Origin of the sequence: Streptomyces sp. NBC_01485 (assembly GCF_036227125.1) — a bacterium.
Taxonomy (GTDB): Bacteria; Actinomycetota; Actinomycetes; order Streptomycetales; family Streptomycetaceae; genus Streptomyces.
Map to the genome: position 1 here is coordinate 7,269,658 of NZ_CP109435.1, position 115,343 is coordinate 7,385,000.

Genomic DNA, 115,343 nt, shown 5'->3' on the forward strand with positions numbered 1-115,343 from the left:
GCCTCGGTGAACTGCGCACCCGTCTGGAGAAGGACGGGAACCTCGTCCTGGCCCGCTACCAGCGCTGAACGGCCGCTTCGGGGAAGCACTGTGCGGCCGTTCAGGCAAGCACGGTGCGATCGGCCGGTTCAGGGAACGGCGGGGCCGGTGACGAACCGGCCCTGTCCGTCGTACGGCCAGACGTTGGGGACGCAGCCGTTCATGCCCTTGATCTGCTGCATCATCGCCGGGGCAGGCTTGCCCGCGCCGGGGCAGCCGACGTGGCCCTGGCCGAGGAAGTGACCGACCTCGTGGTTGATGATCAGCGCCCGGTAGGCCGTGACGTCCCTGGCGTAGACGGGGGTGGCCAGCAGCCAGCGCCTGAGGTTGACCATGACGTTCTCGGCCACGTTGCAGTTGACCTCGCCGCCGGTGTCCAGCCCGTACTGCCCGCAGATCTCGTCCACGGTGCCGGGGGTCGCGATCCGGACGGCGAAGTCGGTGGCGCCGCCGGAGACCCGCTGGAACGCCGAGTGCCCGTCCGCGGTCCAGCCGCGCCGGTCGGCCAGGATGCGCTCCACCTGCCGGGCGACGTCGGCGGCGGACAGGTCGAGGCCGTCCTCGACGTCCACCCGGTAGCGCAGGGCGGCGCCCTTGCCCACCTTGCCGCTCGACCCGGACGCGGTCGTGAACGTACCCGGCCCCGAGTCGGGGATGCCGTCCTTGGACGAACTCCCCCTCGAATCACCGGACTTACCGCCCGACTTACCGCCCGAAGTACCACCGGACGAACCGGCCGGCGGATCGGCGGGCGGACCGTTGGACCGGCCGGCGGACGAGCTGACGGACGGACCGGCGGGTGTGCGGGGCGAGGACGAAGCGCTGGGCGTCGAACGGGGGGACGCCGAACCGGACGCCGCAGACCCGCCGGGCGCCGCAGACCCGCCGGACGCACCGGGCCCACCGTGCGCGCCGGACGCCGTCGAACGGCCCTCGGCCGCAGACCCGCCCCCGCCCGCAGACGTCCATTCCGCGGCCGTGAAACCGGCGACGCCCAGGAGCGCCAGCGCGGCCAGCCCTCCCCACAGCGGTCCTCGCGGTCCTCGCGGCCCTCTCCGGCCGCGCCCGCTGGAGTGCGCGGGGCGCCTCCGACGGCGACGGGCGGCGGAGGAATCTGCTCGGTGCACGCTCATGGTTGTTCAGATTGTGATTGCGATGTGATCGGATCAGGCCCAAGCGATAACAAAAAGGTAACGACCCGGTCGGCGCGGTTTCATGTGATCATCCGGTAACAATGGTCCGGAGTGGCCGACGGCGTACCGATACTGAGGCCATGCCACGAGTTCTGCTGATCGAGGACGACCGCGCCGTACGGGACGGCGTCGGCCTCGCGCTGCGCCGTCAGGGCCACGAGGTCGCCGCCGCCGAGACGGGCGAGGACGGTCTGCACCGGCTGCTCTCCTTCCGGCCGGACGTCGTGGTGCTGGACCTGATGCTGCCCGGCATGACCGGCCTGGACGTGTGCCGGCGGATGCGGGACCTGGACCAGACGCTGCCGATCATCATGGCGACCGCGCGGGGAGATGACGAGGACATCGTTGTCGGACTCGAGGCGGGGGCCGACGACTACGTCGTCAAGCCCGTGCAGGCCAGGGTGCTCCAGGCCCGTATCCGCGCCGTCCTGCGCCGGGCGGCCGGCGCGCCCGCCGACGGCGGCATACCGAAGATCGACACCTACGGCGACCTCGCCATCGACCGCGCCGGACTGTCCGTCGCCTGGCAGGGCACGCCGGTCGCCCTCGCCCCCTCCGAACTGCGGCTGCTGCTCACCCTGTCCGCCTCGCCCGGCCAGGTGTTCAGCAGACAGCAACTCCTGGAAGCGGTCTGGCAGCACAGCTACCACGGCGACGCGCGGCTCGTGGACGCCTGCGTGAAACGGCTGCGCTCCAAGCTGGGCGAACCCCCGCGCGAGCCCCGGCACATCCAGACCGTGCGCGGCTTCGGCTACCGGTTCGCCGCCCGGTGAGAGCCCTCGGAACCCGTTTCCGCGCACACCGGCTGCGCGGCCTGCGCGTGCGGTTGGTGGTGGCGTTCGCGCTGGTCGCCGCCGTCACCGCGACGACCACCGGCGCGCTCACCTTCCGGGAGGCGCGCACCGGAGTGCTCCAGCAGAGCCAGGACACCGTGATCAAACTGCTGCGCACCCAGGTGACCCGGCTGGCCCCCGAACTCTCCTTCCCGCCGGACGAAGCCGAACTGCGGCGGTTCGCGGTCGACGTGGCACGCACCGAACAGTCGGGCACCTGGCGGGTGTTGGTCGTCTACCGCACGCTGGAGGCCACCTCCGTGCCCGGCGACCGGTTCGAGGAGCTGACGCCCGCCCTGCGCGAGGCCGTCGACTCCAGGTCGGCCACCGTCTTCCAGCGGGTCAACCGCGCCGACCACACGGCTCTCCTCGTCGGCATGTCGGTCGCCTTCGCCTCCTCCGCCTCCTCCGCCTCCTCCTCGGGCGTCGGATCCCTCACCGGTGTGAAGGTGTTCCTGACGGTGCCTCAGACCACCGAACAGGCCTACGTCGACGCCCTGGTGACCGCCGTGGAGCGGGCCGCCGTCCCCGCACTGGTCCTCGCCGTCCTGCTCGCGCTGCTCGCCGCCCGAGGGGTGCTGCGGCCGGTGCGCGCGCTGCGCAACGCCACCCGCAGCATCGCCGAAGGCCGGCTGGACACCCGGCTCGCCGTCGACGGCTCCGACGAACTCGCCGAGCTGTCCCACACGTTCAACGAGACGGCCGCCGCGCTGGAGGAGTCGGTGGCCGAACTGCGCGGCATGGAGGCCCGGGCCCGCCGTTTCGCCGCCGACGTCTCGCACGAGCTGCGCACCCCGCTGGCCGCCATGTCGGCCGTCACCGACGTCCTCGACGAGGACGCCGCCCACCTCGACCCGGACACCGCCACCGCGGTCCGGCTGATCAGCGAGGAGACCGTGAAACTGGCCCGGCTGGTCGACGACCTGATGGAGATCTCCCGCTTCGACGCGGGCGCGGCGGTGCTGCACCTGGACGAGATCGACCTCGCCGAGTCCCTCCGCCGCACCCTCGCCTCCCGTGGCTGGAGCGATACGGTGGACGCCCTGCTGCCGGCGCCGGACGAGCTGCGCGGCCGGGTCGACCCGCGCCGCCTCGACGTCGTCGTCGCCAACCTGGTCGGCAACGCCCTGCGGCACGGCGCCCGGCCGGTGACGGTGCGCCTGTCCGAGGGCGAGGGGCCCGGCGGCGGGCGGTGGGCGGTCATCGAGGTGCTGGACAGCGGGCCCGGCATCCCCGACAACGTGCTGCCCCATGTCTTCGAACGCTTCTACAAGTCGGACGCGGCCCGGTCCCGGACCGAGGGCAGCGGGCTGGGACTGGCGATCACCGAGGAGAACGTCCGGATGCACGGCGGCACCGTCCGGGCGGCGAACCGGCCGGCGCGCGGCGCCGTCTTCACCGTCCGACTCCCGCTGCGGCGGGACGAGTCGGCAGAGGAGGAGCGACCGTGAAGGCCGTACGCCGAGCCCTGCTGCTGTGTGTCCCGGCGCTGTGCGCGCTGGTCTCCTGTGGCATTCCCGCGACCGGTGTGGTGGAGGCGGGCGGCCCCGCCCACGGGATCGTGCCGACGGTACGGGTCTATCTCGTCGGCGGTGGCGGCGCCCTGGTCCCCGTCACCCGCAGGATCGCCGGACCGGTCGACGTCCAGTCGGCCGTGGAGGCGCTCCTGTCGGGCCCGACGGACGAGGAACAGGTGAAGCGCCTGACCACGCTGGTGCCGCCGCCGACGCCGCCCCCGACCGTCGCCCCGAGCAGTCTCCTCGCCACCGAGGAACCGGAGCGGGCCGACGTGCGGGTGGACACGCGGGACGGCAAGGTGGCGATCCAACTGCTCTCCATCTCCGACGAGTTGACCGAACTCGCCGCAGCGCAGGTGATCTGCACGGCCGTCGACGCCCGTCGCACCGTCGACCCGGGCGCCAAGACCGCGACGGTGACGGTGACGATCACGAACGCGGTCGGCCGGGGCGTCGAAGGAACCGACGAGCGCTGCCCCGACCACTGAGCCGCGGCCGCCGCCCCCCGACCCGTGACCTCCGCCCTCTGACCCGGGTAATCAGGTTGCATGAGACGTTTCGTCTCGCTTGCGGTCGTCGACATGGCCAGTCGCCCCGCCCGCATACCCGTCCCTTGTTCTTCGCAGGGGATCCCGGCTTTCAGACCGGGCGGGAACGCGATCCTCGGCCCGCAGGCGTGAAGCGCCGGAGATCACTGCGTCTGCGGGGTGACGCTCAGGCCGGTCGCTTCTGGTTGTCGATGTAGTCCTTGACGATGCTCAGGTCGTGGTACTCCGGCCGTTCAGGCAGCAGTGCCGCGAATTGGTCCCAGAGCGGTTCGCTCGGCCATGACGGCAGTACAGGCACAGGTCTCCCCGGTGATCACAGAGCGTCGCAACTCCGTGATCGCCAAGACCTGTGCCCGCCCTGCTGTCGGGATGCCTCACTACGTCTATCCGCGCGACCTCTCACCAGGCCTGCTGTACGCATGAGTGAGGGCCCGTCAGCATCTCGTGGATGCCGACGGGCCCTCGGATCAAGGGAGTCGGGGCGGGCGTCAGACCGTCAGCCGCTCGCCCTCGTCGTCCCGGGCCGCCGGGGCGGTCGCCGCCTCCGGCGACTCGTCGTGGGTGAGGTCGGGCAGCCGGTGCAGCCACTTCGGCAGGTACCAGTTGCGCTCGCCGAGCAGCGCCATCACGGCCGGGAGCAGCACGCCCCGGATGATCGTCGCGTCGATCAGGACCGCAGCGGCCAGACCCACGCCCATCTGCTTCATGGACTGCATGGACAGCGTCCCGAAGATCGCGAACACGGCGACCATGATGACCGCGGCGCTGGTGACCACACCCGCCGTGGTGACCACACCGTGGTGGATGGCCTCGTTCGTCGTACGGCCCCGCAGTCGCGCCTCGCGGATCCGGGAGACGACGAACACGTGGTAGTCCATCGACAGGCCGAACAGGATCACGAAGAGGAACAGCGGCAGCCAGGTGATGATCGCGCCGACGCCCTCCGCGCCCACCAGCGAAGCGCCCCAGCCGTGCTGGAAGACGGCCACGAGGATGCCGTAAGCAGCGCCCACGGACAGCAGGTTGAGGACGATCGAGGTGATCGCGATCGTCAGCGACCGGAAGGACAGCAGCATCAGCAGGAAGGCGAAGACCACGACGAACACGAAGACGGGGGCGACGGCTCCGCCCAGCTGGTCGTTGAAGTCCTTCGAACCGGCCACCTGTCCGGTGATCGGCGCCTGGACGCCGTCGACCTTGCCGAGCGTGGCCGGCCGCACCTCGTCGCGCAGCTTGTCCAGGCTCGCGCCCGCCTTGTCCAGGTCGGAGCCGCCGACCAGCGGGACGTACACGTAGGCGATGTTCTGCGCGTCGTGCAGCTTGATCTCGACGGGGCCGCGGGAGGCGCCCGAGCTGACCGCCTGCTCCTTGAACCGCTGGAGCGCCGCCTTCACTTCGGCGGAGTTGATGTCGTCGGCCTTGACGATCACCTCGGCCGGGTCGGAACCGCCCGGGAAGGCGTCGTTGACCCGGTTGTAGGTCTGCACGATGGGCAGCGAGTCGCCGAACTCCTGGTCCAGGGTGAGGTTCTGGGTCTTCATGCCGACCGCCGGAGCGGCGATCGCGAGCAGTGCGCCGGCCGCGACGACGACCGCGACGGCGGGCCTGGCGAGGACGACCTTCAGGACGGCGCTCCAGAACCGGCTGCCCTCCTCGGCCTGCCGACCGTTGCCCTTCTTACGGCGCTTGTCGGGGTGCAGGAACGGGATCCGCCCCTTCTCGACCCGCTCGCCGAGCAGCGACAGCAGGGCGGGGAGGACGGTCACCGAACCGACCATGGCGACCGCGACGACCATCAGGGAGGCCAGGCCCATCGCCTGGAAGGTGGCGAGCCCGGTGAACAGCATGCCCGCCATCGCCACGCACACGGTGACACCGGAGACGACCACGGCCCGGCCGCTGGTCGCCGCGGCGATCCGCAGAGCGGTCTCCGGGTCCCGTCCGGCCGCCCGCTCCTCGCGCTCCCGGCGCAGGTAGAACAGGCAGTAGTCGACGCCCACGGCCAGCCCGACCAGCAGCATCACGGAACTCGCGCTGTCGTCCATCGGCTGGATGTGGCTGACGATGCCCATCAGGCCCATCGTCGCCATGATCGCGGTGATCGCGAGCGCCACCGGCAGCAGCGCCGCCACCACCGCGCCGAAGGCGATCAGCAGGATGCCCAGCGCGACCGGCAGGGCGGAGTACTCGGCCTTCTGGAAGTCGTCGCCGAACGCGTCGTCGAACGTCTTCGTCATGCTGGCGCCGCCGATCTCCTCGATCCGCAGCGAGGAGTGGTCCTTCCCGACGCCCTCGACGGCCTTGAGCACCGGCTCGACCCGGTCGCCCGCCGTCTCGGAGTCGCCCCGCATGTCGAACTGGACGAGGACGCTGCGGCCGTCCTTGGAGATCGTGTTCGTGTCGTACGGCGAGGTCACGTCGGTGACCCTGCCCGTCCCGTCGACGGCCTTGACGACCGCGGCGACGGCGTCCTTGAACTCGGCGTCCGTGGCCTTGAGGGAACCGTCCTTCGACTGGATGAGGACGCTCTCGCTGGCCGGCTCGTCGATCCCGGCGTCCTCGACGATCTGTGCGGCCGTGTGGGTCTCGCCCGAGAGCTGGTCGCTGTCCTTGACCATGACGGTGCCCGCCGCCGAGCCGATGCCCATGGCCAGGACGACGAACAGCACCCATATACCGACGGCGGCCCATCGGTGCCGGGCGCTCCAGCCGCCGGCCCGCGCGGCGATGCCCCGCACCTTGGTGTCTTGGTTCCCCATGACGGGCTTGCCCCCTCGAAATGCGGTGACAACCCGTGCCGCCACCTTCTGATTCGAAGGTATGCGCTGGATAAGGCCATCTCGTCGTGCTGCCCGGTGACGTCCCGCACTCCCGACTCCTCCGGTCGGACTGCGTCGTCTCATTGCTGGGGAGGACGGCGGCCCCTTACATCTATCCGGCGATCTCGGGGGTGGTGGTCAGGGTGAAGGTCGCACGGACGTTCGTGCTGAGGTCGGATGCAAGGTTGTGGAGGTTTGTCGAAACACGTCGCGGACTTGTGGAGAAGTGCGTCGGTCGCCGATCCGAGGTTGATCCGCGCCCCGCCGTCGGCCAGAGTTTCCCGCCCGGCCCCCACGCCGGCTGCGGCCGTCGTGCCCACCCCCACGGGGCACGACGGCCGATTAGGGTGTGCGGATGACGACGACGTACGCGGCCCTGTTGCGCGGCATCAACGTGGGCGGCAGCAAGAAGCTCCCGATGGCCGAACTGCGCACCCTGCTGGCGGGGCTCGACCTCGGCGACGTGCGCACCTACCTCCAGAGCGGCCAGGCCGTCTTCACCTCCGGCCACGGCGACGAGGAGAGTCTCGCCGCAGAGATCGGGGCGGCGATCGAGAAGCACTTCGGCTTCGCCGCCGACGTCATCGTGCGCGACCACGCCTTTCTGAAGGCGGTTGCCGACAACTGTCCGTTCCCGGCAGCCGAGTTGGAGGCCAGGCAACTCCACGTCACCTACTTCTCCGCCCCCGTCGACGAGGAGCGCTACGCGGGCATCGACCGGGACGCCCACCTCCCAGAGGAGTTCCGCCTGGGCGACCGCGTCCTGTACCTGTACGCCCCCGACGGCCTCGGCCGTTCCAAACTCGCCGAGCAACTGTCCAAGCCCCGCGTCAACAAGGGCCTCATCGCCACGACCCGGAACTGGAACACCGTCGTCAAACTGGTGGAGATGACACAGGCGTGACACACGCCTGCGCGAGGCCCGGCCCATGCGTCACATCGTCGTCGGGGCCGACCGCAGCCGAGCGCCCCCGTCGCTCACGCGCCCACAGCCGCCAGCGCCGGCATCCGGGCCGTGTCGTAGCGGTCCAGCAGGAGCCGGGCCACCTCCGGGGCCGGGCCCAGCACGTCGGCCAGGACGTCCGCCTCGGCCGCGCCGCGTGCGATGCGGTCCGGGAGGAAGCCGGGGGCCAGGACGTACGGGGCGACGGCGACCCGGGCGCAGCCCAGGGCCCGCAGTTCGCGGACCGCGTCCTCGGTGCGGGGCAGAGACGCGGAGGCGAACGCGGGCCGCACGGCACACCAACCGGTGCGCCGCCACTCCCGCGCGATTTCTGCGATCACCGCGATCGCCTCCGGGTCCGTGGACCCCGCCGAGGCCAGCACGACCCCGGTCGAGGACCTGTCGGCGGGCGTCAACCCCGCCTCGTACAACCGCCGTTCGAGGGCGGTGAGCAGCAGCGGCGCGGGGCCGAGCACCTCGGCCTGCCTGATCCGCAACTGCGCGGGCGCCTCCCGCAGGACCGCCGGGATGTCCGCCTTCGCGTGGAACGCGCGGGTCAGCAGCAGCGGCAGCGCCACGACGTCACGGACGCCCTCCGCCGCCAGCGACTCCAGCACCCCGTGCACGGAAGGGATGTTGAAGTCCAGGAAACCCGTCTCCACGCGCACCCCCGGCCGCAGCGACCGTACCCGCCGCACCAGGGCGTGGACGGTCGCGGCGTGCCGCGGATCGCGGCTGCCGTGGGCGATGACCACGAGGACGGGGCGAGAGGGTTTCCTGTGCTGGGGATACATGGGAGTTCGGCTCAGCCCTTCACCAGCAGACCGCGGCTGCGCAGCACCCATCGCTCCAGCGGGCTGAAGATCAGCAGGTCGATGGCGATGCCGACGAACAGGATGAGCAGGATCGCCTCGAACACCATCGACATGTCACTGGCGTTGCGGCCGTTCTCCAGCAACTGGCCGAGCCCGACGCCGAGATCGGGGAACGACGCGATGATCTCCGCCGCCATCAGCGAGCGCCACGAGAACGCCCACCCCTGCTTCAGCCCCGCCACATAGCCCGGCAGCGCGGCCGGCAGCGTGATGTAGACGGTTCCCTTCAGCCCCGTCGCCCCCATCGTGCGGCCCGCCCGCAGGAACAGCGGCGGCACCTGGTCGACGCCCGACACCAGCCCGTTGGCGATGGACGGCACCGCGCCGAGCAGGATCACCGTGTACATCATCGAGTTGTTCAGACCCAGCCACAGCACGGCCGGCGGCACCCACGCCACCGACGGCAGCGACTGCAGACCCGACAGGATCGGCCCGATCGCCGCCCGCACGAACTTCACCCGCGCCACCAGCAGACCCAGCGGGGTGCCGATCGCCAGGGCGAAGAGGAAGCCGAGCAGACCGCGCGAGACGCTGGTCCAGATGTAGCCGAGCAGCTTGCCCTCGAGCCACGCCTCCTGGAGCGTGCGCCAGACGTCCAGCGGCGACACCAGCTTGGTCGGGTCGGCGACGACCTTGAAGGTGATCTGCCAGACGGCCAGCAGCAGCGCGATCGCGACGATCGGCGGCAGGATCTTGTCGACGAAGGTCCGGCGGAAGGGCGTACGAACGGCTGGCGCGACCACGTCCAGCGCGTCGAGACCGGCCTCGACGCTTCCCGAGTCCTGGACGGACTTCGTCTCAGTGCTGGCCATGACGGCGGATCTCCCCACGCAGGACTTCGGTGATCTCGATGGACAGTTCCGCCACGGGGGCGTCCTCGATCCGGCGCGGCTGCGGGATGTCCACCGTCCACTCGCGCGCCACCCGGCCGGGCCGGGAGGACAGCAGGACGACCCGCTGGGCGAGCCGTACCGCCTCGCGCACGTTGTGCGTGACGAACAGGACGGACAGCCCCGTCTCCGCCCAGATCCGGGTCAGCTCGTCGTGCAGCACGTCCCGCGTGATGGCGTCCAGCGCCGCGAACGGCTCGTCCATCAGCAGCAGTTGGCTCTCCTGCGCGAGGGCGCGGGCCATCGCCACCCGCTGGCGCATACCGCCGGACAGTTCGTGGACGCGCTTGCCGTACGCGCCCTTCAGCCGGACCAGTTCGAGCAGCTCCTCGGCCTTGCCGCGCCGCTCGGTCTTCGCGACTCCCCTGAGTTTCAGGGCGAGTTCGATGTTCTTGCCCGCGGTCAGCCACGGGAAGAGGGCGTGCTCCTGGAACATCAGCGCCGCGCGGCCGTTGGTCGTGATGGAGCCGGCGGTGGGCTCGTCGAGCCCCGCCACCAGGTTCAGCAGCGTGGACTTGCCGCAGCCTGAGGCCCCCAGGAGGGTGACGAACTCGCCGGGAGCGACATCGAGGGTGATGTCGTCCAGGACGAGCTGCTGCCCGCCCGGTCCGGCGAAGGACTTCGAGACGTGCTCAAGACGTGCCGCGTACTCCACGGACTCGGTGGTCTCTGCGGCCTTGGCGAGGGTCGTGGCCATGGTCGTCACCTCCTGGGAACTCATCGGACTCCGGTCGTCGGACTTCGGTCAGCCGACGCCGAGACCGGCGTCGGCGACCGGGGACTCGCCCTCGGCCTTGAGGACCTTGTTCAGGATCGTCAGGTCGTAGATGCCCTTGAGGTCGGGCTGCTTCAGCAGACCGGCCTTGACCGCGTGCGCCGCCTCGGTGTTGAGGGTGGCGGCCAGCGGGTCGTTGATGAACTGGATCGACGTCCACGCCGGGTCCAGGACGTTCGTCGGCAGCGCCTTGCCGGAGTCCGCCGCCAGCTGCTTGTTCGCCGCTGCCTTGGCCGCCGCCGGGTTGGCGTTGATCCACTTGTTGGCCTCGACCGAGCCCTTCAGCACGGCCTCGACGACCTTCGGGTGCTCCGTGAGGAACTTCTGCGACACGATGATGTTCGTGATCACGAACTTCTTGTCGGGCCACAGCGACGCCTCGTCCAGCAGCACCTTGCCGCCCTCGGCGACCAGCTTGGACGCGGTCGGCTCCGGCACCCAGGCGCCGTCGAGCGAACCGGCCTTGAAGGCGTCCGGCGTCACCTTGTTGTCGCTGCGGACGACGGTGACGTCACCCTTGCCGCTCTGCGCGTCGACCTTCCAGCCCTGCTCAGCGATCCAGTTCAGGAACGCCACGTCCTGCGTGTTGCCGAGCTGCGGCGTGGCGATCTTCTTGCCCTTGACGTCCTTCAGGGACTTGATCTTGTCCGGGTTGACGACGAGCTTCACCCCGCCGGACGCCGAACCGCCGATGATGCGCAGGCTCTTGCCGTCGGACTTGGTGTAGCCGTTGATCGCCGGGGAGGGGCCGATCCAGCCGATGTCGATGGAACCGGCGTTCAGCGCCTCGATCTCCGACGGACCGGCGTTGAAGGTGGCGTACGACGCCTTGGTCGCGCCCAGCGCCTTCTGGAAGATGCCCTGCTCACGGCCGACCAGCGCGGTCCCGTGGGTCAGGTTGCCGAAGTAGCCGATCTTGACGGTGTCGAGTCCGTCGATCTTCTGCGATCCGACGGCGACCTTCTCGTTGGCGTTGTCGGCCTTGGAGTCGGACCCGTAGCCGCAGGCGGCGAGGGTGAGCAGGGGGAGTGCGGCGACGGCGGCGAGGCCGCGGCGAAGGAAAGTGGAGCGGTTGACAGGCACGGGAGGGGTTCCTCTCGTTGGCCCGGCGGTCACGGTGTTTCAGGTCGTGGCCGGGAAATCGGCAAAGGGTCTTCGTCGCTTCCGGGACGTCGGGTGGGGGGACAGGGCGCGCAGGCGGTGCGCGTACGTCAGAGCGCACATCGGGCCACTCCGCCCTGCCCGCTGCCGAGGGCGCCGCTGCCGATGCGGCCGCCCTCCTTCGCGAACGTCGAGTAGAAGTCGGTGGAGTTCATGTCTCAGAAGTCCCAACCGTCGTCGTCGGACTCGTCCTTGACCGGCACCGGCGACGCGAACGACTCGCCGACCATGCCGGCGGTGAGCGTGGTGCCGTCGGCCGGGTCGATCAGGATGAACGAGCCCGTACGGCGCGAGTCCGCGTAGGAGTCCACCGGAAGCGGCACCGCGGTGCGGATCTTCACCCGGCCGATGTCGTTGGCGACGAGCTGTCCCGGATGCGGGTGCAGGGACAGGTCGTCGAGCGTGAGACGGGACGGAATGTCCTTGACGATCGCCTTGACCGTACGGGTGCCGTGCTTGATCAGCACCCGGTGGCCGACGGTCAGCGGCTGGTCGGCGACGTGGCACACGGTCGCCTCGACGTCCTGCGTGATGGGCGGCGCGTCCTTGGTCGGCACGATCAGGTCGCCGCGCGAGATGTCGACGTCGTCCGCGAGCAGCACGGTCACCGACTGGGTCGTCCACGCCGCGTCCACCGGCTCGCCCAGCAGGTCGATGCCGGAGATCGTCGACGTACGCCCGGACGGCAGGACGGTGACCGCCTCGCCCACCCGGAACGTCCCGGCCGCGATCTGGCCCGCGTAGCCCCGGTAGTCCGGGTGTTCGGCGGTCTGCGGCCGGATCACATACTGCACGGGCAGCCGCGCGTGGCAGTGCGCCAGGTCGTGACTGACCGGAACCGTCTCCAGGTGCTCCAGGAAGGTCGGACCGCCGTACCAGTCCATGTTCGCCGACGGGTCCACCACGTTGTCCCCGGCGAGCGCCGAGATCGGGATCGCGGTGACCTCGGGAACGCCCAGTTCGCTCGCGTACGCCGTGAACTCCTCGGCGATCGCCGCGAACACGGTCTCCCGGTACTCGACGAGGTCCATCTTGTTGACGGCGAGCACGACGTGCGGCACCCGCAGCAGCGCCGCGATCGCCGCGTGCCGGCGGGTCTGCTCCACCACGCCGTTGCGGGCGTCGACGAGGATCACCGTCAGCTCGGCCGTGGAGGCACCCGTCACCATGTTGCGGGTGTACTGCACGTGACCGGGCGTGTCGGCGAGGATGAACCGCCGCTTGAGGGTGGCGAAGTAGCGGTAGGCCACGTCGATGGTGATGCCCTGCTCGCGCTCGGCGCGCAGACCGTCGGTGAGGAGGGCCAGGTCGGGGGTGTCCTGGCCGCGGCTCGCCGAGACCCGCTCGACGGCCTCCAACTGGTCGGTGAGGATCGACTTGGAGTCGTGCAGCAGCCGGCCCACCAGGGTGGACTTGCCGTCGTCGACGGAACCGGCGGTGGCGAACCGCAGCAGGGTCGTGGCCGAGAGCTCCTCGGCGGTGAGCGTGCTCATGGTTAGAAGTACCCCTCGCGCTTGCGGTCTTCCATCGCGGCCTCGGACATCTTGTCGTCGGCGCGGGTCGCGCCGCGCTCGGTGAGCCGGGACGCGGCGATCTCGGCGATGACGTCGTCCAGCGTCACGGCGTCGGAGTCGACGGCGCCGGTGCAGGACATGTCACCGACGGTCCGGTAGCGGACGAGGCGCTTCTCGACGCTCTCGCCGTCCTTGGGGCCGCCCCACTCACCGGCGGTCAGCCACATGCCGCCGCGCCGGAACACCTCCCGCTCGTGCGCGAAGTAGATCTCCGGCAGTTCGATGCCCTCGCGGGCGATGTACTGCCAGACGTCCAGCTCGGTCCAGTTGCTCAGCGGGAACACGCGTACGTGCTCGCCGGGCGCGTGCCGCCCGTTGTAGAGGTTCCACAGCTCGGGGCGCTGGCGGCGGGGGTCCCACTGGGAGAACTCGTCGCGCAGGGAGAACACCCGCTCCTTCGCGCGGGCCTTCTCCTCGTCCCGCCGGCCGCCGCCGAAGACCGCGTCGAACTTCTCCGACTGGATCTTCTCGGTCAGCGGCAGCGTCTGCAGCGGGTTGCGCGTGCCGTCGGGACGTTCCTTCAGCACACCGCTGTCGATGTAGTCCTGCACAGAGGCCACATGCAGGCGCAGCCCGTGCGCCGCGACCACGCGGTCGCGGTACTCCAGCACATCCGGGAAGTTGTGTCCGGTGTCCACGTGCAGCAGCGAGAAGGGGATCGCCGCCGGGGCGAACGCCTTCAGCGCCAGATGCAGCATGACGATGGAGTCCTTGCCGCCGGAGAACAGGATCACCGGGTTCTCGAACTCCCCCGCCACCTCACGGAAGATGTGCACCGCCTCGGACTCCAGGGCGTCCAGGTGGCTGAGGGCGTACGGGCCGGCCGTGCCCTCCTTGGCCGTGGCGACGGTCGTCGTCATGCCAGTCCCCTCTCGCTGAGCAGGGCGTACAGCGACGCCGCGGACTCCTGCACGGTCTGGTCCTGGGACTCGATGCGCAGATCGGGCGACTCGGGCGTCTCGTACGGGTCGTCGACACCGGTGAGCCCGGTCAGCTCGCCCGCCGCCTGCTTGGCGTACAGGCCCTTCACGTCACGGACCGAGCACACCTCGACCGGAGTCGCCACGTGCACCTCCAGGTAGGCGGTCGCGCTCTTCTGGTGGCGCTCGCGCACCGCGTCACGGCTGTCCGCGTACGGCGCGATCACCGGCACCAGCGCCTTCACACCGTTGCGGGCGAGCAACTCGGCGAGGAAGCCGATGCGTTGGACGTTGACGTGCCGGTCCTCGCGGCTGAAACCGAGGCCCGCGGAGATGAACTCGCGGATCTCGTCGCCGTCGAGCACCTCGACGAGGTGGCCCTCCGCACGCAGCCGGTCGGCCAGCTCGCGGGCGATGGTGGTCTTGCCGGCACTCGGCAGACCCGTGAGCCAGACGGTGGCTCCGGTCGTCACGTGGTTCTCCCGGTTCGTAGAAGTGGGGAAAGCAGAGGCAGTTGAGGCAGCGGAGGAAGTCGGGGGAGTGAGGGAAGCGCGGGTTGGCGGGGTCGTGGCGGTCGCGGTCATCGTGATCAGCCGTGCAGCCCGCACTCGGTCTTCGCGCGTCCCGCCCAGCGGCCGGCGCGCGCGTCCTCGCCGTCGAGGACCCGGCGCGTGCAGGGGGCGCAGCCGACCGATGCGTAACCGTCCGTCAACAGAGGGTTGGTCAGCACGCCGTGCTCGGCAACGTACGCGTCGACGTCGTCCTGGGTCCATCGGGCGATAGGGGAGATCTTGACCTTCTGGCGCTTATCGTCCCAACCGACGACGGGAGTGTTCGCGCGGGTCGGCGACTCGTCGCGGCGCAGCCCGGTCGCCCAGGCCGTGTAGCCCGCGAGCCCCTCCTCCAGCGGCTGCACCTTGCGCAGCTTGCAGCACAGGTCGGGGTCGAGGTCGTGCAGCTTCGGCCCGAACTCGGCGTCCTGCTCGGCGACCGTCCGGCGCGGGGTGAGCGTGATGACGTTGACGTCCATCACGGCCTCGACCGCGTCCCGGGTGCCGATGGTCTCGGGGAAGTGGTAGCCGGTGTCGAGGAACACGACGTCCACGCCCTTGCGGACCCGGGACGCCAGGTGAGCGACGACGGCGTCCTCCATGGAGGACGTCACGCAGAACCGCTCGCCGAACGTGTCCACCGCCCACTGGAGGATCTCCAGCGCGGAGGCGTCCTCCAGATCACGGCCCGCCTGCTCGGCGAGCCGCTTCAACTCGTCGTCCGTACGGCCTTTCTGAGCCGTGGTCATATCCGGTCCCCTCCGTCGTCGGCTCGCTGAACTCCGCGGGCGAGCAGCCCGAGGAACTTCAGCTGGAATGCGCGGTTGCACGCGGCGCATTCCCAGGCGCCGTGGCCCTGCTCGCTCGGACGCAGGTCCTCGTCGCCGCAGTAGGGGCAGTAGAAGGGGGCGGCGCGCTCGCTCATGAGAGGGACTCCTCGCTGGCCCGCGAGGCCCAGGCGGCGAACCGCTCGCCGTCCTCGCGCTCCTCCTGGAACCGCTTCAGCACCCGTTCCACGTAGTCCGGCAGCTCGTCCGAAGTGACCTTCAGACCACGGACCTTGCGGCCGAAACCGGCTTCCAGACCGAGCGCGCCGCCCAGGTGCACCTGGAAGCCCTCGACCTGCTCGCCCCGGTCGTCGAGGACCAGTTGGCCCTTGAGACCGATGTCCGCGACCTGGATTCGGGCGCAGGCGTTCGGGCAGCCGTTGATGTTGATGGTGATCGGCTCGTCGAACTCCGGGATGCGGCGCTCCAGTTCGTCGATGAGCTGGGAGCCGCGCACCTTGGTCTCGACGATGGCGAGCTTGCAGTACTCGATGCCAGTGCAGGCCATGGTGCCGCGCCGGAACGGGGAGGGCTTGGCGGTCAGGTCCAGCGCCTCGAGCGCCTCGACCAGCGACTCGACCTCGGTCTCCGCGACGTCGAGGACGATCATCTTCTGCTCGACGGTGGTACGGACCCGGCCCGAGCCGTGCGCCTCGGCGAGCTCCGCGATCTTCGTCAGGGTCGCGCCGTCCACGCGGCCGACGCGCGGGGCGAAACCGACGTAGAACAGGCCGTCCTGCTGCCGGTGCACGCCGACGTGGTCGCGCCACCGGGCGACCGGCTGGTCCGGGGCAGGGCCGTCGACCAGCTTGCGCTGGAGGTAGTCGTCCTCCAGGATCTGGCGGAACTTCTCCGGGCCCCAGTCGGCGACCAGGAACTTCAGGCGGGCGCGGGTGCGCAGCCGCCGGTAGCCGTGGTCGCGGAAGATCGAGATGACGCCCTCGTAGACGTCCGGGACCTCGTCCAGCGGGACCCAGGCGCCGAGCCGGACGCCGATCTTGGGGTTGGTGGAGAGGCCGCCGCCGACCCACACGTCGAAGCCGGGGCCGTGCTCGGGGTGGTGCACGCCCACGAACGCGATGTCGTTGATCTCGTGCGCCACGTCCAGCAGCGGCGAGCCGGAGACCGCGGACTTGAACTTGCGGGGCAGGTTCGAGAAGTCCTTGTTGCCGATGATCCGGCGGTGGATCTCGTCGATGGCCGGGGTGCCGTCGATGATCTCGTCCTCGGCGATGCCGGCCACCGGCGAGCCGATGATCACGCGGGGCGTGTCGCCGCAGGCCTCGGTGGTGGACAGTCCGACCGCCTCCAGGCGGTTCCAGATCTCCGGGACGTCCTCGATGCGGATCCAGTGGTACTGGATGTTCTGCCGGTCGGTGATGTCCGCGGTGCCGCGGGCGAACTCCTGCGAGATCTCGCCGATCACCCTCAGCTGCCCGGTGGTGAGCCGGCCGCCGTCGATGCGCACCCGCAGCATGAAGTACTCGTCGTCCAGCTCCTCCGGCTCCAGGATCGCGGTCTTGCCGCCGTCGATCCCGGGCTTGCGCTGGGTGTACAGGCCCCACCAGCGCATCCGGCCGCGCAGGTCGTTGGGGTCGATCGAGTCGAAGCCCCGCTTCGAGTAGATCGTCTCAATGCGTGTCCGCACATTGAGACCGTCGTCGTCCTTCTTGAACTGCTCGTTGCCGTTCAGCGGGGTGAAGTGCCCCGCGGCCCACTGGCCCTCACCGCGGTGACGGCTCACCTTGCGGCGGGGAGTCTCTGCGGCAGGGTTCTGCGGGGTGGCGGCCATGATGGATACGTCCTTCGGGACAGGCGGGAAGCGGCTCTGACCTGCGCTTATAGGCGCACACGGGCATGCGTGCGCGGCGTTGCGCGGGGAGGAGGCGGGAACGTTCGGAAAGCGGTGGTGGTGCGGCTCAGCGCGCCGGACAGATGGCGCTGGACATGCGGCAGAGGTCGACGTGCCGCCGACTCACCAAGGCGATTCCGGTTCCGGACATGACGAAAGCGTGTCACGGCGTTCTGGACACAGTCCAGCTTCGTCCGAGATGCGGACACCCTTGTCCCGGTATGTGAGACAGGGGTGGCGTCGATCACATGACGTGCACGGGCCCTTGTCCTCGCAGGTCGCAGCGGGTACGAGCGGTATGGGCCGGGTGCGGGCGGCCGGGTCAGGACGGGAAGGCACCCGGCCAGGGGCCCGGCGCGGACACCTCGGGCTGCTCCTCGACCTCGGTGTCGAACAGCTTGAAACCGCGCCGCTGGTAGTTGTCCATCGCGTGCTCGCCGTCCAGGCTGCACGTGTGCAGCCACACCCGCTTGGTCTGCGGCAGCCCGGGCCAGCGGTCCGCGAGCTCCCACGCGCGGGCGGCGCCCTGCGACAGCAGGTGGCCGCCGATCCCCCGCCCCCGGAAGGCCGGCACCAGGCCGAAGTAGACGATCTCCACGACCCCGTCGTCCTGCGGCTCCAGCTCCACGTATCCGGCCGGCGTGCCCCGGTCGTACGCGACCCAGGTCTCGACCCCCGGCCGCGCCAGGTGCTCCTGCCACTGCGCGTACGTCCAGCGCAGCCGGTCGATCCAGCGGATGTCCCCGCCGACGGACGCGTACAGGAAGCGGCTGAACTCGGGGGAGGGGACCTCGGAGCGGACGACCCGGACGTCGCCCTCGGGCGCGGCGGCCGGGAGGAGGTCGGCCGGGTCGGTCTGCTCCAGGGACCAGGTGGTCACGGGAATGTTGGTCATGCCCGTCAGGGAATCATCGACCCGGTTGTTCTGTCGATGGTCCGGTCGATCGGTCGATCGAGGCCAGCGGCAGCGCGAAGAGCACCCGCCCCGACTGGGTCCAGACGTCGCCGGTCTCCTGCCAGTAGGAGAGGGACTCGGTCTGCGGGCTCCAGCAGCTGTGCTTCTCCGCCGAACCGCACACCGCGGCCCGCGCCCGGTCGGCCTTGGCGTCCGCCTTGTCGCCCGACTCGCCGTACGTGGCGTCGGGCGTCCTGTCGGCGGTCTGCCGCCACAGCGTCCCGTGCCCGTCGTCCCCGTCGTCCCGGGGCCCGGCGGCGCGGGTCACGTACCAGTGCGCCCCGTACGACAGCACACCCCGCACGCCGGTCAGCTTCGTCTCGTACGCCTCCGAGGCCGCCACCCGCCCGGTCGGGCTCGTGGCGAGGAGCCCCGAGTGCCCGGGGGCGGTGCTGAAGGGGTAGCGCCACAGGTGCGCGCCCCGGTCGCCGTCGTCGAGGGTCCACTGCCCGGCGACCAGGGTGTCCGGCACGGTGCTGCGGTCGAGGGAGACGGTCGCGGGGTGCGGGGCGTCCGAGCCGCCGCTCAGCTCGTAGGAGCCGATGGCGGGCAGGACGAAGCGGTAGCCGTGCGCCGACCAGCCGCCCGGCACCCGGCCGACCGCGTCGCTCACGACGCTGGCGCGCTGGACGCGGTTCATGTCGTAGACGTAGAGCGCGGTCCGGCCCCCGTCGTCGGCGGTGACCAGCAGCTTGTCCTGGTACCAGACCATCCCGGAGACATGGGAGACCAGCCCCCGGTAGTCGCGTCCGTCGGCCTCCGGGACGGCGAGCAGGGCCCAGGTGTAGGAGAGGTGGTTCAGGTCGCCCGCGTTCAGGAAGCCGACCCGGGCCAGCCCCCGGTCGGCGACCGCGCCGCCGCTGCGCGACCAGCCGGAGAGGATCACCCGGTTCGCGCCCCAGGCGCCGTCGTCGTCCGCGTCCCCGGACGTGGTGACCGCGCCCGGCTGCCAGCCCGCGGTGTCGTCCGTGTTCCAGCAGTACGCGCGGGTGGCCACGGGGGAGACCGGCAGGGCCCCGCGCTCGGCGGGCGAGCAGTCGATCGCGTCCCGCAGGATGCGGTCGGAGTCCTCCAGCACCGCGCCGACGCCGACCGGCCGGCCCATGCCCGCGGCCAGGCGGTCCAGGGAGGCCTGCGGCACCAGGTTCTCCGTCAGCCGCAGTTTCCCGGTCTCGGCCACCGCGGTGAGCGGCTTCAGCCCTCCGGGTCCGTCGTCGGTCACCGTCGCCTGGGAAGCGCTGATCATGGTGGCGGCAGCGGTGAGCGCGAGAGCGGTCCCGGACAGGAACGCCCGCACGGCCCTGCCCCGCCTGCGCCGGCGGTGTCGGCCGCGATATGTCATTACGTCCTCCCGAGGCGGGCCAACTGCGCCTGGTGATCCGTACGTTGACGGAGGAGCAGGTGGGGTGACCCGTAGGGGATGCTACGGCAGTCGGCCACCGTCGAGGACGAAGACCGCGCAAATATGCGGAAGATGCCACCGGAAGGACTCGGGTGCGTCATGGTGGCTACGCGTTGTCGCTGTTCGTTGTCGCTGTGCGTGGTGTCGCCGTGCGTCGTCGCTACGGTGCCGACGCACGGTCGCGGACCACCGCGGGCGCGATCGAGTGGGGCAGCAGGCCCTTCGGATCCGCCGGCAGGAGCAGCTCGACCTCGGCATCCTCGCAGAAACGATACGGCCGATGTTGCAGAAGTCCCCCCAGATACCGCCGCACCCGGGACACTTCGGCCCGCACCGTCACCGTACGGCCCGGGTCGCCGAACATGTCCTCGGCCAGGCCCGCCGCGCTGCGGCCGCAGCGGCGTGTCGCCACCAGGTAGAGCAACTCGGCGTGCCGGGGACTGAGTTCGTGGCACCACGAGCCCGCGCCCCCCGACACCGTCACCGACCAGCTCCGGGGCCGGGTCAGGTCCAGCACGATCCGGGTCGCGCCGCCCGCCTGCGGTTCGCCGGCATCGGCCACCGACCGCACCAGCCAGCCCCCGGCCAGCGGCTCGACCGAGCACAACCCGAGCGTCGGCAGCCATCGGCGGCCCGGGGAAGGCGACTTGGGCAGCGCGATCCGGCTCGCGTACGGCATCCCGGTCACCGCGGCCGTCCAGCCGTCCCCGTCCACCACCGCCCCCCGGCCGGCGAGCCGGGCCAGCACCGGCGCGGCCACCGCGCGCAGCCGTTCCAGCGAACTCAGGTGCTTCTCCCGCAGTCTGGACTCGGCGAGCTTCGCCACCGCGTCGACCCAGGCGAGGGTGGCCGGATGCATCGTCTCCAGCGGCCCGCTGACGTCGATCACCCCGAGCAGCCGGCCGTTGCGCGGATCGGTGATCGGGGCGCCCGCGCAGGTCCAGGTCGTGTGCGAGCGTACGAAGTGCTCGGCGGCGAACACCTGCACGGGCCGCCGCACCACCGCCGGCGTGCCCACGCCGTTGGTGCCGACCACCGCCTCGCCCCAGTCCGCGCCCAGCTCGAAACCGAGCCCGTCGGCCTTGCGCAGCACGGGGTTGCAGCCCTCGCGCCACAGCACCCGGCCCTCCTCGTCGGCGACGACCATGATGTGGTGGGCGGCGTCCGCGACCGACAGCAGCCCCTCGCGCAGCACCGGCAGCACCTCCCGCAACGGCGACTCCTCGCGCCGTCTGCGCACCTCGTCGGCGCTGAGCAGTCCCGCCCGGAAATCGTGCTCGGGGTCGACGCCGCTGCGCAGCATCCGCTCCCAGGACTGCTCGATCACGGGACGCGGGGCGACGCGCGCCCGCCGGCCGGCCAGCCGGGCCTCGCGCACCTCGTTGAGCATCCGCGCCGCCCGCGCGGCGTCGGCGGCCGCGAGCTGCGGCACGTTCATCGGTGGCAGCGCCACTGGGCCTCCCGGGGAGCAGACAGGCGGACAACCGGGTGTCAAGCTCCTGCGCCGACTGTTTCCGGTCTTGCTGAAGGCCCTATCTTGCCGTCCGCCCGTGACGGAGGGACATAGTCCGGTCACAACCTCCGACATGTTGCAACCCCCTGCAACCCTGGTGAACATCCACAGTCTGTTTGAAACTTGAGCCATGCCGCGAGAGCGGTAATTCTGGCCTCGCAGGGCCATTGCGGCGGGGGTGGTGCCGTGTCGGCGCAGCACCACCCCCGCTTCCTGCTCCCACTTTCCGCAGGCCGGCGCGGTCAGGGTCCGGGGCTGATTCCGAGTCCGGGCCCGGCCCGGTCGACGATCGCCGCCAGGTCCAGAGTGTGGGGCAGCGTCCCGAAGGCCGCGCCCCCGTCCCCGCCCAGCCGCGAGGCGCAGAACGCGTCGGCGACCTCCGGCGGCGCGAACCGCACCAGCAGCGACCCCTGGAGCACCAGCGCGAAGCGCTCCGCCAGCCGCCTGGCCCGCCCCTCGACGCCGTCCAGATCCGCCAGTTCCGTCAGCAGGCCCTTGATCGCCGCGTCCAGCCGGTGATCGGCCCCGCGCGCCCGCCCCACCTCCTGGAGATAGGCGTTCAGCGCCTGCGGCTCCTGCCGCAGCGCCCGCAGCACATCCAGCGCCTGGACGTTGCCCGCGCCCTCCCACACCGAGTTCAGCGGCGACTCGCGCACCAGCCGGGGCATCCCCGACTCCTCCACGTAACCGTTTCCGCCCAGGCACTCCAAGGCCTCCACCGTCACCGGCGTACAGCGCTTGGTCACCCAGTACTTGGCCGCCGGAACCGCGATCCGCAGCAGCGCCCGCTCCTGCTCGCCCCCGTCGTCGTAGGCCGCCGCCAGCCGCAGCGCGAGCGTGGTCGCCGCCTCCGACTCCAGCGCGAGATCGGCCAGGACATTGCGCATCAACGGTTTGTCGACGAGCTTCCCGCCGAACGCCGCTCGGTGCGTGCAGTGATGGATCGCCTGTGCCACCGCCTGCCGCATCAGCCCCGCCGACCCGAGCACGCAGTCCAGCCGGGTCGCCGCGACCATGTCGATGATGGTGCGCACCCCGCGCCCCTCCTCGCCGACCCGGCGCGCCCACGTCCCGTCGAACTCGACCTCGCCGGAGGCGTTGGACCGGTTCCCCAGCTTGTCCTTGAGCCGCTGGAGGCGGAAGACGTTACGGGTGCCGTCCTCGAGCACGCGCGGCACGAGGAAACACGTCAGCCCGCCGCCACCCCGGCTCGGCCCCGCCTGGGCGAGCACCAGGAACCCGTCCGACATGGGTGCCGAACAGAACCACTTGTGCCCGGTCAGCTCGTACGTCCCGTCCTCGGCGAGAGCGGTGGCGACGGTCGTGTTGGCCCGTACGTCGCTGCCGCCCTGTTTCTCCGTCATCCCCATCCCGAACAGCGCCCCGGACTTCAGCCGGGCCGGCCGCAGCTCACGGTCGTAGAGCGTGGACGTCAGCCGGGGCTCCCACTCGGCGGCCAGCTCCGGGTCGGTGCGCAGCGCGGGCACCGCCGCGTGGGTCATCGACAGCGGACAGCCGTTGCCCGCCTCGGCCTGTGTCCACACCAGGAACCCCGCGGCCCGCCGCACATGCCCGCCCGGCCGCCCCCAGGCATTCGTCAGCCCGGCCCCGACGCCCTTGCCGAGCAGCCGGTGCCACGCCGGATGGAAGTCGACCTCGTCGACGCGATGCCCGTACCGGTCGTGCGTCCGCAGTTTCGGCGGATACGTGTCCGCCTGCACCGCCCACTCCTGCACCTGCGCCGATCCGGCCGCCTGCCCGAGCGCCGACAACTCGCCGCGCGCCTCGTCGAGCAGCTCCGGAGCCAGGTGCCGTTCGACGGCGGCCACCAGCGCCTGGTCGGTGCCGTAGACGTCGTACCCGGTCAGGGGCGGGGGCTGGTTGGTCACGGTGTGGGTGCGGCCTGTCATGACCCCGAACCTACCTCCGGGTACGACGGTCATGGCCGTCCGGAGCCCGCGCGCCGCTCCCTGACCCGGCGACGCGGCCTTGCCGGAGACGAGTCCGGAGGTGGGCCCGAAGGTGAGTCCGGGGTGGGTTCGAGGCGGGCCCGAAGGTGAGTCCGAGGTGAGTCCGGGGTGGATTCGAAGGTGAGTCCGGAGGTGAGTGCAGCCCCGAACGGCGGATACCTTTAGGGCGTGCAGCCAGCAAGTCAGTCCCCCGAGCAACCCGGGAGCCCCACCGGGCGTCTCCACCGGGCGCGTGCCCTTTACCGGAACGTCTCCAAGCGCCGGACCGCCTGGCTGCTGGTGAAGGACACCGTCAACTCCTGCATCGAGTACCGCATCCTCGGCCTCGCCGCCGAGGCCGCCTTCTTCACGCTGCTGTCCGTGCCGCCGCTGCTCCTCAGCCTCATCGGCCTGCTCGGCTACGTCGACGACTGGACCGGCACCGACTCCATCAGCAGCCTGGAGAGCAACCTTCTCGAGGCCTCCCGCACGGTCCTGTCCGACAAGGGCGTGCGGCAGATCGCCCAGCCGATCCTCGACGACGTGATGCGGGGCGGCCGCCCCGACGTCATCTCCATCGGTTTCCTGTTCGCGCTGTGGTCCGGCTCGCGCGCGGTCAACGTCTTCATCGACACGATCACCGTGATGTACGGCCTCGACGGGGTGCGCGGCATCGTCAAGACGCGGCTGGTGGCGTTCCTGCTGTTCGTCGCGGCCCTGCTGATCGGCTCGATCGCGCTGCCGCTGATGGTCGCCGGGCCGGACGCGGTGGTGCGGATCGTGCCCTGGTCGACGACCGTGGTGCAGGTCCTGTACTGGCCCGTCGTGATCGTCCTGTCCATCGCGTTCCTGACGACGCTCTACCACGTCTCCGTGCCCGTCCGCTCCCCGTGGATCGAGGACGTGCCCGGCGCGCTCGTCGCCCTCGCCATGTGGGTGCTCGGCAGTTTCCTGCTCCGGATCTACCTGACGAACACGATCGAGGGCGCCACCATCTACGGCTCCCTCGCCGCCGCCGTCGCCGTACTGCTGTGGATCGGCGTGTCCGCCTTCGCCGTGCTGGTCGGCGCCGCCGTCAACGCCGCGATCGACCGCGTCTGGCCGGCCGCCGCGACGGCCGCGGCCCGCGCCGCCAACGAACGGCAACGGCAGGAGGAGGCCGTGGAGTACGTCGCCCGCGTGGCGGCGATCCGCTCCCACGAGGACGACGACCCAGACGACCCCGACATGCCGTCCGAGTTCCCCGAACGCTGGTCCCGCTTCCTTCCACCGGAGGACGTGACGGGACGCTTCCGCACGCATGCGAAGAGTTCTCCGAAGGGGAACGGGGGCAGTGGGGGGACCGGCGGGACTGGCGGGAACGGCCGGAACGGGGCTAATGGAGCGAACGGCGGTAATGGGGGTGCTGGGGGTAACGGCGGTACTGGGAGTAACGGGGAGGGCCGGCTCCCGGGGAAGTGAGCCCTCGGAGTGAGCCCTCGGCCTCGGAGGGAGCACTCGGAGTGAGCCCGTCGGGGCTTCGTGGCGGCGTAGCGTGACACATGTGTACGAGGAGCGGGCCTCCCGGCTGGCCGGGGCGGTGGTGTGGACGAACACGCCGTCGCCGGATTCCGGAATGCTTCCCGTGCTGCCCGATGGCTGCATGGACGTGATGTGGAGCGAGGGCAGACTGCTGGTCGCCGGACCGGACACCCGGGCCCACGTCCCCGACGGCCCGCCCGTGCCCTGGTCGGGCATCCGCCTCCACCCCGGCACCGCGCCAGCCTTCCTCAACGTACCGGCCCACGAACTACGCGACCGGCGTGTGGAGTTGGCCGAACTGTGGCCGGCATCGGAGGTGCGGCGCCTGAACGCTCGGGTCGCTGCTGCGGCGCACCCGGCGGTGGCACTCGAGGAACTGGCGCTGGAGCGGGCGGCTCCGCCCGACCCCGCACTGCGCCGACTGGTCGCCGCCCTCGCCGCGGGCCGGCCGGTGGCCGCAACGGCCGACGAACTCGGCCTCGGCGCCCGCCAGTTGCACCGCCGCTCCCTGGCCGCCTTCGGCTACGGCCCCAAGACCCTGGCCCGCATCCTGCGCCTGCAACGGGCTCTGGCGCTGGCCCGGACGGGGGTGCCGTACGCGGACACGGCGGCCCGCGCCGGTTACGCCGACCAGGCCCATCTCTCCCGCGACGTAAGGGAGTTCACGGGCCGCACAATGGGCGACCTGCTGCGCTAGCGGTGCGGGGACCGACCTATGGGGCCAGCGGCGCGAACAGATCGACGCCGTTGCCGTCGGGGTCGTGCACGACGGCGTACCGCTGGCCCCAGAAGGCGTCCCACGGCTTCAGCTCGCCCCGGTGACCGGCGCCCACCAGCTCCTCGTACACGGTGTCGACCTCGCCCGGCGTGTCGCAGTGCAGCGCCAGCGACGCCCGACCGCTTCCGGACGGCTGCCGCCACCCCGGGTGGAACGAGCGGACGGTGTCCTCGGTATCCAGCAACAGCCGCAGCCCACCAGGCAGTTCAGCCTCGACATGCGGCTCTCGCTCGGCACCCTCGGGAAAGGCGAACCCAAGCCGGCGGTAGAAGGCGACGGAGGCGGCCATGTCGGAGACGACCAGGCCGATGGCATCAAATCGTGGACTCATACGGCCACGGTAGACAGCCCCGACGCAGCAGGTCTTGAAGGAAACGGACACCCGGCCCGGAGATCCGTCGCGGCAGCGATGCCACGTGAGTTTGATTCACTTCGCGGCGGGCGAGACCAGGCGGCTACGCCCGTGCGGTGTGGCTGAAGCCGAGGGAGGTCAGTCCTTCGGTTTGGCACAGCCGCTCGGAGGGTCCGCCGACCTCGGTCTGGAGGAGCTGGTAGGCGGCGCCGTGGAACTGGCCCCAGTGCATCGCGGCCCGCCACAGAACGCGGCCCAGGCCCAGGCCCGGCCCTCGGGCCTCGGGCAGGACGGCGAAGTACTGGGAGGAACTGAGGGCATCCGATCGCGTCGGGGCGCACTTCCATGGGGCCGATCGCGCCCACGATGCGGTCCTCGACGGCGGCGGCGAGGACCGGGCCGCACAGGCCGGCCTGCATCCGGGTGCGGAGGAAGGCCAGGCCATCGGCGGCCATGGCCGTGGCGAACGGGGCGAAGGTCCCCTGCACGGCCGTCGGCCAGTCGGTGCCGGGGCGGACCGGGCCGCCGGGGTCGGGGCACGGGCGAGCGGTGAAGTCCTGGAGCTGGACGCGAGCCGGGTCGGGGTTTACCGGGTCTTCGAACTTGGGCGGTGCGGCTCTCTGCCCGGGGCGGGTGGTCCGCACAGGAAGGTGACACTTCGGTGCGGGAGTGTCACCTTTCCGCACCTCACCCACCGGGGACCCGGCGTGCCCGCGCACCGCTCACGTGCCCCTGTCTGGCACTTGCGTCGAAATGGGGCAGGCGGCATTTTCGACACTTGCGCTGACAGCTTCGCTGCGGTGTGGGCGACCGCGACGCCAGTCCGAAAGGAGTGATCATGGCACGGACCGACTACTACGACGATCCGGACGCCCCCGAGCCCAACAGCTTGGTCGTCGCGGCATCCGCGGTGGTCACCGACGACGAGGGACGCATCCTTCTCCAGCGCCGCCGGGACAACGATCTCTGGGCGCTGCCCGGCGGCGGCCCCGAGATACGGGACCCCGGCGGGGACGGCAGACGGCCCGGCCGGGCCGCCGACAGAGGCCGGCGAGGCCCTGCTCCCCGATTTGATCGCACTGTTCGCCGTGCTGGCCTCGACGAGGCTGCCCGGGACCGTCCCGCGCACGCCTGGGCGAACGCGGAGTTGATGAAGACGTGTCCGAGATCGGACAGCTGCGTCTGCTGCGAGCGGCGGCCTCCCAGGTCAGGTGAACGTCACCGGCCCGTTGGATGTGTCCACCGTGAAGGAGAAGCCCGCCGGACCCTTGGTGAGGGCGAGATCGGTGCCGAGGGTGCTCAGCAGCGGGCGGATCTCCTCGGGGTCGGGGGCGGTCGCGGTCAGCGCCAGCAGGGGACTGACGGGCACGTCCGACGCGGACGGGTGGGGCGTCGTGCCCCAGTCGATGAGGAACGGGATCAGGCCGGACGGGTGCGGGGAGCCGCCGTCGGTCAGCCGCCACCGGAGCAGGGTGCCGTCGGGGCGACGCCGGCTCATCTCCCGTACGTCACCGGTGTCGTAGCCCCGGGCGCGGGCCGCCGCGACCGCCGCGTCGAGATCGGGCGGGCTGATCGCCCAGGTGATCGTCCGCGCCGAGGCGAGCCCGTCGACCCCGAAGGGACGCGCGTGGGACGGCGCGGGCTGCTCCGGATCCGGGCCGATGATCTCCAGGTAAGCACAACCACCCAGCCCCACAAGGTAGTTGCGGGTGCCGAGCTCGACATGCACTCCGCCCGGAGCCGGGACCACTCCCGTGCGCCGGGCGAACTCGGCGACCGTCGTCGCCAGATCGGGCGTTGCGAGGACTACGTGATCGAGGCGTGCGGGAAAGGTGTTCATCCCGCTCGAGCCTACGCGTCCGGCCGACTTGATCACCGAAGGGAGGGGCAGAGGAGGGTGGGCGGACGTTGCCTTCAGCCCCGTGGTGGCCCCGTACTCGCCCGTTGCACGAGCCGCGTCGACAGCTCCGTCCTCGTTCCCTCCGGGTGCTCCCCGTCCATCATCCGCACCAGCAGTCGCAGGGCCGTCGCCGCCGTCTCCGCCAGCGGCTGACGGACGGTGGTGAGGGCGGGGGTCGTCCACCGGGACTCGGGCAGGTCGTCGAAACCGGCCACGCTGACGTCGTACGGAATCCTCAACCCCCGTTCCGCCAGGGCCTCGTAGACCCCGAGGGCCATGCGGTCGGAGCAGACGAAGACGGCCGTCGGCGGCTCGGGCAGATCGAGCAGTTCGCGCATGCGCCGGTGGGCGACGGACTCGTCGAAGCCCCCGTCGCGCAGGTACTCGGGGTGGTACGGGAGCCCGGCCGAGGCCAGCGCCGAGCGGTAGCCGGCGACCCGGGCGCCGCTGCACATCTTGCGGCGCGGGCCGGCGATCACGGCGACGCGTTCGTGGCCGAGCGCCAGCAGGTGTTCGGTCGCCGTCACTCCGCCCTGCCAGTTCGCCGCCCCCACCGACACCACCCCGGGCGGCGGTTCGACCACCGGGGCGATCATCACGAACGGGGTGCGGTGGTGCTCCAGCCACGCGAACTGAGAGTCCGTCAACTCGGCCAGGACGAAGCCCGGCTCGGCGACGCCTTCAGGCCACCCGGGTCAGGTCGGCGTGGTGCACTTCGTGGGCGAGGGGCAGCCCGTCGGCCAGCCGCTCCACCTCCTCGACGACGATGTGGCCGAGCCGTCCCAGCTCGTTGCCGAGGGAACCGGCGATGTGCGGTGTGAGAAAGACGTTGGGCAACCGGTGGAGAGGGGAGTCGGCGGGCAGTGGCTCGGGGTCGGTGACGTCCAGGATCGCGTGCAGCCGGCCGGAGACCAGTTCCTCGGTGAGGGCGGTGTGGTCGACGAGGGCGCCCCGGGAGGTGTTGATGAGCACGCCACCGTCCCGGATCAGGGAGAGCCGGGCGCGGTCGAGCATGTGGTGGGTCTCGGGAATGTCGGGCGCGTGCAGGCTGACGATGTCGCTGAGCCGCAGCAGATCCTCCAACGGCATTGACTGCGCGCCGAGTTGGGTGGCCTCGGCCGCGTCCACGTACGGGTCGTGCAGGAGGATCTCGAAGTCGTGAGGGCGCAGTAGCTCCAGGAGGCGGCGGCCCACGCGCGAGGCGCCGATGACGCCGATGCGGCGGCCGAGGTTGCCGGTGGCCGCGGTCTCGGCGGGGGTCGGCTGGGCGTGGGTACGACGGAAACGCTCGCGGTGGACGAAGGCGTCCTTCCCGGCGAGCAGGATCATCGCGAGGGTGTACTCGGCGACCGGGACGGCGTTGCCGGTGACCGCGCTGGACACGGTCACTCCCCGCTTCCACAGGGACTCGCCGACCAGCGAGCGGACCGAGCCGGCGGCATGCAGGACCGTCCGCAGCCGGGGTGTCGAGGCGAGGGTGTCCGCGTCGAGGCGGGGGCAACCCCAACCGGTGATCAGGACCTCGGCGTCGGCCAGCGCCGCCGCGGCGGCGGGATCGGCGAAGTCCCGGACGACGAGCGCGGGGTCGATCTCGGCCGTTCGCCGCAGCCGGGCCATGAGCGGTGCGGGGAACAGCAGAGGAAGGTGCACCGGATCCATGGCGAACACGGCCCTGGGCAACTGGGCGCTGGGCATGACTCTCCTGAGGTGCGTGGGAAACGTTCTCGGTAAGCGCGTTCTACCGTAGGGCTGTCGCGGAGTCGCGATCAATCGGTCGGGGGGTTCGGCGGACCTCTGACGCACCCCTGACGCACCCCTGATGTACGCCGTATGGCCCTGTCGGCAGCTTGTGCACCGGAATACCGCGCGCTGTCGTGGTGCTCTGGTGGTACCGGTGCGCGAGCACGGCGAAGGGCTGGTGAGCAGGTGGCGGCAGACCAGACGAACGGTCCCGTGGTCACGACCCCCTACGGGGCCGTACGCGGGAGGTACGAGGACGGCGGCATCGCGGTCTTCCGGGGGATTCCCTACGGGGCACCCCCGTTCGGGCCGCGCAGATTCCGGCCCCCGGTGCCGCCCGCGCCCTGGAACGGGGTGCGCGACGCGGGAGCCTTCGGTCCGACGCCGCCGAAACCGCCGTACTCCGAGGCCTTCGCCCAGTACCTGGCCGACCCCGTCGTGCCGGGCGACGACTGCCTCAACCTCAACGTCTGGACGCCCGAGCCCGGCCCGGGGGCCCGGCTGCCCGTGCTCGTGTGGCTGCATGGAGGTGCCCTGACCAGGGGTTCGTCGGCCGTGCCCGTGTACGACGGACGGAACTTCGCGCGCGACGGAATCGTCTTCGTGTCGATCAACTACCGGCTGGGGGTGGAGGGCTACGGACTGTTCCCGGACGCCCCCGCCAACCCCGGCCTGCGCGACCAGCTCGCCGCGCTGGAGTGGGTGCATCGTTCCATCGGGGATTTCGGAGGCGACCCTGACAGGGTCACCCTGGCCGGACAGTCCGCCGGAGCGATCAGCGTCGGCGCGCTGATCGCGGCCCCGCAGGCGCAGGGCCTGTTCCGGCGGGCCGTCCTGCAGAGCGGGCCGCCGGAGGCCTTCGAGCGGGACAAGGTCCGGCGCATGGTGCGCCGTATGGCGACCCGGCTGAAGATCCCTGCCACCGCCGAGGCCTTCGCCGCCGTCGACCGGGACCTGCTGTTGCGCACCCAGGCCGAGGTCGGCAGGCTCAGCAGCCCCGTCCTGGGCGGGCCCGCCTTCGGCATCGTCATCGACGGCGACCTCGTCCCGTGCGACCCCCTTGAAGCCCTCGTCGACGGGGCCGTGGGCTCGGGCATCGACCTGCTCCTCGGCTGGACCCGTGACGAGTACCGGCTGTGGCTGGTCCCGGGCGGCCTGCTGGAGCACGTGGACCGGATGGGTCCCGTCGCCTTCGCCGGCGCCATGGCCCGCTGCCACTGCGGCCCCGAGGTGCCGCGTGGTTACCGGGCCCTGCATCCGGGGGCCGGTACCGCCGAGATCGTCGGCCAGATGGTCACCGACAACCTGCTGCGCCTGCCCCTGCAGCGGCTGGCCGACGCCCGCCCCGGGTCGTCGTACGTGTACGAGTTCGCCTGGCCGTCGCTCCGGCCCGGCCTCGGCGCCTGCCACGCCCTCGAACTCGGCTTCGTCTTCGACACCGGCGAGACGCCCGAGTCCGCGAAGCTCGCGGGGGACGGCGTGCCGCGGGAGCTCGCCGACGCGATGCACGGGGCGTGGACACGGTTCGCCGCGACGGGCGACCCCGGCTGGGAGCCCTGGGACGCGGCGCATCCGGTGCGGATCTTCGGCGAGGTCGGCAGTCCCGGCAGTCCCGGCAGTCCCAGTCCCGGCAGTGTCGACAGCGGACCGTATGAGGGCGACGGTACTCCGTACGCGGTCGACGGTATGTCGTATACCGCGTACGGTCCACGCGACCGGGAGCTCGACCTGTGGACGGCCGATCCCGCCGCCCTGCCGGGAGAACCCGCCGTCGGGACGGCGACCCCGGACCCTCTGCTGGGCAGACCCGTGCGGGGCGCGGAGCTGAGGTCGGCGGTACGCCGACTGCGCCGCGCCGGGGGAGTACGGGGACGCTGACCGCCGAAAGAGGCCTGTGCCGAAAGAGGCCTACGGGGAGATCCCCATACATAGGTCTCTGTGCGTAGGCCCCTACGGGGAGGCCCTATGCGGACGTCAGGGTATGGGCGATCGACGTGACCGCCTCCGGGCCGACCCGGCAGCAGCCGCCGATCAGCCGTGCCCCCGACTCCCGCCAGCGCAGGACCTGTTCGGGGGCGAAGGTGGAGCGGCCGTTCCAGGCGCGGGCCTGCGCGTCCCAGGCTTCGCCGCTGTTGGGGTAGACGACGACCGGCTTGCCCGTCACCCGTGCCGCGGTCGCCACGGCGGCGTCGACGTCCTCGGGGGCACAGCAGTTCACGCCGACCGCGATCACCTCGTCCGCGTCGGCGGCCAGGGCGAACGCCTCCTCCAACGGCTGCCCGGCGCGCGTACGGTCACCGGCGATCGAGTACGACAGCCAGGCCGGCACCCCGAGTCCGCGCACCGCGCGCAGCAGGGCCTCGGCCTCGTCGGCGTCGGGAACCGTCTCCAGCGCCAGCACGTCGGGCGCGGCCGCGGCCAGGACTTCCAGCCGGGGACGGTGGAAGCGTTCCAACTCCTCGACGCTGAGACCGTAGCGGCCCCGGTACTCGGAGCCGTCCGCGAGCATCGCCCCGTAGGGGCCGACCGACGCGGCCACCCACAACGGGTGCGTGCCCCCCTTGCTCCGGGCCTGCCGGGCAGCCTCCCGGGCCAGCTCCACGCTCTGCGTGAGCAGCCGGACGGCCGTCTCGTGGTCGATGCCGCGCTTCGCGAAACCCTCGAACGTGGCCTGGTAGCTGGAGGTGATCGCCACGTTCGCACCCGCCTCGAAGTAGGCGAGGTGGGCCTCGGTGATCGCCTCGGGCCGCTCGGCGAGCAGCCGCGCCGACCACAGCCCGTCGCTCAGATCGTGCCCGGCGGACTCCAGCTGGTTGGACATACCGCCGTCGAGGACAACGGTTCCGGCAGAGAGAGCCGCGGCGAGGGAGGTCTCCGCGAGGGGAGCAGGAGTGTCGCTGGTCATGCCCCGACGCTAGCCGACGGGACGACGGACAGCTCGACGCGTCCGGTGTGTGAACAGATCGCCCACCATGTGGGATGCCGGACCGCGGTGCCGTTCTGAAGCTCCTCACCCGCGACAAGCAGGGCGTGGCGTTGTGGCCGGAGGACATGTCCGGCCGGCGCCGTCTCGGAGGATGCTCAGTCGAGGCAGAACTCGTTGCCCTCGATGTCCTGCATCACGATGCACGACTCGTTCTGGTCGTCGGCAAGGAGCACTTGCTCGCATGTCGCGCCGAGCGCGACCAGTCGTGCGCACTCGGCTTCGAGTGTGGCGAGGCGTTCTTCACCCACGAGCCCGGTGCCGGCTCGCACGTCGAGATGCACCCGGTTCTTGACGACCTTGCCTTCGGGGACGCGCTGGAAGTACAGCCGCGGGCCCACGCCTGAGGGATCACCGCAGGCGAACGAGGAGCCCTGCTGCTCAGGCGGCAGAGAGCGGTCGAAGTCGTCCCACGTGGCGAACCCCTCCGGTGGCGGCGGTACGACGTACCCCAGCACCTCGCACCAAAAGCGAGCGACGCGCTCAGGGTCTGCGCAGTCGAAGGTGACCTGGAACTGCTTGATCGATGACATCGGCGCACCATAACAGGGGGACAGGGGGAGGGTGTTGCCTATTTTCCGCTCATTGTCCGCGCCCCGAGTGTCGGCCGCCTCGGCGGCGCCCGCCGCTTCGTGGGCGCTTGGTCGCCGGGAACAGCAGTGCGCCGAGCAGCCCGGCGGCCAGGACGTACGGCCACCAGCCGAACGCGCCGCTCTGGGCCGTGCTCGCGCTGCGCGTCTCGGCCGTCACGGCTTCCGGGGAGGACCGCCCGTGCGCGCTCGCCGAGGGGCTCGCGGCCGTTGCGGTGAGGACGACGTCGTTGCCGTCGCCGCCCTTGTAAGTGATCCGGTAGACGGTGTCGGCGAGTTTCACGGAGGCGCCCTCGCGCAGCCCGTCGAAGGTGCCGGTGGTGGGCGTGTCGCCGGTGTGGTTCAGGACGGTGATGTCCGGGCGGGGGGTTCCGTCGTTCGCGGCGGAAGCCTCACCCGGAGGGGTACCGGTCGTGGCGGTTGCCCTCCCCGCAGCGGACAAGTCCAGGCCGCCGGCCAGGGTTACCTTGCCGCTCACTTTCAACGGCGTGTCCGACAGCACCAGTTGGCTCTTGTCGTTCTGGGTGTAGGCGCCGGTGACCGTCAGGCCGCCCGTGACGACGCCCTCGTTCGACACGGCGCCCCGCACGGTGCCCTTGCCGCTGAGGGTGCTTGTCACCCGTAGGGGCGAGCCGCCGGTTTCGAGCCGTGCTCCCGCCGAAGTCAGCCGGATCGCCCTGCTGTTGGCGAGGGTCGCCCCGCCCTTCAGCGCGAGGGTGCCCCGCTTGACCGTCGTCGTCCCGGTGTACGTCACGGCGGAACCCGTAAGGGTCGTCGTCGCCGTACCGGACTGCACGAGTGAGCCGCTGCCGCCGAGGCGGGACAGGGAGATCGCCGTCTTCGCGTTGTGCACGACGAGCGTGCCGTCGTTCACGATCCGGCGCCGGTCGGTGCCGGTGAGCAGGGAGCCGTCGCCCTGCGTCGAACCCAGGCGCAGGACCGCGTCCTTCTCGACGGTGGTCGAACCGTCGTAGTACTGCGCTGCGGCGAAGGTGACATCGTTTCCCTTGGTCCCGGCGATGACTACGTCCCCGGCGCCGGGAGCGGCGAGCGTGTCGTGGTACCGGCCGCCGCCGATCGGCGCGCCCAGGGTGACCGGGCCGTTGTAGTCGAACGTCAGCAGGGACCGCCGTCCGCTGGCCACGTGCAGGTTGATGTAGACGGTGTCCTTCGTCCCCGGCAGGAAGATCCGGTGCGTGGTGCCGTCGCCCCACCGCACGTTCGCGCCCTCGATGTTGGTGCCGCGCTTGTTCAACTGGTGTGCTATCGGGTGCCAGTTGATGTCCGGGTCGCTGAGTGAGGGGCGGGAGTCGCCGCCCTGGTCGCTGTAGCTGTACTGCCCCGTGAGGACGACCTTGCTGCCGGGCCGGGTGTGGACGTTGACGTCGCTGCCGTACTCCCGCTGGTAGAAGTCCTGCCGCAGGGTGACCGTCTGGTACAGCGGGGTGTCGATGATCCAGGAACCCTGGTTGAGGATCGCCCGGGCGGCGGGCAGCGACACCGGGTACTCGGGGCGGCCGACCGCCATCGCGGTGCCGTTGTCGATGACCCCGGAGAAGGGGTGCGTGCCCGCCAGATCGAGGGTGCCCCACATGGTGCGCGGCTGCGTGACCAGGCCGGACCCGCTGATCGTGCCGATGTTGAAGGTGCGGGTCAGCGACAGCCGGAGCGTGCCGTCGACGCGGACGTTGAGCTGGTTGAGCCGGTACCCGGGGGTGTCGTAGGGGAAGTACCCGATGAGGCCCATACCCCCGCCGGTGCCGTACTGCAGGGTCGCCCCGCGCTCCACCGTGATCGCGGGCGGGTCGGGGTTGCTCACCGTCGTGTACGGGTGGTTGCCGCCCTGCGTGCGCACCACCTGCCGCCGGTGCGCCTCGGGCAGCGTGAAGTCGCTGTCCTTGCTCAGGACGAGCGTTCCGCCGCCGCGCACGGTCAGCGTTCCCTGGCCGCCGAACACGCCGTCGTACGTCGTCGTCCCGGACGGCACGGTGACGACCGTGTCGCCGGTGAGCGTCACGTCCCGGTTCGCGAGGACGTCGGCGGTGACGTCCCGGGCGTCGGCGGCCACGGCCGGGGGAGCGGTGGCCAGGAGAGCCGCGACGGCCGCGAGGGCGCCGGCGATCGCGCTTGAGGTGTGGAGGGGGCTGCGCACACACGGGAGACGCGGCGGCGCGCGAGCGATAACAGAAATCTGCTCGCCGCGAGGGTCGGCCGGCCTCGCCGCGACCGGAAAACAACCGTCCGGCCGGAAACCTCCGGAAAGGGCTTTCCATCAAGTCTCGTCCGACCCGTTGACCTGCTCGTAACACGCCCTTACCTTTTCGGCGTTCGTCATTCCACTTGTTGTTCGCCATCCCGAACGCCTGAAACGCCCGACTGTCCGAACGCCCCTCTCGTGAGAGGCGACCGCGTGTACCCCGTTCGGCGTCCCCGTCGCCGACACCGTGAAAGAGAGTGCGTGAGATGAGACGTGCGTACGCGAGCCTGCTCGCCCTCGCTCTGGCGCTGATCGGCGCCTTCGTCACCGCGGGACCCGCCCAGGCGGCAGCGCAGACGATCGCCAACGGCACGCAGTTCACCGACACTTCGGGCAGCCCCGTGCACGCGCACGGCGGCGGCGTCCTCAAAGTCGGCTCCTCCTACTACTGGTTCGGTGAGAACCGCAACGCCGACAACACCTTCCGGTACGTGGACGCCTACCGCTCCACGGACCTGAAGAACTGGGAGTTCCGCAACCACGTCCTGACCCAGTCGAGCGACTCCGAGCTGGCCACCGCCAACATCGAGCGTCCGAAGGTCATGTACAACGCGTCCACCGGCAAGTTCGTGATGTGGATGCACAAGGAGAACGGCGCCGACTACAGCGAGGCGCGGGCCGCCGTCGCCGTGTCCGACACCGTCGACGGGAACTACACCTGGCAGGGCAGTTTCCGTCCGCAGGACCAGTACATGTCCCGGGACATCACGGTGTTCGTGGACAGCGACGGCGCCGGGTACATGGTCTCGGCCGCACGCGAGAACTACGACCTGCAGATCTACCGGCTCACCGCCGACTACACCGGCATCGCGAGCCTCGTCGCCGACCCCTGGCACGGCGGCCACCGCGAGGCCCCGGCGCTGTTCAAGCGGGGCGGCGTCTACTTCATGCTCACCTCGGCCGCGACCGGCTGGAGCCCCAACCAGCAGCAGTACGCGACGGCGACCTCCCTCGCCGGTCCCTGGACGGCGATGACGAACGTCGGCGACTCGACGACGTACGGCTCGCAGACCGCGTACGTCCTTCCCGTCCAGGGCACTTCGGGCACCTCCTACCTGTACCTCGGCGACCGCTGGGGCAACTCGTTCGGCGGGACCGTCAACGACTCCCGTTACGTCTGGCTGCCGTTGACCTTCCCCACCTCCACCTCGCTGTCGATGTCCTGGGCCCCCGAGGTCACCGTCGACACGGCCGCGGGAACGGTCACCGGCACGAGCGCCACGTACAACACGCTGATCGCCCGGCACAGCGGCAGGTGCGCGGACGTCACGAGCCAGTCGCTGTGGGCGGGGGCCCAGATCAAGCAGTACGACTGCAACGGCGGCGACAACCAGAAGTACTGGCTCAAGTCCGCCGGCGGCGGCTACTACCAGATGGTCGTCAGGAACAGTTCCCTGTGCGTGCAGGAGAACACGAGCACGGTCAGCCAGGAGAACTGCGGCGCTACGGCCACGAGTCAGCAGTGGTCGCTGACGACGTCGGGCGGTTACACCAGTGTCAAGTCCCGGGCGAGCGGCAAGTGTCTGGACGTGAACGGCGCGTCCACCGCCAACTCGACCGCTGTCATCACGTACACGTGCAACGGAGGCACCAACCAGCAGTGGACGCTCGGTACTTGAGCGACAGTCAGACGGACATCTGACCTTGTGTCAGACGAGCAGGTCGATCGCGTCGATCGACGTGCCCGCGCTGAGATAGGAGGTCGACCCCGAACCGCTCACCACGTTGATCTTCAGTACGTTGTACTGGCCGGTGTCCGTGAGCCACGCGCTCGCCGGGACGCTGTAGGTGAACGTGTGGTTGTTGCCCCGGTAGGACCCGTTGGTCAGGGACCGGGTGCCCGGCTGGGTGGGCGGGGAGGGGATGGCCGAGGTCCAGGCGTCGTTCACGACGACCTGCGGCCGGCCGTTGGCGTAGGCCGTCGTCACGCCGATGCGCAGGGTGTGCGCGGCGGCGGCCTGGGTCGCGGTCAGCCTGAAGTAGACGAGCAGACCGCTGTTGACGTCCTTCCACAGGTAGCAGGGGAAGGCCGAGGTCTCGCTGCCGCTGCCGACCACCACGTTGCCGGTCCAGGCGGCGGCCCGTACGTCCGACGGATGCGCGTACGTCATGAGATCGGCGTTCTTGAAGCCGCTCGGTGTACCGGTCCAGTCGTTGATCCGCCAGATCGCGCTCGCGTTGGCCGGGTCGTTCGAGGACGGGATCGCGATCGAGTTGAGGGTCGTCGTCCCGCCCGCGGACACCGTCACCTGGGTGCTGTACACGGCGAGCTCGCTCTTGTGGACGGTCAGCGTGTACGTGCCCGGCAGTACCCCCGCGATCGAGAAGTAGCCGTCGGAGGAGCGGGCCGAACCCCAGTACTGCGAGGCCGAGTTGGCGAGTCCGACCGTGTACGGGTACGCCGTGTCGCGCCCGGTGATGCCGACCCCCGCGACCCGGCCGCGCCCGCCCGCCCCGACGTATCCGGAGATGCCGAGCGAGTCCGCCCAGGACGTGGTCAGCGTGCCCGGGAACAGCGACGAGGAGGGGGCGCCGCCGTCCGTGAAGGCGATGACGTACGGGCCCTGGAGACCGAAGCGCTGCTCCTCGGTCTGGTTCTGGCCGTAGTAGAGGATCTCGTAGAGGCCGCCGCCGTCGGCGCTCTGGTGGCGCAGCAGGGAGCGGTAGAAGGGGCCGCCGGAGGCCTTCTCGTGGTTGCTGCGCACGATCCACAGGCCGACGCCGCCCGTCGTCCAGCCGACGTAGTCGTAGTCCATCACCCGCCGCTTCGCGAAGTGCTTGGAACGGGTCTGGCCGTCGGACTTGGCGAAGACGTCGGAGGCCTCGATGGTGCTGGTCGTGTACGTGTAGGAGTCGGGCTCGTCGTTGAGGAACAGGCCCTTCTTGACGCGCACGATGTAGCGGGTGGCGCTGACCGAGGTGTCGGCCTTGTTGGTCCACAGGTAGACGTTGTTCTCGCCGCTGCGGGCCGCGTAGTAGTGCTTGAGCGTGCCGTGCGTGACCGAGATCAGGATCGTCGAACCGGACTGCGCGATCGTCACGGTGGAGCTGCCGAGGCCCGACTCGATGTGCGAGCTCATGCCGCCGTAGCCCTGGTATTCGGTGCCCCGGTATACCAGCGAGGTCAGGTCGCCGGTGGTCTTGCCGACCTTGAAGACCAGGTTGGCGCCGGTGTCGACGACGTAGTTCGAGCCGTCGTCGATGTAGCCGAAGGCCGCCGCGGCGGCGGGGACGGCGAGCGGCCCGGCGACGACGGCCGCGCCGGCGGTGACCACGGCAGCCGCTTCGGCCGCTGTTGCCACTCCGGCTGTTGTGACTGCTTTGGCTGCTGTGGCCGCTGTGCCGAGGACGAAGGTGCGGCGTCGGACCGGCCTGTGGCTCTCGGATCCGGACATGGGGGTGCCTCCTTCGGGAGGTGTGGGGGTGCGGGTGCCTGAGAGAGTGACAGTTGAATCGATTTCGCGAAAGGGCTTTCGCTCGCAGGAGGTTGGGGATCCTGTGAAATCTGCTCAGGGTCTAGAAAGCGCTTGCCGGAGGCGATACGGTCCAGCCGCCAGCCCTGTTGCCGTGCCGGAGGAGACGCGAGTGAGACGTTTCAACATCGCCGTGCTGGCGGCGCTGACTCTGACCGCCGGTCTGACGGCCGTACCCGTCGCCCAGGCCGTACCTGCGGCCCAGGCCGCCCAGGCCACCCACGCTGTCCATGCTCATGGTGGTCGCGCGCTCCTCGGCATTGCCAACTGCACCGCCACCGCATGCCACTTCGACGTCCCGCCCGGCACCTACGACGTGACGGTCGTCCTCGGCGGCGACACCGGGTCGAGCACCAGCGTCAGCGGCGAGACCCGGCGCGCCCTGCTCCCCGAGACCGCCGCCCCCGCCGGCGAACGCGTCGTCCGAGGCTTCACGGTCGACGTCCGCACCCCCGAGGGCGAGCCGACCGGTGCCGACGGAACTCCCGGACTGGACCTGGCACTTGGCGGCTCGGCGCCCGCCCTGGCCGACATCAGGGTCAGCCCCGCCCGGCACGCCCGGCAGATCTTCCTCGTCGGCGACTCCACGGTCTGCGACCAGCCCGCCGACCCGTACACCGGCTGGGGCCAGCAACTGCCGCAGTACCTGCGCAAGGGCGTCTCGGTCGCCAACTACGCGGATTCCGGGGAGAGTACGGTCACGTATCTGGGGAACCCGCTGCTCTGGGCCACGGTCCGGCCGCTGATCCGCCCCGGCGACCTCGTCCTGGTCCAGCTCGCGCACAACGACAAGACGACCGACGAGGCGACGTACCGGGCGAATCTCGAGACGCTGGTCGCGGGAGTGCGGGAGCAGGGCGGCCGGCCGGTCCTCGTGACGCCCATCGTGCGCCGCTGGTTCAACGCCGACGGCACGCTGAACAACGGAACGGCGTTGCTGGTCAACGGACTTGGCGTCGACCACCCGGCGGTGATCCGCTCGGTCGCCGCCGCGCAGGACGTTCCGCTCATCGACCTCACCGCCAAGACCAAGGCGCTGGTGGAGTCCCTGGGCGTCGAGGGCTCCAAGGCGCTGTACCTGTACAACGAGAAACGCGACAACACACACACCTCCGTGAACGGAGCCACGGTCTACGCGGGCCTGGTCCGCGATGAACTCGTCGCCCTGCATCTGGTGCCGAGAGGCACCGTGCGGGCGGGATGAACGCCTGGGGGCGCCCCGACCGGAACCGGGACGCCCCCAGGTTCTGGCCTCCCCAGGCCCGGACCGGCCGCGAAGGAAGAACAGGTTCCGACCCGGCCGTGCAGGAAAGGACAGGTTCCGGTCCGGCCGTGAAGGAAAGAAACAGCAGATGCACCTGCCGCCGCCCGACCCCGCCCGCAGCCCCCGCACCGGCTACAGCCGCGCCCACTGGGAGGCGGCGGCCGACGCCCTGCTCGCCGCGGTGGAGCCGTACGCCACCGAGGACCGCGCGCTCTACCACTTCCCCGGCGACCACTTTCCAAGCGACCGGTTTCCCGCCGGTCGGGAGAGCTGGTCGGGCCGTCTGTCGGACGGCCTTGAGGGCTATGCCCGCACCCTGCTGCTGGCCGCCTTGCGCCGCGACGAGACGGCGCTCGAACGTTACGCGGACGGTCTCGCGGCCGGGGTCTCCGGCGTCTGGCCGCGCATCGGGGACCGCGGTCAGCCGCTCGTCGAGGCCGCGTCGATCGCCCTCGCGCTGCGACTGACCCGCCCACTGCTCTGGGACCGCCTCGACGACGGCGTCCGACAGCGCGCGGCGGACTGGCTCGGCGACGCGCTGACCGCCGAACCCTGGCCCTGCAACTGGGAGTTGTTCCCGGTCACGGTGGGCGGCTTCCTGGAGTCGGTCGGCCACGAGCCGGAGGCCTCGCGGAAAGCGATCGATCGTGGTCTGGAGCGCATCGAGCAGTGGTACGTCGGCGACGGCTGGTACACCGACGGCCCCGGCCGCGCCTTCGACTACTACAACGGCTGGGCGATGCACCTGTACCCGGTCCTGCACGCCTGGCTGGCCGACGACCCGGACCTGCTCGCCCGCTACGGCGGCCGGCTCAACGCCCATCTCGCCGACTACGCCCGCCTGTTCGGCGCCGACGGCGCCCCCCTGCACCAGGGCCGCTCCCTCACCTACCGCTTCGCCACCACCGCCCCCCTGTGGCTGGGCGCCCTGACCGGCCACACCCCGCTGCCCCCCGGCGAGACCCGCCGCCTGGCCTCGGGCGCGTTGAAGTACTTCCTGGAACGGGACGCGGTCGACGAGCGTGGCCTGCTGACCCTCGGCTGGCACGGCCCCGACGAGTCGGTCCTGCAGGGCTACTCGGGGCCGGCCTCCCCCTACTGGGCGAGCAAGGGTTTCCTCGGCCTGCTCCTTCCGCCCGAACACGAGGTGTGGACGGCGCGGGAGGAACCGGGACCGGCGGAACGTGGAGACGCGGTCACCGCGCTCGCCGCCCCCAACTGGCTTCTCCAGTCGACGAGTTCGGACGGTCTGGTACGCCTGCACAACCACGGCAGCGAGGACGTCCGTTACGACCCTTACTACACGCGGTTCGCGTACTCGACGGTGACGCGTCCGGTCGGCTCGCCCCCGGACAACGCGGTCGTGGTCGGTGGCGACGCGCACCGTGAGGGCATCGTCCCGCTCGGGGTGGGGGACGGCTGGGCGGCTTCCCGGTACGTGCTGGGTTCCGGCGCCGAGGTGACCAGCCTGGTGGTGGCTGACGGTGCGGTGGAGGTGCGGGCCCATCTGGTGGCCGGCGCGGAGCCGGGGACGGAGGTGCGGGTCACGGGCTGGGTGCCGGTCGAGGACGGGGGAGGCGGCGAAGGTGGGGGTGGAGATGGGTGCGAGCGGGCGGAGCTGGTGCCCGTGCACGGGCTGACGGGCACGTTCCCGCTGTCCGGAGTTACCGGTGTGACCGGTGTTACGGGAGACGGTCCCGCGACTCTCTTCGTCGCGCTGGCCCGCCTCACCGCCGAGCCTGACCCCCGGCCCCTCCGGGAACTGGTGTCCGTGGAAGTGCAGAGGGTGGCGGATGCCGACAACGCTCACGGCACGTCGTACGACCTGCGCGTCCGCCGGCCGGCGGGCTCGGAGAGCTGTTTCCGCTTCACGGCTTCAGACGAGCGATCCGCAGCGTCTTCGTGGTCGGTGAAGCCCCGGTGAGCGCCGTCGCGTAGCTCGGCGCCACGGGAGCGTACGCCCAGGTCAGCGTTCCGTCCTTGAGGCGCCGTGCACGACGAAGTAGGCGCCGTACTTCGTGCCGTTCCACGTGAGCTGCCCGTCGAGCAACGGGGCGGTGTCGTGGGTGGCGGTGCCGGTGAGGTTCGTACGGAAGGTCTGCTTGCCGCCCGTGTAGCGGATGATCGCGGCAGCCGTCTCCTTCCACTTGTTCGTGTCGGCGACCCGCGTGAGCAGCGCGAAGCCGTCGTCGTGCGCGACCAGGCCGCCCACCTCCTTGGCGCTTTTGACGACCGTGTCGGCGCCCGAGCGTGTCCCGGCGGCGGTGAGCGGCGTGACATGGACGCCGTCCGCCGCGGGCCAGGCGACGCGAAGCGTGCCGTTCGGCGCCGCCGCGGTCGCCGTCCGCGTCCACTCCCGGGTGTTGTTTGTAACCGGCGGAGAGGTAGGGGTACCCGGTGGCGAGGGTGACCGCGGTGCTGGTGGGGGCGAGGTGCGGGGTGGTCGTCGCCGCCCCGGCGGAGGCCCACCACGCGCCGGCGAGCAGCCCGGCGGCCGCGAGAGCGCCGATCACGGGCTTGCGCGCCGCGCGGATACGGCGGTGGTGCGTTGTGCGTCGTGCAGATGTCATGACCTGTGGTTGCCGCGGGGGAGGAAAAGGTTGCCGCGCCCGATGGGTGCGGGCTGCAGGGGGCAGGGGGCAGGGGCAGGGACGGGTCCCTGGGCGGGGGGATTCTCCGTTGCCGTGTGCAAGCGGTGTCCACAAGAATCCGCGCATGACTTCCGCCATCCGTCACATGACGATCGACAGCTCCGACGCCTACGCCCTCGGCACCTTCTGGTCCGAGGTCCTCGGCCTGCCCCTCCACGAGGACGACAAGCCGGGCGACGAGGAGGCCCTGATCGAGGGCGCGGGCCTGCTCTTCGTCACCGTCCCCGAGCCCAAGACCCAGAAGAACCGCATCCACCTCGACCTCCAGCCCCAGGACCGCACCCGCGAGGAGGAGATCGAGCGCCTGCTCACCCTCGGCGCCACCCTGGCCGACGACCACCGCAGGCCCGACGGCACGGGCTGGGCAGTCCTCACGGACCCGGAGGGGAACGAGTTCTGCGTGGAGCGCAGCGCGGGAGAACGGGCGGCAGCGCCGGCAGGCCGGGTCCCCGGTAGTTGAGTTGCGGAAAGGTGACACTCCCGCACCGAAGTGTCACCTTCCTGTGCGGACCACCCCCGCCGCTGGGGCCCGGACGTCGTTGTCGAGTTGGGCCACGGCCGTGCAGCGGCAAGTCGGTAAGTCATTGAGCCGCCGCTTACCGGGCTCGGTCGAGCCGGTAGGAGCTTCGTGCTGTCCCGGCGCTACATGGTCCGGTATGCCCGGAGGAACGTCCGCACTCCCTCGACGACGAGTGGCTTTCAACAGCGTCTGCTTGTCGCCGAAGTAGTCGTGGACCGTCCGCTTGGACACCTCGGCCCGGGCGGCGATCGCGTCGACGCTGGACCGGTCAGGCAGCAGACTCACCCTCACGGCCTTCGTACTGGTCAAGTGCCTCTCTGGTCGGAGCACATGATCGGGCGGAGGCTGCCCGCACGTCCCCGCTGAACAGCGCAACCAGAGATCAAGTTCGAGTGCCGTTCGGACGGTGGTGAGCAGGTCAGGTGGCAACCAGTGAGACGTGAATCCGACTGACGGCCCGCAGGATCTCGTCTCGGTTCCTCGCTCGCTTGATCCATACCGGAAGACAGGCCACCAACGTCATCTTCTGTCCGGTGTCGTACCAGGGTCCTCGTTCCCGCAGCGATGCTCGGACGAAGCGACGGATCAAGTCGAGGTGTTCGAGGTTGCACGCCCACAACCACCCGTGCCGGGTCTCGACCTGTAGCCACAGCGGCATACCGAAGTACGGATCCGTCGCTGGTTGAGCTGTGCCGGGAGAGAGCGCGACAAGACGGCCGGTCCACACCCGTGACAGTCCGCAGCCACCACAGACCAGACGCCGTGGCCTGAACAGAATGCGGCCCCCGGGATCAGAGCCTTCCGGCGCTGGAACGACACGGGCGGCCTTCCCACAACTGGGGCACCGCACAATGATCGAGCTGATGAAGTCGTACTCGGTGCTGCGCGGATCCCGGAACCGACCAGAGAGCAAGGCCATGCGGTGAGTATGCGGCGGCCCTGCAGAACAGCGCATCCCGATTCGCCCGCTCACGCTCAGGCCCACCGGCCACCGGCCACCGGTCCAAGGCCGGACGGAGGTTGACGAACAGGCTGAGAGACCCGGAAGGGAACGAGTTCTGCGTGGAGCGCGGTGTGGGGAGCGGGGCGTCGGCTGAGACAGTTCGGTGGGGGCCGAAAGGATGCGCCTTTAGCTTGGGGCTTATGCGTGCGCCCCGGGTGACCTCGAATCCCTTTGTCGGGCTTCATTACGACGACAGCCCCCTTCTTCTGCCCAATGCCTGGGACCATGCCTCCGCGCTGGTCATGGCGGGGGAGGGGTTTCCGGCGGTTGGTACGACGAGTCTGGCGGTGGCGGCGGGGGTGGGGTTGCCGGATGGAGCGGCGGCGACGCGTGACGAGACTCTGAGGCTCGCGTTGGTGTTGGGCTCGCAGCCCTTTCTGCTGTCCGTCGACGCGGAAGGCGGGTTCAGCGACGATCCGGACGAGGTGGCGGAGTTCGCGCGTCAGCTTGCGGGGGTGGGGGCGGTCGGGATCAATCTGGAGGACGGGTCGGGGCCGGTAGATAGGCACGTTGCGAAGATCGCCGCCGTCAAGTCGGCCGTGCCCGATCTGTTCGTCAACGCCCGCACGGACACGTACTGGCTCGGCGAACACGATGAAACCGAGACGCTGTTGCGCCTCGACGCCTACCAACAGGCGGGAGCCGATGGCGTGTTCGTGCCTGGTATGACCGACGCCCGGGAGATCGCCGCGCTGGTGGCACGGCTCGATGTTCCCCTCAACGTCCTCTACTCACCGGCCGGTCCCACCGTTCCCCACCTTGCCGACCTGGGGGTGAGCCGCGTCAGCCTCGGCTCGTATCTCTACCGACGCGCCCTGGGCGCGGCGCTCGAGGCGGTCGACGAGATTCGTGCGGGGCGCAGGCCGGCGGGTGCTGGTCGTACGCCGGCTTACGACGACGTGCAGAGGCTTACCGGGTGTCGTCCTCGCGCGGCCAGTGGGTGAGTGCCATGTGCAGGGCGTCGATCGCCTTGTCCCACGATCGCTGTACGTCCCGGGGGTGCGCCGAAGCCGCCGCCGGCCTCCAGCATGCAGTAGCCGTGAAACGTGCTGCGCAACAGGCGGACCGCGTCGGTGAGGTTGAGATGCTGACGTTGTCGAAGCCGGCCTCGTCGGCCAGTTCGGCGGCGGCTTCGACGAGGCGGTCGGTGGTGAGGCCGACTCGTGGCATGGGTGACCGCCTTGTGTGTGCTCGGAGCTGGAGGTACTGGGCAGGATCTTAAGGCTTCCGCAGGTGGGAGGCCGGGTGCGGGCTCTGGTAACGTGCCGCGACGCACGCCGGGGGCGGCGCGGGGTGAGGTACTGCCAGTGATGTTCAGGGGTGGGGATTTTGCGTGACTTTGTCAGCCGACGCTCGGGGAGGGCGTCGGTGGTGGTGTTCCTCGCCGTGTTGTGCGTGGCCGGATGCTCGGCCGGTGGCGATGCGGGCTCTGAGAAGCAGGTCGATGAGGTGCCTTCGCCCACGAGTTCTGCTTCCGTCACGAGTTCCGTTTCGGTTTCTCCTTCGGCGAGCGTCGCGCCGAGTTCTTCCGTGTCCGTGTCCGCGGCTGCCTCGCCTGCGCCAGCGGCATCGAAGACCGTAGTCGCGCGGAGGACCGCCGGGTCCCGTACGGCCGATGGGCGATCGGGAGGGTCTGGTGGGTCTGGTGGGGCGGATGCCATCCCGCAGAACCCCAACCGTGGGTCGAATCCGTCGCCCGCGCCGCCGCGTCCGGCCCCGACTCCGGAGTGGTCCTCGGCCGAATGGCGGCCGGGTGATCCGGCCGAGACGGCGATTGCGGGATCGGGCGACGGTCAGGGCTGAACTGCACTGCACTGCGCTGCACCGCACCGCACCCGGCTGAGTCACGCCGGGCGTCGTATGTTCCCGAAATAGCCCGCAGCGCAACCCCGCAAGACAACTTCGCAGCACAGAAAGGCGCGCATACCCGTGGTTGACAGATCCCCTCAAGAGCCCGGAGACAGATCGTCCATATCCGATGAGGAATGGCGGGCGTTCGTCGAGGAGAGCGAGCGTGGGGCTGCCGCGTCCGCGCCGAAGGAGCCCTCGGCCCGGGCCCGTATGGTCACCGAGCGGTTGCGGGGCCAGGGTGAGCCCGAGGGGTGGCGGACCGGGCCCGCCTGGCGGGAGATGGACGGACGCGCTGGGCGGCGGCGGAAGATGTGGTCCGCTCTCGGAGTGGCCGTGGCGCTCGGTGTGGTAGTGCTGTCGATAAAGCCCTCGTTGTTGCCCGGTGACCCGCTCGGCATGGGGGAGCCGGAGGTCGCCGCCGTGTCGCCGCTGCCCGCCGAGACCGCCGCTCCGACCGGTGCGCCCGCCGCCGCACCCGAGCAGATTCCCACCCTCGACAGGCCGTTCGCCGGTTCCCCGGCCCTGAGTTGGGCCGACGGCGAGGCCGGTATCGTCCTGCCGGCCGCGACGGCCCTCGGGTCGGTTTCTAAGGAACGGGTCGCGCAGGCACTGGAGTTGACCAGGAAACTGCTGGTCGGTGCGAACCTCGACCCGAAGGTGCTGCGTGGCGAACGTCCCACCGTCGCGCTCTCGGTGCTCGACCCCAAGCAACCGGACGTCCTCGACGACCTGAACACCTCCCTCCGCACGCCGGACAAGGCGCATGACCCGCTGTCGCTGTTCAGCCGGTTCGACCCCGACGAGGTCCGGGTCGTGGGCGACGTGGTCAAGACGCGGGGGCGGGTGACCTTCAAGAAGGGCGAGTTCGCCGGCGTCGCCGTGCACGCCGACTACACCTTCGTCTATCCCGTCCGCCTCGCCGACGGCTCGTCCGAGGTCACCCGCACGATCGTGCGGCGCGTGATCGACGTCGAACTCTCCGACCCCGCGCACTACGACATCACGTCCGGACGACTGGTCCTCCGCGCCTACAACCGTGAACTCGGCAACTCGGCCTGTGACGTCTACGACGGTTTCCTGCACCCGCAGTTCATGACGGCCGCGCCCACGGGACCCGAGCCGACCGGCCCGACCGCGGATCCGTACGACCGCAGCAAGAACGTCGGTGAGGGCGACGAGTCCGACAGTTGTGGAACCGTCTCCCGCGTCTGAGTCCGGATCGGGCACCGCGCGATCATCAGCGCCGGGGCCGTGGTCACCGCCGACGTGCCCGACTACGGGATCGTCGGCGGCAACCCGGCCCCGAGGCTCAGCCGATCGGACTCGGGCGAGCGTCTCAGCCGATCGGCGCGTACAGCACGCCCAGCTTGTCCAGCTCGTCGCCCGCGCGGCCCGTGAAGCCGACGATCTGCCAGCCGGACGGGGCGGTGAACGTGGCCGTGTCGGTCGTCGCCGTGCCGGAGGACACCGTGCGGCCCTTGTCCGTCGTGAACGCCGCCGAGAAGATCCTTGTACGGCCGTCCTTCTGACCCTGCGTCACCTTCACCGAGGTGAGGTGCTCGCCCGTCGCCAGCGTCAGCGACGTCGCCGTGCCGCCCGTGCCGCCATGGGTGAGCGTCGTACCGCCGTCGTGGGTCAGCGCCACGGAGTCCAGACGGGCCCCGCCCCGCAGGGTCAGCGTGCGCGGAGCCGGGGTGGCCGGCAGGTCGTCCGCGTCGTTGAACGCCGTGCCGTGCGGGCCGCCGATGAAGTCACTCGCCCGCAGAGCCGAGTTGAGGGTGTAGGAGAAGTCGACCGTGTGCGGGAAGTGGTCCGAGAGGTTGCCGCCCGCGGAGTCCAGGAACGACGCCCACTCGTTGTTGTAGCGGGTCGCGTTGAGGGTCAGGAGCTTGCTGCCCCGGTAGAAGAACTTGTCCACGACCTCGCAGTCGTTCGTCGGCGCGGTCGTCGGGCACAGCAGCGCGTCCGCGCCCTGGGTGGGCCGCGTGCCGCCCTTCGCCAGCTTCACCCACGCGTCCGTGAGGCCGTTCTCGTCGGCGAGGGTGCGGATGTTGTCTCCGGCGCGGGTGTAGCGCGTGTTGGTGTCACCCATCACGAGCACCGCGTTGCCGGACGAGTTCGCCTGGATGAAGTCCGACAACTGCTCGACGTTGGCGCGTCGGGCGGCCATCGCGTCGTCCGTCGCGTCGGCGTTGGTGTGGACGTTGTACAGGTCCAGGAAGACGCCCTCGGCCAACCGGACCCGGGCCAGCGTGAAACCCTTCGGGGTAAGGCAGTTGGTGCCCGTGCAGGCGTTCCACCGCACCCGCTCGAAGTCCTGGAAGGCGTAGTCCGAGAGGGTGTTGAGGCCGTCGCCGATGGCCGCGCCGCCGCTCGTGGCGGTGCGGTACGGGTGGTTGTCGCCCGCGTAGAGCGCCGCGTGGTAGTTGAAGTCCTCCTCCACGTTGACGATGTCGTACGCCGCCAACCGCGGTGAGATCAGCGGGGTGTTGGTGGCCGGATGGCCGGAGCTCAGTCCCTCGGGCAGGCCCGCGACGTTGTACGTCAGGACGTTGAAGCTGCCGGACGCGGCGGCGGAGGAGGAGGCCGCCGCCTGGGCGGGTGTCGCGGCGGTCGCGGTGAGGCCGGTCAGGGCCAGGACGCCGGCGGCCAGGGTACCGATGACTCGTCTCATATGGGGGTGTCTCCGGTCGGGGAGGAGCAGAGGAGCAGGGGGAGAGTTGAACAAAGCTCAGATTGAGGCCGACCGGAGTGACGCACAAGGTCTGTTGAGGAAACAGTGAGTTCTGGAGAGAAAACGCTTACGGCGAATCCGGTGTCAGGCGCTCGGATCGAGGCCGTTCGACAGCCCGGTGTAGGCGGGCTTCGCCGCGTAGCTCTCGTTGTACGGCAGGGCCGCCCCGTACCCGTTGAACGTGCCCGGCACCCACGAGTACTTGTCGCTGACGCCCCACACGGTGATGCCGGCGCAGCGTGCCACGCCGAGGCAGTTCTCGCTCGCCGTCTTGTAGTCGGCGGACTGCTGGGCCAGTTCGGCCGAGGAGGCGGGCAGCGGGATGCGGACGTCCAGTTCCGTGATCGCCACCTCCAGGCCGAGGTCGGAGAACCGCTTCAGGTTCGCCTTCATCGAGGCCGGGAGCTTTCCGACCTCGAAGTGCGACTGGAAGCCGATCCCGTTCAACGGCGCTCCCTGCGCCAGGAGTTGCTGGGCCAGCGCGTACAGGGCGTCGCTCTTGGCGTTGTCCGCCTCGATGTTGTAGTCGTTGATGTACAGCTTCGCGGCGGGGTCGGCGGCGTGCGCCCAGCGCAGCGCGTCGGCGATGTAACCGGTGCCGAGCTTGTCCTGCCAGAGCGAACCGCGCATCGAACCGTTCTCGTTGAACGCCTCGTTGACCACGTCCCAGGCGTACACCTTGCCCTTGTAGCGCCCGACTTCGGTGTCGATGTGGCCCTTGAGGATGGTGTTCAGCTCGGTCGCGGAGAAGTTCCCGTTCTTCAGCCAGGACGGCAACTGCGCGTACCAGGCCAGGGTGTGACCGCGTACCCCCTGGCTGTGGGCGGCGGCATGGGCCACCAGCCGGTCCGCCGCCGCCCAGTTGAAGCTGCCCCGGCTCGGTTCGACGGCGTCCCACTTCATCGCGTTCTCCGCCGTCACCGAGTTGAACTCCCGGTCCAGGACGGCTGTGTACGACGCGTCGGAGGTCAGCGGGGTGTCGCCGACCGCCGCGCCGATCTTCACCCCACGCCCGTCGGCGAGGCCGCGCAGGGTGGTGGCGGCGGAGGCCTCCGGCGTGAGCTGCGGAAGCGCGACGGCCGCCGTGGCGACGAGTGCGCCCGCGACGGCGAGCGGGACGGGCCGCAGAACGCGACGGCGGCGACGGTGAGTTCCCGGTGTGCGGGGCACGGCTGCTCCTCAGGGGGGTGGGGGAGGATGCGGGTGCTTCGCCGGTGTGTCGCCGCCGCCGGACGCAGGGTTGCCGGGGACCTGGGAACTGCGCCGAGTGGGGGAGACGGGCGGGGGACGCGTGGCGTACGAGGCACGGAGCGGACGATCCCGACGACCACGGGACGTCACGTCCGGCGTCGGCCAACCCCTGTGGCGGCAGCGGGACTTCGGAGTCTTCTGGGCCGCGCAGACCCTGTCCTTCCTCGGCGACTCCTTCGCCCTGATCGCCCTGCCGCTGCTCGTCCTCCAGGTCACCGGCTCGCTCGCTCGCATGGGTCTGCTGACGGCGGTCGGCGGGGTGGCCTCGGTCGTGGCGGCGGTGTTCGCCGGGGCGGTCGTGGACCGGGTCGACAGACGCCGTCTCCTCATCGCCTGCGACCTCGTGCGCATGGTGCTGTACGGGCTGATCCCGCTGGTGTGGCTGGTCGGGCCGCAGGTCTGGCTGCTGTACACCGTCCTGCCGGTGTGCGAGGCCGTCGGCATGCTCTTCGCGGTCGGCTACGTCACCGTGGTCCGCGGCCTGGTCGGCACCGGGCAGCTCACCGAGGCCAACGGACGGCTCAACGCGACCGCCGCCGCGGCGGGAGTGCTCGGCCCGGTGTGCGCCGGCGCGCTCGCGGCCTGGGCCGGACCGGCCGCGGCGGTCGGCGTGGACGCGGGGAGCGCAGCGCGCCGGCGAAGCCGGGGCGGAGGACGGTGGTGTGGAAGGTGCGGGACAGACCGCGCACCTCGATGGCGTCGCTCGCTCGTTCGACCTCCGGTGAAGCGCGGCCGGCCGGCTGGGTAGCCGGCCGGCCGCGCGAGACGTCATCACCGTGTCGGAATGCCGATCACATGGTCAATCGATTAACCGGCTGACCGGCCCGGGGTGATCGACGCCGGTCAGCCGGTTGTCGTGAAGACGAACGAGAACGTGGCGGGTGCCACGTCGAGGTAGTACCGCGGGAGGGGGCCCGGGCCGCAGGACTGCGAACCGAGGCCGTGCTGACCGTGGTCGAGGTGGACCCACACCGTGTCCCCCGGCACCAGGTCGGTGCGGTGCCGGGCGGCGTCCAACTGTTCGCTGGTCCAGCGGCGGGCGCTGAACCAGAACTCCGGATCGCCCTCGACGCGCAGTCCGCCGAGCTCCGCCCAGCGGACGTCGGCGCGGGCTCCGTTCTCCTGCGGACGGACGTACGGCGTCTGCATACGGTCGACCGTCGACTGCCAGCGGCCGACGGTCGACGCCGTCCCGCTGTCCGGATACGCCTCCCCGGGACCCCCGCCGAACCAGGTCACCGCGTCGGTTCCGGCTCCGGGCAGTCCCAGGCGGACGCCGAGACGGGGCAGCGGGACCGGCCAGTCGCCCTCCGGTGTGACGGACACGGTCAGCTGTACACGGTCGCCGTCCGACGTCCACCTGTACACCGTCGACAGGCCGACCTCCGCGGCGGCCGGCGCCACCCGGGTCCGTACCGTCAGCGCCTCGTCGCCGACCTCCAGCGCGTCCAGACGGTGCCGCATACGGTGCAGGCCCAGCTTGCGCCAGAGCACGCCGTAGCGGGTGTCCGACTGCCAGGCCGCACCGTCGTCGTTGTCGGTGGTCGCCCGCCACACGTCCAGCCGCGGGCCGGTCACCGGCACCGCGCCGATGGCGCGCAGGGCGCCCGTGCGGGCGTCGAAGGAGGCCGGGCCCAGGGTGATCAGCCGTCCGTCGGCCACCGGTACCGCTGCCGCGGAGACGGCCGGCCGTGTCCGTGCCGCGACCGGCACCTGGCCCCAGGCCACCACATGGCCGGCGGGCGCCCACGGCGTGTCCTCGGCGAGCGCGGCCCGCACCGTCCAGCCCGTCTCCGTACCGGCCCGAGGGTCCGCCGGGGGCAGCGGCAGCTTCACGTCCGCCGACTCGCCCGCCCCGAGCGCGGGCACCGCGAGACCGCCCGACGCGACCGTCTCGCCGTCGGCCTCGAACGTCCAGGTGAACGCCAGCGCCGACAGGTCCGCGAAGTCCTGCTTGTTGGTGACGCGGACCGTGCCGTCGCCGGAGCTCTCGACGGCGACCGGTTCGATCACCTTCTTGAACTCGGTCAGGCCGGGGGAGGGGGTCCGGTCGGGGAAGACCAGTCCGTCGCAGACGAAGTTCCCGTCGTGCAGTTCCTCGCCGAAGTCGCCGCCGTAGGCGTAGCCCAGCTCCGGGTGCTCGATGCCGTGGTCGATCCACTCCCAGACGAAGGCGCCCTGGAGCCGGTCGTGCGCCTCGAAGAGCCGCTGGTAGTCGGCCAGTCCGCCGGGGCCGTTGCCCATGGCGTGGGCGTACTCGCAGAGGATGAAGGGCAGTTGGCGTCGTCCGAGGGTGCCGCCGTCCAGTGCCCGTCCGATCCGCTCGACCTCCTCGTGGGAGGCGTACATGCGCGAATAGACGTCTGTGTCACGGCAGTCGATGTCACCCTCGTAGTGCACGAGGCGTGAGGTGTCGCGGCCGTGGATCCACTCGGCCATCGCGGTCAGGCCGCGCCCGGTGCCGGCCTCGTTGCCGAGGGACCAGATGACGACCGACGGGTGGTTCTTGTCCCGTTCGACCATGCGGGCGGCGCGGTCGAGCAGGGCGGGTGTCCAGCGGTCGTCGTCGACGGGGTTGTCCCGCCAGTCCTGCTCGACGAAGCCGTGGGCCTCCAGGTCGCATTCGTCGATGACCCACAGCCCGTGCTCGTCGCACAGGTCGAGGAAGGCCGGGTGGGGCGGGTAGTGCGAGGTGCGGACGGCGTTGAGATTGTGCCGCTTCATCAGCAGCACGTCCTCGCGCATCGTCTCCAGGTCGAGGGCGCGGCCGGTCTCCGGGTGCCACTCGTGCCGGTTGACGCCCTTGAAGAGGATCGGCCGGCCGTTGACCCTGATCAGGCCGTCCGCCAGCTCGACGGTACGGAAACCGATGCGCAGGGGCACCCGCTCGCCCTCGGTGACGAGGAAGCCGTCGTACAGCTTCGGCGTCTCCGCCGTCCACGGCCGGACAGCCGTCGTCACCGCTTCTCCTGTGACGACATCGATGTCGAGAGCGGGCACGGACACCCGCCCGTCGACGTCGGAGTCGACGCGCAGGGTGCCCTCGCCCGTGACGTGGTCGTAGGAGGCGTGCACGAAGAAGTCGAGCGCGCTGCCCGCCGGGCGGTGCAGCAGGGTGACGTCACGGAAGATGCCCGGCAGCCACCACTGGTCCTGGTCCTCCAGGTAGGAGCCCGCCGACCACTGGTGGACGCGCACCGCCAGTACGTTGCCCTCGGTCTTCAGCAGACGGCCGACCGCGAACTCGTGCGCCAGCCGCGAGCCCTTGAACTCGCCGATCTCCGTGCCGTTCAGCCACACCCGGGCGCAGGACTCGACGCCGTCGAAGCGCAGCACGGCGTCCCCGGCGGCGGGCCAGTCCGGCGGGAGGTCGAAGACCCGCAGGTGGTCGCCGGTCGGGTTCTCGGTGGGGACGCGGGGCGGGTCCACCGGGAACGGGTAGAGGTGGTTGGTGTAGATCGGCGACCCGAAGGCGCCGTCGCCCTGGAGGACCCAGTGGCCGGGGACCGTGACCTCGGCCCAGTCCCCGGCGTCGTAGCCGTCCGCGGCGAACGAGTCGTCCTCGGCGTCCGCCGTCGCCGACAGACGGAAACTCCACCGTCCGTTCAGCGACAGGGACTTCGCGTCCGAGGACGCGTACCAGGCGCGGGGCGCGAGCGCCCCGCTGCCCGGTGACACGTCCTCGACGTAGTCGACGTCAGTGGTGCTGTCGCCGGCGTGGCCGGTGGTGCGGAAGGACATCTGTCTCCAGGTCGTGAGAGGAAGGGTCAGCCCTTGATGCCGGTCTGTGCGATCCCCTGCACCAGCCAGCGCTGGAGGAAGAGGAAGACGAACAACAGGGGCAGGATGGAAATCGCGGTGGCCATGAAGATCTGGTGGAACACGACGGTCTGCGCGGTGGTGTAGTTGGACAGCGCCACCTGGACCGTCCACGCGTTGGGGTCCTGGCCGATGACCAGCGGCCACAGGAAGGAGTTCCAGCCGCTGATGAAGGTGATCGTCGCGATCGCCGCGAAGAAGTTCAGCGAGTTGGGCACCACGACACGCCAGTACGCGCCCCAGTAACCGAGCCCGTCCACGCGTGCCGCCTCCTCCAGCTCCTTGGGGAACCCCAGGAAGTACTGCCGGAAGAGGAAGCAGGTGAAACCACTGAACAGGCCCGGGATGATGAGACCTCGGTAACTGTCCACCCAGCCGAGCGACGAGACCAGCACGAAACTGGGCACGAAGGTCACGGCGGTCGGGACCATCAGGGTGCCCAGGACGGCGTAGAAGATCTTGTTGGCGTGCTTGTACGGGATCCGGGCCAGGGCGTACCCCGCGAGCGAGCACACCAGCAGGACGCCGGTGGTGTGCAGGACGGCGACGACCGCGGAGTTCCACATCGACCGGGCGAACGGCACCGACGTGTCGTTCCAGACGTCGCCGATGTTGCTCCACTGGATGTTCGTGGGGAAGATCTTCCAGTGCTCTCCGGTGATCTCGACGTCGGTCGAGAGGGCGTTGCGGACGATCAGGTAGAACGGGATCAGGAAGAGGAACGCGGCCACGCTGGTGGCGATGTAGAGGCCGGCGCTGCTCATCACCCCGTGGTTGCGGCGGCGCCTGGTCTTGCCCGACTCGGGCGTTGTGGTGGTCACTTGGACTCCTCCCCCCTGCCGAAGCCCATGAACCTGCCCTGGAGCAGGGTGACGGCGCAGATCAGTACGGTCAGGATGACGGCCCCCGCGCTGCCGGCGCCGTAGTCCTGGTTCTCGCCCAGGGCGGTGTAGTACAGCTCGACGAGGGGCGGGCGGCCCCAGGTCGTCTTGGACAGCAGGTTGTAGAACTCGTCGAACGCCTGGTACGCGGCGACGAGCAGCAGGAGCACCACCGCGGTGGAGGTGGCCCGCAGTTGGGGCAGCGTGATGTACCGGAAGGTCTGCCAGCCCGGCTTGGCGCCGTCCAGCGCGGCGGCCTCGTACAGCTCGCCCGGGATGTTCTGGAGCGCGGCCAGGAACAGGATCATGTAGAAGCCGGACTGGAGCCACAGCCGGGCCGTGACGATGACCAGCCAGTACCAGGGCGGGTCGGGGTTGACCAGCCAGGCGACGTTCTCGATCCCGAACCAGTCGAGGACCGTGTTCGCGAGGCCGAAGCGGACCCCGTTGAAGATGGACATCTTCCAGATCAGCGCCGCGGCGACGTAGGAGCACGCGGTCGGCAGGAAGAACACCGAGCGGAAGAACGCCCGCATGAACCGCAGCCGGTTCACCAGCAGGGCGAGGCCCAGCGACAGTGCCCAGGTGGTGGGCACGATGAAGGCGGCGAACACGGTGAAGGTGCCGAGCGAGCCGACGAAGTCGGAGTTCGTCAGCATGTACGTGTAGTTGTCGAAGCCGATGAACTTGTCCGGCGTGACGGTGAAGCGCGCGTCGAAGAAGCTGAGCCAGATGCTCCAGCCGATCGGCGCGTAGACGAAGATCAGCAGCCCTACGAGGAACGGGCCGCAGAAGAGCCAGAAGTTGAAGGTGGCGCTGCCCCGCAGCCCCCGCCGCGGCTTGGCCGTGGAGGTCTTGGCCGGGGCGGGGCTCGCGAGGGCGGGTTCGGTGGTCGTCGACATGTCGTGGTCCGTCCGCCGGTCTATCCGAAGAGCTTCTTGAGCTCGCGGTTGACCGCGGTGTCGGCCTTGTCGAGGGAGGCCTCCGGGTCACCGTCCTTGCGGACGGAGTTGGCGAAGACGTCCTCCAGCGCGGTGATCATGGCCTGGGTCCAGCCGATGTTGTCGAAGTGCCCGAACTCGTTGAAGAGCCTGACGCCCTCGGCCGGCAGACCCGACTTGAGCTTGGTGGCGGACTGGGCGATCGAGGTGCGCGGCGGGATGTGGAAGCCGTAGGAAGTGGCCCACTCCTCCTGGTACTTCTTCTGCTCGATCCACAGCCACTTGACGTATTCCTTGGCCGCGTCGACGTTCTTGCCCTTGGCGTTGACGAACATCGACCAACCGCCGTTGGTGACCGACTGCTTGCCGGAGTCGACGGTCTTGGGGAACGGGAAGACGCCGATGTCGTCGCCGAGCACCTTCTGGAACTGCGGCATCGCCCACATACCGCAGAACTGGATCGCGCACAGGCCCTGGTTGAGCGCCGAGGGGTCCCAGTAGTCGGTCGGGGCGCCGAGGAGCAGGTCACCGCTGGTGAACAGCTTGCGCATCTTCTTGATGCCCTCGATGACACCGGGGGTGTGGTACGCGATCTGGTTCTTGTCGTCGAGGGTGTTCGCGCCCGCCGACCAGATCATCGGGTTGATGACCGCGTGCAGGTCGTTGCCGAGGTACAGGCCCTTGACCTTGCCGGTGGTGAGCTTGGCGGCGGCCTCGATCAGCTCGTCGAGGGTCTCCGGCACCTTCACGCCGGCCTTCTCCAGCAGCGACGGCCGGTAGAAGAAGAACTGCGGGTCGTCGATCATCCGGACGCCGTAGATCTTGCCGTCGACCGTGTGCGAGGCGATGTCGGCCGGGTTGAAGTCGGCCTTGACCGGGTCGACTATGTCGGTCAGGTCCGCCACCTGACCGCTCTTGACCATCTGGATCTGCGGGTGGAACTCGAACAGGTCGGGCGCGTTGTCGGTGAGCAGCGTCGCGAAGAGCTTGTTCTCGAAGTCGGCGGCGGTGATCCACTGCGTGGTCACGTTCGCGCCCTTGTACGCCTTCGCGTACCGCTTGATGGCCTGCTCGGTGCCCTCCTCGCCGTAGGCGTGGAAGTACTGGGTCAGGCTCGTGCCGGAACTGCCGCCTCCTCTGCCGGTGTTGCCGCCGCAGGCGGCGAGTGTCCCGGCCGCGGTCATGCCCGCCGCGGCCCGGAAGAGGGAACGGCGGGAGAAGGGGCTGTTGCTCATTGCCGACATGGATGACGTCCTTGTCTCGAAGTACGGCTACGGCTCTGGTGCATCGGCGTCAGGTGGCTCAATTCCTGTCGCGGAGCGGGACGTTAACCTTCGGCTAAGGCTTCGGCAAGGGGTTGGACGAAGTCTGTTCGAAGCGTTGTGATCGGTTCGGGATGGCGAACGGGAGGTGCGGAAGGGGCGGGAGGGGCGGCGCGGGCGCGCCTCAAGGAGGGGAGGCAGGGAGGGGAGGGGTGAGGGCCGCCGGTGTCAGGGCCGGCGGCCCTCGGTCATGGGGTGAGCCCCGGACGGCGATTCCCGGACGGCACTCGCCCCGGGGCCTGCACGTCACGAAGGCGGTGCCGTACGGCTCCTCGTGCGGGCGGGGGCGGTGCGTTTCGCGTTGCGCTGCCCGACGGACTGGAGCGCCCCTTCGAGTGCGAACGTCGCCGCCCCCAGACACGCCGGGTCGGTGGGGATGGGGGACAGGACGATCCGGTTGGCGGCCAGCGGCCGTTTCAGCGCGTGCCGGGCGACGGCCTCGCGCACCTCGGCGAGGAGGGGTTCGCCGAGCCGGGCCGCGACCCAACTGCTCAGCACGACCACCTCGGGATTGAGCACGTTGACCAGGTTGGCGATGCCGGCGCCGAGGTAACGGGCCGTGTCCCGCACGACCTTGACGGCGACCGGGTCGCCGGCGGCCACCCCGGCGGCCAGGGCGTCGATCGTGGCGGTCTGGTCCTCGGGGTGCAACAACGGGCTGCGCGGGCTGAGTTCCCGCAGGTTCTGCATGATGCCGGGCGCGCCGACGTACGTCTCCACGCAGCCGTGGTTGCCGCACCGGCACAGCCGGCCGTCGAGCACGAGCGTCGTGTGCCCCCACTCCCCGGCACTGTTGCTGACCCCCCGGTGCAGTGCGCCGCCCAGCACCAGTCCGGCGCCGACGCCGGTGCCGAGGTTGACCACCACGGCGTCCCCGTGCCCGCGCGCCGCCCCGAACCACAGCTCGGCGACCGCGCAGGCGCGCAGCGGATTGTCCAGGTACAGCGGATACGCGATGTGTTCGGAGAGCAGGTCGAGCAACGGCACGTCGTGCCAGTCCCAGTTGGGCGCGTACTCGGAGATGCCGGTGGCCCGGTCCACCTGCCCCGGCACGCTCACCCCGACGCCGAGCACCCGGGCGGCCTCGACCCCGGCCTGCGTGACCACCGAACCGGCGGCCACGGCGACGTGCCCGACGACCTGCTCCGGGCGGCTCTCGCCGGGCCGCATGTTCTCCTCGGCGCGGGCCAGCACGTTCAGCCCGAGGTCGAACAGCTCGACATGGACGTAGGTCTCCGCGATGTCCACGCCGATCAACGCGCCCCCCGACGCGTTGACGGCCACGAGGCCCCGGGGGCGGCCGCCCGCCGAGTCCTCGAACCCGACCTCCGTGATCATGCGGAGGTCGAGCAGTTCGCCGACGAGGGTGGCGACCGTGGCGAGCGAGAGACCGGTCGCCGCCGCGAGCTCCTGCCGGGAGGTGGGCGAGGCGGCGATGATCTGACGCAGCACCTCGTAGCGGTTCGCGGTGCGGATGTCACGTGATGTGCCGCGCTTCATGGAGCGTGCCCTCTCATCCCGTCCGCCATCCTTCCGCCCCTTTCCGCGCCGGGCGGGCCGTGCCGGAAGAGGCTGTGCCGGGCAGGCCGACAGTGCGACGGCACCGGCGCCGCGCCAGGCTATGGGGTGCCACACAGTTCGACAAGGGGTTAGGAAAGGGGGTTTATTAAGTCGGCGGACGGCGGCTGGAAGTCAGCCTTCCAGGACGTCCCGCACGAAGGCGTTGGTGAACTTCCCGGCCGGATCCAGCACCCGCGCCAGGGCCGTGAAGTCGTCGATCCGGGGGTAGCGCCCGCGCACCACAGCGGCCGGCACCTCGAACACCTTGCCCCAGTGCGGCCGCGGCTCGAAGGGCTCCAGCGCCGCTTCCACCGCCCGCACCACGGGCAGCACGGCCGCCGTGTCCTCGATCCAGGTGAAGTGGAACGCCACGGTGTCCCGCCCGTGGGAGGGGCTCAGCCACTGTTCGTCGGCGGCCACGGTCCGCACTTCGCAGATCTGCAGTACGGGGGCGACCGTCTGCCGGATCTTGTCGACCGCGTGCAGCGCCTCGACGGCGTGCCCGCGCGGCAGCAGATACTCGCTCTGCAGCTCGTTGCCGCTGCTCGGGGTGAACTCCGCCCGGAAGTGCGGCAGTCGCTCGTGCCACGGCCCCGGCACCCCGAGCTGCTCGGTGCAGTTGACCGCCGGCATCCCCGGCACCGGATGCAGCGCCTCGACGGCGGGCGTGGCCCAGGGGAAGCCGGCGAGGGGCTCGTCCGCGCGCCGCTTCAGCCACACCTGCCGAAAGCCCGGCGCACCCCAGTCGGTGAACAGGCTGACGCTGTACGCCGCCCCGGCCACGGCCTCGAAGTCCAGCCCGTCCAGGGGAAGTTCGGTGAACACGTACTGCTCGGCCTCGTAGCTGGGCTCCAGGTCGAGGACGAGCGCCGTGACGACGCCCAGGGCGCCCAGCGAGGTGACGGCCCCGCCGAACCGCCGGTCGCCGCGCCCGATGACGACGGTCGAGCCGTCGGCGGTGACGATCTCCACCTCCCGTACGGCGGCGGCGAGCGGACCGTTGCCGACGCCCGACCCGTGCGTACCGGTCGCCACCGACCCGGCGACCGAGATGTGCGGCAAGGAGGCCATGTTGGGCAGGGCGAGCCCGTGCTCGTGCACCCGGCGCGCCAGTTCCGCGTACCGGACCCCGCCCCCGACCCGCACCGTCCGCGCCGCCGTGTCGACCTCGACCTCACCGGCCGCACCGGCCAGGGCGCCCAGCGACAGCAGCACCCCGCCGACGCCCGGCTCGGCGATCTCGTTGAACGAGTGCCCGCTGCCCAGCACCCGCACCCGCCCGCTCCCCGCCACGAGCGAGCGGAGAGCGTCGAGGGAGTGCGGGCGGTGCAGCTCGCCGGCGGCGAAGGTGATGTTGCCGGCCCAGTTCGTAACGGTTTCGGTCATGCGGTGATCCTTCCCGACGAATCGGGAATCGGGAAGTCGCCGCCGGCGGCACGCGGAGCGGGGCCCCGGTACGGCGGCCGGGAGGGCGGGGGCATACCGTGAGGAATTCGTAGGCCTGAGCCGGGAGGAGCGACGGATGGGCAGCCGTACCGCGCTGGTCGAGGATCTGATGGAGCGGTTTCCGCATGTGCCGCGGGAGGCCGTCTTCAAGGAGGACCTGCTGCGCGGAGGTGTGGCCTTCGACCCCTCCGCCCTCAGCGACAACGAATCGGGGGAGGTCAAGCCGAAGTCGTACTTCATCTTCTCCTTCGACCACGGCACCCTGCCCGAACTCGGCGAGGCCGCGCTGCGCCGCCCGCCGGAGGAGATCATCCTCACCGGCGGACCGTACGGCCTGCGGCGGACCGTCGTGTCGGTGCGGGTGAACCCGTCCTCGCCGTACCGCGTCGCGGCGGACGACGAAGGCCTGCTCGGGCTCTACCTCGACGGGGCGCGCATCGCCGACGTCGGGGTGCCGCCGATGCCGGAGTACTACCGGCACAAGCTCTCCAACGGGAAGTCCGTCATGGAGGTCGCCCCCACCATCCAGTGGGGCTACCTGATCTACCTGACCGTCTTCCGGGTGTGCCAGTACTTCGGCGCCAAGGAGGAGTGCCAGTACTGCGACATCAACCACAACTGGCGCCAGCACAAGGCGGCGGGGCGGCCGTACACGGGCGTGAAGGACGTCGACGAGGTCCTGGAAGCCCTGGAGATCATCGACCGCTACGACACGGCGAAGGCCTCCACGGCCTACACCCTCACCGGTGGCGCCATCACCTCGAAGCTCCAGGGCCGTGACGAGGCCGACTTCTACGGCATGTACGCCAAGGCCATCGAGGAGCATTTCCCGGGCCGCTGGATCGGCAAGGTCGTCGCCCAGGCCCTGCCCCGCGACGACGTACAGCGCTTCAAGGACTACGGGGTGCAGATCTACCACCCCAACTACGAGGTGTGGGACGAGTACCTCTTCAAGATGTACTGCCCGGGCAAGGAGCGCTACGTAGGCCGCGACGAGTGGCACAAGCGGATCCTCGACTCGGCGGAGATCTTCGGCGCGCGCAACGTCATCCCCAACTTCGTCGCGGGCGTCGAGATGGCCGAGCCCTTCGGCTTCACGACCGTCGACGAGGCCATCGCCTCCACCACCGAGGGCCTGCGTTTCTTCATGTCGCAGGGCATCACGCCCCGCTTCACCACCTGGTGCCCGGAGCCCACGACCCCGCTCGGCAAGGCCAACCCGCAGGGCGCGCCGCTGGAGTACCACATCCGGCTGCTGGAGGCCTACCGCGCCACCATGGACGAGTTCGGGCTCGCCTCGCCGCCCGGCTACGGCCAGCCCGGACCCGGCCGCGCGGTGTTCTCCGTGAGCTCCTTCATGGACAGCCTCCCGGCTCAGGACGAGATGACCGGGGCGGCCGTGTAGTCCCCTGGTTTCATGGCATCGGCGTTGAGCAGATGGCGGCCGGCGTCCGTACTACAGACCGGAGTCACGGGCGCGGCCGCCCTGTGTTTTCCTGTCCCGATGCCCTGTCGTGCCGTCTTGACATGACATCTGAACAGGAAGCTTGTCAGTTGTGTTGGAAACGTGAAAAGCTCTGCCCCTGCCGCGAGGTTCCCCCCAACTCCATTGCCGTCGTGGTGAGTTGACCTCGCTTGTGGATGCAGGAGACCCATGCCCGACCTGCCGACCCCGAAGGACTCCGCCGAGGCCGCGCTGTTCTCCGAGTGCTGGGACGCCGTCCTGTCGTACGCCGACCTGTGCACGTCCGGCTCGACCGCTGCGAACCAACTGGCTCGTGAGGCGTTCGCGTTCGGCATACGCGAGGCCCGCGCCGGCGAGGACGACACCGCACGAGGTGCCGGCCGTCGCCCGTCCCGGCTGCCCCGGATCCCCCTGCTGCTGACCGCCGTACGCAGCACGGCGGCCGCCTGGGAGGCCCAGGGCCACGGCCATCGTCTCGACCCCGATCTGCGCCTGTGGCTGAACTCCGAGAAGGCCGCACGCTATGTCGGACCGCCCCTGAGCCGTCCCATCGCCCTGCGCGGCCTGCGTGACATGCAGGAACCGGACGCCGCCCTGCTGTGGCTGGCGGAGGTGGAGGCGCTGCCGCTGCGCGCCGTCATCCGCCGCCAGGGCCTGGACCCGACGGCCGCGGTGGAGGAACTGAACCAGGTCCGCGGCCTGTTCCGGGACCGCTGCCACCGCAACCATCTCGACACGCCGATGGACGCGGAGTGCCGCAGCTACGTCCGGCTCCTGGACGCCGTCACCCGTTCGCCCGCCGCCGACACCCCGCCCGACCTCTCCCGGCACCTCGCCACCTGCGTGGAGTGCGCGGAGGCCGCCGCCTGTCTGCGGCTGCACGGCGGCGGGCTGCCCGCGGCCCTCGTCCAGGGCGTGATCGGCTGGGGCGGCCTCGCCTACCTGGAACGCCGCCGCCGGGCCTCCGAGGTGCGCCTCGGCCCCGGCCGCCCCGACCTGCCGGACCCCGAGGGCGCGGCCGTACGGGCCGCCGCGAGCAAGGCGCGCGTGCGGCGCAACGCACTGCTCGTCGCCGCCGTCCTCGTCTCCGGGCTGGCGCTCGCGGTGTCGATGATGCCGGGCGACAGCGGTGGGAGCGTCGCCAAGAGCGGTCCCACGGACGGCAGTCCGGTGGCCGGACCCGGCCCCGTCCTGCCGTCCGCCGACCCCGGACCCGTCACCTCCGCCGCGCCGTCCTCGTCCGACCCGGCCCCGTCCGCCAGCGGTACGCCGTCCGCGGCGGGTCACGAGGACACCGGCAAGCCCGACCCGGAACCCCAGGGCACCTCCTCGGCCCCCGCGGGCGACGGCGGGAGCGGAAACGGCGACGCGCCGGCCTGCGAGGTCCGCTACGACCTCGTCAACCAGTGGCCGGACGGCTTCCAGGCGACCGTCACCGTCACCACGGCCGACGCGCTCGACGTCTGGCGGGTGGCCTGGTCCTTCCGTGACGGCCAGAGGGTCGACCAGATGTGGGACGCGAGCCTCGCCCAGAGCGGCTCCCGGGTCACCGCGACCGCCGCCGACTACAACAGGTCCGTCGCGGCGCACGGCACCCTCAGCTTCGGCTTCCTCGCCTCCTGGCATGACAAGAACACCGCCCCGTACGACTTCACCCTCAACGGGCAGGACTGCACCAGGTCTTGACGCGCGGCCGCCTCACGGGGCGGCGGCTCGCCTGGTCTTCCCACCGCTTCCGGTGTCGGTCTCGGCCTCAGCGCCGACACCGGCACCGTTTTGCTGTGCCGGCGCCGAGTCGGAGCACCACCGGTGCCTGCCCCCTGGGCGGTGCCTGCCCCCTGGGCGGTGCCTGCCCCCTGGGGTGGTCCGCACAGGAAGGTGACACTTCGGTGGGGGAGTGTCACCTTTCCGCAGCTCACCTACCGGGGACCCGGCGTGCCCGCGCACCGCTCGACCCTGAAGGCCCCCGAAGCCCGCTGAGGCGGCCGTGAGGGGCGTGGCGGCCGTGACGGCCCGAGAGGTGGCCGGCGACAGCGACCTGGCCCCTGCGGTGTTCCTGCGGTGCGACCTGCTGCGAATGGTTCGACGCGTTCACCGTGCACTCCCGCGTACTCCGCCATGGAGTAACCGAATTACCCGCGCCACAAACCTCAAGATGTGACGGCCGTCTCACCGGACTTGGAAATGCATCGCAGCGGCTTTGCGGGATACCCCGAGTTCTTTCCGGATTGGCATTCCAACGCGTCGGACCGCCGGAAGACGTTCGCGTACACATAACGCACACATGTCGGCAGGGAAAGTGTAGAGGCGATGAATGACCGCCATGCCCACCTGGTGACGCCACGGCTCCCGCCACAACTGTCTTTGCTGTGGAGGGGCGTTCGCGCCATCCGTGGACAGCTTCGCACATTGATGGCACGCAGCCGTACACGGGTGCCTTGTGAGGGGGATATGAAACTTTCACATCCCACCAATTGATGGCAACCCGGACTCCTCGCTCCTGAATCAGGGCCCGTCCACTACGCCTTTCGATATCCAATCCGGCTTCGAGATGGCCGGATGGTCAAGACTCCACAATGCTCCTTGTGCAGCGACCACGGCCGTCGTTAGCTTGATCGAGCCGGAGCCGGGTGAATTGACCAACTGTCCGCTCCTGCAGCTGTCGCGATAGCAATCAGCTGTCCGTTTGAGGTCCCGCACACCTTCACCGGTCCATCGACCGGTGTTCGGTGCACTCATTTCGCGGGGGAAGAGGTATCAGAGAAATGGTTCTGGCCGAACGCGAAGACGAACTCGGCTTCCTCACAAGTCTGCTGGACGAGGCCATCGAGGGCAGTGGCAAGTCGGCCTTGGTCAGCGGCGTCGTGGCCACCGGCAAGAGCGTGCTGCTGGACGTCTTCGCGCAGGCGGCCATCAACCGCGGCACGCTCGCGTTGACCGCGATCGCCTGCGTGGCGGAGCGGCAGGTCCCCATGGGCGTCATGAGCCAACTGCTGCTGCACGCGCCGCTGTCGCCGGCCGCCCGCCGGGAGGCGGACCGCCTGCTGGCCGTCGTACCGGAGCCGGACACCGGGCTCGACACCCTCACCGCGCACGCGATGAGCGCGATCCTGCTGGAACTGTCCGAGCAGCAGCCACTGGCGCTGATCGTGGACGACATCCATCTGACGGACGTCGCGTCGCAGTCGATCCTGTCCTACTTCGCCCGGCGCATCCGCGGAGCGCGCATCGCGACGGTGTTCTCGTACTCCGAACAGTCACCGCATCACAACCAGGAATGCGCGGCCGAGCTGCTGCGCCAGCCGCACTGCCACGGACTGGCCCTGCATCCGCTGACACCCGACGGGGTGGCCCGGCTGGCCGCCCGGCACCTGGGCCGCGAGGCTCCCGGAGCACTGGCGGAGCGCTGCCACCAACTGAGCAACGGCAACCCGCTGCTCGCGGAGGCCCTGATCGGCGACTACCTCGCCGTACGGCGAACACGCCCCGCTCCCGGCAACGACGAGCTGTTCGGCTCGGCGGACGCCTACGGGCAGGCGGTGCTGGAGTATCTGCGGCGCAGCGATCCGCAGACGGCGCGGGTGGCACAGGGCGTGGCGGTGCTGCGCAGTCGCGAGGGTGTCGCAAGGCTGCTGGGCATGTGTCCCACCGTCACCGATGCGCTGCTCGACGGCCTGCGGACCGCCGGACTGATCGACGGCGACGGCTTCCGCCACCCGGCGGCGGCCGGGGCGGTGCTGCTGGGCATGGATCCGACGGAACGGGTCAGGCTGCACCAGGCCGCCGCGGCCCAGGCGTACCACGAAGGCCGGTCGGCGTCGGAGGTGGCGGAACAACTGCTGATCGCGAGTGACTGCACCGCGCCCTGGGCGGTGGGGGTGCTGACGGAGGCGGCGCGGCTGGGCGTGTCCCAGGGGCGGCTGTCGTACGCGGTCGCCTGCCTGAAACTGGCGCGGCTGGGCTGCGCCGACGACCCGGTGGCCGCGGCCCGGCTGCAGGCGGCGCTGCTGCGGGCCGAGTGGCGGATCAACCCGAGCATCTGCTCGCCGTACCTCGCCGAACTCGTCGAGGCGAGCCATGCGGGCCACCTGTCGGGCGACGACACGGTCGGCGTGATCAAGGCGCTGCTGTGGAACGGCCGGTTCGCGGTCGCCCGCGACCTGCTGCTCCGGCTGGACGGGGCGGCCCGGGCCGCGGACCGGCCCTCGCCGTCCGCCCTGTGCGAGCTGCGGCTGATAATCCGGGACACCTATCCGGCGCTCGCCGACCTGGCCCCCGCCGCCGACGACGGGGCAGCCGATCGCGTCATGCAGCCGCTGACCTCGCAGCGCCGTCTCGACACCTTGCGCACGCTGAACGCCGTGATCTCCCAGGAAGGCGGCCGGCCCGCACTGGAGCGGGCCGAGCGGATCCTGCAGAACGCGCCGCTCCAGGAGACGGGCACCAGCACCATGCTCGCCGGGCTGATGACGCTGCTGTGCGGGGAGCGCGTGGTGCAGGCGGCGCAACTGTGCGACGCGTTGCTGGCCCAGTCCGCGGAGGGCGAGTCGAGGTGGCGGTACGCCCTCCTGTCGGCGGTGCGGGCCGAGATCAGCCTGCGTCAGGGCTCGCTGCTGGAGGCGGTCGAGCAGGCGCAGGAGGCGATGCGGGCCGTACCGACCGCGAGTTGGGGTGTCTCGCTGGCCGCCGTCCGGTCGACCATGGTGCTCGCGCTGACCTCGATGGGCCGGCACCGCGAGGCGTTGGCCCAGCTGAACATGCCGCTGCCGCCCGGCGTCTCACAGAGCCGGTTCGGCCTGACGTACCTTCAGGCCCGGGGCCGGGTCAGTCTGGCGACCGGGCATCTGGGCTCGGCGCTGGCCGACTTCGAGAACTGCGGGGAGCTGATGGTGCGGTGGAACATGGACGTTCCCAGCCTGGTCCCGTGGCGGGCCGAAGCGGCGGCCGTGCTGCTGGAGATGGGCGAGCACGGCCGGGCCCGCAAACTCGCCGAGGAGCAGTTGGCGCAGGCCGGCAGCCACGCGCCGCGGGCCGCGGGCAGCGCGCTGCGGGTACTCGCGTCGATGTCCGACCTGCGGCGCCGGTCGGAGATGCTGCGGCAGTCCGCCGACCTTCTGCAGGGCAGCGGCGACCGGTACGAACTGCTGCGCACCCTCGTGCAGTTGACCGAGACCCACCACACGCTCGGCGAGCTGCGCCGGGCCCGGATGGTGGGCCGCCGGGCGTGGAACATAGCCCGCGAGTGCCACGCCGAGCCGCTCGTGGACGCGCTGGCACTGGATCCGGTGCCGTCCGAATCCGCCGAGCCGACCGAGGCGGCCGAGCTCGTGCAGTTGCAGGCCGCGCCGACGGAGGCGGAGCTGCTGCTGAGCGACGCGGAACGGCGGGTGGCGGAGATGGCGGCACTCGGTTACACGAACCGGGAGATCTCCAACCGGCTGTACATCTCGGTCAGTACGGTGGAGCAGCATCTGACCAAGACGTACCGCAAGCTGAACGTGACCAGACGCTCGGACCTGCCGTCCCTGGTGATGGCCCCGACCGGAAGCTGAGCGGCACGGATCAACCGAGGGGGGCAACGCCGCGAGGCGCTGCCCCCCTCGGCTGCGGCAGGCACATCACCTGCCTGGCGGCCCGTCGGATCAGTCCTGGGCGGTCGCGCGTACGAGGGCTGCGACGTGCTCCAGCGTGGGCTCCCGCAGAATCTCCGGCAGACAGGCCATGAACGTCTTCTCGCGGCCGGGCTCGACGACGTCCCGGCACACCTGTGCGAGCACGGCGTAGAGGGTCAGCGAGTCGCCGCCGAGGCGGTGGAAGTTCTGGGCGGGAGTCAGCCGGGAGCGGTCCACCCCCAGGGCGAGCGCCCAGATGTCGGCGATCGCCGACTCCACGAGGTCCAGCACGGGCGCGTCGGGCCCGGCCTGCCCGGCGGCGGCGTCTCCGCCTTCGGCGTGCGGGTCCGGCAGCGCGCGTACGTCGATCTTGCCGGCGACGGTCAGCGGCAGTTCGGGCAGCACGGTCAGGGTGGCCGGCACCAGGTAGTCCGGCAGCCGCCGCACCAGGAACTCCCGCAACTCGTCCCCGCCGACCGGAGTTTGGGTCACCACGTACCCGGCGAGCGACTTGCCGGGCCCGCCCGGCAGGGCCCTGGCGACGACCACGGCCCGTGCCACGGCGGGGTGTTCCTCCAGCGCGCGGGCCGCCTCGGCGGGCTCGACGCGGTGGCCGGAGATCTTCACCTGGTCGTCGATCCGGCCGACGAACTCCAGCACGCCGCCCGCCGACACCCGGGCCAGGTCGCCCGTACGGTACGTCCGGCTGCCGTCGGCCAGCCGGACGAACCGCTCGCGGTCCAGGTCCGGGCGGCCCAGGTAGCCACGGGCCAACTGGGCACCGCCCAGGTACATTTCACCCACCTCGCCGGGCGCGACGAACCGCCGGTCCTGGTCCAGCAGGAACACGGTGTTGTTGTCCGTCGGCAGCCCGATCGGCACCGCCACGGCGTCCGCGTCCCGCTCCGGATCGTAGGTGTGCACCGTCAGGCCGATGGTGGCCTCGGTCGGCCCGTACAGGTTGATGATCCGGCAGTCGGGCCCGAACATCTCCTGGGCGCGGGCCGCCACCGGCACCCGCAACTGCTCGCCGACGACCACCACGGTACGGAAACCGGCCGGCGACAGCTCCAGACGGCCGATCAGGTCCAGATGCGCCGGGGTCAGCGACAGCGCATTCGCCCCGGACTCCTCCAACAGCTGCCGCAACGACAGGTGGTTGGGCTTGTCGCGCATGAGCACCACCGTGCCGCCGACCAGCAGCGGCAGGTAGACCGAGGTGCCGGTGACGTCGAAGGACGGCGAGGTGATCAGCGGCAGCCGGCTGTCGGCGTCGATCTCGAACTCGCGGGTGGCCCAGCCCACGTAGTTCAACAGGGCGCCGTGCTCGATCTGCACACCCTTGGGCTTGCCGGTCGAGCCGGAGGTGTAGATGACGTACGCCAGATCGTCCGGCCGCACCTCGGCGTCCCGGAACGCGGGTGCCTCGGGGTCCGCGGACTCCAACAGCTCCTCCAGGACGAGCGGTTCGCAGCCCGGCGGGCACCACTGCCGTTCCTGGTAGGGCCGTTGGACCAGGCAGAGCTTGGCGGTCGCGTCGGTGAGCAGGCCCGACAGCCGGGCGTCCGGGTGCTCGGCGTCCATCGGCAGATAGGCGGCGCCCGCCCGCAGCACCCCCCACAGCCCGGCCATCATCGCCGCGGACCGGTCCGCCAGCAGGCCGACCACACTGCCCCGGCCGATCCCACGGCGGCTCAGCTCCGCCGCGATCACATCGGCCCGGCGGCTGAGCTCGGCGTACGTCACATCGCCGGCGGAGCCGCTGAGGGCGACCCGGTCCGGGGTGCGCTCGGCCTGCTCGCGCAGGAGCCGCACCACCGAGGGGCCGATCGGCACCGGACGCTGTGTCATGTTGCCGGACCACTCACGGTGGGCCCGGGGTGACAGGGCCTCCTCGATACGGTCGAGCAGGGCCTCGGCGCGCTCGCCCGCCCCCGGGTTGTCCCACCAGCCGACGGTGATCTCGGTACGGCCGTCGGCGGTCACCACGTCGACCTCCGGGGGCGCCACCGGTCCGGGCGAGGCCAGCAGGTAGACCGAGGTCGCGGTGAAGCCGGGCGGGGAGAAGTCCGCGAGGTCGACGGCACCCAGGTCGGAGAGGATGGCGGTGGAGCCGTACAGCCCCTGGTCGGTGGTCTTGGCATCCGCGCCGCGCTCCAGCAGGCCCACCAGCCAGCGCGGCAGCTTGCGCAGAGCCGGGTCGGTGCGGGAGGCCAGTTCCTGCCGCTCGCTCAGCGCGGTCAGCAGCCGGGCCCCCACGTCCTCCCAGTGGTCGCCGTCCCGTACCTCCAGGGCGGCGCTCATCGTCACCGACGAGGTGGAACGGATACCGGGCACGTGCCGGCGGCCGTCGACCGGCACCATGAAGTACCCCTTGAGCGCCGGGTCCTGCTCGTCCGGCCCGGGACCGGCGTCCGACAGGGCGAGGGCAAGCTTGGCCGTCATGCCCGGGTGGCTGCCGTCGACCGTGCGTCTTCGCCACATCGGCTCGCGCCGCCCCTTGCCGAGCCGGCCCAGCGGCGACGGCCACTGGAGCACCGGCGCGGCGGCGACCGGCGGCAGGCCTTCGGGCAGTTCGCCGGCCAGCTTCGCCATGAGGTCGTCCTCGCCCAGCCGGTCGTCGGCCCCGACCAGCGGCACACCGGCCAGCGCGTGGAAGACCTCGGTCGCCCAGAGCAGCAGGCCCCGGCCGTCGATGCTGCCGTGGAAGCCCCGGAACACCACGGTGTCCCGCTCGCCGGTCAGCAGCAGCACCTCACAGGTGGCGCCGCCCGCCCCGGGCCGCAACTGCCGCCGCAGCAGCGGTGAGTCGAACCGGACACGGTCGTACGCCGTCCCGTCGCCGACGATCACCGCGGGGGCCCGGCCGCTGTCCCGCCACATTCCCTTGCGGTAGACCAGCCGGGTGCCGGGGCAGGCCCGGGACGCCTCGGCGACCGCGTCGGACAGGTCGCCGTGCGACAGCAGGCCGACGCCCTCGACGGCCAGTTGGACGACGGGGTACTGCTTGCGGGGAGAAGCCAGGAACCACCAGTCCACCGCCGCCACCGGGCGCTGGTACAGGTCTGGGCTGTGCTCGGACGACATGCGCGTCTCCTGGGAATGGGAGACACCGTCCACGCACCGGCCCGGACCGGACAACACGAATCCGGCGTTCACGGAGTGGCTTACGGTGCCTCGGATGTCTTCGTGCCCCGCTGTCCTCAGGGGTACGAAGTGGCCAGAGTGTACGCAGACCGCCACCGACCCGGTAAACCCTGCGCGGGCCGCTGTCTTCCGGCCCCGAACCCCTACCGGCCCCAGCCGCACGGCGTCGCCCGCGACCTGCTGTTAGGGGCCACGGACCACCCTTGGGGCATGCGGGGCCCGCTAGGGGTGTCGTCCCCCGATCGGCGGAACCTACGGTGGGCCGGGCCGAGAGGCCAACCACACCGGAACGGACGCCGGACCACGGCAGTGTGCGACGCGCGGTCGCCGGCGCAGCACGGCGGGCGCGCGGTCGGCGGACCGGCTGGGGACCGGGACCGGAAGGACACATGAACACTCAATCCAGCGCCGGTCCCTCGGACTCCGCGCACGACTCCGCGCAGGCCGGCTCTGTGCAGGCGGGCTTCGCGCACGCGGGCTCTGTGCAGGCGGACTTCGCGCAAGAGGGCCTCGCGCACGACGAATCCCTGGCCGTCATCGGAATGTCGTGCCGGCTGCCCGGCGCGGCGGGCCCCGAGGAGTTCTGGGCACTGCTGCGCGACGGCGCCGACGCCGTCACCGCGCCCCCCGCCGACCGCCCGCTGCCAGACGCCTGTCCGCCCTTCGGCGGCTACCTCGACCAGGTCGACTCCTTCGACGAGGGCTTCTTCCGGATCTCCCCGCGCGAGGCGGCGGCCATGGACCCGCAGCAGCGGCTCGTCCTCGAACTGGGCTGGGAGGCCCTGGAGGACGCCGGACTGCCCGCCGACACCGTCCGGCACACCGCCACCGGCGTCTTCCTCGGCGCGATCGCCGACGACTACGCGGCGCTGCACCGGGGCCGCGTCCCCGACCGGTACGCCTTCACCGGGCTCGCCCGGGGCATCCTCGCCGGCCGCGTCTCCTACGCCCTGGGACTGCGCGGCCCCAGCCTCACCGTCGACACGGGACAGTCCTCGTCCCTGGTGGCCGTGCACCTGGCCTGCCAGAGCCTGCGCCGCGGCGAGAGCCGGATCGCGCTCGCCGGAGGCGTCCACCTCAACCTCGCCCCGGACAGCGCCCTGCGGGCCGCCCGCGCCGACGTCCTGTCACCGGACGGCCGCTGCCACACCTTCGACGCCCGCGCCAACGGATTCGTACGCGGCGAGGGCGGCGGGCTCGTCGTCCTCAAGCGCCTCTCCGACGCGCTCGCCGACGGCGACCGGATCCACGGTGTGGTCCTCGGCAGCGCCGTCAACAACGACGGCGGCGGCGAGACCCTGACCGCTCCCGACCCCGAGGCCCAGGCCGCCGTCATCCGCGCCGCCTGCCAGGACGCCCGGGTCCGCCCCGACGCCGTGCGCTACGTCGAACTGCACGGCACCGGCACCCCCAAGGGCGACCCCGTCGAGGCCACCGCCCTCGGCGCCGCGCTCGGCGACGGACGACCGGCCGGCGACCCGCTGCGGGTCGGCTCGGTCAAGACCAACATCGGCCACCTCGAAGGCGCGGCCGGAATCGCCGGGCTGCTCAAGACCCTGCTCAGCCTGAAACACCGGCAGTTGCCGGCCAGCCTGCACTTCCGCACCCCCAACCCCGCCATCGCCTTCGACCGGCTGGGCCTGCGGATGCAGCGGGAACTCGGCCCCTGGCCGCAGGGACAGCCGCTCCTCGCGGGCGTCAGCTCGTTCGGGATCGGCGGCACCAACTGCCATGTCGTCCTCGGCGAAGGCACGGCGCAGGCTGCACAGGGGGCACAGGGGGCACAGGGGGCGCAGGGGGCGCAGGCGTCCCCGCCGGACGTGGCCCCCGGCGCCCCGCTGCTCGGCGCGGCCGGACTGTGGCCCGTCACCGCGCGCACCGAGCCCGCGCTGCGCGGCCAGGCCGCCCGGCTCGCCGCCGCACTGCGCGCCGCCCCCGGCCTCGACCCGGCCGACGTCGCCTTCTCACTGGCCACCACCCGCCAGGCCCTCGACCACCGGGCAGCCGTCACCGGCACCGGGCGCGAGGAACTGCTGCGGGGCCTGGACGCCCTGGCCGGCGGGCAGCCGGCGCCGGGACTTCAGCGCGGACGGGCACTGGACGCCCGGCCGGTCATGGTGTTCCCGGGACAGGGGCAGCAGTGGGTGGGCATGGGGCGCGAACTGCTCCGTACGACACCGGTGTTCGCCCGGTGGATCGCGCGCTGCGAGACCGCGCTCGCCCCGCACGTCGACTGGTCGCTCACCGATGTCCTGACGCACGGCGACGACGGCGAACTGAACCGGCTGGACGTCCTCCAGCCGGTGCTGTGGGCCGTGATGGTCTCGCTGGCGGAGCTGTGGCGGGCCGCCGGGGTGGAGCCGGCGGCCGTCATCGGCCACTCGCAGGGCGAGATCGCGGCCGCCGTCGTCTCCGGCGCCCTGACCCTGGAGGACGGCGCCCGGACGGCGGCGCTGCGCGCCAGGGCACTGCGCGCGGTGGCCGGAACCGGCGGCGGCATGCTGTCGCTCGTCTGCGACCAGCGCACCGCCGAGGACATCGCCGCCCCCCACGGCGGCCGGGTCGCGCTCGCCGTGCTCAACGGCCCCGACGCCATGGTGCTGTCCGGCCCCACCGACCTCCTGGAACACTGCGCCGCCGACTGCGACCGGCGCGGCGTCCGCCACCGCCGGGTCGCCGTCGACTACGCCTCGCACTCCCCGCTGGTGGAGCCGCTGGAGCCCGCCCTGCGCGACCTGCTCGCGCCCGTGACCCCGCTCGCGCCCACGGTGCCGATGCTGTCCACCGCCACCACGGAATGGGTCCGCCCGGGCGAACTGGACGGGCGGTACTGGTACGAGAACCTGCGGCGTCCCGTGCGGCTGCACACCGCCGTCCAGACACTCGCCAGGGCCGGACACCGGCTGTTCATCGAGGTCGGCCCCCACCCCGTGCTCACCGCCGGCATCCAGGCCACGCTGGAAGCCGAGAACGGCGGCGTCGTCCTGGGCACACTGCGCCGGGACGACGGCGGTCCCGCACGGTTCCTCGACTCCCTGGCCGAAGCCTTCGTTCACGGCGCGCAGATCGGATGGGACGCGCTGTACGCCGGCACCGACGCCGCCCGGGTGGACCTGCCGACCTACGCCTTCCAGCGGCGCCGGCACTGGCCCGACGCGGCGGCGGAGACGGCAGCGGAGGACGTGGCGGGGGCGGCGGTGGCTTCCCCGCGCGCCGAGGCCATCGCGTCTGGTGTCGACGCGGCGGCGAACGGGCCTGCCGGGCTCGCCGGGCTCGCCGGGCTCGCGGCGATGAGCGCGTCCGAGGCCGAACGGTTCCTGGCGCGTACCGTCCAGACGCATGCCGCTGCGCTGCTCGGACACGCCTCGCCGGACGACGTCGATCCCGAACTGTCCTTCCGTGACCTCGGGTTCGACTCCCAGCTCAGCGTCCGGCTGCGCGGCGACCTCAACGCGGCCACCGGCGCGGGCCTGCGGACCAGCGCGGTCTTCGACCATCCGACGCCCAGGGCCCTCGCCCACAGGCTGCGGGAACTGCTCACCGGCGGGAAACCCGGGGCCCTCGGGGATGCCGTGCCCGACGCCGCGCCGGACTCGCGGGACGCGATCGCGATCGTCGGGATGAGCTGCCGGTACGCGGGAGGGGTCGGCTCGCCCGAGGAGCTCTGGGACCTGGTGCTCGCCGGGCGGGACGCGGTCGGCGACTTCCCCGACGACCGTGGCTGGGACCTCGCCGCCCTGTTCGCGCCCGGCCCCGACGGTACGCCCGCATCCGCCACCGCGCAGGGCGGCTTCCTCACCGGGGCGGCGGACTTCGACGCCGAGTTCTTCGGCATCTCGCCCCGCGAGGCCATCGCCATGGACCCGCAGCAGCGGTTGCTGCTGGAGACCTCGTGGGAGGCGTTCGAACGGGCCGGGCTGGATCCGCGCGGCCTGCGCGGCAGCCGTACGGGCGTGTTCGTCGGCGCGATGGCGCAGGACTACGGGCCGCGCATGGACGAGCCCGGCAGCGGAGCCGACGGATACGTCCTCACCGGGACCTCCGTCAGCCTCGCGTCCGGACGCGTCGCCTACACCCTGGGCCTCGAAGGCCCCGCCGTGACGGTGGACACCGCGTGCTCGTCGTCGCTGGTGGCCCTGCACCTGGCCGTCCAGTCGCTGCGCTCCGGGGAGTGCGACATGGCGTTGGCCGGCGGCGCGACCGTGCTCTCCAGCCCCGGCCTGTTCGTGGAGTTCAGCCGCCAGGGCGGACTGTCGTCGGACGGCCGCTGCAAGGCGTTCGCGGCGGGCGCGGACGGCACGGGCTGGGGCGAGGGCGTCGGCCTGCTGCTCGTGGAGCGGCTGAGCGACGCCCGGCGCAACGGTCACGAGGTGCTGGCGGTGGTGCGGGGCTCGGCCGTCAACCAGGACGGCGCGTCCAACGGCCTGACCGCGCCCAACGGCCCTTCGCAGCAGCGCGTCATCTCGGAGGCCCTGTCCAACGCGGGCCTGACGGCAGCCGACGTGGACGCGGTGGAAGCGCACGGCACGGGTACCGCGTTGGGCGACCCGATCGAGGCGGAGGCGCTGCTGGCGACGTACGGGCAGCGCGGCGACGGACGCCCGTTGCTGCTGGGGTCGGTGAAGTCGAACATCGGGCATACGCAGGCGGCTGCGGGTGTGGCCGGTGTGATCAAGATGGTCATGGGTCTGCGGCATGGTGTGTTGCCGGCGTCGTTGCATGTGGATGAGCCGTCGTCGTTCGTGGATTGGTCGTCGGGTGGGGTGGAGGTGGTGCGGGAGGCGGTGGTGTGGCCGGATGCGGGTCGGGTTCGGCGGGCGGGTGTGTCGTCGTTCGGGATCAGTGGGACCAATGCGCACGTGATTCTGGAGCAGGCGGAGGCGGAGGCGGAGGCGGTGGTGGTTGAGCCGGTTGAGGCTGCGGTGGAGTTGCCGGTGCCGGTGGTGGCGTTGGACGGGGTTGTGCCGTGGGTGGTGTCGGGGCGGGGGGCCGGGGCGTTGGCGGCGCAGGCGGAGCGGTTGGTGGAGTACGCGGGTGGTGTGAGTGAGATGGAACTCCCTGGAGTGGCTTACGCGTTGGCGGCGGGTCGGGCTGTGTTCGCCGATCGTGCGGTGGTGTTGGGCCGGGGTCTGGCTGAACTGACCTCTAGGGCTGAGGCATTGGCGTCCGGTGCGGAGGCTTTGGGGGTTGTCGCGGGGTCGGTTGTGGGCTCCGGTGTGGTGTTTGTGTTCCCGGGTCAGGGGGCGCAGTGGGTGGGGATGGGGCGTGAACTGCTGGCCGTGTCGCCGGTGTTCGCGGCGTCGGTTGCGGAGTGTGAGGCGGCGTTGTCGCCGTGGGTGGACTGGTCGTTGACTGGTGTGCTTGCCGGTGACGGAGCTGAGTTGGCGCGGGTTGATGTGGTGCAGCCGGTGTTGTGGGCTGTGATGGTGTCGTTGGCTGCGGTGTGGCGGTCGGTGGGTGTGGTGCCGGTTGCGGTGGTGGGTCATTCGCAGGGTGAGATCGCGGCGGCGTGTGTGGCGGGTGCGTTGTCGTTGGAGGATGCGGCGCGGGTGGTGGCGGTGCGGTCGCGTGCGATCACGCGGCTGGCGGGTACTGGCGGGATGGTGTCCGTCTTCGCCTCTGCCGAGGAGGTGGAGCCGTTGCTGCCGGACGGTGTGGGGATCGCGGCGGTCAATGGGCCGGGGTCCGTTGTGGTGTCGGGGCCCGTGGGCGAGTTGGACGCGTTCGTGGAGCGGTGTGAGGTGGAGGGGGTTCAGGCGAAGCGGGTCGCGGTGGATTACGCCTCGCATTCGGTGATGGTCGAGGCGCTGGAGTCGGAACTGCTGGCGGAGCTCGGTGCGGTGGTGTCGCGGCGGCCGACTGCGCCGATGCTGTCGACGTACACCGGTGAGTGGGTCAAGTCCGGTGAGCTGGACGGCGGTTACTGGTACGGCAACCTGCGACACCGCGTGCGCCTGGCTGACGCGGTGGGCGAGTTGGCCGCCGCCGGGCACCGGCTGTTCGTCGAGGTCAGCCCGCATCCCGTGCTGCTCGGCGCCATACAGGACACCCTGGATCAGGGCCCGGCCACCGCCGTCGCGCTGGGCACCCTGCGCCGCGACCAGGGCGGAGCCGAACGGCTGCTGACCTCGGTGGCGGAGGCGTTCGTGCACGGTGCCGACGTCGACTGGCGGACCGTCATGCCCGCCGGGGCGGGACGCGGCGATCTGCCGACGTACGCCTTCCAGCGGCAGCGTTACTGGCTGCGGCCGGCCGGTGGCGTCGGGCATCCGCTCCTGGGTGATCCGACCGAACTCGCCGACGGCGGTGCCGTGTTCACGCGGAGGATCGCGCCGACGGCACAGTCGTGGCTCGCCGATCACGCGGTGCTGGGCACGGTGGTCGTCCCTGGGACCGCGCTGCTGGAGGCGGCCGTGCACGCCGGGCAGCGGCTGGGCTGCGAGCGGGTGGAGGAGCTGACCCTGGAGGCGCCGCTGACGGTGCCGAGGAACGGCGCCGTACGCCTTCAGGTGCGGGTCGGCCCACGCGACGACACCGGCCGGCGCGAGCTGGAGATCCACGCCTGCCCCGCCGACGCGGACACCCCGGCGCGGTGGACCCGGCACGCCGGCGCCGTACTGGCCGAGGGCGGCGACCCGAGCGCGCCCGGCGAGGCGCGGCCGCTCGACGTATGGTCGCCTGACGTATGGCCGCCCGAGGGGTCCGAGCCACTCGAACTCGCCTCCCTGTACGAGGACTTGGCCGCGCGCGGCTACGACTACGGGCCGGTGTTCCAGGGGCTGCGCGCCGTCTGGCGGCACGGCGACGAGGTGTACGCCGCCGTGGCCCTGCCGGAGCAGGAGTGCGACCAGGCCGCACGTTACGCCCTGCATCCCGCGCTGCTGGACGCGGCGCTGCACGCGGTCCTCCTCGGCGAACGGACCGGGCTGACCAAGGGCGACGGACTGCTGCTCCCGTTCAGCTGGTCCGGCGTCACCGTCTCGGCGACCGGCGCCGACGAACTGCGCGTACGGCTGCGGCCGACCGGCACCGGCGCCGACACGGTGTCGCTGCTGGCCGTCGACGCCGACGGCGAGCCGGTCGTGGAAGTGCGGGCGCTGGCGCTGCGCCCGGTGGCGGCCGAAGCGCTGGCCGCCGCCGCGGACACCCTCGCCGAGCCCGGATCCGCCGAGCAGGCGCTCTACGTCACCGAGTGGGTGCCCGCCGAAGCGGCCGGGCCCGGGGCCTGCGCGCTGCTCGGTCCTGACCCCTTCGGGCTGGCCGGGATGCTGGGGCGCGGTGGCAGCGAGGTCACCGGTTACCCGGAGCCGGCCGCCCTGGCCGAAGCGGTGGCGGCCGGCGAGGTCGGGCCGGGGCATGCCGTCGTGGTCTGCGCGCCGTTGCCGGAGCCGGGCGCGGTACCGGAGCCGGGCGCGGTAACGGAGCGGCTGCACGGCGAGGTGCTGCGCGTGCTCGAACTGGTGCAGGCGTGGCTGGCCGACGAGCGGTTCGCCGAGTTGCGGCTGACGGTCGTGACGCGTGGCGCCGTGGCCCGGGACGGCGGGGACGGTCCGGCCGATCCCGTGGCGGCGGCGGTCTGGGGCCTGGTGCGGTCGGCGCAGTCGGAGCATCCGGACCGGCTGTGCCTCCTGGACCTGGACCCGGCGGGCTCGGTGTACCCGACGGGCCCGGTGGACTCCTCTCGGGCCGGGCTCGTACTCGTGGCCGCGCCGCAGGCCTGTCTGCGCGAGGGCGTGGCGCTGGCGCCGCGGCTGACATCGGTCGACGCCACCGCCCCCTCGGACCTCGACACCGTCCCCTGGGACCTCGCCGACGGGAAGCCGTGGCGGGTGACGCCCGGTTCCGGCGGCACCCTGGAGAGCCTCGGCGCCGAACCCGCCCCGGACGTGCTGGAGCCGCTCGGCCCCGGCCAGGTGCGGGTGGCCGTACGCGCGGCCGGGGTCAACTTCCGCGATGTGCTCATCGCGTTGGGCATGTACCCGGACCCCGGAGTGCGGCTGGGCAGTGAGTGCGCCGGCGTGGTGACCGCGCTCGGCCCCGGGGACTGCGGCGAACTGGCCGTCGGAGACCGGGTGTTCGGCGTCGTGCCGGGCGGCGGCGGCCTGGCGCCGCTGGCGGTCACGGACGCACGGCTGCTGGCACGCGTCCCCGAGGACTGGTCGTTCGCACGGGCGGCATCGGTCCCGATCGTGTTCCTGACCGCCTGGTACGCCTGGCAGGACCTGGCGGGGCTCCAGGCGGGGGAGAGGGTGCTGGTGCACGCGGGCGCCGGTGGCGTGGGCATGGCCGCCATCCAGTTGGCCCGGCACCTGGGGGCCGAGGTGTACGCGACCGCGAGCCCCGGCAAGTGGGACGTACTGCGCGGTCTCGGGCTGGACGACGACCACATCGCGTCCTCCCGTGACACCGGCTTCGCCGAGAAGTTCCCCGGCGTGGACGTCGTACTCAACTCCCTGGCCGGGGAGTTCGTGGACGCCTCACTGCGACTGCTGTCGCCCGGTGGCCGGTTCGTGGAGATGGGCAAGACCGACATCCGCGACGGGGCCGAACTCGGCGTGAACTACCGGGCGTTCGACCTCTTCGAAGCGGGCCCCGAGCGGCTGGGCGAGCTGCTGGGCGAGGTGTCGGCGCTGTTCGCCGCAGGAGTGCTGGAGCCGCTGCCGGTACAGGCCTGGGACGTCCGCCGGATCCGGGACGCGTTCCGATACGTGAGCCAGGCCCGGCATGTCGGCAAGGTCGTGCTGACCGTGCCCCGCCCGCTGGATCCGCAGGGCACGGCCTTGGTGACCGGCGGCACCGGCGGCCTGGGCGCGCTCGTCGCCCGGCACCTGGTCACCGGCCACGGCGTACGGCGCCTGCTGCTGCTCTCCCGGCGCGGCCCGCAGGCCCCCGGCGCGCAGCGGCTGGCGGCGGAGCTGGCCGAACTGGGCGCCGACGTACGGATCGTGGCCTGCGACACGGCGGACCGGGCGGCACTGGCCGAGGTGATCGCCTCCGTACCGGCCGACCACCCGCTCACCGCTGTCGTGCACACGGCCGGCGTGCTGGACGACGGGGTGATCGCCTCGCAGGACGGGACCCGGCTGCGTACCGTCATGCGGCCGAAGGCCGAGGCCGCCTGGCATCTGCACGAGCTGACCGCCGGCCTCGACCTGGCCGCCTTCGTGCTGTTCTCATCGGCCATGGGCGTGCTCGGCGCCCCGGGGCAGGCCAACTACGCCGCCGCCAACGCCGCCTTGGACGCCCTCGCCGCCCACCGGCAGTACCTCGGCCTGCCCGGACTGTCGCTGGCCTGGGGTTTCTGGGAGCGGCGTGGGGGAATGACCGGGCACCTCGACGACGCCGACGTGGCGCGCATGACCCGTACCACCGGGCTGGCGCCCCTCGCCGACGACGAGGGCATGGCACTCCTCGACGCGGCCCTGCGACGCCCGGAGGCGGCCCTCGCCCCGGTGCGGCTCAGCGCCGCGGCCCTGCGGGCCCGCGCGGCGGCCGGAGCCGACCTCGGGCTGCTGCGCGACCTGGCCCTGGCCCGCACCGCCCTGACCCGTACCGCCCTGGCCCGTACGCCAGCCCGGCGCGCCGCCACGGCCACCGGCGCCGGCCATCCCGTGGGCGCTCACCCCGGCGGCTTCGGCGAGCGGCGTTCCCCGGCCGAGGAACTGGCCACGCTCCCGGACGCCGAACGGCGCCGCGTCCTGACCCGGCTGGTGAAGACCCACGCGGCGACCGTGCTCGGCCACGGCACCGCCGGGCAGCCGGCGGGGGAGCGGACCTTCAAGGAACTCGGCTTCGACTCGCTCACGGCGGTGGAACTCCGCAACCGCCTCGGCACGGCCACCGGCGTCCGGCTCGCGGCGACGATGATCTTCGACCATCCGACGCTGGACGCCCTGACCGAGCACCTGATGAGCGCGACCGCCGGCGGAGCGAGCGACGTCAGGAGCGGCGCCGACCGGGCCGCCGACGACCCACTGGCGGAAGTCGAACGACTGGAGACGCTGCTGCGCCGCATCCCGGCGGACGCCGAGCAGCGCGGCGCCATCGCCACCCGGATGTACGCCTTCCTCTCGACGTGGACCGTCGGAGCCGGCACCGGCGCCACAGAGGACGGCGACGGCGACGACCTCTCGCTCGCCAGCGACGAGGAGCTGTTCGAACTCCTCGACAGCGATCTCGGCCTTTCCTGAACTGCTCTGACCCCTCCAACTGCTTTGACTGCTTTCCGCGAGACGTGAAAGAGGAGCTGACTCCAGTGACCACCGAAGTGACCGCCGAGCAGAAGCTACGCGACTACCTGAAGCGCGCCACGGCGGATCTGCGGCTGGCACGTCGGCGGGTACGGGAGCTTGAGGAGACCGAGCACGAGCCCGTCGCCGTCGTCGGCATGGCATGCCGGTTCCCCGGTGGCATCGGCTCACCCGAGGAGCTGTGGGAGTTCGTCACGGCGGGCGGCGACGCGATCTCCGCGTTCCCGGCCGACCGGGGCTGGGACATGGACGCCCTCTTCTCCTCCGACCCGGACCGTTCCGGTACGAGCTACCTGCGCAACGGCGGATTCCTCTACGACGCCGGGGATTTCGACGCCGAGTTCTTCGGGATCTCGCCGCGCGAGGCGATGGCGATGGACCCGCAGCAGCGGCTGCTGCTGGAGACGTCCTGGGAGGCGCTCGAACGGGCCGCGATCGCTCCGGACCGGCTACGAGGCGAGCGGGTCGGCGTCTACGTCGGAGCGCTCGCCTCCGACTACGGCCCGCCCTCGCACCGAGCCCCCGGCGCCTACGAGGGATACCTGACCACCGGCAACGCGTCGAGCGTCGCCTCCGGACGGCTCGCCTTCACCCTCGGCCTCGAAGGCCCGGCGCTGACGGTGGACACCGCGTGCTCGTCCTCGCTGGTGGCCTTGCACCTGGCCGTCCAGGCACTGCGGCGGGGTGAGTGCACCATGGCTCTGACCGGCGGCGTCACCGTGATGTCGCAGCCCGGCACCTTTGTCGACCTCGGCCGCCAGCAGGGCTTGGCGCCCGACGGACGGTGCAAGGCGTTCGCGGCCGGCGCCGACGGCTTCGGGCCCGCGGAGGGCGTGGGGATGCTCGTGGTCGAGCGGCTGTCGGACGCCCGGCGGCTGGGCCACCGGGTGCTCGCGGTGGTGCGGGGCTCGGTCGTGAACCAGGACGGCGCGTCGAACGGGCTGACCGCGCCGAGCGGCCCCGCGCAGGAGCGGCTGGTACGGGCCGCGCTCGCGGGCGCGGGCCTGGCCGCGGGCGATGTGGACGTGGTCGAGGCGCACGGCACGGGAACGAAGCTCGGCGACCCGATCGAGGCCCGGGCCCTGCTGGCGACGTACGGGCAGGGCCGTGAGCCCGAACGGCCGTTGCTGCTGGGGTCGGTGAAGTCCAACATCGGGCATACGCAGGCGGCTGCTGGTGTGGCCGGTGTCATCAAGATGGTCATGGCCCTGCGGCACGGTGTGCTGCCGGCGTCGCTGCATGTGGATGAGCCGTCGTCCTTGGTCGACTGGTCGTCGGGTGCGGTGGAGGTGGTGCGGGAGGCGGTGGCGTGGCCGGACGCGGGTCGGGTTCGGCGGGCGGGTGTGTCGTCGTTCGGGATCAGCGGGACCAATGCGCACGTGATCCTGGAACAGGCGGAGGCGGAGGCGGTTGAGGCCGTTGAGGCTGGAGTGGAGTCGGCGGCGCCGGTTGCTGAGCCGGTGGTGGCGCTGGGCGGGATCACGCCGTGGGTGGTCTCCGGGCGCGGCGCAGCGGCGCTGCGGGCCGTGGCGGACCGGCTCGCGGGGACCTCGGGGACTGATGTGGTCGGTGTCGCCGGTGCGCTTGTCGGCGGCCGAGCGACGCAGGCGGACCGTGCGGTGGTCTGGGGGCGTGACACGGCTGAACTGACCGCGGGCCTGGACGCGGTGGCGCGAGGCGAAACAGCGTCCGGCACGGTCAGCGGGGTGGCCCGGTCGGGCGGTGTGGTGTTCGTGTTCCCGGGGCAGGGGGCGCAGTGGGTGGGGATGGGGCGTGAACTGCTGGCCGTGTCGCCGGTGTTCGCGGCGTCGGTCGCGGAGTGTGAGGCGGCGCTGTCGCCGTGGGTCGAGTGGTCGTTGACTGGTGTGCTTGCTGGTGATGGTGGTGAGTTGGCGCAAGTGGATGTGGTGCAGCCGGTGTTGTGGGCTGTGATGGTGTCGTTGGCTGCGGTGTGGCGGTCGGTGGGTGTGGTGCCGGTTGCGGTGGTGGGTCATTCGCAGGGTGAGATTGCGGCGGCGTGTGTGGCGGGTGCGTTGTCGTTGGAGGATGCGGCGCGGGTGGTGGCGGTGCGGTCGCGTGCGATCACGCGGCTTGCGGGTACTGGTGGGATGGTGTCCGTCTTCGCCTCGTCCGAGCGGGTTGCCGGGCTGTTGGTGGAGGGTGTGGGGGTCGCGGCGGTGAACGGGCCGGGGTCGGTGGTGGTGTCGGGTGAGGTTGCGGCGCTGGATGTGTTCCTGGCCGGGTGTGCGGAGGCCGGGGTGGAGGCGCGGCGGGTGGCCGTGGACTATGCCTCGCATTCGGTGATGGTGGAGGCGCTGGAGTCGGAGATCACGGAGTCGTTGAAGGGTGTCGTCTCGCAGGCTCCTGCTGTGCCGATGCTGTCGACGTACTCGGGTGAGTGGGTCAAGTCGGGTGAGCTGGACGGTGGTTACTGGTACGGGAACCTGCGTCACCGCGTTCGCCTGGCCGACGCGGTCGCTGAACTCTCCGCTGCCGGGCACGGCCTGTTCGTGGAGGTCAGTCCGCACCCCGTGCTGACGGCGGCCGTCCAGGACACGTTGGACGAGACGCCGGGCGGGGACGGGAACGTTGTCGCGCTGGGCACCCTGCGCCGCGACCAGGGCGGAGCGGAACGGTTGCTGACCTCGGTGGCGGAGGCCTTCGTGCACGGCGCCGACGTCGACTGGACCGTCCTGCTGCCCGTCGAGGCGGCGGTCAAGGCGGCGGACGTCGACCTGCCGACGTACCCGTTCCAGCGCGAGCGCTACTGGCTGGACAGCGGTGACGCCCGGAGCACCCGGAGCACCCGGAGCACCCGGACCACCGAGCCTGCCGAGGCGACCGGCGGGGCGTTCTGGGAGGCCGTCGACCAGGCGGATCTGGGAGCGTTGACCGAGGCCCTGGGCGTGGACGGCGATCAGCCGCTGAGCGAGGTGCTGCCCGCGCTATCCGCGTGGCGTGGGCGCCGCCGGGACGAGGCGGTCGTCGACTCCTGGCGCTACCGCGTCACCTGGCAGCCCGTGGCCGCCGATCGGGACCGGCCCGACGGCACCTGGCTTCTGGTGCTGCCGCCGGACAGCGGCCCGGGCACGCCGGCGCACCGTACGGCGGAGGCGCTGGCCACGATCGTCCCGGTGGTACGACTCGTACCCAAGCGCACGGTGGCCCTGGACCGAGCGGAACTGGCCGCCCTGGTCCGTGATTCCGTGGCCGACACCAGCACCGGTACCGACACCGGACCCATCGCGGGCGTACTGTCCCTGCTGGCCCTGGACGAGACCCCGGCCGAAGGCCCGGACGCGAGGCTGCCGCACGTGTCCGGCGGGCTCGCCGCGACGCTCGTCCTGCTCCAGGCGCTCGGTGACGCCGGCCTGCGGGCGCCCCTGTGGTGCGTGACCCGGGGCGCGGTGTCGCTGAACGCGGCCGATGCGCCGGCGAGCGTCACGCAGGCCGAGGTCTGGGGCCTGGGCCGGGTGGCCGCGCTCGAACACCCCGACCGGTGGGGCGGGTTGGTGGATCTGCCGGAGACGCTGGACGAGCGGGCCGTCCGCCGCCTCCACGCGGCGCTGGCCGGTGTACGGGGTGGCGTACCCGGTGCCGAGGGCATCGAGGACCAGCTCGCCATCCGAGCTTCGGGCCTGTTCGTACGCCGTCTGGAACGGGCGCCCCTCGGGGACCGGCCGCCGGTACGGAGCTGGCGGCCGCGTGGCACCGTCCTGGTGACCGGAGCCACCGGCGCGGTCGGGCGGCACCTCGCGCTCTGGCTGGCGGCGGAAGGCGCCGAACACCTGGTGCTCACCAGCCGCCGGCCGGCCGACACCCCCGAACTCGACGTCCTGCGCCGGGACATCGCCGCCACCGGCACGACGGTCACCCTGGCCGCCTGCGATGTCGCCGACCGTGCCGCGCTGGCCGCGCTGATCCAGCGCACGACCGCGGAAGGGCACCGGATCACGGCTGTCGTCCACGCCGCCGCGCTCATCCAGTTGGGCGCCCTCGACGACGTCGGCCTGGACGAGCTGTCCGCGACCCTGGCCGCCAAGGCGGCCGGAGCCGACCACCTGGACGAGCTCTTCGACGACGACAGCCTCGACGCGTTCGTCCTGTTCTCCTCGATCGCGGGCGTGTGGGGCAGCGGCGACCACGGGACGTACGCGGCCGGGAACGCGCACATCGACGCGCTCGCGCAGCGCCGCCGGGCCCGTGGGCGCACCGCGCTGTCGGTGGCGTGGGGCGTCTGGGACGGCTGCGTACCCGAGGGGTTCGAGGGCGAGCCCGAGCGGCACGGTCTGCCGACCATCGCGCCCCGGCTCGCCTTCACGGCCCTGCGGCAGGCGCTGGAGCACGACGAGACCCACATCGCGGTCGCCGAAGTCGACTGGGAGCGCTTCACCACCGCCTTCACCTCCGCGCGCCCCCGTCCGCTGCTCGCGGGCGTTCCCGACGTACGGTCGCTGCTGAGCCCGCCGGAAGCGGCGGCGCCGGGCGGTGCGCCGCACGCCGCCCCGGCCCCCGAGGCGCTGTCGGCGCTGCGCGGGCGGCTGGCCGACCGGACCGAGGCCGAACAGCACGCGGTCCTGCTGGAACTCGTCCTGCGCCACACCGCCGAGGTGCTGGGCCACCAGGCACAGAGCGACGGGACACGCGAAGGGTCACGAGACGGGACACGGGACGGGATACGCACCGACCGCCCGTTCCGTGAGCTGGGCGTCGACTCGCTCACCTCGGTCGACCTGCGCAACCGGCTGGCCGCCGCCACCGGACTGCGGCTGCCCGCCGCGCTCGTGTTCAACCACCCGACCCCGCTGGCCCTGGCCCGTCACCTGGCCGAGCAGGTCCTCGGGGGCCTGGGGGACCTGAAGAACCGACGGAGTTCCGCTGCGGCGGCCGTCGTACGGCCGGGGCCGACGGACCGGGAGGACGAGCCGATCGCCATCGTCGGCATGGCCTGCCGCTACCCCGGCGGGGTGCGCTCGCCGGAGGACCTGTGGGACCTGGTCGCCGCCGGCGGCGACGCCGTGTCGGGCCTGCCCACCAACCGGGGCTGGGACCTGGCTGGGATGTACGACCCCGACCCGAGCCGCGAGGGCACCTGCTACACGCGGGAGGGCGGCTTCCTGCACGATGTCGCCGACTTCGATCCGGTCTTCTTCGGGATCTCGCCGCGCGAGGCGCTGACGATGGATCCGCAGCAGCGGCTGCTGCTGGAGACCTCCTGGGAGGCGTTCGAACGGGCGGACATCGACCCGACCCGGATGCGGGGCAGTTCCACCGGGGTGTTCGTCGGCATCAACTACCAGGACTACGGCACCGGGGCGCAGGATCTCCCGGACGGCGGCGAGGGCCACCTGCTCACCGGCACGGTACCGAGCGTCGCCTCCGGGCGCGTCGCCTACACCCTGGGCCTCGAGGGCCCCGCCATCACGCTGGACACGGCGTGCTCGTCGTCGCTCGTCGCCCTGCACATGGCCGCGCAGTCGTTGCGACGGGGTGAGTGCGACATGGCGCTCGCCGGGGGCGTCGCGGTGATGTACACCCCGCGCTCGCTCATCGGCTTCAGCCGCCAGGGCGGTCTGGCGGTGGACGGCCGCTGCAAGGCGTTCGCCGCCGCCGCTGACGGCATGGGCATGGCCGAGGGCGTCGGCATGCTCCTCGTGGAACGGCTGTCGGACGCCCAGCGCCTCGGCCACCGCGTGCTCGCGGTCGTCCGCGCCTCCGCCATCAACCAGGACGGCGCCTCCAACGGACTCTCCGCCCCCAGCGGCCCCGCCCAGGAGCGCGTCATCCGGGCCGCCCTGGCAGCGGCCGGCCTCACCTCCTCAGACGTGGACGCGGTCGAGGCGCACGGTACGGGTACGAAGCTCGGCGACCCGATCGAGGCGGAGGCGCTGTTGGCGACGTACGGGCAGGGGCGTGAGGGCGGTCGGCCGTTGTGGCTGGGGTCGGTGAAGTCCAACATCGGTCACACGCAGGCCGCTTCGGGCGTCGCGGGTGTGATGAAGATGGTGTCGGCGATGCGGCATGGTGTGTTGCCGGCGTCGTTGCATGTGGATGAGCCGTCGTCGTTCGTGGATTGGTCGTCGGGTGGGGTGGAGGTGGTGCGGGAGGCGGTGGTGTGGCCGGACGCGGGTCGGGTTCGGCGGGCTGGTGTGTCGTCGTTCGGGATCAGTGGGACCAATGCGCACGTGATTCTGGAGCAGGCGGAGGTGGTTGAGAGGGCTGGGGCTGCGGAGTTGGCGGTGCTGGCGCTGGCGCTGGACGGGGTCGTGCCATGGGTGGTGTCGGGGCGGGGCGCCGGGGCGTTGGCGGCACAGGCGGAGCGGCTGGCGGAGTACGCGGGTGGTGTCGGCGAGGCGGAACTCCAGGGAATGGCTTACAGGTTGGTGACTGGTCGGGCCACGTTCGCCGACCGTGCGGTGGTGGTGGGCCGGAATTTGGCCGAACTGACCTCTAGGGCTGAGGCATTGGCGTCCGGTGCGGAGACGTCGGGGGTTGTCGCGGGGTCGGTTGTGGGCTCCGGTGTGGTGTTCGTGTTCCCGGGTCAGGGGGCGCAGTGGGTGGGGATGGGGCGTGAACTGCTGGCCGTGTCACCGGTGTTCGCGGCGTCGGTCGCGGAGTGTGAGGCGGCGTTGTCGCCGTGGGTCGAGTGGTCGTTGACCGGTGTGCTCGCCGGTGACGGAGCTGAGTTGGCGCAAGTGGATGTGGTGCAGCCGGTGTTGTGGGCTGTGATGGTGTCGTTGGCTGCGGTGTGGCGGTCGGTGGGTGTGGTGCCGGTTGCGGTGGTGGGTCATTCGCAGGGTGAGATTGCGGCGGCGTGTGTGGCGGGTGCGTTGTCGTTGGAGGATGCGGCGCGGGTGGTGGCGGTTCGGTCCCGTGCGATCACGCGGCTTGCGGGTACTGGGGGGATGGTGTCCGTCTTCGCTTCCGCCGAGCGGGTTGCCGGGCTGTTGGTGGAGGGTGTGGGGGTCGCGGCGGTGAACGGGCCGGGGTCGGTGGTGGTGTCGGGTGAGGTTGCGGCGCTGGATGTGTTCCTGGCCGGGTGTGTGGAGGCCGGGGTGGAGGCGCGGCGGGTCGCGGTGGACTATGCCTCGCATTCGGTGATGGTGGAGGCGCTGGAGTCGGAGATCACGGAGTCGTTGCAGGGTGTCGTCTCGCAGGCTCCTGCTGTGCCGATGCTGTCGACGTACACGGGTGAGTGGGTCAAGCCCGGTGAGCTGGACGGTAGTTACTGGTATGGCAACCTGCGTCACCGCGTTCGCCTGGCCGACGCGGTCGCCGAACTGTCCGCCGCCGGGCACGGCCTGTTCGTGGAGGTCAGTCCGCACCCCGTGCTGACGGCGGCTGTCCAGGACACGTTGGACGAGACGCCGGGCGGGGACGGTGGCGCTGTCGCGCTGGGCACCCTGCGCCGGGACCAGGGCGGAGCGGAACGGTTGCTGACCTCGGTGGCGGAGGCCTTCGTGCACGGCGCCGACGTCGACTGGCGGACCGTACTGCCCGCAGGGGCGGGGCACGTCGACCTGCCGACGTACGCCTTCCAGCGGCAGCGCTACTGGCTGTCGCCCGCTTCGGCCTCTGCGCAGTCGGCGGGGTCGGCGGGCGGGACCGCCATGGACGAGGTCTTCTGGTCCGTGGTCGAGAGCGGTGACCTGGACGCTGTGGCCGACACGCTGGGGGTGGACGGCGACCGGCCGCTGAGCGAGGTGTTGCCGGCGCTTTCGGCGTGGCGTGGACGCCAGGACGAAGCCGCCGCGATCGGGTCGTGGCGTTACCGGGTCGACTGGCTGCCGGCCCGGCTCGACGGCCCCGGGGCGTTGAGCGGTACGTGGCTCGTTGTCGCGCCCCCTGGAGTGGCCGCCGGACGGCTGGCCGCCGAGTGCGCCGCCGCGCTGGCCGATCGCGGCGCCGAGGTGGTGCGGGGCGGCGCGGAGGCGACCGACGCGCCGCCCGCCGCGTACGTACGGATTCTGCGCGAGGCCGGGCCGGTGGCGGGTGTCCTGTCGCTGCTGGCGCTGGACAGCGAACCGGCGGGGGCGGACGGTGTGCCGCGCGGGCTGAGCGGGAGCCTGGCTCTCGCAAAGGCGCTGATCGCCGAACAGGTCGAGGCTCCGCTGTGGTTGGCCACGTCGGGCGCGGTCGAGGCGACGGTTGACGCGGCCGAGCGGCCGAGCGATCCGGGCCAGGCGCAGGTGTGGGCCCTCGGCCGGGTCTACGGGCTGGAGTACCCGGACCGCTGGGGCGGCCTGATCGACCTGCCGACGGCCCTGGACGATGCCGCCGCGCTCCGGCTGGGCGGCGTACTGGCCGGCGGGCTGGGGGCGGAGGACCAGGTGGCGCTGCGGCCGGACGGGCTGCTGGTCCGGCGGCTTCTGCGGGCCCCGGAGCCCCGGGCGGGCGGTGCCGGATGGCGACCGCACGGCACCGTGCTGATCACCGGTGGCACCGGTGGGCTGGGCGGCCAGCTCGCCGCCAGGCTGGCCCGGGAGGGCGCCCGGCACCTCGTGCTGACCAGCAGGCGCGGCCCTGACGCCCCGGGGGCGGACGAGTTGCGCGCGGAACTGGTCGCGCTGGGCGCCGAGGTCACCATCGCCGCCTGCGACGCGGCCGACCGGGAGGCGCTGGCCGAACTGGTCGCCAGGGTGGAGGAGAAGGGAGGTGAGCCCGTCACGGCGGTCTTCCACGCCGCCGGGATCGCCGACACCGTACCGCTGGACCGTACGGAACCCTCCCATCTGGCCGCCGCCCACCGGGCCAAGGGGATCGGCACGCTGAACCTGGAGGAGCTGCTCGGCGACCGGTTGGAGGCGTTCGTGCTGTTTTCCTCCAACGCGGCGGTGTGGGGCAGCAACGGGCTGGGCGCGTACGGTTCGGCCAACGCCTTCCTGGACGCCTTCGCAGAGAACCGGCGACGCCGGGGCCTGCCGGTCACCTCGATCGCCTGGGGTCTGTGGGAGGGCGAGGGCATGGCCCAGGGGCGGCCGTCGGACGAGATGGTGCGGCGGGGGCTGCGGCCCATGGCGCCGGAGTGGGCGGTGACCGCGATGCTTCGGTCCGTCGCGGCGGGCGAGACGACGCTCTCCGTCGCGGCCGTCGACTGGGAGCTGTTCCATGCCGCCTTCGCCTCCGCGCGGCGGCGACCGCTGATCGAGGACATCGACGACGTCCAGCGGCTGCTCGCCGAGGAGCGGGCCGGTGCGGATGCCGGTTCCGGGGCTGGTGCCGGTGCTGAGGGCCGTGCGGCGGGGGCGGGTTCGGACTGGGCCGGGCGGCTGGGTGCGATGCCGCCGGGCGAACGCGAGCTGGCCTTGGCGCAGTTGGTCCGTGGCCAGGCCGCCACCGTGCTCGGGCTCGATTCACCGGACGACGTACCGGCCGGCCGGGCCTTCCGCGAGCTGGGCTTCGACTCGATGATGGCCGTCGACATCCGTGGTCGGCTGTCCCGCAGCACCGGGCTGAAGCTGCCGGCGACGCTGATCTTCGACCACCCGACCCCGCAGGTGCTCGCCCGTCATCTGGTCGCCCAGCTCGTCCCCGCCGAGAGCGCGGCCGGGGCGCGGCTGCGGCAGCTGCTGGAGGCGATTCCCGTGGACCGCCTCGAAGCGGGCGCGGCCGGTGTCGAGGCGGCGCTAAGGGCGCTGCTGGACGGCGCCGCCCCCGAGCCCGCCGGGATCCCCGACGCCGTCGGGGCCGTCGAGGACGACGCCATCGACGCCATGGACGTCGCGAGCCTGGTCCGGCTGGCCTTCGATCCGGCCGAGTGACAAGGCTGTCCGGCCGAGTGACAAGGCTGTGGGCCTGCCCCCGTCAGCAGGGGCAGGCCCACAGAACTCCGTGACGCCCAGCCGGCGTTCGACGTCCGATATCTGGTATCCGACGTCCGGCTGGACGGTCAGCCGTCCGTGCGCTCGATGGCCTGCGACGGGCAGCGCTCGATGGCCGTGTCCACGTCCTCCTCCAGCGCGGGCCCGGGCCTGTCCTGGAGCACTTCGGCGATCCCGTCCTCCAGACGCTGCTCGAAGACATCGGGCGCGAACAGCGCGCACTGACCGGAGCCGACACATCTGTCCTGGTCGAGCACGACTTTCATCAATGACCTCCTGCAGCCGTTGGATCGTGGAGCGCGGGTCCCCTCCCGGATCCTTCCACCGGCCCGGCGCCGCGCCGGGGCCCGCCGGGCGGATGTGCGGACGGCACCGGCAGCAGCGGTGGGCCTAGGGGGCTGACTAGGGGTTCACCCGTCGCTCGGCGCGCGGTTAGGTTTCCCGGCGGGGACGACCGTCCTCCATCCGGTGCCGTGACGGCCCGTCCTCTCGGCGGCCTCCGGCCGGCCGAACGCGTAGGCACTTTCCGTGGCCTCCGACCAACCGTGAACCGCGCACCGGCGAATCCGCCTGGGCGAAGGAGACTTGATGGCGATCTCGGCGGATCAGGAACAAGAGCAGGCGGAACTCGCCGTTTTCATCTGGCGGATGAGCATGCTCGGTGATCCCTACGCCCAAATACTGCTGCGCCAGGTCAACCCGTACCGCTTCTTCGAGAAGGCACGTGAACTGGGGCCGATCCACCGCAGCAAGGTCGGACCGTGGGTGACGCCCGACTACCAGGTGGCGCGCGGCATTCTGCGCGACACCCGGTTCGGCACCCGTGACACACGGGGCGAGCGGACCATCGCGCAGTTCACCTCGGTGGACGACTCGTTCCTCAAGCTCGACCCGCCGGACCACACCCGGCTGCGCCGCCTGGTGACGCCGTACTTCGGCGCCCGGCGCTTCAACGCCGACCGGCCGAGGATCGCGCGGAAGTGCCACGACCTGCTGGACGCGGCCCTCGAACGGGCCGGTGAGACCGGCGAGTTCGATGTGGTGACGGACTACGCGCGGCCCCTGATGAGCGAGCTGGTCTGCGACGTGTTCGGCGTGCAGGGCGATTTCCGGGAGCGGTTCACCCTGTGCAGCGCGCGTACCGGCCGGGTCTTCGAGGGCTACTCCTCGCCGGAGCAGTACCAGGAGCTGGAGGAGGCCGTCGCCGACCTCCAGGCGCTGCTGTGGGAGCTGGTCGAGATCCGGGCGCGGCAACCGGGGCCCGACGTGGTCAGCGGGCTGCTGCGGGCGCAGCAGGACGACGGCCTCACGATGGAGGAGGTGGTCGGGGTGTGCGGGCTGCTGTCCATCGCGGGCACCGAGTCCACCTCCCACCTGATCGGCAACGCCGTGCTGGCGCTGCTGGAGAACCGCGAGCAGTGGGACCTGCTGCGCGCCGACCCGGAGCTGACGCCCCGGGCGGTGGAGGAGACACTGCGCTACGACCCGCCGAACCACCTCATCAGCCGGGTGGCACGCGAGGACGTCGTCCTGGCCGGACAGCGGATCGCGGCCGACGACACGGTCGTCATCATGACCGGGGGCGCCAACCGCGACCCCCAGGTCTACCCGGAGCCCCAGCGCTTCGACATGCTGCGGGAGGACCCGGCCGAGCCGCTGACGTTCTCGGCAGGCGTCCACTTCTGCCTGGGCGCCGCCCTGGCCCGTACCGCCGCCGACACGGCTCTGCGAGTGCTGGCCGAGCGGCTGCCGGAGCTGCGCCAGGCGGGTCCGGTCAGCCGCCGCAGGTCGTCCTCGGTACGCGGCCTGGAACACCTGCCGGTCGCGGTCCGCTGACCGGCCACCCCCCAGCCGAGCCACGCAACTTACGGAGAGAACCATGAATGACGCATCCCTGATCTGGGACGTGTTGAAGGACGGCAACAGCGACGGCAACAGCGACGGTGTCGGTCTCGTGCTGGCCGTCGACTACGCCGTCAACGGCCGCCACGAGGCCGGCTTCCGGGAGCTGGCGCCGCTGGTGGGCGGTGGGCACGCCATCTGGGAGACGCTCGCGCCGCCGGTCGGCGAGGAGGTCGGGATGACCGCCGACCAGTACCTGAAGCGCTGGCTGGACGCGGTGGAGGCGAGCGGCCGTCACGTCAGCGCGGTGCTGGGCTACTGCGGCAGCGGCAACCTGGCGGGCGCCATCTCCGAGGGGATCGGGGCGCGGCAGGGGCAGCCGCCGAAGCTGATGCTGTTCGACCCCAGCCCGGTCACCCCCTGGACCATCCTGAACTTCGCCTTCTTCAAGGTGCTGGACGGGATGTCCGGCTCGCTGTCGCAGGAGGAGCTGATGCAGGCCCAGCGGGCGGGCCTGGACGCTGTGCGCACCCACGAGGACCTGGAGGACTTCCGGCCCGTGATCGTGGACATCTACCGGCGCACCGGGGACATCGCCTTCACGCGCAGCGGTCTGAAGGCGCCGATGCGGGAGGAACTGGTCACGTGGTTCGCGGCCTACGTCTCCTTCCTGATCGCCTCCGGTGACTTCGCGGGCCGCTTCGACAGCGGCCAGGCCACCGTGATCTGCTCGTCGGCCTTCGAGGCCACGATCACGGCGACCAAGCAGGAGATCCGGTTCGACGTGGACCACGCGGACCTGCTGCGCAGCGCGGAGGTGGCCAAGGCGGTCACCGACCTCCTGGCATGACCGACCCCGACCCCTTCCCGGCGCTGTGCCGCGCGGCCGTCGTCCGGCCGCGCGGCACAGCGTTCGCCGTCGACCCGTCACGCCGACGATTCCGCCCGGTCCTCGACGTCGAGGACCGGGCGGAACGCGTCGCGCGGCACCAGGCCGGCGCCGGGAGACATATCGCGACTGTCGTGGGTGTCTGGCGCCCGCCGGCAGCGACATACCGATCATCGGGTTCGCCGCCTTGAGGCTGGACGGCAGGCGCAGCCACGCGGGTCGGGCCGGGCTCTCCCCCCACCCTACGCACCGCCCCGCACGGCTCCGTACCCCTATCGAACCCCAGTTGGCCTGCGACGCCACCCCGATCGCGAGCTCTTCGCGAATAGAGGCAGAGTGTGGTCGCACGACGGACGGACGCGATATATCGTGTCCCGGTGTCGACGCCCGACGGGCCCTTGCCGCCCCCGCTGTCCGACACCGGCCCACGCTGGTGCCCTCGCTCCGCCGTGCGCCACGTGCGCTGCCGCCCGCCCCTCCGACGGGCGGTGCCCCTCCCCCACGAGAAAGTCTGGAGACAACCCATGCGACATGCCTCACCAGGGGTCCGGAACTCCTCCGACGACCAACCTGGCGCCATGGACGACGACCAGCCCGCGATGCAACTGACCGGTCTTTTCAAGCAGTTCGGTGATCATGTTGCGGTGGATCACATTGATCTGACGGTTCCGCGTGGTTCGTTCTTCGGTTTGGTGGGTCCGAACGGTGCGGGGAAGACGACGTCGTTGTCGATGGCTGTCGGGTTGTTGCGTCCTGATGGTGGGACGGTGCGGATTTTCGGTCACGATGTGTGGAGTGATCCGGTCGCGGCGAAGTCGTTGATCGGTGTGCTTCCTGACGGTATGGCGTTGCCGGACCGGTTGACGGGGCGTGAGGTGCTGACGTATCTGGGGTTGTTGCGTGGTATGTCGCGTGAGACGGTCGCGGCGCGTGTCCAGGAGTTGCTGGAGGTGCTGGAGCTGGATTCGGCGGAGTCGACGATGGTGGTGGACTACTCGACGGGTATGCGGAAGAAGATCACTCTGGCCACGGCGTTGTTGCATGGTCCGCGGCTGTTGATTCTGGACGAGCCGTTCGAGGCGGTGGATCCGGTGTCGGCGGCGACGATCCGGACGATTCTGCAGCGGTTCGTGGCGGGTGGTGGTTCGGTGATCTTCTCGAGTCATGTGATGGCTGTGGTGGAGCGGTTGTGTGATCACGTCGCGGTGATCGCGAAGGGGAGGGTGGAGGCGGCTGGTTCGGTGGACGAGGTGCGGGGCGGGCGGTCTCTGGATGAGGCGTTCGTGCATATCGTCGGGGCTCACACCGGTGGTGGGGAGGGGCTGTCGTGGTTGGCGTCCTGATCGAGATGAAGCGGGCGATCGCCCGTTCGAAGGTTCGTGGCAGGTTGAAGTGGGGGATGCTGGGGCTGGCGGTGTTCGCGGCTGCTCTGGCGTTCAGCACGATGGTGACGGGGTTCGTGCATTACGAGCATTCCGGCGCGGGGGCGGACGTGCTGGCCATTCTGAGTCTGGGCTGGTTGATCGGCTGGGTTTCGGGTCCGGTGCTGACGGGTGATGACAGCACGTTGCGGCTGGACTATTTCAAGCTTCTTCCGGTGCCGGTGGGCAAGCTCGCGTATGCGACGCTGGCTGCCGCGTTCGTCGACGGTTCGCTGTTGTTCAGTGCGATCGCTTTCGGCGGGCTGGTCGCCTATGGTGCGCAGTTCGGTGTGGCGGCGGCGCTGGTGGGTGTGGTCGCGGTGCTGCTGATGCTGGTGCTTGCGGTGGTCTCGTCGGTGGTCGCGGTGGGGATCTTCGGTCCGGTCATCTCTTCGCGGCGTGGTCGGGACTTCGGCTCGCTGCTGGCCGCGATGGTGATCACGTTGTTGTCGCTGGCGTCGTCGCTGGTGCCGGTGGTGGCGTCGAAGCTGACGAGCGGTGACGCACCGCTTCTGTCGGCGGTGGTGCGGATCCTGCCGTCGGGGTGGGGTGCGGTGGCCGTGGACTCGGCCCGTACTTCGCACTGGGGCATGGTCGCCCTGGCCTTGGGCGGACTCGCGGCGCTCAGCGCCGTCCAGGTGGCGGTCTGGCCGGCGTTGCTCCAGCGCCGGCTGACCATGCCCCCGGGCGGTCACAGCAAGGCCAAGGCGTCCAAGCGGGTGCATGGTTCCCATGCGGGTGGGCGTGAGCCGGTTCTGCCGGGTACTCCGCTGGGCGGGGTGGTGGGCAAGGAGCTGCGGCTCTACTCGCGGGCGATGCTGCGTACTTTGTCGTTTCTGCTCGCGTTGGTGGTGGGGGTGCTGGCGTGTCTGATTCCGGCGTTCACGGGCAGCATGGTGATGCTGCCGTTCGCGGGTCTGCTGTTCACGGTGATCGCCGGTGCCACGTGCACCAACCTGTATGGGGATGAGGGTTCGGCGTTGTGGCTGGTCCTGGTGACGCCGGGGGTGGAGCGGGTGGATGTGCGGGGGCGGCAGTATGCGTGGCTGCTGATCGTGGCGCCGATCGGGCTTCTGCTCACGCTGGGGCTGACTGCTGTGAGCGGGCAGGCGTGGGCGTGGCCGTGGGTGCTGGGCGGTGAGCCGGCGATGATCGGTGGGGCGGCGGGGCTGGTGGTGTGGGCGTCGGTGATGACGATGTTCCCGCTCGACGCGAACGGCGGCCCGACTCCGGCACGGCAGTTGAAGATCAACCTGCTGGTGCTGGTCACGGCGCTGACGACCGCGCCGCCGCTGGCTTTGCTGATCGTCGGTGCCGTCACCGGCAGTGCCGCCCTGACCTGGGCGGCCGTCCCGGTCGGTGTGCTGAGCGGTGTCCTGCTGGCCTGGTCCCTGGGCCGTGCCTCCTACCGCAGGCTCCAGAAGCGTGGTCCCGAACTGTTCTCGAAGGTCGTCAAGCCCGCGTGAGCGCGTGACCCATCGGCGATGACGGCACGGAGGCGCCGCCCGATCACGGGCGGCGCCTCCACAACGTCGTATGCGACCCCGGGCCCTACGGAATCAGACGTCGGCAGGCTCGATGGTGTACGTACAGGAGCTCCACGACGCGGCAGAGCCCGTCCGGTACGCACGTACCGGACGGGCTCTGCCGCGTCGCGTGACTACTCCCCGGAGTCCAGTTGGGCGATGAAAGCGTCCGGGAGTGACTCGGGCGGCATCGTGGCCGCGAGGTCCGAGCGGAGCGCGGTCACGAACGCGGTGGCGGCCACTGACCGGCTCGGGTCGTTGGCGTACCGCGACAGGTCGCCGGTCAGCGGCCCGGCGGGGCGGTAGGCGGCCACCGGACCCACCGGACCGTCAGGGCCGCCGGGCAGCAGCAGGACGTCGAGGAGGTCCGGGGCGCCGCTCGCCGCCCACGTCAGCACCGCGATACGGCCCAGGCGGTCGGCCAGCGCGTGGAACTCCTCCGGATCGGGGGCCTCGGGATCAGGGGCGTCCAGCGCCGCCGGCTTCCGGGCCAGTTCGGCGGCGATCCGCTCCCGACCGGCCAGCGCCTCCAGCAGCCGGGCCGCCTCGGTCTCGTGCCTCAGCCGGACGTTCGGCACCCCGGTCACCCGGACCGGGCGGCCGGGCTCGGCGGCCAGCGCGGTCTCCAGCGCCGAGAGGTCCGCCACGTGATCGCCCCAGGCCAGCTCGACCGTGTCGGCGCCGACCGCCGGCTCACCGGTGAGCGGCGCGCGGTGGAGCACCGCGTCGTAGCGGTGGCGGCTCAGTTCGTTGTGGTGGACGGCCCGCTTGATCCGGAGGTCGAGCGTGCCGCCGCCCGGGAAACTGTCCAGTACGGCCGCGAACAGGTCCGGATCGACGGCCAGTTCACGTTCGGTGTACGTGCTCAGCTCCACCGCGGCCCGCGCCTGCACCGGATCGGCCGGCAGCTCGGGTGCCAGCACCGCGGTGCGGAACGCCGGCAGCGTACGCAGGTTGCGCACGTCCCCGATGAAGACGGCGCCGCCAGGGCGGGCCATGCCGAGGGCGGCGGTCACCATGTCGGCGAGGTAGCCGGCGTTGGGGAAGTACTGCACGACCGAGTTGCAGACCACCACGTCGTAGTGGGACGTCGGCAGGCCGGACAGCTCGTCGGCCCGGCCCACCAGCAGTTCGACCCGGTCCCCCCACTCGACCTCGGCCAGTTTGTTCCTGAGTCTGTCGATCGCGGTGGGGGAGAAGTCGGTGGCCGTGTAACTCTCCACGTGCGGCGCGATGTTGGCCATCAGCAGTCCGGTGCCGACGCCGATCTCCAGGACCCGGCGCGGGCGCAGCGACAGGACGCGACGCACGGTCGCGTCCCGCCACTCACGCATCTGCTCCCGCTCGATCGGCTTGCCGTCGTAGCTGCTGTGCCAGCCGACGAAGTCGTCGCCCAGGCCGCCGGCCTCCGGCATCTCGCCGTACACCCACTCGTAGATCGCCTTCCAGTCGCGAACCCGCTTGACCTCGGCTTCCGGCGTGCGCCTGTCGGCCAGCGGACCGTCCGGGACGACGTGGGCGACCAGCCGGTCCGCCGCGCTGACCCCGGACGGGGAGCGGCGCACCTCCAGCCGTGCCGCGGCCACCTGCGGGTGGGCCTCGATGAGTCGCCGCGCCTCGTCGATCCGGACCGCGCGGCCCCGGATCTCGATCGCCGCCGACGGGTCGAGTTCCGAGAATGGTGTCGACATGAGCACTCCTGGCCTACACGGATCGGTCGGAGACCGGTGTTGGTGAGTCGGTGAGGTGGTGAGGTGGGGAGGTGGGGAGGTGGGGAGGTGGGGAGCCGACTGGCGGGTCAGCGGAGAAGGTCCGCGACCGCCTTGGCGACGTCGGGGTGGCCGAGGAGTTCGGCGTGGTCGACCTCGAAGCGCAGCTCGCGGTCGGGGCGGACGTCCAGGTTGCCGGGCAGGTCGCAGGAGCGGACCACGCTCACGTCGGGCAGGCCCGTGGTGACCGGCATCCGGCCCGCCGCCACGACGTAGTGCAGGTAGCTGCGGAACCAGCCGACCAACTCCTCCACCCGGTCGGCCTTCAGGCCCAGCCGTTCGAAGGCGGCGGCGCCGAACCGCCGGTAGATGCGTATGAACTCCTCGGTGAGGGCGGCCAGTTCGGATTCGGCCGCCACCGCCTGCTCGCCCTCCCGGTACGCGTCGGCCACGCCGTCGGCGCCCAGCACCCCGGAGAGCGCGTCGATCACCGGCCGGAACCCGTAGCGCAGCACCGTCTCGCCGTTGATGGCCGTCGGGTCGAACAGCACGACGGACGGCGTACGTTGCCAGCCGCCGACCCGCTCGGCCAGCGCCAGGGCGAAGACCGACGACGCGCAGTAGCCGAAGACGTGCGAGACGGAGACGTCCTGGGCGCGCAACTCGCCGGTCCAGCGCAGAAGATAGTCCTCGGCCGACATCCCGGACTCCTCGCCCGGTGGCGGGGCCAGGCTCTCCCAGACGGCGTGTCCGGTCCCCAGGCCACGGGCCAGTGCGGCGAACGCCGCCTCCGGGCGGCCGGTGGCGGTGAAGTCCACCGCGAGGACGACCGGCCGGCCGGCGCGCCGATCGTCTTCCGTCACCCGCCAGGATCCGAGTTCGGACATCGTCTGTGCTCCCTGGTCGGACGTGGACGGCCCGGGATGCCACAGCGCCCGAGCCCGCCAACACGCTAGGCACGCCGACGACGCCGGCACACCCTTATCCACCCCCCTACCGCCCGTCCCTCGACCGCTTCTTCCCGCCGCCGAACCCGATTTCACCCCTGCGCGTCCCGATCTCGCGCCCAACCCCTACCGGACCCCAGCCGGCCCGCACGGCGACCCCTTTCAGGGGGTCCGGGACGGTCGTCTGCCAGGGGCAGGCAATGGATTCGTGCGCACTCGGCAAGGATGCCCGGGCGCGGCTTCCGCCAGTGCGGACGGCGGTGGTACGAGTGGGAGCGATGACGCTCCGATGGTCGCTCGTCCTCACCCGTGAGGTGATCGCGATATCCCGTGTTCAGGTGTCGATGTCCGGCGGCAAGCACTCGCGCCAGCCGCCCGGCACTCGTCCACGCCGTCGACCACGCCGCGTCGCAGTCCGCTGCCCCCACTGCGGCGGCCCGCGAATCCCCCCACGACATCGTCTGGAGAAACAGATACATGCCGCAAGCTTCCCGAGAAGGCCGCGACTCCTCCAGCCTCGCCACGGCCGCCGTGGTCGACACCCAGTCCGCGATGCAACTGACCGGTCTTTTCAAGCAGTTCGGTGATCATGTTGCGGTGGATCACATTGATCTGACGGTTCCGCGTGGTTCGTTCTTCGGTTTGGTGGGTCCGAACGGTGCGGGGAAGACGACGTCGTTGTCGATGGCTGTCGGGTTGTTGCGTCCTGATGGTGGGACGGTGCGGATTTTCGGTCACGATGTGTGGAGTGATCCGGTCGCGGCGAAGTCGTTGATCGGTGTGCTTCCTGACGGTATGGCGTTGCCGGACCGGTTGACGGGGCGTGAGGTGCTGACGTATCTGGGGTTGTTGCGTGGTATGTCGCGTGAGACGGTCGCGGCGCGTGTCCAGGAGTTGCTGGAGGTGCTGGAGCTGGATTCGGCGGAGTCGACGATGGTGGTGGACTACTCGACGGGTATGCGGAAGAAGGTCACTCTGGCCACGGCGTTGTTGCATGGTCCTCGGCTGTTGATTCTGGACGAGCCGTTCGAGGCGGTGGATCCGGTGTCGGCGGCGACGATCCGTACGATTCTGCAGCGGTTCGTGGCGGGTGGTGGTTCGGTGATCTTCTCGAGTCATGTGATGGCTGTGGTGGAGCGGTTGTGTGATCACGTCGCGGTGATCGCGAAGGGGAGGGTGGAGGCGGCTGGTTCGGTGGACGAGGTGCGGGGCGGGCGGTCTCTGGATGAGGCGTTCGTGCATATCGTCGGGGCTCACACCGGTGGTGGGGAGGGGCTGTCGTGGTTGGCGTCCTGATCGAGATGAAGCGGGCGATCGCCCGTTCGAAGGTTCGTGGCAGGTTGAAGTGGGGGATGCTGGGGCTGGCGGTGTTCGCGGCTGCTCTGGCGTTCAGCACGATGGTGACGGGGTTCGTGCATTACGAGCATTCCGGCGCGGGGGCGGACGTGCTGGCCATTCTGAGTCTGGGCTGGTTGATCGGCTGGGTTTCGGGTCCGGTGCTGACGGGTGATGACAGCACGTTGCGGCTGGACTATTTCAAGCTTCTTCCGGTGCCGGTGGGCAAGCTCGCGTATGCGACGCTGGCTGCCGCGTTCGTCGACGGTTCGCTGTTGTTCAGTGCGATCGCTTTCGGCGGGCTGGTCGCCTATGGTGCGCAGTTCGGTGTGGCGGCGGCGCTGGTGGGTGTGGTCGCGGTGCTGCTGATGCTGGTGCTTGCGGTGGTCTCGTCGGTGGTCGCGGTGGGGATCTTCGGTCCGGTCATCTCTTCGCGGCGTGGTCGGGACTTCGGTTCGCTGCTGGCCGCGATGGTGATCACGTTGTTGTCGCTGGCGTCGTCGCTGGTGCCGGTGGTGGCGTCGAAGCTGACGAGCGGTGATGCGCCGCTTCTGTCGGCGGTGGTGCGGATCCTGCCGTCGGGGTGGGGTGCGGTGGCTGTGGACTCGGCCCGTACTTCGCACTGGGGCATGGTCGCCCTGGCCTTGGGCGGACTCGCGGCGCTCAGCGCCGTCCAGGTGGCCGTGTGGCCGGCGTTGCTTCAGCGCCGGCTGACCATGCCGCCGGGCGGTCACAGCAAGGCGAAGGCGTCCAAGCGGGTGCATGGTTCCCATGCGGGTGGGCGTGAGCCGGTTCTGCCGGGTACTCCGCTGGGCGGGGTGGTGGGCAAGGAGCTGCGGCTCTACTCGCGGGCGATGCTGCGTACTTTGTCGTTTCTGCTCGCGTTGGTGGTGGGGGTGCTGGCGTGTCTGATTCCGGCGTTCACGGGCAGCATGGTGATGCTGCCGTTCGCGGGTCTGCTGTTCACGGTGATCGCCGGTGCCACGTGCACCAACCTGTATGGGGATGAGGGTTCGGCGTTGTGGCTGGTCCTGGTGACGCCGGGGGTGGAGCGGGTGGATGTGCGGGGGCGGCAGTATGCGTGGCTGCTGATCGTGGCGCCGATCGGGCTTCTGCTCACGCTGGGGCTGACTGCTGTGAGCGGGCAGGCGTGGGCGTGGCCGTGGGTGCTGGGCGGTGAGCCGGCGATGATCGGTGGGGCGGCGGGGCTGGTGGTGTGGGCGTCGGTGATGACGATGTTCCCGCTCGACGCGAACGGCGGCCCGACTCCGGCACGGCAGTTGAAGATCAACCTGCTGGTGCTGGTCACGGCGCTGACGACCGCGCCGCCGCTGGCTTTGCTGATCGTCGGTGCCGTCACCGGCAGTGCCGCCCTGACCTGGGCGGCCGTCCCGGTCGGTGTGCTGAGCGGTGTCCTGCTGGCCTGGTCCCTGGGCCGTGCCTCCTACCGCAGGCTCCAGAAGCGTGGTCCCGAACTGTTCTCGAAGGTCGTCAAGCCCGCGTGAGCGCGTGACCCATCGGCGATGACGGCACGGAGGCGCCGCCCGATCACGGGCGGCGCCTCCACAACGTCGTATGCGACCCCGGGCCCTACGGAATCAGACGTCGGCAGGCTCGATGGACAGGGCGTGGGTGAACACGCCGCGCGGATCCCACCGGGCCTTGATCCGGCGCAGGCGCGGGTAGTTGTCCTTGTAGTAGAACGTGTGCCACGGCACGCCGGAGGAGTTCCAACGGGGATCCAGCAGATCGGTGTCCGGGTTGTTGATGTACGTACCGTCCATGACGTCGTCCGGGACCGGCACCCCGCCGGTCGCCTTGTGCACCTCGCCGTACCACGCGCGGATCCAGGCCAGGTGCTTGTCGTCGTCGGCGGGGTTCGTCCAGCTCGTGGAGTACACCAGCTTCAGGATCGAGGACCGCTGGGGGATCGCCGTCGCGTCCGGCGGCACCGTGTTGGCCTTGCCGCCGCAGCCGACGAGCATCAGTGAGCCGCTGGGATTGTCGTAGTCGTCGCTGGTCAGCCAGCGGTAGCAGGTGGACAGTTGCTCGTCCGAGTAGCAGGTCCGCATGTCGGCCGCCTTGATCTTCGAACGCTGCGTCTCCAGACCGGCGCTGGTGTACAGCACGCTCCACAGCGACGCCCGGAACCAGGGCATGGCGTGGTGCTCCTGGAGCATCACCTGCGGCGTCTCCATGCCCTCGGCCAGCGCTTCCAGGTACTCCGCGAGCACCTGCTCGGCACCGGGCTCGGTGGCGTCCATCTGGATGTTCACCACCACACCGCCCGCCGACTTGTGCGTCAGCAGCATGCCGCTGTACAGGGCCAGGCCCGGTGAGCCGGGGCCGCTGTTGCGCTCGTACCAGCCGACGTGGTTCTTGATCAGCCGGACGAAGTCCGCCTCGCTCAGGGTCGCCCACGGCCATGCCACGTACCGCAGGTGCACCGAGTGCGGCGGGCGGGGGAGCAGTTCGCGCGGGTCGTCACCGAGGGCGTCGGGGGAGCGCAGCCAGTAGCGGGTCACCACGCCGAAGTTGCCGCCGCCACCACCGGTGTGCGCCCACCACAGATCGCGGTTCGGGTCATCCGGCGCGTTGCTGGCGACCACCGCGCGGGCGGTGCCGTCGGCGTCGACCACCACCACCTCCACCGCGCACAAGTAGTCGACCACATAGCCCAGCCGACGCGACAGCGGCCCGTACGCGCCGCCCACCACATGCCCGCCGACGCCCACCGACGGACAGGAGCCGCCCGGTACGGTCACCCCCCACCGCTTGAACAGCGTCCGGTACAACTCGCCCAACTGCACGCCGGGTTCGACCATGAACGCCCGGCGCTCGGCGTCGAACCCGATCCCCCGCATCGCCGACATGTCGATCAGCGCCCCGACCTCGGGGCTGTCCACCAACTGCTCCTGGCAGTGCCCGCCGCTGCGCACCGCGATCCGCGCGCCCGCGTCCACGCCCGCCTGAACGGCGCTCACGGTTTCCTCGGTGCAGTTGACCATGTATACGTAATCGGGCCGGCCGATGAAACGCTGATTACAGCCCCGGGTGAGATCCGTGTAACGGAAGTCGTCCTTTCCGACCCGGATCCGTTCGGTCACCGTTCCTGATTGTGCGGTCGATTCCATGAGAGCCTCTCATCGTCCCGCTGGGATGGCGGCGCCAACAATTCCCATGCGGCCGCGGGCAGTCAATCACGCACCGCCGGACTGGACGGCCGGCGGCGCCATCGCACCCGCGCCACCGGCTGACAAGGCGGACCGGTCAGGTATCCGTGGGGCATCAGGGGGTCGGATAGGGGTGCTACCGGCACCGGGCCGCTGCCTAGGGTGAGCCAGGACCAGCGGCAGGACTGCGGCGTCTATGGCCGTATTGCGGCAGGGAGAGGGGCCGGAGCAGATAAAGATGACGCGCGATCCGGCACTCACCCGTCAAGGCGGCTATTTCCCGAAGCGGTCGAAGCAGCCGAACCGGTCGAAGCAGCCGAACCGGCCGGACCGGCCGGACCGTTGGCCTGCTCAGGAAAGCAAGTCCGCCGCCGGATATCACTCGCGCCCGCGCGATATTCCGCGCGGTAAAACAAGAATTCCACTGCTTTCCATATGCCCCGGCCGCCGTCGGTGCCGTGGCGGCGGAGCGCCGCTCCGGCGTGCGCTCCGCGTGCCGGGCCCGTTCGACACCATCGCCGCCCTGCCGTCCCACTGTCCCGCCGCCCGACTGTCCCGCCGCCCGACTGTCCCGCCGCCCCACTGTCCTGGCGTCCCGCCGACTCCTGACCGCGAGCGTCCACTACGGAGTTCACGATGACCACGTCAACCGAGCAGATCCTCGAAGCGCTGCGGGCCTCCCTGAAGGAGACCGAGCGCCTGCGCCGCAGCAACCGGGCGCTGACCGAGGCGGCGCACGAGCCGATCGCCATCGTCGGGATGGCCTGCCGGCTGCCCGGCGGGGTGCGCAGCCCGGAGGACCTGTGGCGGCTGGTCGACGACGGCGCCGACGCGGTCGGCGGGCTGCCCACCGACCGTGGCTGGGACATCGAGGCGCTGTACGACCCGGACCCCGACAAGCCGGGGACCTTCTACGTGGACCAGGGCGGCTTCATCGACGACGTCGCAGACTTCGACGCGCCGTTCTTCGGGATCTCGCCGCGTGAGGCGCTGGCGATGGATCCCCAGCAGCGGCTGCTGCTTGAGACCTCGTGGGAGGCGTTCGAACGGGCCGGGATCGACCCGCACTCGCTGAGCGGCAGCAAGTCCGGCGTGTTCATCGGCGCCGCCTTCCAGGGGTACGGCGGCGGCGGGCACCAGCCGCTGCCGGAGGGCGTCGAGGGCTACCTGCTCACCGGCAACATCACCAGCGTCGCCTCCGGCCGCATCGCGTACACGCTGGGCCTTCAGGGACCGGCGATCACGGTGGAGACCGCCTGCTCCTCCTCCTCCGTCGCGCTGCACATCGCGTGCCAGAGCCTGCGGCAGGGCGAGTGCACCCTCGCGGTGGCGGGCGGCGCATCGGTGCTGACCACCCCTTGGTCGTTCGTGGAGTTCAGCCGCCAGGGCGGTCTGGCGGTGGACGGCCGGTGCAAGGCGTTCTCCAGCGACGCCGACGGCATCGGCTGGGCGGACGGCGTCGGCGTGCTGCTCCTGGAACGGCTGTCGGACGCCCAACGGCTCGGCCACCGCGTGCTGGCCGTCATCCGGGGCACCGCCATCAACCAGGACGGCGCCAGCAACGGCCTGGCCGCCCCCAGCGGTCCCGCCCAGCAGCGCGTCATCCGCGAGGCCCTGGCCGACGCCGGGCTGACCGCCGCCGACGTCGACGCCGTCGAGGCGCACGGTACGGGCACCACACTCGGCGACCCCATCGAGGCGCAGGCCCTGCTGGCCACCTACGGTCAACAGCGCGCCGCCGAGGAGCCGTTGTGGCTCGGCTCGCTCAAGTCCAACATCGGCCACTGCCAGACCGCGTCCGGCGTGGCCGGTGTGATCAAGTCCGTCATGGCCCTGGAACACGGTGTGCTGCCCAGGACGCTGCATGTGGCGGAGCCCTCGCCGCACGTCGACTGGTCGGACGGCGCCGTACGGCTGCTGACCGAGGCCCGGGCATGGCCGAGCACCGGCCGGGCGCGCCGCATCGGGGTGTCCTCCTTCGGCGTCAGCGGCACGAACGTCCACCTGATCCTGGAACAGGCCCCCGACCTGCCCGCTTCCGACCCGGAACCGACCCCGGAGCCCGGACCGGGCACCGCCGCCGTCCGGCCGCGGCCGTTCGGCGCGGCCGAAGCGGCGCCATGGGTGCTCTCGGGCCGCGGGGCCGCCGCGCTGGCCGGCCAGGCGGCGCAACTGGCGGAGTTCGTCGAACCCGCAGTACATGGAGTGCAGGGAGTACAGGGAGAAGCCGCAGAACCCTCAGAAGCCCCAGAACCCTCAGAAGCCGCAGAACCCGCAGTCCACGGCACCGTCGCGATCGGGCGGGCGCTGGCCGGCCGGTCGGCATTCGCGGACCGCGCGGTGATCTTCGGCGAGAGCCTGGCCGAACGGGTCGCAACGCTGCGGGAGATCGAGTCCGGCACGGCCGACTCGCCACGGGTGGTGACCGGCAGCGCGGGCGCCGATGCCGGTGTGGTGTTCGTGTTCCCGGGGCAGGGGGCGCAGTGGGTGGGGATGGGCCGTGAACTGCTGGCCGTGTCACCGGTGTTCGCGGCGTCGATCGCGGAGTGCGAGGCGGCGCTGTCGCCGTGGGTCGACTGGTCGCTGACCGGTGTGCTCGCCGGTGACGGAGCTGAGTTGGCGCGGGTTGATGTGGTGCAGCCGGTGTTGTGGGCTGTGATGGTGTCGTTGGCTGCGGTGTGGCGGTCGGTGGGTGTGGTGCCGGTTGCGGTGGTGGGTCATTCGCAGGGTGAGATCGCGGCGGCGTGTGTGGCGGGTGCGTTGTCGTTGGAGGACGCCGCCCGGGTTGTCGTGTTGCGGTCGCGCGCGATCACGCGGCTTGCGGGCACTGGCGGGATGGTGTCCGTCTTCGCCTCTGCCGAGGAGGTGGAGCCGCTGCTGCCGGACGGTGTCGGGATCGCGGCGGTCAATGGGCCGGGGTCCGTCGTGGTGTCGGGGCCCGTGGACGAGCTGGACGCGTTCGTGGAGCGGTGCGCGGCGGAGGGGGTTCAGGCGAAGCGGGTCGCGGTGGACTACGCCTCGCACTCGGTGATGGTCGAGGCGCTGGAAGCGGAGATCACCGAGTCGTTGAAGGGCGTCACGTCGCAGGCGCCTGCCGTGCCGATGCTGTCGACGTACACGGGCGAGTGGGTCAAGTCCGGTGAGCTGGACGGCGGTTACTGGTACGGGAACCTGCGACACCGCGTGCGCCTGGCCGACGCGGTGGGCGAGTTGGCCGCCGCCGGGCACCGGCTGTTCGTGGAGGTCAGCCCGCACCCCGTGCTGACGACAGCCGTCCAGGACACGCTGGACCAGAAGTCGAGCGGGGACGGTGTCGCGCTGGGCACCCTGCGTCGCGACCAGGGCGGAGCCGAGCGGTTTCTGCGCTCGGTCGCCGAGGCGTTCACCCAGGGAGCCCAGGTCGACTGGGCGGCGCTGTACGGCGGCATCGAGGTGCCGCGCGTGGAGTTGCCGACGTACGCCTTCCAGCGGCAGCGCTACTGGCTGGAGAACCCGGACACCGGGTTCGCCGATGCCGCGGGGCTGGGCCTGACGACGGTCGAACACCCGCTGCTGGCCGCCGCGGTGAGCCTGGCCGACGATGACGGACTGGTACTCACCGGCCGCCTGTCGACCCGCGCCCATCCGTGGCTGGCCGACCATGCGGTGGCCGGCGCCGTACTGCTGCCGGGCACCGCGTTCGTGGAACTCGCCCTGCACGCTGGCGATATGACGAACTGTCATCTGCTGGACGAACTCACCCTGCACACGCCCCTGGTGATCCCCGACCGTGCGGCGGTGCGCGTCCAGGTGCGGGTCGCCGCCCCCGACCCCGCCACCGGGCGGCGCGCCCTGACCGTACACGCGCGTCCCGAAGCCGCGGGCGGCGAGCGAGTGGAGCAGGATCCGCAGGGCGATTGGACGCTGCACGCCACCGGTGTGCTGGCCGTGGCCGCCCGCCCGGTCGACGGGGCGGGCGACAGGTCGGGCGACGGTTCGGGGCAGGAGCAGTGGCCGCCGGCCGGGGCGACGGCGCTCGACGTCAGTGACCTCTACCCCCGGCTGGCCGAGGCGGGATACGGCTACGGCCCGGCCTTTCAAGGGCTGCGGGCCGCCTGGCGTACCGCCGACGCCGTGTACGCCGAGGCGGCTCTGCCCGACGGCCACAGTGAGCAGGCGGCGCGCTACGGCCTGCATCCCGCGCTGCTGGACGCGGCGCTGCACGCGGCCGGGTTCGCCGGATTCCTCGAAGACGACGCGAAAGCCGATGCGAACGGCGATGCGAACGGCAACGCCGTCAGGGCCATCGGGGCCACCGGCCCCCGGCTGCCGTTCGCCTGGACCGGTGTGACGCTGTCCGCCGTGGGCGCGCGGGCGCTGCGCATCAGGCTCGCGCGCAGCGGCGAGGACACCCTGACCGTCACCCTCACCGACCCGGCGGGCGGCCCCGTCGCCACCGTGGACGCGCTTGTGCTGCGGCCGGTCGACACGGCGCGACTGTCGACCGGCGCCGCCGAGGACCTGTACCGGGTGGCCTGGACCCCGACGCGGCTGCCCGACGCCGCGTCCACCGCCGGCTGGGCGGTCCTCGGCGCCGACGGCCTGGGCCTCGCGACGGCGCTGGACCTGCCGCGGCGCCCCGACCGGGACGCACTGGCCGCCTCCGGTCCGGTCCCGTCCGTGGTGCTCACCGGCTGGCCCACCCCCGACGGCCCCGCCCCGCAGGCGGTCCGCACCGCTTTGGAGCGGGCCCTGCGCGACGTACAGGACTGGCTGGCCGACGACCGCTTCGCCGAGAGCCGTCTCGTCGTCGTCACCCGCGACGGCTGCCCGGCCGACGACTGGCAGGACACCGACCCGGTGGCGTCCGCGCTGACCGGTCTGCTGCGCACCGCGCAGTCCGAGAACCCCGGCCGGCTGGTCCTGGTCGACACCGACGGACACCCCGCCTCCTGGCAGGCGCTCCCCGCGCTGGTCGCGACCGGCGAACCCCAGGCCGCGCTGCGCCTCGGCGAGGCCCGCGCCCCGCGCCTGTCCCGGGCCGCCGCCGACGCCCCGCTGCCGGTGCCCGCGGACGCCCCGGCCTGGCGGCTGGCCGTGACGACCCCCGGCACGCTGGACCACCTGGCCGCGGTGCCCTGGCCGCCCGCCGCCGCGCCGCTCGCCGAGGGCGAGATACGGATCGCGGTACGCGCCTGCGGCGTCAACTTCCGCGACGTCCTGATCACCCTCGGCATGTACCCCGACCAGGCGCTGCTCGGCAGCGAGGGCGCGGGACGGGTCGTCGAGGTCGGCCCCGGCGTCACCGACCTGGCCGTGGGCGACCGGGTCGCGGGCATGCTCACCGGCGGGTTCGGGCCCCTCGCGGTCACCGACCGGCTCAAGGTCGCCCGCATTCCCGACGGCTGGTCCTGGGAGCAGGCCGCCTCGGTACCGGTGGCCTTCCTGACCGCCTGGTACGCCCTGGTCGACCTGGCCGCGCTGCGCACCGGCGAGGCCGTCCTCGTACACGCGGCGGCGGGCGGCGTCGGCATGGCCGCCGTACAGATCGCCCGGCACCTGGGGGCCGAGGTGTACGCGACCGCGAGCCCCGGCAAGTGGGACGCGCTGCGTGAACTCGGCCTGGACGACGACCACATCGCGTCTTCCCGCGACACCGGCTTCGCCGAGAAGTTCCCCGGCGTGGACGTCGTCCTCAACTCCCTGGCCGGGGAGTTCACGGACGCCTCGCTGCGACTGCTGTCTCCCGGCGGCCGGTTCATCGACATGGGCAAGACCGACGTACGCGACCCGGAGCGGGTCGCCGCCGACCACCACGGGGTGCGCTACCGCGCGTTCCAGACCGGAGAGAGCGGCGACCAGCGGCTGCGCGAGATGCTGGAGGAGGTCTTCGGCCTCATCGAGAGCGGCGCGCTGCGCCCGCTGCCGCGCCGCTGCTGGGAGCTGCGCCGGGCGCCGGACGCGTTCCGGCACATCCAGCAGGCCCGGCACATCGGCAAGGTCGTGCTGACCGTGCCGCCCGCCCTCGACCCGGACGGCACGGTCCTGGTCACCGGCGCCACCGGCACCCTGGGCGCGCTGGTCGCCCGGCACCTGGTCGCCGAGCACGGCGTACGGCGCCTGCTGCTCGCCAGCCGCTCCGGGCCGCAGGCCCCGGGCGCCGGCGAACTGCTGGCCGACCTCGCCGCGGCCGGGGCCGAAGCCACGCTGTCGGCCTGCGACACCGCCGACCGCGACGAACTGCGCGCCCTGCTGGACGGCATCCCCGCCGACCACCCCCTCACCGCGGTCGTCCACACCGCCGGCGCCCTGGACGACGGGGTGCTGTCCGCCCTCACACCCGAGCGCTTCGACGCCGTACTGCGGCCGAAGGCCGACGCGGCCTGGCACCTGCACGAGCTGACGGCCCATCAGGACCTCGCCGCCTTCGTGCTGTTCTCCTCGGCGGCCGGAGTGTTCGGCAACGCCGGACAGGGCAACTACGCCGCCGCCAACGCCTTCACCGACGCGCTCGCCCAGCACCGGCGCTCGCTGGGGCTGCCCGCGATCTCCCTGGCCTGGGGCCTGTGGGAGCAGCGCAGCGGCCTCACCGGGCACCTCGACGCCACCGACGTCGGCCGTATGTCCCGCACCGGCGTCACGGCGCTGGACTCCGCGCGCGGCCTGGCGCTGTTCGACGCGGCGCTGACCGCCGGGCACACCCTGCTGGCGCCGATCCGCCTGGACCAGGCCACCCTGCGGCGCCAGGCCGGATCCGGGGCGCTGCCCGCCCTGTTGACCGGCCTGGTCCGCACCGCCCCGGCCCGTCGCACCGCCGCGAGCACCGCAGCCCCGGCCGGCGCGGGCGACGAGCTCACCCGGCGGCTGACCGCCGCCGCGCCCGCCGAGCGCGACCGGATCCTGGCCGATCTGGTACGCGGCCACGCCGGCACCGTCCTCGGCTACGAGTCCGCGACCGCCGTCGACCCCGGCCGCGCCTTCCGCGACCTGGGCTTCGACTCGCTGACGGCGGTCGAGTTGCGGAATCGTCTGAACGCGGCGACCGGACTGCGGCTGCCCGCGACCCTGGTCTTCGACCACCCCACGCCGGACCGGCTCGTCGCCCACCTGCGCGACACGCTGCTCGGCGGCGCCGGTACCTCCGACGCCTCGGCCGCCCCACTCGCCGGTGGCGCCGGCGTCGGTGCCGGTGCCGGTGACGCCGACGAGCCGCTGGCCATCATCGCCATGAGCTGCCGGTTCCCCGGCGGAATCGGTTCGCCGGAGGAGCTGTGGCGGCTGCTGGGCGACGGCGGCGACGCCATCGGCGGGCTGCCCGGCGACCGCGGCTGGGACCTGGCCGGGCTCTACCACCCCGACCCCGACCACCCCGGCACCTCCTACACCCGGCACGGCGGATTCCTCCAGGGCGCCGGGGACTTCGACGCCTCGCTGTTCGGGATCTCGCCGCGTGAGGCGCTGGCGATGGACCCGCAGCAGCGGCTGCTCCTGGAGACCTCCTGGGAGGCCTTCGAGCGCGCCGGGATCGACCCGGCCACCCTGCGCGGCACCCGCACCGCCGTCTACGTCGGCGCAGGGCCCTCCAGCTACGGCGGCAACCTGCACGACGCGCCCGACGGCATGGAGGGCCACCTGCTGACCGGCAACGCCAGCAGCATCGTCTCCGGCCGACTCGCCTACACCTTCGGGCTGGAGGGCCCGGCGGTGACGGTCGACACGGCGTGCTCGTCGTCGCTGGTCGCGCTGCATCTGGCCATGCGGGCGCTGCGGTCCGGCGAGGCGTCGATGGCGCTCGCGGCCGGCGCCGCCGTCATGTCCACACCGGGCGGGCTCATCGCCTTCAGCCGTCAGCGCGGCCTGTCCGCCGACGGACGGTGCCGGGCGTTCTCCGCCGACGCGGACGGCATGGGCATGTCCGAAGGCGTGGGGATGCTGCTGGTGGAGCGGCTGTCCGACGCGCGGCGGCTCGGGCATCCGGTGCTCGCCGTGGTCCGTGGCTCGGCCGTCAACCAGGACGGCGCGTCCAACGGCCTGACCGCGCCCAACGGCCCCTCCCAGCAGCGCGTCATCCGTGACGCCCTCGCCGACGCCCGGCTGTCCGCGCACCAGGTCGACGTGGTCGAGGCCCATGGCACCGGCACCCGGCTGGGCGACCCCATCGAGGCGCAGGCCCTCCTCGCCACCTACGGCGACCGGCGGCCGGGGCAGGCTCCCGCGCTGGTCGGCTCCGTGAAGTCCAACCTCGGGCACACCCAGGCGGCGGCGGGCGTCGCGGGCGTCATCAAGATGGTGCTGGCCATGCGTTCCGGCGTCGTCCCGCGCACCCTGCACGTCGCCGAGCCCAGCACCCACGTGGACTGGAGCGCGGGCGCGCTGGCACTCGCCACCGAGGAGACACCCTGGCCGGACACCGATGAGCCGCGCCGGGCGGCGGTCTCGTCGTTCGGCGTCAGCGGCACCAACGCCCACGTGATCATCGAGCAGGCCCCGGACCCGGCCCCGACCCTGGCCCCGGCGTTGATCGAGGCAGAGACAGAAGCAGGGGCAGGGGCGGGGGCGGGGGTGGCTGGCGCGCCGCCGTTGCCGTGGGTCGTCTCGGCGGCCGACGCGTCCGGCCTGCGCGCTGTGGCCGCCCGGCTGCTGGAACGGCTGGGCGACTCCGCCGAGCCGGACGCGTGGGACGTCGGCTTCTCCCTGGCCACGACCCGTACGCCGCTGGACAGCCGGGCCGCACTGGTCGGCGACAGCACCGACGAACTCCTGGCGGCACTGGCCGCGTTGGCCGAGGGCCGTGAGGCCCCAGGTGTGGTAACCGGCTCGGCGACATCCGGGGCGCTCGCCTTCCTGTTCTCCGGGCAGGGGAGTCAACGGGTCGGCGCGGGGCGGGAGTTGTACGCGGCGTATCCCGTGTTCGCGGATGCGCTGGACGCGGTGTGCGCCAGGTTCGACGGGCTGCTGGACCGCCCGTTGCGCGAGGTGCTGTTCGAGGGCGGGGAGCTGATCGATCGCACGGAGTTCGCCCAGCCCGCGCTGTTCGCGGTGGAGGTGGCGCTGTTCCGGCTCCTGGAATCGTGGGGTGTGACGCCGGACTTCGTGGCCGGGCATTCGATCGGTGAACTGACGGCGGCGTACACGGCGGGCATCTGGTCCCTGGACGACGCCTGCTCACTGGTGGCGGCACGGGGCCGACTGATGGGTGAACTGCCCTCGGACGGTGCGATGTTGGCGGTGGAGGCGACCGAGGAGGACGTGTTCGCCGAGCTGGACGAGCGGGTGGCCATCGCGGCGGTGAACGGCCCGACGTCGGTCGTGGTGTCCGGTGATGCCGTAGCCGTCGGTGAGTTGGAGTCGCGTTGGCGTGAACAGGACCTGCGTGTCAAGCGACTGACGGTCAGTCATGCATTCCACTCTCCGCTGATGGACCCGATGCTGGCGGAGTTCCGCCGCGTGGCCGAGGGGCTGACGTACGGCACCCCGCGCATTCCGGTCGTCTCCAACCTGACCGGCGAGACGGCCACGGCAGAGGAGTTGTGCTCGCCGGAGTACTGGGTCCGGCACGTCCGCGAGGCCGTCCGCTTCGCCGACGGCGTGCGGTCGCTGTACGGCCACGGCGTGCGTACCTTCGTGGAGCTCGGCCCCGACAGCGTGCTGGCCGCCATGACCCGGCAGACCCTGCCCGACGACGAAGACGTACGCGCCGTGCCCGTCCTGCGGGGCGGGCGACCGGAGACGCGCGAACTGCGCACGGCTCTCGGGCAGTTGTACGTACAGGGCATCGCACCCGACTGGGCGGCGCTCCACGACGGCAGCGGCGCGGTCCGGCTGGATCTGCCGACGTACGCGTTCCAGCGCGCGCACTACTGGCTGCTGCCCACGCCGCCCAGGCCCGGCCACGGAACGGCGGCCGCGAGCGGCGAGGCGGGCGTGGCGGGGGAGGCGGGGCAGGCGTTCTGGGAGGCCGTGGAGCGTGAGGATCTGGCGGCGCTGAGCGGTGTGCTCGGGGTTGACGGGGACCAGCCGCTGTCCGAGGTGCTGCCCGCGCTGAGCGGCTGGCGCCGGGAGCGGCGGCAGCAAGCGGTTTTGGACGGCTGGCGGTACGCGGTGGTGTGGCGGCCTGCGGAGCGGACGGCGGGACGGCCCGATGCCCGATCGGCGGCCGGTGTGTGGGTGCTGGTCACGGCGGCCGGCGATCCGCTCGGCGGCCCCGTGGAGGCGGCCCTGCGCGGCGCCGGTGCGGCCGATGTGGTCACGGTGCCCTGCGCACAGGGCATCGACTCGGGCCGGGAGGCGCTGGCCAAGCGGCTGCGTACCGTCTTCGACGAGCTGCCGCCCGATGAGCAGCCGGCCGGTGTGATCGCGCTGCCCGGCGCGCTGGAGGAGCCGCTCGCCGCAACCCTGGCGCTGGTGCAGGCACTCGGCGACACCGGCGCGGAGGTGCCGATGTGGCTGCTGACCCGCCAGGCGGTGCACATCGGTCCGGGCGACGCCCCCGGCACGCCCGAACAGGCCCGGATCTGGGGTCTGGTCCGGGCGGCCGCACTGGAACACCCCGGCCGCATCGGCGGTCTGATCGACCTGCCCGCCGACCTCGACTCCGCCGGCGGCTGGCGGGAATCTCTCGCCGACGCCCTGTCGGGCCTCTCGGATCGTTCGGATCGTTCGGGCTTCTCGGGCGCCGAGGACCAGGTCGCCGTCCGCGACAGCGGATTGTGGCTGCGCCGGGTGGTCCGCCGTCCCGCCACGGCCGTGGCGGGCACGGGCGGCTGGCGGCCCGCCGGGACCGTGCTGGTCACCGGCGGTACCGGCGGTGTCGCCGGGCATGTCGCGCGCTGGCTGGCGCGCGCCGGCGCCGAGCATCTGGTGCTGGTCAGCCGCAGCGGCGGCGAAGCGCCCGGTGCCGTCGAACTGCGGGACGAACTGGTCGCGTCGGGCACCCGGGTGACGCTGGCGTCCTGCGACGTCGCCGACCGGGCGGCACTGGCCGAACTGATCTCACGGGTCGAGACCGACGGCGGGAGCGAGAGGGACGGGGAGACCGGTGGCGGGAGCGGTGCCGGCAGCAGCGGCGAGCGGATCACCGCCGTCGTGCACGCGGCCGGGGTCGGCGCCACGGAGCTGTTCGACCTGACCACCGCCGAGGATCTGGCCGCCGTCGGCGCCGTGAAGGTCCTCGGGGCCCGGAACCTGGAGGAACTGCTCGGCGACCGGCTGGAGGCGTTCGTCGTCTTCTCGTCGATCTCGGCCATCTGGGGCAGCGGCGGCCTCGCCGCGTACGGCGCGGCCAACGCCTACCTGGACGCCTTCGCCGAGAACCGCCGGCTCGCCGGGCGCCCCGCCACCTCGGTGGCCTGGGGGCTGTGGGACGGGCCCGGCATGGGCGTGGGCGCCGCCGACCGCCTCGTACGGCAGGGCCTGCGGCCCATGAGCCCCGAGCTGGGCGTCGCCGCGCTCGCCCAGGCACTTGAGCGCGACGAGACGACCCTGACCGTGGCAGACGTCGACTGGCCGGCGTTCCTGCCCCTGTTCACCGCGATGCGCGCCCGCCCGCTGCTGTCAGACCTGCCCGAGGCACTGCACGGCACCTCCGCCCCCGGTGCCGAACCGGAGGCGGACGGCGACCCGGCCGAAGCGCCCGGCGCCCGGCTGCGCGAACGGCTCGCCGCCCAGACCGCGTCCGAGCGGCGGGCGGGCCTGATCGCCCTCGTGCGCGACCACGCGGCGGCCGCCCTCGGCCATGCGGACGCCGAAGCGGTCAAACCCGGCCGCGCCTTCAAGGACATGGGCTTCGACTCGCTGACGGCCGTCGAACTGCGCAACCGGCTGGTCCGCGAGAGCGGGTTGCCGCTGACCCCGACCCTGGTCTTCGACCACCCCAGTCCCACCGCACTCGCCGACCACCTGCTCGTGGAGCTGGCGGACGGCGAGCAGGACCCCTGGCGTGCCACTCTCGCCGATCTGGACCGTCTGGAGGCGTCAGTGGCGTCGGCCGCGATACCCACCCCGGAGGCACGTGCCTCGCTCGGCAACCGGCTGCGCACCCTGGTCGCCCAACTGGACAGCGCCGGGGCGGCCGGCCCGTCCACCGCCGGACCCGCCGACGACGAGGTCGGCGAGGCGACCGCGGAGGAACTGCTCGCGCTCCTCGAGGACGAGTTCGGCGCGAACTGACAGCACGAGCCGACGGCGGCAGCCCCCCGGACGGCGGCGACCGCCTTGACGACCTCCGGCCTTGACGATCTCCGGCCTTGACGACC

The 115,343-nt window shown here is 71.5% G+C and carries 63 protein-coding genes and 10 pseudogenes (1 of these 73 running past the window's edge); 29 read left to right on the forward strand and 44 right to left on the reverse strand.

Features of this window, described 5'->3' with window-relative positions; translation table 11 throughout:
* Positions 1 to 68 (forward strand): annotated as a pseudogene (locus OG352_RS32915) (extracellular solute-binding protein) (its annotated part extends 661 nt beyond the left edge of the window); the annotation flags it as partial.
* A gap of 60 nt (positions 69 to 128) precedes the next feature.
* Here the strand turns inward: OG352_RS32915 and OG352_RS32920 are convergent.
* Complete coding sequence (locus OG352_RS32920) at positions 129 to 1,046, reverse strand: DUF3152 domain-containing protein (protein WP_443072515.1); 918 nt, start codon at positions 1,044 to 1,046, stop codon at positions 129 to 131.
* Between the two features lie 266 nt (positions 1,047 to 1,312).
* On the opposite strand from OG352_RS32920, the gene OG352_RS32925 reads away from it, so the two are divergent.
* Genes OG352_RS32925 through OG352_RS32935 form a run of 3 tightly spaced genes read left to right on the forward strand, consistent with a single transcriptional unit; the run spans position 1,313 to position 4,070 of the window.
* On the forward strand, positions 1,313 to 2,005 hold the full coding sequence (locus tag OG352_RS32925; protein WP_329221961.1) for a response regulator transcription factor: 693 nt from the start codon (positions 1,313 to 1,315) through the stop codon (positions 2,003 to 2,005).
* Positions 2,002 to 3,516 (forward strand): sensor histidine kinase, encoded by a 1,515-nt coding sequence (locus tag OG352_RS32930; RefSeq protein ID WP_329221962.1) that lies wholly within the window; start codon positions 2,002 to 2,004, stop codon positions 3,514 to 3,516. The genes OG352_RS32925 and OG352_RS32930 overlap by 4 nt, the downstream gene beginning before the upstream one ends.
* Positions 3,513 to 4,070 carry a hypothetical protein gene (locus OG352_RS32935; RefSeq protein WP_329221963.1) on the forward strand — a complete coding sequence of 186 codons (558 nt, stop codon included), beginning with the start codon at positions 3,513 to 3,515 and terminating at the stop codon, positions 4,068 to 4,070. Before OG352_RS32930 ends, OG352_RS32935 begins: the two co-directional genes overlap by 4 nt.
* Positions 4,071 to 4,318: 248 nt before the next feature.
* Here the strand turns inward: OG352_RS32935 and OG352_RS32940 are convergent.
* Together OG352_RS32940 and OG352_RS32945 are read right to left on the reverse strand one after the other, a co-directional pair.
* Positions 4,319 to 4,428: pseudogene (locus OG352_RS32940) on the reverse strand (IS5/IS1182 family transposase); the annotation flags it as partial.
* A 190-nt stretch (positions 4,429 to 4,618) separates the two neighbouring features.
* The gene (locus OG352_RS32945; protein ID WP_329221964.1) at positions 4,619 to 6,889 is read right to left on the reverse strand and encodes an MMPL family transporter; all 2,271 of its coding nucleotides are present in this window, start codon (positions 6,887 to 6,889) and stop codon (positions 4,619 to 4,621) included.
* A 415-nt stretch (positions 6,890 to 7,304) separates the two neighbouring features.
* On the opposite strand from OG352_RS32945, the gene OG352_RS32950 reads away from it, so the two are divergent.
* Complete coding sequence (locus tag OG352_RS32950) at positions 7,305 to 7,853, forward strand: DUF1697 domain-containing protein (protein WP_329221966.1); 549 nt, start codon at positions 7,305 to 7,307, stop codon at positions 7,851 to 7,853.
* 74 nt (positions 7,854 to 7,927) lie between these two features.
* On the opposite strand, the gene OG352_RS32955 is transcribed toward OG352_RS32950, so the two are convergent.
* The 15 genes from OG352_RS32955 to OG352_RS33025 form a co-directional block, all read right to left on the reverse strand.
* Complete coding sequence (locus OG352_RS32955; RefSeq protein WP_329221968.1) at positions 7,928 to 8,686, reverse strand: sirohydrochlorin chelatase; 759 nt, start codon at positions 8,684 to 8,686, stop codon at positions 7,928 to 7,930.
* A gap of 11 nt (positions 8,687 to 8,697) precedes the next feature.
* A complete protein-coding gene (locus OG352_RS32960) occupies positions 8,698 to 9,579 on the reverse strand; it encodes an ABC transporter permease (RefSeq protein WP_329221969.1) in 882 nt (293 codons plus the stop codon).
* Entirely contained in the window at positions 9,566 to 10,378 is an 813-nt protein-coding gene (locus tag OG352_RS32965; protein ID WP_329221971.1) for an ABC transporter ATP-binding protein, read from the reverse strand. The genes OG352_RS32960 and OG352_RS32965 overlap by 14 nt, the downstream gene beginning before the upstream one ends.
* 24 nt (positions 10,379 to 10,402) lie before the next feature.
* Positions 10,403 to 11,515 (reverse strand): aliphatic sulfonate ABC transporter substrate-binding protein, encoded by a 1,113-nt coding sequence (locus OG352_RS32970; protein ID WP_329221973.1) that lies wholly within the window; start codon positions 11,513 to 11,515, stop codon positions 10,403 to 10,405.
* Positions 11,516 to 11,751: 236 nt separating this feature from the next.
* Positions 11,752 to 13,086: a sulfate adenylyltransferase subunit 1 gene (locus OG352_RS32975; protein ID WP_329221975.1), complete on the reverse strand. Its 1,335-nt coding sequence runs from the start codon at positions 13,084 to 13,086 to the stop codon at positions 11,752 to 11,754.
* A gap of 2 nt (positions 13,087 to 13,088) precedes the next feature.
* Entirely contained in the window at positions 13,089 to 14,027 is a 939-nt protein-coding gene (gene cysD / locus OG352_RS32980; RefSeq protein ID WP_329221977.1) for a sulfate adenylyltransferase subunit CysD, read from the reverse strand.
* Positions 14,024 to 14,671 (reverse strand): adenylyl-sulfate kinase, encoded by a 648-nt coding sequence (gene cysC, locus OG352_RS32985; RefSeq protein WP_443072409.1) that lies wholly within the window; start codon positions 14,669 to 14,671, stop codon positions 14,024 to 14,026. Before cysC ends, cysD begins: the two co-directional genes overlap by 4 nt.
* A gap of 5 nt (positions 14,672 to 14,676) precedes the next feature.
* Positions 14,677 to 15,387, reverse strand: coding sequence for a phosphoadenylyl-sulfate reductase (locus tag OG352_RS32990; protein WP_329221978.1), 711 nt, complete (start codon positions 15,385 to 15,387; stop codon positions 14,677 to 14,679).
* Positions 15,384 to 15,563 (reverse strand): hypothetical protein, encoded by a 180-nt coding sequence (locus tag OG352_RS32995; RefSeq protein WP_329221979.1) that lies wholly within the window; start codon positions 15,561 to 15,563, stop codon positions 15,384 to 15,386. The genes OG352_RS32990 and OG352_RS32995 overlap by 4 nt, the downstream gene beginning before the upstream one ends.
* Positions 15,560 to 17,257, reverse strand: coding sequence for a nitrite/sulfite reductase (locus OG352_RS33000; RefSeq protein WP_329221980.1), 1,698 nt, complete (start codon positions 17,255 to 17,257; stop codon positions 15,560 to 15,562). Before OG352_RS33000 ends, OG352_RS32995 begins: the two co-directional genes overlap by 4 nt.
* A 127-nt stretch (positions 17,258 to 17,384) precedes the next feature.
* Positions 17,385 to 17,468 (reverse strand): putative leader peptide, encoded by an 84-nt coding sequence (locus OG352_RS33005; protein ID WP_317824784.1) that lies wholly within the window; start codon positions 17,466 to 17,468, stop codon positions 17,385 to 17,387.
* 171 nt (positions 17,469 to 17,639) lie between these two features.
* Complete coding sequence (locus OG352_RS33010; protein WP_329221981.1) at positions 17,640 to 18,212, reverse strand: GNAT family N-acetyltransferase; 573 nt, start codon at positions 18,210 to 18,212, stop codon at positions 17,640 to 17,642.
* A 13-nt stretch (positions 18,213 to 18,225) separates the two neighbouring features.
* Positions 18,226 to 19,614: a hypothetical protein gene (locus OG352_RS33015; RefSeq protein WP_329221982.1), complete on the reverse strand. Its 1,389-nt coding sequence runs from the start codon at positions 19,612 to 19,614 to the stop codon at positions 18,226 to 18,228.
* A 220-nt stretch (positions 19,615 to 19,834) separates the two neighbouring features.
* Complete coding sequence (locus OG352_RS33020; protein WP_329221984.1) at positions 19,835 to 21,127, reverse strand: GAF domain-containing protein; 1,293 nt, start codon at positions 21,125 to 21,127, stop codon at positions 19,835 to 19,837.
* A gap of 302 nt (positions 21,128 to 21,429) precedes the next feature.
* Positions 21,430 to 23,097 carry an acyl-CoA dehydrogenase family protein gene (locus OG352_RS33025; protein WP_329221986.1) on the reverse strand — a complete coding sequence of 556 codons (1,668 nt, stop codon included), beginning with the start codon at positions 23,095 to 23,097 and terminating at the stop codon, positions 21,430 to 21,432.
* Positions 23,098 to 23,325: 228 nt separating this feature from the next.
* Between OG352_RS33025 and OG352_RS33030 the strand changes: the two genes are divergently transcribed.
* Both OG352_RS33030 and OG352_RS33035 read left to right on the forward strand, forming a co-directional pair.
* Positions 23,326 to 24,597 (forward strand): YihY/virulence factor BrkB family protein, encoded by a 1,272-nt coding sequence (locus OG352_RS33030; RefSeq protein ID WP_329221988.1) that lies wholly within the window; start codon positions 23,326 to 23,328, stop codon positions 24,595 to 24,597.
* A gap of 82 nt (positions 24,598 to 24,679) precedes the next feature.
* Positions 24,680 to 25,354: an AraC family transcriptional regulator gene (locus OG352_RS33035; protein ID WP_329221989.1), complete on the forward strand. Its 675-nt coding sequence runs from the start codon at positions 24,680 to 24,682 to the stop codon at positions 25,352 to 25,354.
* A 16-nt stretch (positions 25,355 to 25,370) separates the two neighbouring features.
* Here the strand turns inward: OG352_RS33035 and OG352_RS33040 are convergent, their stop codons facing one another.
* Entirely contained in the window at positions 25,371 to 25,766 is a 396-nt protein-coding gene (locus OG352_RS33040) for a VOC family protein (protein ID WP_329221991.1), read from the reverse strand.
* A 124-nt stretch (positions 25,767 to 25,890) separates the two neighbouring features.
* Positions 25,891 to 26,362 (reverse strand): annotated as a pseudogene (locus OG352_RS33045) (GNAT family N-acetyltransferase); the annotation flags it as partial.
* 263 nt (positions 26,363 to 26,625) lie between these two features.
* On the opposite strand from OG352_RS33045, the pseudogene OG352_RS33055 reads away from it, so the two are divergent.
* Positions 26,626 to 26,790 (forward strand): annotated as a pseudogene (locus tag OG352_RS33055) (NUDIX domain-containing protein); the annotation flags it as partial.
* A gap of 204 nt (positions 26,791 to 26,994) precedes the next feature.
* Here OG352_RS33055 and OG352_RS33060 read toward each other — a convergent pair.
* The 3 genes and pseudogenes from OG352_RS33060 to OG352_RS33070 all read right to left on the reverse strand — a co-directional run bounded on the left by OG352_RS33060 (position 26,995) and on the right by OG352_RS33070 (position 29,382).
* A complete protein-coding gene (locus OG352_RS33060; RefSeq protein WP_329221992.1) occupies positions 26,995 to 27,627 on the reverse strand; it encodes a VOC family protein in 633 nt (210 codons plus the stop codon).
* Between the two features lie 74 nt (positions 27,628 to 27,701).
* Positions 27,702 to 28,349, reverse strand: a pseudogene (locus OG352_RS33065) (substrate-binding domain-containing protein); the annotation flags it as partial.
* 19 nt (positions 28,350 to 28,368) lie between these two features.
* Positions 28,369 to 29,382, reverse strand: coding sequence for a hydroxyacid dehydrogenase (locus OG352_RS33070; protein WP_329221993.1), 1,014 nt, complete (start codon positions 29,380 to 29,382; stop codon positions 28,369 to 28,371).
* Between the two features lie 258 nt (positions 29,383 to 29,640).
* Between OG352_RS33070 and OG352_RS33075 the strand changes: the two genes are divergently transcribed.
* A complete protein-coding gene (locus tag OG352_RS33075; RefSeq protein WP_329221994.1) occupies positions 29,641 to 31,305 on the forward strand; it encodes a carboxylesterase/lipase family protein in 1,665 nt (554 codons plus the stop codon).
* Between the two features lie 85 nt (positions 31,306 to 31,390).
* Here OG352_RS33075 and mmuM read toward each other — a convergent pair whose 3' ends face one another.
* From mmuM to OG352_RS33090, 3 genes are all read right to left on the reverse strand, one after another.
* The gene (gene mmuM, locus OG352_RS33080) at positions 31,391 to 32,332 is read right to left on the reverse strand and encodes a homocysteine S-methyltransferase (protein WP_329221996.1); all 942 of its coding nucleotides are present in this window, start codon (positions 32,330 to 32,332) and stop codon (positions 31,391 to 31,393) included.
* Between the two features lie 176 nt (positions 32,333 to 32,508).
* The gene (locus OG352_RS33085; protein ID WP_329221998.1) at positions 32,509 to 32,943 is read right to left on the reverse strand and encodes a VOC family protein; all 435 of its coding nucleotides are present in this window, start codon (positions 32,941 to 32,943) and stop codon (positions 32,509 to 32,511) included.
* A 49-nt stretch (positions 32,944 to 32,992) separates the two neighbouring features.
* The gene (locus OG352_RS33090) at positions 32,993 to 35,152 is read right to left on the reverse strand and encodes an autotransporter (protein ID WP_329221999.1); all 2,160 of its coding nucleotides are present in this window, start codon (positions 35,150 to 35,152) and stop codon (positions 32,993 to 32,995) included.
* A 311-nt stretch (positions 35,153 to 35,463) separates the two neighbouring features.
* Between OG352_RS33090 and OG352_RS33095 the strand changes: the two genes are divergently transcribed.
* Entirely contained in the window at positions 35,464 to 36,876 is a 1,413-nt protein-coding gene (locus OG352_RS33095; RefSeq protein WP_329222000.1) for an RICIN domain-containing protein, read from the forward strand.
* A gap of 30 nt (positions 36,877 to 36,906) precedes the next feature.
* Here OG352_RS33095 and OG352_RS33100 read toward each other — a convergent pair whose 3' ends face one another.
* Complete coding sequence (locus tag OG352_RS33100; RefSeq protein WP_329222002.1) at positions 36,907 to 38,652, reverse strand: rhamnogalacturonan lyase B N-terminal domain-containing protein; 1,746 nt, start codon at positions 38,650 to 38,652, stop codon at positions 36,907 to 36,909.
* A gap of 190 nt (positions 38,653 to 38,842) precedes the next feature.
* Here OG352_RS33100 and OG352_RS33105 point away from each other — a divergent pair, with 190 nt between their 5' ends.
* A complete protein-coding gene (locus tag OG352_RS33105; protein ID WP_329222004.1) occupies positions 38,843 to 39,934 on the forward strand; it encodes a rhamnogalacturonan acetylesterase in 1,092 nt (363 codons plus the stop codon).
* A gap of 148 nt (positions 39,935 to 40,082) precedes the next feature.
* On the forward strand, positions 40,083 to 41,918 hold the full coding sequence (locus tag OG352_RS33110) for a DUF2264 domain-containing protein (RefSeq protein WP_329222006.1): 1,836 nt from the start codon (positions 40,083 to 40,085) through the stop codon (positions 41,916 to 41,918).
* 42 nt (positions 41,919 to 41,960) lie between these two features.
* Here OG352_RS33110 and OG352_RS33115 read toward each other — a convergent pair whose 3' ends face one another.
* Complete coding sequence (locus OG352_RS33115) at positions 41,961 to 42,206, reverse strand: hypothetical protein (RefSeq protein WP_329222007.1); 246 nt, start codon at positions 42,204 to 42,206, stop codon at positions 41,961 to 41,963.
* A 503-nt stretch (positions 42,207 to 42,709) separates the two neighbouring features.
* On the opposite strand from OG352_RS33115, the gene OG352_RS33120 reads away from it, so the two are divergent.
* Complete coding sequence (locus OG352_RS33120; RefSeq protein ID WP_329222009.1) at positions 42,710 to 43,105, forward strand: VOC family protein; 396 nt, start codon at positions 42,710 to 42,712, stop codon at positions 43,103 to 43,105.
* Positions 43,106 to 43,339: 234 nt separating this feature from the next.
* Here the strand turns inward: OG352_RS33120 and OG352_RS33125 are convergent.
* A pseudogene (locus OG352_RS33125) lies at positions 43,340 to 43,435 on the reverse strand (helix-turn-helix domain-containing protein); the annotation flags it as partial.
* Between the two features lie 148 nt (positions 43,436 to 43,583).
* Complete coding sequence (locus OG352_RS33130) at positions 43,584 to 44,084, reverse strand: hypothetical protein (protein ID WP_329222011.1); 501 nt, start codon at positions 44,082 to 44,084, stop codon at positions 43,584 to 43,586.
* Positions 44,085 to 44,308: 224 nt separating this feature from the next.
* Between OG352_RS33130 and OG352_RS33135 the strand changes: the two genes are divergently transcribed.
* A complete protein-coding gene (locus tag OG352_RS33135) occupies positions 44,309 to 45,112 on the forward strand; it encodes an isocitrate lyase/PEP mutase family protein (RefSeq protein WP_329222012.1) in 804 nt (267 codons plus the stop codon).
* Here OG352_RS33135 and OG352_RS40090 read toward each other — a convergent pair.
* Positions 45,078 to 45,249: pseudogene (locus tag OG352_RS40090) on the reverse strand (TetR-like C-terminal domain-containing protein); the annotation flags it as partial. The gene OG352_RS33135 and the pseudogene OG352_RS40090 overlap by 35 nt on opposite strands.
* 848 nt (positions 45,250 to 46,097) lie before the next feature.
* Between OG352_RS40090 and OG352_RS33145 the strand changes: the two are divergent.
* Entirely contained in the window at positions 46,098 to 47,231 is a 1,134-nt protein-coding gene (locus OG352_RS33145; RefSeq protein WP_329222013.1) for a hypothetical protein, read from the forward strand.
* Positions 47,232 to 47,354, forward strand: a pseudogene (locus OG352_RS33150) (antibiotic acetyltransferase); the annotation flags it as partial. It lies immediately after the preceding gene.
* A 1-nt stretch (position 47,355) separates the two neighbouring features.
* Here OG352_RS33150 and OG352_RS33155 read toward each other — a convergent pair.
* Both OG352_RS33155 and OG352_RS33160 read right to left on the reverse strand, forming a co-directional pair.
* A complete protein-coding gene (locus tag OG352_RS33155) occupies positions 47,356 to 48,693 on the reverse strand; it encodes a jacalin-like lectin (protein WP_329222014.1) in 1,338 nt (445 codons plus the stop codon).
* A 144-nt stretch (positions 48,694 to 48,837) separates the two neighbouring features.
* Positions 48,838 to 49,923 (reverse strand): endo-1,4-beta-xylanase, encoded by a 1,086-nt coding sequence (locus tag OG352_RS33160; RefSeq protein WP_329222015.1) that lies wholly within the window; start codon positions 49,921 to 49,923, stop codon positions 48,838 to 48,840.
* Between the two features lie 121 nt (positions 49,924 to 50,044).
* Here OG352_RS33160 and OG352_RS33165 point away from each other — a divergent pair.
* Positions 50,045 to 50,629: pseudogene (locus OG352_RS33165) on the forward strand (MFS transporter); the annotation flags it as partial.
* Between the two features lie 218 nt (positions 50,630 to 50,847).
* Here OG352_RS33165 and OG352_RS33170 read toward each other — a convergent pair.
* The 6 genes from OG352_RS33170 to OG352_RS33195 all read right to left on the reverse strand — a co-directional run bounded on the left by OG352_RS33170 (position 50,848) and on the right by OG352_RS33195 (position 59,913).
* Positions 50,848 to 53,745: a glycoside hydrolase family 2 TIM barrel-domain containing protein gene (locus tag OG352_RS33170; RefSeq protein WP_329222017.1), complete on the reverse strand. Its 2,898-nt coding sequence runs from the start codon at positions 53,743 to 53,745 to the stop codon at positions 50,848 to 50,850.
* 26 nt (positions 53,746 to 53,771) lie between these two features.
* On the reverse strand, positions 53,772 to 54,644 hold the full coding sequence (locus tag OG352_RS33175; protein ID WP_329222018.1) for a carbohydrate ABC transporter permease: 873 nt from the start codon (positions 54,642 to 54,644) through the stop codon (positions 53,772 to 53,774).
* Entirely contained in the window at positions 54,641 to 55,606 is a 966-nt protein-coding gene (locus tag OG352_RS33180; protein ID WP_329222020.1) for a carbohydrate ABC transporter permease, read from the reverse strand. The genes OG352_RS33175 and OG352_RS33180 overlap by 4 nt, the downstream gene beginning before the upstream one ends.
* Positions 55,607 to 55,626: 20 nt before the next feature.
* Positions 55,627 to 56,889 carry an ABC transporter substrate-binding protein gene (locus OG352_RS33185; protein WP_329222021.1) on the reverse strand — a complete coding sequence of 421 codons (1,263 nt, stop codon included), beginning with the start codon at positions 56,887 to 56,889 and terminating at the stop codon, positions 55,627 to 55,629.
* Positions 56,890 to 57,213: 324 nt separating this feature from the next.
* Positions 57,214 to 58,467, reverse strand: a complete 1,254-nt coding sequence (locus OG352_RS33190) for an ROK family transcriptional regulator (RefSeq protein WP_329222023.1) — start codon at positions 58,465 to 58,467, stop codon at positions 57,214 to 57,216.
* 192 nt (positions 58,468 to 58,659) lie between these two features.
* Positions 58,660 to 59,913 (reverse strand): FAD-binding protein, encoded by a 1,254-nt coding sequence (locus OG352_RS33195; RefSeq protein WP_329222024.1) that lies wholly within the window; start codon positions 59,911 to 59,913, stop codon positions 58,660 to 58,662.
* A gap of 136 nt (positions 59,914 to 60,049) precedes the next feature.
* Between OG352_RS33195 and OG352_RS33200 the strand changes: the two genes are divergently transcribed.
* The 3 genes from OG352_RS33200 (at position 60,050) to OG352_RS33210 (ending at position 66,990) form a co-directional block, all read left to right on the forward strand.
* Positions 60,050 to 61,378 (forward strand): radical SAM protein, encoded by a 1,329-nt coding sequence (locus OG352_RS33200; protein WP_329222025.1) that lies wholly within the window; start codon positions 60,050 to 60,052, stop codon positions 61,376 to 61,378.
* A gap of 249 nt (positions 61,379 to 61,627) precedes the next feature.
* Complete coding sequence (locus OG352_RS33205; RefSeq protein WP_329222026.1) at positions 61,628 to 63,124, forward strand: cellulose-binding domain-containing protein; 1,497 nt, start codon at positions 61,628 to 61,630, stop codon at positions 63,122 to 63,124.
* Between the two features lie 1,079 nt (positions 63,125 to 64,203).
* On the forward strand, positions 64,204 to 66,990 hold the full coding sequence (locus OG352_RS33210) for a helix-turn-helix transcriptional regulator (protein WP_329222028.1): 2,787 nt from the start codon (positions 64,204 to 64,206) through the stop codon (positions 66,988 to 66,990).
* Between the two features lie 90 nt (positions 66,991 to 67,080).
* Here the strand turns inward: OG352_RS33210 and OG352_RS33215 are convergent, their stop codons facing one another.
* The gene (locus tag OG352_RS33215) at positions 67,081 to 70,137 is read right to left on the reverse strand and encodes a non-ribosomal peptide synthetase (protein ID WP_329222030.1); all 3,057 of its coding nucleotides are present in this window, start codon (positions 70,135 to 70,137) and stop codon (positions 67,081 to 67,083) included.
* Positions 70,138 to 70,586: 449 nt separating this feature from the next.
* Here OG352_RS33215 and OG352_RS33220 point away from each other — a divergent pair, with 449 nt between their 5' ends.
* Together OG352_RS33220 and OG352_RS33225 are read left to right on the forward strand one after the other, a co-directional pair.
* A complete protein-coding gene (locus OG352_RS33220; RefSeq protein ID WP_329222032.1) occupies positions 70,587 to 80,387 on the forward strand; it encodes an SDR family NAD(P)-dependent oxidoreductase in 9,801 nt (3,266 codons plus the stop codon).
* 65 nt (positions 80,388 to 80,452) lie between these two features.
* Complete coding sequence (locus OG352_RS33225; protein WP_329222033.1) at positions 80,453 to 90,208, forward strand: type I polyketide synthase; 9,756 nt, start codon at positions 80,453 to 80,455, stop codon at positions 90,206 to 90,208.
* A 128-nt stretch (positions 90,209 to 90,336) separates the two neighbouring features.
* Here the strand turns inward: OG352_RS33225 and OG352_RS33230 are convergent, their stop codons facing one another.
* A complete protein-coding gene (locus tag OG352_RS33230) occupies positions 90,337 to 90,534 on the reverse strand; it encodes a ferredoxin (protein ID WP_329222034.1) in 198 nt (65 codons plus the stop codon).
* Positions 90,535 to 90,856: 322 nt separating this feature from the next.
* Here OG352_RS33230 and OG352_RS33235 point away from each other — a divergent pair, with 322 nt between their 5' ends.
* From OG352_RS33235 to OG352_RS33250, 4 genes are all read left to right on the forward strand, one after another.
* Positions 90,857 to 92,104 carry a cytochrome P450 gene (locus OG352_RS33235; protein ID WP_329222036.1) on the forward strand — a complete coding sequence of 416 codons (1,248 nt, stop codon included), beginning with the start codon at positions 90,857 to 90,859 and terminating at the stop codon, positions 92,102 to 92,104.
* Between the two features lie 43 nt (positions 92,105 to 92,147).
* The gene (locus tag OG352_RS33240) at positions 92,148 to 92,960 is read left to right on the forward strand and encodes a hypothetical protein (RefSeq protein WP_329222037.1); all 813 of its coding nucleotides are present in this window, start codon (positions 92,148 to 92,150) and stop codon (positions 92,958 to 92,960) included.
* Between the two features lie 617 nt (positions 92,961 to 93,577).
* Positions 93,578 to 94,342 (forward strand): ABC transporter ATP-binding protein, encoded by a 765-nt coding sequence (locus OG352_RS33245; RefSeq protein WP_329222038.1) that lies wholly within the window; start codon positions 93,578 to 93,580, stop codon positions 94,340 to 94,342.
* Entirely contained in the window at positions 94,327 to 95,886 is a 1,560-nt protein-coding gene (locus OG352_RS33250) for a hypothetical protein (RefSeq protein ID WP_329222040.1), read from the forward strand. Before OG352_RS33245 ends, OG352_RS33250 begins: the two co-directional genes overlap by 16 nt.
* A 194-nt stretch (positions 95,887 to 96,080) precedes the next feature.
* Here the strand turns inward: OG352_RS33250 and OG352_RS33255 are convergent, their stop codons facing one another.
* Together OG352_RS33255 and OG352_RS33260 are read right to left on the reverse strand one after the other, a co-directional pair.
* The gene (locus OG352_RS33255; protein WP_329222041.1) at positions 96,081 to 97,637 is read right to left on the reverse strand and encodes a methyltransferase; all 1,557 of its coding nucleotides are present in this window, start codon (positions 97,635 to 97,637) and stop codon (positions 96,081 to 96,083) included.
* 107 nt (positions 97,638 to 97,744) lie between these two features.
* Positions 97,745 to 98,542 (reverse strand): hypothetical protein, encoded by a 798-nt coding sequence (locus OG352_RS33260; RefSeq protein ID WP_329222042.1) that lies wholly within the window; start codon positions 98,540 to 98,542, stop codon positions 97,745 to 97,747.
* A 537-nt stretch (positions 98,543 to 99,079) separates the two neighbouring features.
* On the opposite strand from OG352_RS33260, the gene OG352_RS33265 reads away from it, so the two are divergent.
* On the forward strand, positions 99,080 to 99,898 hold the full coding sequence (locus OG352_RS33265; RefSeq protein WP_329222043.1) for an ABC transporter ATP-binding protein: 819 nt from the start codon (positions 99,080 to 99,082) through the stop codon (positions 99,896 to 99,898).
* Positions 99,883 to 101,442: a hypothetical protein gene (locus tag OG352_RS33270; protein WP_329222040.1), complete on the forward strand. Its 1,560-nt coding sequence runs from the start codon at positions 99,883 to 99,885 to the stop codon at positions 101,440 to 101,442. Before OG352_RS33265 ends, OG352_RS33270 begins: the two co-directional genes overlap by 16 nt.
* Before the next feature lie 93 nt (positions 101,443 to 101,535).
* On the opposite strand, the gene OG352_RS33275 is transcribed toward OG352_RS33270, so the two are convergent.
* Positions 101,536 to 103,071 carry an FAD-binding oxidoreductase gene (locus OG352_RS33275; RefSeq protein ID WP_329222044.1) on the reverse strand — a complete coding sequence of 512 codons (1,536 nt, stop codon included), beginning with the start codon at positions 103,069 to 103,071 and terminating at the stop codon, positions 101,536 to 101,538.
* 708 nt (positions 103,072 to 103,779) lie between these two features.
* On the opposite strand from OG352_RS33275, the pseudogene OG352_RS33280 reads away from it, so the two are divergent.
* Positions 103,780 to 115,257: pseudogene (locus tag OG352_RS33280) on the forward strand (type I polyketide synthase); the annotation flags it as partial.
* Between the last annotated feature and the right edge of the window lie 86 nt (positions 115,258 to 115,343).

Coding starts and splice junctions, on each gene's coding strand:
- OG352_RS32950 (WP_329221966.1), top strand. CDS start 7,305: ATGACGACGACGTACGCGGCCCTGTTGCGCGGCATCAACGTGGGCGGC.
- OG352_RS32955 (WP_329221968.1), bottom strand. CDS start 8,686: ATGTATCCCCAGCACAGGAAACCCTCTCGCCCCGTCCTCGTGGTCATC.
- OG352_RS33275 (WP_329222044.1), bottom strand. CDS start 103,071: ATGGAATCGACCGCACAATCAGGAACGGTGACCGAACGGATCCGGGTC.
- OG352_RS33240 (WP_329222037.1), top strand. CDS start 92,148: ATGAATGACGCATCCCTGATCTGGGACGTGTTGAAGGACGGCAACAGC.
- OG352_RS33205 (WP_329222026.1), top strand. CDS start 61,628: ATGCCCGACCTGCCGACCCCGAAGGACTCCGCCGAGGCCGCGCTGTTC.
- OG352_RS32960 (WP_329221969.1), bottom strand. CDS start 9,579: ATGGCCAGCACTGAGACGAAGTCCGTCCAGGACTCGGGAAGCGTCGAG.
- cysC (WP_443072409.1), bottom strand. CDS start 14,671: ATGACCGCGACCGCCACGACCCCGCCAACCCGCGCTTCCCTCACTCCC.
- OG352_RS33235 (WP_329222036.1), top strand. CDS start 90,857: ATGGCGATCTCGGCGGATCAGGAACAAGAGCAGGCGGAACTCGCCGTT.
- OG352_RS32995 (WP_329221979.1), bottom strand. CDS start 15,563: ATGAGCGAGCGCGCCGCCCCCTTCTACTGCCCCTACTGCGGCGACGAG.
- OG352_RS33130 (WP_329222011.1), bottom strand. CDS start 44,084: ATGGCCTTGCTCTCTGGTCGGTTCCGGGATCCGCGCAGCACCGAGTAC.
- OG352_RS33180 (WP_329222020.1), bottom strand. CDS start 55,606: ATGTCGACGACCACCGAACCCGCCCTCGCGAGCCCCGCCCCGGCCAAG.
- OG352_RS32975 (WP_329221975.1), bottom strand. CDS start 13,086: ATGAGCACGCTCACCGCCGAGGAGCTCTCGGCCACGACCCTGCTGCGG.
- OG352_RS33155 (WP_329222014.1), bottom strand. CDS start 48,693: ATGAGACGAGTCATCGGTACCCTGGCCGCCGGCGTCCTGGCCCTGACC.
- OG352_RS33000 (WP_329221980.1), bottom strand. CDS start 17,257: ATGGCCGCCACCCCGCAGAACCCTGCCGCAGAGACTCCCCGCCGCAAG.
- OG352_RS33210 (WP_329222028.1), top strand. CDS start 64,204: ATGGTTCTGGCCGAACGCGAAGACGAACTCGGCTTCCTCACAAGTCTG.
- OG352_RS33120 (WP_329222009.1), top strand. CDS start 42,710: ATGACTTCCGCCATCCGTCACATGACGATCGACAGCTCCGACGCCTAC.
- OG352_RS32925 (WP_329221961.1), top strand. CDS start 1,313: ATGCCACGAGTTCTGCTGATCGAGGACGACCGCGCCGTACGGGACGGC.
- OG352_RS33265 (WP_329222043.1), top strand. CDS start 99,080: ATGCCGCAAGCTTCCCGAGAAGGCCGCGACTCCTCCAGCCTCGCCACG.
- OG352_RS33230 (WP_329222034.1), bottom strand. CDS start 90,534: ATGAAAGTCGTGCTCGACCAGGACAGATGTGTCGGCTCCGGTCAGTGC.
- OG352_RS33025 (WP_329221986.1), bottom strand. CDS start 23,097: ATGACAGGCCGCACCCACACCGTGACCAACCAGCCCCCGCCCCTGACC.
- OG352_RS33190 (WP_329222023.1), bottom strand. CDS start 58,467: ATGAAGCGCGGCACATCACGTGACATCCGCACCGCGAACCGCTACGAG.
- OG352_RS33085 (WP_329221998.1), bottom strand. CDS start 32,943: ATGTCATCGATCAAGCAGTTCCAGGTCACCTTCGACTGCGCAGACCCT.
- OG352_RS33170 (WP_329222017.1), bottom strand. CDS start 53,745: ATGTCCTTCCGCACCACCGGCCACGCCGGCGACAGCACCACTGACGTC.
- OG352_RS33100 (WP_329222002.1), bottom strand. CDS start 38,652: ATGTCCGGATCCGAGAGCCACAGGCCGGTCCGACGCCGCACCTTCGTC.
- OG352_RS33040 (WP_329221991.1), bottom strand. CDS start 25,766: ATGAGTCCACGATTTGATGCCATCGGCCTGGTCGTCTCCGACATGGCC.
- OG352_RS33010 (WP_329221981.1), bottom strand. CDS start 18,212: ATGACCAACATTCCCGTGACCACCTGGTCCCTGGAGCAGACCGACCCG.
- OG352_RS33260 (WP_329222042.1), bottom strand. CDS start 98,542: ATGTCCGAACTCGGATCCTGGCGGGTGACGGAAGACGATCGGCGCGCC.
- OG352_RS32990 (WP_329221978.1), bottom strand. CDS start 15,387: ATGACCACGGCTCAGAAAGGCCGTACGGACGACGAGTTGAAGCGGCTC.
- OG352_RS33135 (WP_329222012.1), top strand. CDS start 44,309: ATGCGTGCGCCCCGGGTGACCTCGAATCCCTTTGTCGGGCTTCATTAC.
- OG352_RS33110 (WP_329222006.1), top strand. CDS start 40,083: ATGCACCTGCCGCCGCCCGACCCCGCCCGCAGCCCCCGCACCGGCTAC.
- OG352_RS33070 (WP_329221993.1), bottom strand. CDS start 29,382: ATGCCCAGCGCCCAGTTGCCCAGGGCCGTGTTCGCCATGGATCCGGTG.
- OG352_RS33200 (WP_329222025.1), top strand. CDS start 60,050: ATGGGCAGCCGTACCGCGCTGGTCGAGGATCTGATGGAGCGGTTTCCG.
- OG352_RS33245 (WP_329222038.1), top strand. CDS start 93,578: ATGGACGACGACCAGCCCGCGATGCAACTGACCGGTCTTTTCAAGCAG.
- OG352_RS33220 (WP_329222032.1), top strand. CDS start 70,587: ATGAACACTCAATCCAGCGCCGGTCCCTCGGACTCCGCGCACGACTCC.
- OG352_RS33195 (WP_329222024.1), bottom strand. CDS start 59,913: ATGACCGAAACCGTTACGAACTGGGCCGGCAACATCACCTTCGCCGCC.
- OG352_RS33060 (WP_329221992.1), bottom strand. CDS start 27,627: ATGAACACCTTTCCCGCACGCCTCGATCACGTAGTCCTCGCAACGCCC.
- cysD (WP_329221977.1), bottom strand. CDS start 14,027: ATGACGACGACCGTCGCCACGGCCAAGGAGGGCACGGCCGGCCCGTAC.
- OG352_RS32945 (WP_329221964.1), bottom strand. CDS start 6,889: ATGGGGAACCAAGACACCAAGGTGCGGGGCATCGCCGCGCGGGCCGGC.
- OG352_RS33095 (WP_329222000.1), top strand. CDS start 35,464: ATGAGACGTGCGTACGCGAGCCTGCTCGCCCTCGCTCTGGCGCTGATC.
- mmuM (WP_329221996.1), bottom strand. CDS start 32,332: ATGACCAGCGACACTCCTGCTCCCCTCGCGGAGACCTCCCTCGCCGCG.
- OG352_RS33005 (WP_317824784.1), bottom strand. CDS start 17,468: ATGTCCGGAACCGGAATCGCCTTGGTGAGTCGGCGGCACGTCGACCTC.
- OG352_RS33185 (WP_329222021.1), bottom strand. CDS start 56,889: ATGTCGGCAATGAGCAACAGCCCCTTCTCCCGCCGTTCCCTCTTCCGG.
- OG352_RS33015 (WP_329221982.1), bottom strand. CDS start 19,614: ATGACATATCGCGGCCGACACCGCCGGCGCAGGCGGGGCAGGGCCGTG.
- OG352_RS33255 (WP_329222041.1), bottom strand. CDS start 97,637: ATGTCGACACCATTCTCGGAACTCGACCCGTCGGCGGCGATCGAGATC.
- OG352_RS32965 (WP_329221971.1), bottom strand. CDS start 10,378: ATGAGTTCCCAGGAGGTGACGACCATGGCCACGACCCTCGCCAAGGCC.
- OG352_RS33215 (WP_329222030.1), bottom strand. CDS start 70,137: ATGTCGTCCGAGCACAGCCCAGACCTGTACCAGCGCCCGGTGGCGGCG.